Raw genomic sequence first — 114,908 nt, forward strand, 5'->3', positions numbered from 1 at the left:
ATGCCGCCCGCGGTGATGCTCACTTGCCACCTGGTGTTCCTTTCCGACAGGATGAATTGCGCCCGCAATTAAAACTGATCGGTAAAGCAATCAAACCTGGTGATCAGGAAGTCAGTCAGAATCCACGCGCCCGCAGCGCTGTGATGCGGGTTGCTGAAAAGCTGACTGGAGCAGCAGCGGAGGAAACATGATTTTTCCGTTGTTATCGAGATACCGCCGCCTGGTGTTGCAGTTGCCTGGTATGTTTCGCCGCTACTGGTTGCCCCTGGTTTTGTTGTTGCTATTGGTGATGAGTGCCCAGCTGCTGATTCGCTTAACGCATGAAGCGCGTAACCAGCAGGTGCGTTTACAAACCCTGGAAGGGGAAAGGGATGCGCTGCAGGTGGAGTGGGGGCGTTTATTGCTGGAAGAAAGTGCTCTGGTTTCACCTGCACGCCTGGAGCAGATGTCTCGTCAACAGTTGCAAATGCGCTTTCCTGAGGGTCGTGATTTGCAGATACGTAAACTGGAGCAGCCATGAGCAACGGCATGCAACCGGTGGCAGGCAACTGGCGTTTGCGGCTGGTCTGGCTGTTACTGGCCAGCTTGTTGTTGCTGGTGTCCGGTCGCCTGATCCAGTTGCACCTGTTTGAGCGTGATTTTCTGCAACGTCAGGGCGATGTTCGCACCCTGCGAGTGGAAACCATACCGGCAAATCGCGGTATGATCACCGACCGTCACGGCGAACCCCTGGCCATCAGCTCCCCCGTTACAACTCTTTGGGCCAATCCTCGGCAGTTACCGGATGATCTGGTTGTGATCCGGAATTTGGCTCAGGCCCTGGGTGAAAATCCCCAATTGTTTGTCCGGCGTCTGCAGCGTTTTGCGGATCGTGAGTTTATGTACCTGCGCCGTCAGGTGACGCCTGATATTGCCGAATCCGTCTTGTCACAGCAGATTCCCGGTGTGTACGCGATGGATGAATTTCGTCGTTATTACCCTGCGGGTGAAGTGGCTGCCCACCTGGTGGGTTTCACCAATGTGGACGAGCGGGGACAGGAAGGTCTGGAGCTGGCCTGGGATCACTGGTTGCAGGCCTCAGCAGGACGTAAAAGGGTATTAAAGGATCTGAAAGGGCGCACCATCCGCAATCTGGCTGTGCTCCAGTACCCTCAGCCGGGGCAAACGCTGACACTGAGTCTGGATATGCGACTGCAGTATCTGGCATACCGGGAGCTGAAAGCTGTTGTGGATCAGCATCAGGCGGTATCAGGCAGTTTGATTTTACTGGATGCCCGCACGGGTGAGGTGCTGGCAATGGTTAATCAGCCAGCCTTTAACCCAAATAATCGCTCCCAGCTTGATCTTGCCCGATTACGCAATCGAGCTTTGGTGGATCTGTTTGAACCGGGCTCGGTCATTAAACCCCTCAGTGTTGCTGTGGCTTTGCAGTCAGGTCAGTTTACAGCTGATCAGAAGATTGATACTTCGCCGGGTGTGATACGTCTTGCCGGGCAGACCATACGTGATTTCCGAAACTACGGGCAGTTAACACCGGGGCAGATCATTGCACACTCCAGTAACGTGGGGGTGGCACGAATGATTCTGGAGCTGCCGGATGAGATGCTGGTGAATTATTATGATGCCTTGGGTTTCGGGCGCGCCACCGGTACCGGATTCCCCGGTGAGGGGTCTGGTGTCTTGCCGGGTGGATTTGGCATCAGCCGCATCAAACGCGCCACGCTTTCTTATGGTTATGGTTTGTCGGTCACGCTGGGGCAGCTGGCTCAGGCCTATATGGTCCTGGCGGATCACGGCCGTTTGCATCCGTTATCGCTGTTAAAGGTTAATGATCCGATCACGGTGCAGGTGTTTGACCCTGAGGTTGTCCGTGAAGTGCTGGAAATGATGGAGAGGGTGGTGCAGCCGGGTGGAACCGGCACCCGAGCGGCCATTCCCGGTTATCGGGTTGCCGGTAAAACGGGAACCGTGCACAAACTGGGGAGTGAAGGCTATCGTTCGGGTGATTACATTGCCACCTTTGCTGGTATTGCCCCGGTCAGTGATCCGCGCCTGGTGGCAGTGGTGATGATTGATAGCCCGAAAGGACAGGAATATTTTGGTGGTGAAGTGGCGGCCCCGGTGTTCAGTCGAGTGGTTGGACATGCCTTGCGTATTATGGATGTGCCTCCGGATGCTCCGCTGAACAATGGCCGCCCGTAATCAGTGGCTTTTTTAGTGACAGATGGATAAAAACAAATCATGAGTTTGGTGCAGCTGAAGTCTCCCCTGAATCTGGCGCGCTGGTATCCCATCTGGCCGGAGCTGGAAAATCTGTTGCAGGGAAATGCCTTGTTGCAGTTGTCTTTTGGGCGCCTGGTTCATGACAGTCGCCAGGTTGGTTCTGGTGATGTGTTTTTTTCCCTGGCTGTTGACCCACAGCAGGCAGCTGGCTTCACTGCTCAGGCCCTGGAGCGGGGGGCCAGCTTGCTGATTGCTGAGGGCCCCCTGGCACTTCAGCCTGTTGCATCAGCCTGGCACTTAACGCTGCCGGATCTTCGAGAAAAGCTGGGTGAATTGCTGGCTGCTAGCACCCAGGCAGCCTTGACCGGCATCAGAACCCAGGCGGTTACAGGGACCAATGGCAAATCATCGGTTGCTCATTATTTATGTCAATTGTGGGAGTTGCTTGGTGAGCCTTGTGCGCTGGTGGGTACACTCGGTTATGGTCGCCTGGATGCCCTGCAAACTGCTACTCACACGACTCCCGACCTATTCCGCATGCACCAGCTGTATAGTGACTGGTGTGCTGTCGGCATCCGTCGGGTAGCGCTGGAAGCATCTTCTCATGCGCTGGATCAGGGGCGTCTGGATGGCCTGTTGATGCAAACGGGTATTTTCACCAACCTGACCCGTGATCATCTGGATTACCACGGCAGTCTGGAAGCCTATGCAGCCTGTAAACAAAAACTCTTTTTGCGTCAGGAAGCAGAGCAGGCAGTGCTCAATCTGGATGATCCCTACACCACTGAGTGGTTGCCGGTATGCAAGGCGTCGCAACGCCTGACATACAGCCTCAATAACCCGCAGGCAGACCTTTACGCTGATCAGATCGAATATCGTCAGGATGGTATCCGTGCCAGGCTTCATTATGCCGGTCAGACCCACTTGCTGAACTCACCCCTGCTGGGCAGATTTAACCTGTCCAATTTGCTGGCGGTGATGGCTGCGATGTTGGCAGAAGGCCTTGATCTGCCAAAACTGCTTGCGACAGTGCCTCTGTTGCGGCCAGTGCCGGGGCGGATGCAGAGCATTCAGCCTGATACCCGCGCTCCGTTGGTGGTGGTGGATTATGCACATACCCCGGACGCTCTGGAGCAGGCTTTGCTGGCTGTGCGTCAGCACTGCTCAGGTCAGGTCTGGTGTGTGTTTGGCTGTGGCGGTAATCGGGATAGTGGCAAACGGCCATTAATGGGTGAAGTTGCTGCCCGTCTGGCTGATCAGGTCATCATCACGGACGATAATCCGCGCCATGAAGATCCGGCATCCATTCGAGCACAGATACGGACAGGTGCACCCGCTGCCACTGAAATAGCTGATCGTGCTGAAGCCATTGTGTGGGCCGTGAAGCAGGCTGCTGCAACAGACGTAATTTTGCTCGCCGGAAAGGGTCATGAAACCACTCAGGAAGTGGCCGGGGTTCGTCATGCCTTTGATGATGTACTTCAGGCCAGAGAGGCACTGGACAGGAGGGCTGCATCATGATGCAGGCACTGAGTTTGCAGCAATTGGCAACACTGCTTGATGCCCGGCTGCAAGGTGATTCCAGTCAGCGCATCAATCACCTTACTTTTGACAGTCGCCAGGTACAGCCAGGTAGCCTGTTTGTGGCCTTGCCCGGGGCGCGCACGGATGGGCATCGTTTTATCCCGGCAGTCAGGCGCGGCAAAGCCAGTGCGGCACTGGTTGAACACTGGCAGGCCGACCCGCTGCCACAACTGAAAGTGGTCTCACCGCGACGAGCAATGGGACAGCTGGCAGCCTGGAATCGTCAGTTGTTTTCTGGTCCTGTGGTTGGTGTGACAGGGAATAGTGGTAAAACCACCGTTAAAGAAATGCTGGCGGCAGTATTGCGAGCCCACTTCGGCCAGGTGCTGGCAACGGCGGGTAATCTGAATAATGACCTGGGTATGCCGCTGACCCTGCTCAAGTTGCAGCCGGTGCATCGTGCTGCAGTGTTGGAGTTGGGTGCCAACCATGTGGGTGAAATTGATTATCTGGCTGCCATTGCCCGTCCCGATATTGGCATCATCACCAATGTCACCGGGGCGCACCTGGGTGAGTTTGGCAGTATGGAAGCCATTGCCAGTGCCAAAGGAGAATTGCTGGCGCATCTTGAGCCTTCTGGTTGTGCGGTACTAAATGCCGAGGATCATTTTTTTGATTTCTGGCAGCGACAGGTGTGTGGCGAGTTTTTGAGTTTTGGATTACAGCAGGGAGACGTGCGGGCAGAAACCATCAGCCTGGATCGTTTCGGCAATCCATCTTTTGAAGCCATCACCCCCTGGGGGCGTCAGTTGGTCAGTCTGCAATTACCGGGTCGGCATAATGTGATGAATGCTCTGGCGGTGATGGCTGCAGCAGGTCGACTGGGTGTGCCGCTGGCAACCCAGGCAGTGGCCCTGAATGCTTTACAGCCTGTGTCAGGGCGTTTACATAGAATTAACACCTGGGGTGGTGCTCTGCTGCTGGATGACAGTTACAATGCAAGTCCCGGAGCGGTGCGCTCGGCCATTGATGTATTGGCCGAGTTGCCTGGTAAGCGCCTGTTGGCACTGGGTGCGCTGGCAGAGCTGGGTGAAGCCACTGAGCGGATTCATCGTGAGCTGGGTGATTATGCCCGCCAGCGAGGATTGGATGGTTTTTATACCCTGTCAGGAACAGCGGCTCTGGCTGCTGAGGCCTATGGCCCGGATGCTGTGATTGCAGATGATCATGCCGCGCTGGCCGAATTGCTTAAGCCTGTACTGGATGCTGATACCTGTCTGCTGGTGAAAGGGTCGCGCAGCTCTGCAATGGACAAGCTGGTTGCCCTGCTGGGAAGGGCGAGTGGAACTTGAAATAATAAAGAAAGGGTTGAGGCCTTGTGCCTCTGTGGCTACTCAACAACATAAGATGAAATAACCGATGCTGCTTTGGCTGACCAAATATCTGGCGCAGTTTCATGCCGTCTTTGAAGTCTTTAATTACCTGACTTTTCGAAGCATCCTTGGGGTTTTGACCTCGTTAGCCTTTTCACTGCTGTTCGGACCCTGGATGATCCGCCGCTTGACGGAGCGCCAGATTGGCCAGGCCGTGCGTGATGACGGCCCCCAGTCACACCTTTCCAAGGCAGGCACTCCGACCATGGGTGGTGCGCTGATTCTGCTGTCCATCACACTCAGTACCTTGTTGTGGTCAGATCTGAGTAACCGCTTTGTCTGGATCGTGCTGGGTGTCACCCTGTGTTTTGGTGCGATCGGCTGGGTGGATGACTGGCGCAAGGTGGTGGAAAAAAATCCACGTGGTTTACCGGCGCGCTGGAAGTACTTCTGGCAATCGGTGGTAGGCTTTGCTGCTGCCCTGCTGCTGTTTCAAACGGCTCAGGTACCCGCTGAAACCCAGTTGATTTTCCCGTTCTTCAAGGACTGGGTGCTGGAGCTGGGAGTGTTTTTCATTCTGCTGACCTACCTGGTGATTGTTGGTTCCAGTAATGCCGTGAACCTGACCGATGGTCTGGATGGTCTGGCCATTCTGCCAACGGTCATGGTGGCGGGGGCTCTGGGCATTTTTGCTTATGCCAGTGGTAACATCAATTTTGCCAACTACCTGTTGATTCCCTTTGTACCCGGCTCCGGTGAGTTGGTGATCTTCTGTGCTGCCATCATTGGTGCCGGCCTTGGTTTTCTGTGGTTCAACACTTATCCGGCTCAGGTATTTATGGGTGATGTGGGTGCCCTGGCACTGGGTGCTGCGCTGGGTGTGGTGGCCGTGGTGGTGCGTCAGGAAATCGTGCTGTTCATCATGGGCGGCATTTTTGTGCTGGAAACCCTTTCGGTGATCATTCAGGTAGCCTCATACAAACTGACCGGGCGCCGGGTATTTCGCATGGCACCCTTGCACCATCACTTCGAACTGAAAGGCTGGCCTGAGCCGCGTGTGATTGTGCGCTTCTGGATCATCACCGTGGTACTGGTGCTGATAGGCTTGTCGACCTTGAAACTGCGCTGAGAAGGGTAAGCATGGTGGCAAACGGGCAACAGCAGCAGTGGTTGATCATCGGTCTGGGTATTACCGGTTTGTCGGTGGCCCGTTATCTGGCTGCACAGGGTATCACCTTTGCTGTGGCCGATACCCGTTTGCATCCACCGGGTTTGGAAGAGCTGGAGCTGCACTGGCCTGATGTGGACATCTGGCTGGGCCCCCTGGATGCTTCATTAACCTGCAGTATGTCCACCCTGGTGGTCAGCCCTGGTGTCAGTGTCAGTGAGCCAGCCATTGTTGCCGCCCGTGCAGCGGGTGTGGCGGTGATCGGAGATGTTGAGCTGTTTTGCCAGGCGGTGACAGTTCCGGTTATTGCCATTACCGGCTCCAATGCCAAGAGTACCGTCACCACGCTGGTTGGTCAGATGGCAGCCAGGGCCGGTCTGCACGTTGGCGTGGGGGGGAATATCGGTTTACCGGTACTGGATCTGTTGCAGCAGGGTCCGCATGACTGTTATGTGCTGGAGTTATCCTCCTTTCAGTTGGAAACAACCCTGTCTTTGCAGGCCAAAGCCAGTGTGATTCTTAACATCAGTGAGGATCACCTGGATCGCTATGCCAGTATGGAAGACTACCAGCTGGCCAAACAACGTATTCACCACCGCAGCCAGTGTGTGATTTTTAATCGTGATGATGATCAGACCTTGCCACTGCATAACCGTAAGGCACCGCAGTTAAGCTTTGGTCTGAGTGCACCCGCTACGGCGCATGAGTTAGGTTTGGTGGTTCATTCAGGTGCGCGCTGGTTGGCACGCGGTGAACAGTTGTTAATGCCGACCACCGCTGTGCCGCTGGCGGGTGAGCATGGTCTGGCCAATGCATTGGCGGCTTTGGCACTGGGATATGCTGCAGGCTGGCCAGATCAGCCCATGTGTGATGCGATCAGGGACTTTGAAGCCTTACCGCACCGTTGCCAGCGTGTGGCTGAGCGCGGCGGTGCCACCTGGTATAACGACTCCAAGGCCACCAATGTTGGCGCTACTTTGGCTGCTGTGCGAGGTCTTCAGCAACCTGATCGAGCCTTGTGGCTGATTCTGGGTGGGGAAGGCAAAGGGCAGGATTTTTCACCCTTTCAGACTGGTTTATCAAATGTCAGGGGCGTTGCCTTGATTGGGCGAGATGCAGTCATCATTGCCGAGCACTTGCCCGGCCATCTTCATGTTGAGCCGTGTGGAACCTTGCCTGAGGCTGTAAATTGGCTGGCAACGCAGGTTGCGCCGGGTGACCAGGTTTTGCTGTCACCTGCCTGCGCCAGTTTTGATCAGTTCAAGGGTTTTGCTCACCGCGGAGAGGTATTCAGTCAGTGCGTCAACAACTTGCCAGCCTGAGGCAACTTTTGCCAGGGTTTACTCATCTGCGAGAGAACCTGCGGCTCTGGCATCAAAGCTGTGTTCGTCATTTTGATGGCTGGTTGTTGCTCAGTTGCCTGGCGTTATTGCTACTGGGCTGGTTGATGGTCAGTTCTGCTTCTGTGGCTGTGGCTGAGGCCTGGACCGGTAATCCTGGTTATTTTGCTTTGCGTCAGGGATTGTTTATTGCTTTGGCCGTTATGGCCGCGCTGGTGGTCAGTCAGGTTCCACTGGCATTCAGCCGCTTTAATGGTCAGTGGTTTTTGTTGCTGGCTTTTTTGCTGCTGATGCTGGTGCTGTTGATCGGTCGGGAAGTGAATGGCAGTACCCGCTGGATCAGTTTAGGTCCCTTCAACCTGCAAACTTCTGAACTGGCCAAGATCTGCCTGCTGGTGTACATGGCAGGATATCTGGTGCGTCATCTGCAACATGTCCGTGAGACCTTTTCCGGCTTTTTAAAACCTCTGGTGCTGGTTGTGCTTTATGGTGGCCTGCTGATTTCCCAGCCGGATTACGGCAGCCTGGTGGTGGTGATGGCTGCAGTGATGGGGATGGTATTCCTGGCTGGGGTGCGGGTCAGTCATTTTTTACTGGTGTTGCTGCTGGCGGTTGCTGCTTTGGTGGCTATTGCGGTCCTGGAGCCTTATCGCATGCAGCGCCTGATCAGCTTTACTGACCCCTGGGCGCGCCAGTTTGATTCAGGTTACCAGCTGACCCAGGCGCTGATTTCTTATGGGCGAGGCCATTGGTTTGGTCTGGGGCTGGGCAACAGTGTCCAGAAGCTTTTTTTCCTGCCGGAAGCCCACACGGATTTTATCTTTTCGATTCTGGCTGAAGAGTTGGGGCTGATTGGTGGATTGGTCACCCTGGGGTTATTTGTACTGATGGTGGCCCGCATTTTTATCATTGGTCGACGCTGTGAGCTGTTGGGGCAGTTTTATGCGGCTTACCTCTGTTACGGGCTGGCAGTGATCTTCCTGGTGCAGGTGATGATTAACCTGGGTGTGAATACCGGCTTGTTGCCCACCAAGGGATTAACGCTGCCTTTGATCAGTTATGGCGGCAGTAGTCTGCTGGCCAGCGGCATTATGCTGGGCCTGGTGTTTCGTGCAGATTATGAAGCCAGAAAACAGCTTGCAGGTGTGAAGGCTCCACAAGAGGATTTGTCATGACAGGCAAACAGCCGGTATTACTGATGGCTGGTGGAACCGGTGGTCATATTTTCCCCGCCCTGGCTGTGGCACGTTTGTTACAGCAGTCGGGATACCCGGTTGAATGGTTGGGCAGTAGTGGCAGTATGGAAGCAGAACGAGTACCTGCGGCCGGTTTACCTTTCCATGCCCTGGCGGTATCTGGTTTGCGTGGCAAGGGCTACAAAAAACTGTTTTTAGCGCCTTTTTTGCTGTTGCGAAGTGTCTGGCAGGCAATGGTTATTTTGCGGCGTGTTAAACCTTGCTGTGTTGTCGGTTTTGGTGGTTTTGCCAGTGGGCCGGGTGGTATCGCCGCCTGGCTGTTGGGTATTCCACTGAGTATCCATGAACAAAATGCCTTGCCGGGCATGACCAATCGCATTCTGGCCCGCCTGGCCCGCCACGTTTTTACTGCTTTCCCTCAGGCCTTTGCCCATTCCGGATCAATCAGGAACAAGGTGATTTGTGTCGGTAACCCGGTACGGGCCGAGTTGTTGCAACTTGCAGCCCCGACCCTGCGTTATGCGCAGCGTACGGGGCCACTGCGTTTGTTGGTGATTGGTGGTAGTTTGGGCGCTCAGGTATTCAATGAACGCTTACCTCAGGCTTTGTCATTGTTACCACCCGATGCCCAGCTCTGGGTACGTCACCAGTGTGGTGCTGGTCGAGCAACCTCAGTGCAACAGCTCTATCAGCATGGTTGGCCAGAGGGGCAGGTTGAGGTACAGGATTTTATTGATGATATGGCAGCAGCATTTGACTGGGCTGATCTGGTTGTCTGTCGTGCGGGTGCGTTAACCGTTTCTGAGCTGGCTGCCGTCGGTGTTGCTTCGGTGTTGGTACCCTTCCCCTTTGCGGTGGATGATCATCAGACGCATAATGCCCATTTTCTTGCTGATGCAGGGGCTGCGGTTTTGTTGCCACAAAAGCAATTGAGTGCAGCCAGCCTGGCTGAGTTACTCGGTTCTTTGTGGCAGCGTGAACAACTGGTGGACATGGCGGAAAAAGCACGGCAACTGGCCAGGCCGGATGCCGGAGAACAATTGATAAAAAACCTTCTGAAGGACGTGACATGACCGATTTACCCTACCGTGTACCGACCATGCGTCGTATCTGCCATATCCATTTTGTTGGTATTGGTGGCTCTGGCATGTGTGGTATTGCCGAGGTGCTATTAACCCAGGGGTATCAAGTCACTGGCTCTGACCTTAAGACGGGTGGTGCGATACAGCGTCTGGAGCGCCTGGGAGCCAGGGTTTATATTGGCCACGCTGCCAGTCATATTGAAGGAACCGATGTGGTGGTGGTATCCAGTGCCATCAATGAAAGCAACCCAGAGGTAAGTGCAGCATTGGAGGCACGTATTCCAGTGGTGCGACGGGCGGAAATGCTGGCCGAGTTGATGCGTTTCCGGCATGGCATTGCAGTGGCCGGTACCCACGGTAAAACCACCACCACCAGCTTGATTGCTTCCATTCTGGCAGAGGCAGGTCAGGACCCTACTTTTGTCATCGGTGGCAAGCTGACTCAGGCAGGCACCAATGCCCGACTGGGTGAATCGCGTTATCTGGTGGCAGAGGCGGATGAGTCAGATGCCTCTTTCCTGCACTTGCAGCCGATGGTATCGATTGTCACCAACATTGATGCTGACCACATGTCCACCTATGGTGGTGATTTCGAGAAGCTGAAACAAACCTTTATCGAGTTTCTGCATAACCTGCCATTTTATGGCCTGGCCGTGGTCTGCATTGATGATGAAGTGGTGCGTGAGTTGTTGCCAAAAATCAGCCGGCCGTTGCTGACTTATGGTTTTGCCGAGGATGCAGACTATCGTGCAGTCAACTTCAGTCAGCAGGGGCGTGAAATCAGTTTCACTGTTTTGCGGCCCGGAGAACTGCCGCCGCTGGATATTCGTCTGAAAATCCCAGGCCGTCATAACGTGTTAAATGCTCTGGCAGCCATTGCTGTTGCCACCGATGAAGGCATTGCAGATGCTGCCATAGTGCAGGGTCTGGCTGGCTTTCAGGGGGTTGGCCGCCGTTTCCAGCAGCTGGGTAACTTCCCGGTTGGGCAAGGCGAAATCATGCTGGTGGATGATTACGGTCATCACCCCAGAGAAGTTGAAGCAGTGATACAGGCTGTGCGTGAGGGTTGGCCTGATCGGCGTCTGGTGATGATTTATCAGCCACATCGTTACACCCGCACAAGAGATTTATATGAAGACTTTGTAAAGGTGTTATCACGTGTTGATACGCTTGTTCTGCTGGACGTTTATGCTGCCGGTGAGGCGGTGATTCCAGGTGCTGATGGTCGCAGTTTGAGTGGTTCCATTCGTCAGCGCGGCAAACTTGATCCTTTGTTTGTGGATGCTGCTGATGAGCTGGAGTCCTTGCTGGCTGACGTGTTGCGTCCTGGTGATATCCTGTTGACTCAGGGTGCCGGGGATATTGGTGGTATAGCCCAGCGTCTGGCTGCTACCCAACTTGAATTTGTAAAAGTTGTTTGAGCCGAGGTATGCATGAAGCGGACAGATCAGGAGATTCAGGCACTGGGACGTGTGGCTGTGCTGATGGGTGGCTGCTCGGCTGAACGAGAGGTTTCTTTGCGCAGTGGCCAGGCCGTGCTTGCTGCATTATTGCGCTCGGGTGTGAATGCTTTTGGTCTGGAGCTGGGACCGGATGCCTTGGCGCAGATCATGGCTGAACCCATGGATCGGGCATTTATTGCCCTGCATGGTCGCGGTGGAGAGGACGGCAGCATTCAAGGCGTGCTGGAGTGGTTGCGCATTCCTTATACCGGTAGTGATGTGATGGCATCAGCACTGGCAATGGATAAATACAAGTGCAAACAAGTCTGGCAGGGCATGGGGCTGCCGACCCCTGCTTCGGCATTACTGACGCCTGACATTGATGCGCAGACGTTGGTCGAGCGTTTGGGTCTGCCATTGATGGTTAAACCTTCACATGAAGGCTCCAGCATTGGCATGAGCAAGGTGACATCGGCCGAACAGCTGGCGGCAGCCTATGATGAGGCGGCACGTTATGATGACCGGATTCTGGCCGAACAGTACATTACCGGTGCCGAGTTCACTGCCAGTATTGTTGATGACCAGGCACTACCACTGATTGGTTTAAAAACCACCCACGACTTTTATGATTTCAGTGCCAAATACATGGCTACAGATACGCGTTACCTGTTGCCTTGTGGACTGGATGCGGCGGAAGAGGCCCGCCTGCAGCAACTGGCTCTGGAGGCCTATAAGGCAGTGGGTTGTGAGGGTTGGGGGCGGGTTGACATCATGGTTGATGAACAAGGCCAGCCCTGGCTGCTGGAAGTGAATACCAGTCCGGGTATGACGGACCACAGTCTGGTACCTCAGGCAGCAGCTTATGCCGGTGTGGATTTTGATACCCTGGTGCTCAATATTCTTGCGACAGCACGCCTGAAGGTGTTTCGTGGCTAGAATGCTGTTCTGGCTGAGGGTGATTTTACCCTTGGTGGTGCTTTTGCTACTGGTTGGCTATTGGCTGAACTGGACTCTGGCACGCCCTGTGGGTCAGGTTGCCATCTATGGCGAGGTTCGTCATAGCGATCTGGCGCAATTGCAGCAACGTGCTTTGCCCTGGTTGGAAGAGCCCTTCTGGAAAGTGGATCTGCAAGGACTCAAACAGGCACTGGAGCAGGACCCCTGGTTAAAAAAAGTGCAGATCAGTCGGCACTGGCCAGACCGGATTCAACTGGATCTGGTGGAGCGGGAAGCCTGGGCACGCTGGAATGAAACAGCGCTGATTGATGTTGATGGTCAGGGGTTCCACCCACCAACACCTGTGCAGCCTTTACCTGCTCGCCATATTCATGCAGGCGTGGAATCCATGCCAGAAGCTGTACAGCTTTGGCATAAGCTGGAGCCTTTGCTCGAGGCGCGTGATCTGGAATTAACCGGATTACGCTATGAGGCGCGAGGTTCCTGGCAGTTAGAACTCGATGGAGCTGTCCGGGTGCTGGTTGGTCGTGATAACATGGAAGCCCGCATCAACCGTTTTTTGTGGGCCTGGACAGCTTGGCTGGCAGCAGAGTCAGAAAAAATCGAGCGGATTGATTTGCGTTATCCCAATGGTATGTCGGTTGCCTGGCTAGAGTCAGGTCGAAAATAATCAAGGAGTTAGCCTGCGTATGGCTCACCAATCCAACCACGGTAATCTTGTTGTCGGCCTGGATATCGGTACATCCAAGGTGGTCGCCATTGTTGGGCAGCGTACACCGGAAGGAAAACTGGAAATCATTGGTCTGGGTTCCCACCCTTCCCGCGGTATGAAAAAAGGCGTGGTGGTTAATATTGATTCAACCGTGCAATCCATTCGTCGTGCGGTTGAAGAAGCTGAATTGATGGCTGGCTGTGAAATTCATTCTGTCTATGTGGGAATTGCCGGTAGCCACGTACACAGCATGAACTCCCATGGTATTGTTGCCATTCGAGATCGTGAAGTGCGTGAGGCAGATCTGGAGCGGGTTATTGATGCAGCTCGTGCCGTTGCCATTCCTGCTGATCAGAAAATCATTCATATTCTGCCGCAGGAATACGCGATTGATAACCAGGAGGGTATTCGTGAACCCCTTGGTATGTCTGGTGTGCGTCTGGAAGCCAAGGTGCATCTGGTCACCTGCGCAGTTAATGCCGTTCAGAATATTGAAAAGTGTGTGCGTCGCTGTGGTCTGGAAGTTGAAGATATTATTCTGGAACAATTGGCATCCAGTTATGCAGTATTAACTGAAGATGAAAAAGAACTGGGTGTATGTATTGTTGATATCGGGGGAGGGACAACCGATATTGCTATTTTTACGGAAGGTGCCATACGTCATACTGCCGTTATTCCGATTGCCGGTGACCAGGTCACGAATGACATTGCCATGGCACTGCGTACACCAACGGTTCATGCTGAAGACATCAAGATCAAGTATGCTTGCGCCTTGACTCAGCTGGCTGGCCCAGACGAAATGCTGAAAGTCCCCAGTGTTGGTGATCGTCCGCCGCGTGACTTGTCTCGACAGGCTTTGGCTGAAGTGGTTGAGCCACGTTATGACGAGCTGTTTACACTGATTCTGGCGGAAATCCGCCGCAGTGGGTATGAGAATCTGATCCCTGCCGGTATTGTGCTGACCGGTGGCACCTCAAAAATGGAAGGTGCGGTAGATCTGGCTGAAGAAATCTTTCATGCACCGGTTCGCCTCGCCAGTCCGCAGTTTGTGGTGGGACTGGATGATGTGGTCAGTAATCCGATTCATGCAACGGGTGTGGGGCTATTGCACTATGCTTTGCAGCGCACGGTGGCTGAAGGTTTGCCAGAAGGTGGATATCGACACGAGCCGCTACGGGCTGAAATGACCCAGGAGGGGGTGATTCAGCGAGTGAAACATTGGTTTCAGCGACAGTTTTAATCGATTTGCTTTTTTCATGTAATTAAACAAGGATAGGCAGCAGATTTTTTTATCAAATGGCTTTCAAATAGTGTTCTGTATTTGTTAGTCTAATGCAAAGTTGCGTAATCAAGCGTTTATGGGCAGTACCGCCTGGCCGCGACAAAGGTGGGCTGTTTTCAGGAGACGGGCAAATGGCTTTTGAAATTGTAGATAATACGCCTTCAACATCGGCAGTCATCAAGGTGATTGGCGTGGGTGGTGGTGGTGGTAATGCGGTCAACCACATGGTGGCCGAAAAGATTGAGGGTGTTGAGTTTATCTGTGCCAACACCGATGCCCAGGCTTTGAAAACCTATGCGGCCAGAACGGTACTCCAGTTGGGTGGTGAAATCACCAAAGGGCTGGGAGCCGGCGCCAATCCTGAAGTGGGTCGCCAGGCAGCTCTGGAAGATCGCAAGTTGATAGAAGAGGTGTTGCAGGGAGCTGACATGGTGTTCATCACTGCCGGTATGGGTGGTGGTACGGGCACGGGTGCGGCGCCTGTGGTTGCTGAAATTGCCAAGGAGCTGGGAATTCTTTCTGTAGCGGTAGTGACCAAACCTTTTCCTTTTGAAGGTAAGAAACGCATGCGCCTGGCAGAAGAAGGGATTGAGCAACTGGTGCAGCATGTTGACTCGTTGATTACCATTCCCAATGAGCGTCTGTTGTCTGTGCTGGGCAAAAACACCTCGCTGCTGAATGCCTTTGGTATTGCCAACAACGTGCTTCTTGGCGCCGTGCAGGGCATTGCTGAACTGATAACCAACCCGGGTGTGATCAACCTTGACTTTGCCGACGTGCGCACTGTTATGTCCGAAATGGGTATGGCCATGATGGGTGCGGGTGCAGCGAAAGGCGATCAGCGTGCACGTGAGGCGGCAGAGCAAGCCGTTCGTTCACCCCTGCTGGAGGATATTGATCTGAAAGGTGCGCGCGGTATTCTGGTGAATGTCACGGCCAACAGTGACATGACCTTGCATGAGTTCAGTGAAGTGAACGATGTTGTGGGTGAGTTTGCTTCTGAGGATGCAACCATCATTGTCGGCACTTCGGTGGACAATAGTCTGGAAGATGAGCTGCGAGTCACTGTTGTTGCAACCGGCCTCAGTCACAAGAATCGTAAGCCGGTTGAAGCTGAAAAGCAGCAGGCTGCTGTGGTGCAGAAGCCGGTTCGCACCGTGCGCCCTTCGATGGGTGAGGTGTCTGGTGTGGAGGCTGTGGCAGCGGCGCGTGTTGCCAAGCCGGTTCCCAGCACCAAGACAGAGTCAGATATCGATTATCTGGATATCCCGGCTTTCCTTCGCCGTCAGGCTGACTAGGTTGCATATATCGGCGCTTCAGTAGCACTGGAGTGCCGATTGCTTCACATTTTTACAAATATCTTTTTTGCGACACTTTCCATATTTCAGAAGTTTGTTAAAATCTGATGAATATTATGCCCGGGAGCCAGATTTTCGGGTTCATCATGTAGCATAGTCCCGTCGGGACTGAGATGAGTGGCAATGATCAAGCAATGCACCCTGAGAAATACCATTCGAGCAACCGGTGTGGGTTTGCACTCTGGCGAGAAGGTTTACCTGACACTGCGTCCTGCTCCTGCCAACACTGGAATTGTTTTTCGACGGGTGGATCTGGAGCCGGTGGCTGAAATTCATGCTTGTGCCCAGAATGTGACAGAAACAACGCTGTCTACAACCCTTTCGGAAGGTGAGGCCAAGGTCAGTACGGTAGAGCACCTGCTCTCAGCTTTGGCTGGGTTGGGTATAGATAATCTGTATGTGGAAGTCAGTGCGCCTGAAGTCCCGATCATGGACGGCAGTGCTGGTCCATTTGTTTTCCTGATCCAGTCAGCTGGCATCCAGGAGCTTGATGCACCCAAGCAGTTTATTCGTATCAAGAAAAAGGTTGAAGTGCGTGAAGATGACAAGCTTGCCAGCTTCGAGCCTTATGATGGATTCCGCGTAGGCTTCAGCATCGACTTTGATCACCCGGTGTTTCGTGATCAGAAGCAGAATGCAGTGATTGATTTTTCAACCACTTCTTTTGTTCGTGAAGTCAGTCGTGCCCGTACCTTTGGTTTTATGCGTGATATTGAGTATTTGCGCTCACGCAACCTGGCATTGGGTGGCAGCATGGAAAATGCCATTGTGGTTGATGACTATCGTATCCTCAATGAAGACGGCTTGCGTTATGAGGATGAGTTCGTTAAACACAAGGTTCTGGATGCCATTGGTGATCTGTACCTGCTGGGCAAGAGCCTTATTGGCGAGTTCAAGGGTCACAAGTCAGGTCATGGTTTGAACAATCGCCTGTTGCGCGAGCTGATTCGCCAGCCTGATGCCTGGGAAGTGGTGACCTTTGTGGGTGAGGAAGAGCGCTCTCCAATATCCTATTCGTCATCACCGGCTGTCGCCTAAAATTGCCAGCAAGTCATGACCAATAAAAAGGCCGACGCAAGTCGGCTTTTTTATTGGTCGTTTTCTTCTTTGTGATTGGCAATGCGATGTAGCGAAGCTTTGAGCCTGGCGTGCTGAATTTCATTGGCAAGCTCAGCCATGACCTTGCGGGCATGGGGAGTGATGCGCGTTTTTTTTATTTTGGGTCTGGCTGGTGGAGGGTCAGGTCGAACCAGTGCTTCGATTTTTTCCAGTTCAGGTAGTTGTTTTTTCAGGCTCCTGATTAATTCCTGCTCAAGAAATCGAAGTTGTGTCAGGTTGCCGGCGCTCCCTGTTAGCAGGGTCAGGCGCTGGTTCTGGTAATTGGCAACCCGGAAAAAATCGCGCAATTCAGCAGGTAAAGCAGCTTTTACAAGTGTTTCCAATTGTTTCAAATATGCTGCCTTGTTTAATACCTGGCCGAAAATTGACGTATCTTTGTTAATCAGAGCATTTAGGGATTTTGTTCTGCCTGTTCTTGCCTTTATACTCACCACTGCCCCCTAGAAGTTCTGGATTATCAGAGCTTAGTCAAAAACCACCAAAACACCAAGGGGCAAGGAATGGGAAGCAATCGATGAATCTGATTTTCTGCAGCAGCAAGCATAGCTCAAGCCGATCCATCAATCTTACGCCAGGGTTACTGGCAATGGTTTTTTCGGTGGTGTTCATGATTCCGGCCGCGATGGGTGGCATGTTGGTTTACTGGTGGGTGGATGCCAGTGAACGAATGATGAAGGATCAAGCCAGCTTGATGTGGACACGTGAGCTGGAGGCGCAGCGCCAGGAAGTGGAAGACCTGAAGCGCAAATCTCTGGAGCGTATTGATGCGCTGACCCCCAAGATTGGTGAGCTGCAGGCCCGTCTGTTCCGTCTGGATGCACTGGGTAAGCGTCTTACCTCTGTTGCAAACCTCAGTGATGAATTTGATTTTGACCAGCCACCGCCACTGGGTGGTCCTGAGTATGTGTTTGAAGAAAGCTCTGGTTATACCGATTCAGAGTTGATGGAAGCACTGGACTCACTGAATCAGAAAATTGAGCAGCGTCAGCAGCAGTTGGAGCTGATTCATTCCTTGCTGACCAATCGTAGTTTTGCTGAGCAGGTTTATATTGCTGGTCGTCCGATTGAGCGTGGTTGGATGTCTTCGCCCTTTGGTCGTCGTAGTGATCCTTTTACCGGCCGTAGCTCCTGGCACGAAGGGATAGATTACGCCGGTAAAGAAAACTCCAATGTTATTGCTACTGGTGCTGGTGTGGTGGTGTTTGCATCGCGCCGTGGCGGTTTTGGTAAGCTGGTTGAAATTGATCATGGAGACGGTTATCTGACCCGTTATGCCCACCTGAATGACTTCAAGGTTGCTAAAGGTGACATCGTTCAGCGTGGTGACGTCATTGGACTGATGGGTTGTACCGGTCGTTGTACTGGTACCCACGTCCACTATGAAATCCTGCGTAATGGTCGTGCAGTCGATCCGGTTCGTTATGTATCTCGCGCTGCTCCCTGATGTATCGATCGGTTGAGTAGAAAAACACCCGCTGCGGCGGGTGTTTTTATTGGTGCACAGTAGTAAATGAAATGCTGACTCAAAAGTGCATTGCTTACCCTTGCTGGTGCCACACTTTTGCTTGAAAACATGGTATGTTGTTGCGCTAAAACGCCCATCATCCAACCACGGGTAAGGACAGTCGATGATTACCCCCTTGTTGAAAAAAATCTTTGGCAGTAAGAACGAGCGTGAGCTGAAGCGCCTGCGTAAAATTGTTGAGCAGATTAACGCGCTTGAGCCTCAGTTGGAGAGTCTGCAGGAAGCTGATTTTAAACAGCGGACCCAGGCTTTAAAGGAGCGAGCCGCACAAGGTGAATCGCTGGATCGTTTGTTGCCTGAAAGTTTTGCCCTGGTCCGTGAAGCCAGTAAGCGGGCTTTAGGCATGCGCCATTTTGATGTGCAGCTGATCGGTGGCATGGTACTGCACGAAGGCAAGATTGCTGAAATGCGTACTGGTGAAGGTAAAACACTGGTAGCCACCCTGGCGGTTTACCTTAATGCCCTGGCAGGAAAAGGTGTTCACGTTGTTACGGTAAACGATTACCTGGCGCGTCGCGATGCGGGCTGGATGGGGCGCCTTTATAACTATCTGGGCCTGACAGTGGGTGTCATTTATTCCGGTCAAAGCCAGGAAGAGAAGCGCACGGCGTACCAGGCGGATATCACTTACGGCACCAACAACGAATTTGGTTTTGATTACCTGCGCGACAACATGGCTTTTTCGTTGCAGGACCGCGTACAGCGCGATCTTTTTTATGCGGTGGTGGATGAGGTTGACTCCATCCTGATTGATGAAGCGCGTACCCCGCTGATTATTTCTGGTGCTGCTGAAGACAGCTCAGAGCTTTATCGAGCAATTAATCGTTTGATGCCGTCTCTGAAGCCCTGGGATGAAGAAGCAGAGGTAGGCGATTTTATTGTTGATGAAAAACAACGCAGCATTGAACTGACGGAACAAGGCCACCAGTTGGTTGAAGAGTTGCTGACCAAAGAAGGCCTGTTGAAAGAGGGTGATAGCCTCTACGCAGCAGGTAATCTGAATCTGCTGCACCATGTGCATTCAGCGCTGCGTGCACACCAGATGTTCCATAAAGATGTGGACTATATCGTCAGCGAAGGTCAGGTGGTCATTGTTGATGAGCACACTGGACGCACGATGCCGGGCCGTCGTTGGGGCGAGGGACTGCATCAGGCCGTTGAGGCAAAAGAAGGCCTGCGTATTCAGGCAGAAAGCCAGACTCTTGCTTCCACTACCTTCCAGAACTATTTCCGTATTTACGAAAAACTCTCTGGTATGACCGGTACGGCTGATACGGAAGCCTATGAGTTTAATCACATCTACGGTCTTGATGTGGTGGTCATTCCTACCAACCGTCCGGTACAGCGTATTGACCTGAACGACCTGGTCTACATGACTGCTGAAGAGAAATACGCAGCCATTATTGAAGACGTTCGTTACTGTGTTGAGAAGGGTCAACCAGTACTGGTGGGTACGGCATCCATCGAAACCTCTGAATATGTCAGTCGCTTGCTGAAAAAAGCAGGTGTCCAGCATAAAGTACTGAATGCCAAGCAGCATGAAAGTGAAGCGGAAATCATTGCTCAGGCAGGACGTCCGGGTGCTGTGACGCTGGCTACCAACATGGCCGGTCGTGGTACAGACATCATGCTGGGTGGCAACTGGGAAGCTGAAGCGGCCAAGCTGGCAGATGCCACCCCTGAGAAGCTCGAAAAACTCAAGAGTGAGTGGCAGCAACGTCATGATGCGGTGTTGGAAGCTGGTGGCCTGCATGTCATCGGTACAGAGCGCCATGAATCACGCCGTATTGATAATCAGCTGCGAGGCCGCTCTGGTCGCCAGGGTGATCCTGGCAGTACCCGCTTCTTCTTGTCGCTTGAAGATAACTTGATGCGGATTTTTGCATCAGAGCGCGTCAAGAACATGATGTCCATGCTTGGCATGAAAGAAGGTGAGGCCATTGAACACAAGATGGTCACCAATGCCGTTGAAAAAGCACAGCGTAAGGTTGAAAGTCGTAACTTTGACATCCGTAAACAGCTGCTGGAATACGATGATGTCAATAACGATCAGCGCCGTGTTGTGTACAGCCAGCGTCGTGAAATTCTGGAAGCAGAGGAAATTGCAGAAGAAGTAACGCTGATGCGTCAGGACGTGCTGGATGATGCAGTTTCACAGTTTATACCACCTCAATCGATGCCCGAACAGTGGCGCATTGCCGAGTTGGAAAAACATCTGGAAGCAGAGTTTAATCTGTCAGTCCCTGTTCAGCAGTGGCTGGATGAAGACAAGCAACTGCATGAAGAAAGTCTGCGTGAGAAGTTGCAGCAGGCATTGCAGGATGCTTATGCTGAAAAGGAGCAGCAGGCTGGTGCAGAACTGCTTCGCAAGTTTGAGCAGCAGGTGATGCTACAGGTACTGGATACCCGCTGGAAAGAGCACCTGCAAAGCATGGATCAGTTGCGACAGGGTATCCATCTGCGTGGTTATGCTCAGAAGAATCCGAAACAGGAATACAAGCGTGAAGCTTATGGGCTGTTTGAGCACTTCCTTGGTAATGTACGCAAGGATGTGGTGCGTATTCTCAGCCACGTTAAGATTCGTACACCAGAGGAAGTTGAAGCGCTGGAACGGCAGCGCCGAGCGGAATCTGAGCTGTTGATGCAGCGTCAGAATGCTCGCCACGAAAACCCGGACGCAGCTTCAGGGCAGCAGGATGGCAGTGCACAGCCGTTCAAGCGTGATTTTCCAAAGGTAGGGCGTAACGATCCTTGTCCTTGTGGTTCAGGCAAAAAATTCAAGCAGTGTCATGGCAAGCTCAGTTGAGTAAGCTGCAATTACCTGATTAAACAGGAAGATTGATACCCCTGGCTCGATTGAGCCGGGGTGAAAGGAAGCTTTGGGATAGTCCAAATCGTTAGAATTGAATAGCGCTGGGGTGGAGTGTTATGGCCGTTGGTGAGCTGGTGTTGCCTGAGTTTGAAACAATTGATGGTGTCAGGATCGGTACGGCCAGTGCAGGCATTAAAAAGCCGGGCCGCAAGGACTTGGTGATCTTTGAGCTGGCTGAAGGCAGCAGTGTTGCCGGTGTATTCACTCTCAATGCTTTTTGTGCTGCTCCAGTACAGGTTTCTCGTGAACACCTGCAAAAGAGTGCGCCGCGCTTTTTTCTGATCAATACCGGTAATGCCAATGCTGGAACAGGTGTGTCGGGCCTGGAAAATGCACGCCAAAGCTGTCAAGCCGTTGCAGATCTGGCTGGTGTAACAGCAAGTGCAGTACTGCCATTTTCAACGGGTGTGATTGGTGAACCCCTGCCGATGGATCGACTGCTGTCAGCCTTGCCGGCTGCCCTCGAGGCCTTGTCGGAAAAAGGTTGGGCTGATGCCGCCGCTGGTATCATGACCACAGACACCAAGCCCAAGGGTGCTACGGCCAGCTGCATGATTAATGGACAGCCGGTTAAAATCAGTGGCATCGCAAAGGGTGCGGGCATGATTCGACCCAACATGGCCACCATGCTGGGTTTTGTTGCCACGGATGCTGCCATTGCCCAGCCACTGTTAAAACAGTTGCTGAGTGAAGCTGCAGACGCCAGTTTCAACCGTATTACCATTGATGGTGACACCTCCACCAATGATTGCTGCATGTTGGTTGCCACCGGACGTTCTGCCGAAATTAATGCTGCAGATCATCAAGCCGTGGAGGCTTTCCGCACTTGCCTGAAGCAAGTGATGACTCAACTGGCTCATACCATCGTCCGTGATGGTGAAGGGGCGACCAAATTTGTTACCGTCAAGGTAGAACAGGCAGGCTGCCGTGAAGAAGCACTGGAAGCTGCTTTTACTGTTGCTCACTCCCCGCTGGTTAAAACAGCGCTGTATGCCAGTGATGCCAACTGGGGACGCATTCTGGCGGCAGTAGGGCGTGCACCAGGCCTGGAAAACCTGGATGTATCTGGTGTGACGGTTTATCTGGGTGATGTGTTGCTGGTGGAAAAGGGTGGCCGTGCAGCCAGTTACACGGAAGCAGCAGGCTCAGCAGTGATGAAGCAGGCAGAAATCACTTTCCGCATTCTGCTGGGACGCGGTGAAATCAGCGAAACCGTGTGGACCTGCGACTTCTCGCACGATTACGTCACCATCAACGCTGACTATCGCACTTGAGGTTTTTCTAACCATGCCACAACCCTTACTGGTTGCTGCTGCTGCCATTATCAATGAGCAAGGCCAGGTGCTGATTGCACGTCGGCCTGTTAATGCAGATCAGGGCGGGTTGTGGGAGTTCCCCGGCGGCAAGTTGGCACCTTATGAGACAGGATTGCAGGCCCTGAAGCGGGAAATACATGAGGAGCTCGGCATTGAAATACAAAAAGCCAGGCCGTTGATCCGGGTGCGTCATGAATACCCGGGAAAAACCGTGCTACTGGATGTATGGAAAGTGCTGGACTTCTCGGGAGAACCCTGGGGGCGTGAAGGACAGCCAGTACGCTGGGTGGATATGCAGGACTTGGGTGATTACTCCTTTCCTGCAGCCAATCGCCCGATTCTGAATGCCATACGTTTGCCAGATCAATATATGGTGACTGGTGATTTTGCATCGCCAGAAATGGCGTTGCAGCGACTCCATCAAGCGCTGGAACAAGGCATCCGGTTGGTGCAACTGCGCGCCCCGCAACTGGATGCTGAAGCCTATCGCTTGGTGGCGCAGCAGTTTCTGGAGGCCTGTCGCAAAGCCAATGCCCAGTTATTGCTGAATGCTGATCCAGCATTGCTGGAACAAGTGGATGCTGATGGTGTGCACCTGAATTCAGCTCGCCTGGCAGCCTTCCATCATCGCCCGGTGAGCAGTAACAAGTGGCTGTCTGTTGCTTGCCATGACCTGGCCAGCTTGAAAAAGGCTGAAACCTTGCAGGCTGATCTGGCGACCTTGTCACCGATACAAGTAACAAGCTGTCATCCAGATGTGGCACCGTTAGGTTGGCAAGCGTTTCAGGAGCTGATTAAACAGGTCCGCATGCCGGTCTATGCGCTGGGAGGGATGTCGCCCACCGACCGTGACAGGGTTTTTGGTCTGGGTGGGCAGGGTGTTGCTGGTATCAGCTGTTACTGGTCTTCCTGATCATCCAGATCGGTGATGGCTGGTTCACCGGGAATCTTGTGTTCTTCAGCAGCCCATTCACCCAAATCGATCAGTTTGCAGCGTTCGCTGCAAAAGGGCCGCCAGGGGTTTTCTTTGCCAAGGATGGAGGGTTTGCCACAGGTTGGGCAGGGAAAAATCCGGGTTGGTTCACCTTTCATGCGCTTTTTTCTTCAGCCAGTTTTAAATAGTGTTGATGCAGGCATTCTACCTGTTGTTGCAGCTCACTCAAGCTCCCGGTGTTGTTAATCACATCATCGGCTCGTTTGATTCGGTCTTCCCTTTTGATCTGCTGGGCAAGAATACGCTCGACTAATTCTGGCGTGTTGCCATCACGTTGGCAGGTGCGCTCTATTTGCATTGCTTCAGGCACGTCAATCACCAGTACGCGGTCCACGTGCTGATGCTGTGCGGTTTCCAATAACAGTGGGGAAGACAGGATGCTATAAATTGACTGATTCTGTTTTAATGCCCTTGACACCTGCTCAGCAACCCAGGGATGGATTAACTGTTCAAGCCAGATGCGTGCCTGCTGATTATTAAAAACCAGTTCCCTCAGTTGGGCGCGGTCAAGGCTGCCGTCGTCGTTTTGAAGTTGATAACCAAAATGCAAGAAGACCTGATCAAGCAAAGGCGAGCCTGAAGCCAGTGCCTGACGGGCAAGAACATCAGTATCAATCACATTGATGCCAAGTTTTTCAAAGATATTTGATGCGGCTGTTTTCCCTGATCCAATTCCGCCAGTTAAACCAACAATTAATCGGGGCTTCTGCTGATCTATAATATCGTTGCCAGTCATTTGAAAGCTTTGTGCCTCGGTTTCATGAAACTAAAAATAAAATTATATTGATTTGAATGTCAGGCTTGCGTAAAAAATTTTTTTGTATAAAAATTACTCCGCCTGTTGAAATTCCCCTGGAGAAAAATATGTCTATTTTAGCATCCTACCGTGAAAAAGAAGAGTTACTGCGCAAGCTTCAGGATGAACTTAAAAAAATGGAAGAAAACCAGCAATTAAAGAAAGAGCTGGATTTCAAAAGTGAAGTGGAAGCACTGCTGGATAAACACCAGCGCTCTGTAGCCGACCTGCTCGAAATTTTTGGCCTGAATGCTTCAACATCCACTAAAGTTTCTGGTCGTGGCAACCGTCGTAGCCGCAAGATGAAGGTGTATCAGAACCCCAAAACGGGCGAAAAGATTGAAACCCGTGGTGGTAACCACAAGATTCTGAAAGAGTGGAAAAAAGAGCACGGTTCAGAGACGGTTGAAGGCTGGCTGGTAGAAGAAAAGGATTAACTGTCTGCAGCTCAAAAAAAGCCCTGACTAAGATCAGGGCTTTTTTATATCCGTGACGGAACTTATAAATCAAATGGTGTTGCTTACCAAACTCACATGGTTTGCCGGGATATCTCTATCGATATATGCCATGCCCAGCAGTTTTAAATATTCCATGCGATCAGCTTTCATCAGGTCGATGACCGGTAGGTTGAATCCGTTATCCTGATAGATCTCAGCCAGGTATGCCAGGTAGTGCTCACCTGCTTCCAGCAATAACAGGCTGGCAGCGCCTACATCCGGCCTTATCTCGGCGTTCAGGTTTTCAGGGAGCTGCACTGCAAACACAACCGGTTCCTCCTTGCCCTCAAAGCGTACGCTGCGATTGCGAACAGTTTGTCTGGCCCAATACCAGGCCAAGGCTTTACTTTGAGTGAGGAAAACAGGTTCGGTGGTGTCTGTATAACCATCATCACCAATGGTTGCCATGGTTTTTCTGGTGGCTTCTCTCAGGGCTTGATCACCAGAGCGCAGTATCCCTTGCTGCTGAATGGACTCAATCAGCGCCGAGGAGGTGCCGTGGTACCAGACATTGCTGGTGGCAAAACCCTGTTCAGTTAATAAATCTTTGGAGTCTTTCAGAAAAGCCGGTGTGTCAGTCATCATTGAGCCACTTATTCAGTTTGCAGTAGAAATCAGCCTGGAAGCCTCTGATTGACTATTGTGCTTGCCCTTGCCTGCACTCATTGCGCTAATCAAAAGTTTCCTTGTCATTCTAACAAAAAAAGGCGACACCTTCTGGAAGGGTCGCCTTTTTATCAGGATGCTTCTGACACGATGCTAAGATGAGTCAGAACACGTCCCTTGTCAGCTTAGCTGAACTGGTTGGAGGTGTTTTTGGCACCACCGGCTTTCAGAGCCGCTTCACCAGCGTAGTATTCCTTGTGGTCGTCACCGATGTCAGAACCAGACATGTTCTGGTGCTTCACACAGGCGATGCCCTGACGGATTTCCTTACGCTGTACGCCTTCCACGTAGCCCAGCATACCTGCTTCACCGAAGTACTCTTTCGCCAGGTTGTCTACAGACAAGGCAGTGGTGTGGTAAGTCGGCAGTGTAATCAGGTGGTGGAACACGTTGGCTTCACGTGAACAATCGGCCTGGAAGGTGCGAACACGTGCATCAGCTTCAGCAGACAGTTCAGAGTCGTCGTACTTGGCGTTCATCAGGTCGGCACGGTCATAGGCAGAAACGTCTTTGCCTTGCTCAACCCAGGAGTCAAACACCTGCTGACGGAAGTTCAGTGTCCAGTTGAAAGAAGGCGAGTTGTTGTAAACCAGTTTGGCATCCGGGTGTACTTTGCGCACTTCATTCATCATGTCACGGATTTCGTGAACAGTCGGAACAGCAGTTTCGATCCACAGCAGGTCGGCACCGGCATTGATGGCTTCAACACAGTCGAATACACAACGCTCGTGACCAGTGCCTTCGCGGAACTGGTACAGGCCGGAAGCCAGACGCTTCGGACGAACCAGTTTGCCGTTACGGCTGATCAGTACGTCACCTTCAGAGGTTTGCTCAGGAGTGACTTCTTCACAATCCAGGTAGGAGTTGTAAACGTCACCCTGGTCGCCTGGCTCGCGCACTACAGCGATTTCCTTGGTCAGACCAGCGCCTTCAGAGTCGGTACGGGCAACAATCACACCGTCATCCACACCCAGCTCCAGGAAAGCGTAACGCAGGGCACGCAGTTTGGCGTGGAAGTCGTTGTGAGGAACGGTCACTTTACCGTCCTGGTGACCGCACTGCTTCTCGTCAGCCACCTGGTTTTCGATCTGCAGACAGCAGGCGCCGGCTTCGATCATTTTCTTGGCCAGCAGGTAGGTCGCTTCAGCGTTACCAAAACCAGCGTCGATGTCGGCAATGATTGGCACTACGTGAGTCTGGTGGTTGTCGATCTGCTTCTGAACTTCGGCTTCTTTAGCCTTGTCGCCAGCTTCGCGGGCTTTGTCCAGTTCACGGAACAGGCCACCCAGTTCACGGGCATCAGCCTGGCGCAGGAATTTGTAGAGTTCTTCAACCAGGTTGGCAACAACGGTTTTTTCGTGCATGGACTGGTCAGGCAGTGGACCGAACTCGGAACGCAGGGCAGCAACCATCCAGCCAGACAGGTAGAGGTACTTGCGCTCGGTGGTGCCGAAGTGCTTCTTGATGGAGATCAGCTTCTGCTGACCTACAAAACCGTGCCAGCAGCCCAGGGACTGGGTGTATTTGGTTTTGTCCTTGTCGAACTCAGCCATGTCACGGCGCATGATGCCAGCGGTGTAACGCGCAATGTCCAGGCCGGTCTTGAATTTGTTCTGAGCGCGCATACGAGCGACATATTCAGGATTGATCGCATCCCATGCAGAACCATTTTTGGCTTTCAGTGTTGCGACTGCATCGATGTCTTTCTGATAAGTTGACATGCTATTTCCTCAAAACAGGTGCTGGTTTATTGACGTCCACGGTTAACATCTCGGGTTGCCAACCGTTTGGTGCAGTGCATCATGCACCAGCATCCATCGAGATACAAATAGGCATTAGTCGGGGGGTTTTGGTTGTAATTTGACTACAGTGGTAGTCAAATTACAGGATCATGACGGGAAGTGATTTATCAGAGTTGCTGGGTCTGCAAATGCCTGGATACCTCGGCCTTGCTCCAGTTGACTTTGAATGCCTGCGCTGCCCGGTAGGCCTCGCGATGCTCTGCGGTGTAAAGCTCGGCGCGGGATTCGCGGTAGTGAGGCCACCACAGCAGATGACGTTCATCAATCAATAGCAAGGCTTGTTGTGCCGGACGATAGAGTGCATGCGACTGGCGGATTTCGATATGACTGGGTGCACGCTGGTAAAGTTTTAACAAGGCGCCACCCTGGCGTGCAAACTGACGGGTTTCCCCCAATAAACACTGCACACGGCTATGTTGATGACGGCGTGCCAGAGATAACAAGGGAGATAAAGTATCTTCCGAGAACCATTGATCGATGTAAGCCGGAGTTTCCAAAGCAAAACTGCGGCTGGCCTGTTTGATCAGTGTGGTGATGCAAAGGCGTAATTGTTCGTGGCCTTGAATACGCAGCTGATTGGTCGTCGGAAGTGAATCAAGTATGTCTGACTCAGTCAGTTGGCTATCTTGCTGCTGCTCGGTAGTGAGCTCCAGTTCCATCGGTAGATGGGGAATGCCGACTTCCATGTATTCCTCACCGGCAGCCTTGAAACCGAGTTTCTGATACAGCCCCAATGCGCTGATCTGGGCATTCAGGCCAACTTTTTTCAAACCGATGCGGCGACAGTGTTCAATGGCCCGCTGCATGATCTTTTCGCCCAGGCCTTTGCCGCGCAGGGGCTGCAGCACGGCAAGTCGACCAATCTTGCCATCGGGTGTGACACGGGCTGTGGCAACCGGACGATCATTAACCAGTAACAGGAAGTGTTCGCTGACAGCATCCTGTTCATCCCATTCTTCATCAGCTGGAATTTGTTGTTCTGCTACAAAAACCTTGTGACGGATCAGGCGGCAATCTTCCCCTAGCTGTTCCCAACTACCTTGCCGTGCTACAAGGCGGGCTCGGCTGCTCTGCGTGGCCGTATCAGTCATCGGGAACTCCTGTTGGTTGGATTGAAAGGTTTCCTTCAGTGCAGTGCCTGGCCCCTTTCATCTGCTTCATCGGGGAGATACAGGCTGCCCTGGTTGATCAATTGCAGTAACAAGGCCGTTGATTCAGGGCTTTGTAACGCCAGTTTAATGAATTGTGTGTCAAAGGTGAACTGCTGGCACAGGTTTTCAATCCAGCCCTGCAGGCTTGCCGGGTAGCACCAGGCTTCACCGTCTGCAAATAACCAGCGCCCTTCTGCTGCGGCACGAAACGCCAGTCGACTGCCTTCGGCAACAGCCAGTAACACCTGGTTAGGTGCTGCAAAACGCAGCAGGGCTTCCAGTTGTTCCTGCTGCCAGGGTTGTTCCGGTGGCAGTAGCTGGTCTTCATACTTGGTCTGGGTTATGGCACGACCAAACCATTCACTCAGTGCCGCCGGGTTGTCCAGTGCGGTTTGCAGCAGGTTTTTCAGGCGCTGGATGGCCGCATCATCCATTTCGGCAGGATGGCGAGGAAGTGTCAGGTCAGCATCGGTGTAGCGCTGATCTTCTTTCAGGCGTTCACCGATGAAATCTGCAGCACCGCAGAGGGCTTCTTCGGCGCTGGGAGCACGGAAACCGACAGACCAGGTGGTACAGTCCTCACTGAGCGAGGTGCCCCAGTGTGCCAGCTGTGGTGGCAGGTACAACAGGTCACCGGGTTCCAGTACCCAGTCCATCTCCGGACTGGCCTGAAACTCGGTGAGAATTTTCAGGCGGGTATCAGTGCGCAGCGGGGTGGATTCATCACAGAACTGACCCAACTGCCAGCGGCGCTGACCGGATGCCTGGAGTAAAAATACATCATAATAATCGATGTGTGGACCAACACTGCCGCCGGGTGGTGCATAACTGATCATGATGTCATCGACCCGCCAGCGTGGCAGAAAGTCAAAGTGTTGCAGCAGTTCACCGACCTCTGGCAGCAGATGATCTACAGCCTGCACCAGCAGGGTCCAGTTGGTTGCGGGCAACTGGTCAAAAAACGCTTCTTCAAAAGGGCCGTTGAACAGCTGCCAGGGCGCTTCAGGCCCTTGCTCCATCACAATCCTCGACTCCACGGTTTCTTCCAGCGCCAGCCCCGCCAGCTCGTCAATGTCCAGCGGCGGTGTAAAACCGGGCAGTGCCTGGCGGATCAGCAATGGTTTTTTCTGCCAGTAGTCACGCAGAAAGTCTTCACGACTGATGGAGCCCAGAATCGAGATGGATGAGGTCATGTCAGATGGCCCTGGCCTGGGCAATGGCATTGCCGATGTAGTTGGCTGGTGTCAGGGCTTTTAACTCCTGTTTGGCTTCATCAGGAATCGCCAGGGTATCAATGAACTCGATCATGCCCTGTTGGGTGATGCTTTTGCCACGGGTCAGCTCTTTGAGTTTTTCATAGGGCTTTTCAATGCCGTAACGGCGCATCACTGTTTGTATCGGCTCAGCCAGTACTTCCCAGGCTGCATCCAGATCTGCAGCCAGGCGTGCCGGATTGGTTTCCAGCTTGGAAATACCCTTCAGGCTGGCCTGGTAAGCAATCAGGCTGTGGCCCAGGCCGACACCCAGGTTGCGCAGTACGGTGGAGTCGGTCAGGTCACGCTGCCAGCGGGAAATCGGCAGTTTGGCAGCCAGGTGGTCAAACAGCGCATTGGCAATGCCCAGATTGCCTTCGGAGTTTTCAAAGTCGATGGGGTTGACCTTGTGGGGCATGGTGGAAGAGCCGATTTCACCAGCCACGGTTTTCTGCTTGAAATAACCCAGTGAAATGTAACCCCAGACATCCCGGTCAAAGTCGATCAGGATGGTATTAAAACGGGCGATGGCATCAAACAGCTCGGCAATGTAGTCGTGAGGTTCAATCTGGGTGGTGTAGGGGTTCCAGTTCAGTCCCAGGCTTTTCACAAACACTTCGGCATTGGCCTGCCAGTCAATTTTTGGATAAGCACTCAGGTGAGCGTTGTAGTTGCCCACGGCACCGTTGATCTTGCCTAATAGTTCCACCGCTTCCACCTGACGGATCTGGCGCTCCAGGCGATACACCACGTTGGCCATTTCCTTGCCCAGCGTGGAGGGGCTGGCGGTCTGGCCGTGGGTGCGTGACAAGAGCGGCACTTCGGCATTTTTATGGGCCAGATCACGGATGGCGTTGGCAACACTGCGCATTTCCGGCAGCAGCACCTGCTCAAGGCCGCCTTTTAACATCAGCGCATGAGACAGGTTGTTGATGTCTTCACTGGTACAGGCAAAGTGGACAAACTCGCTGATGGCAGCCAGTTCAGGCAGCACTTCAATGCGATCCTTGATGAAGTACTCGACCGCTTTCACGTCGTGATTGGTGACCCGCTCATGGGTTTTGACTGCTTCAGCATCGGCCACGGAAAAATTGGCGATCAGATCATTCAGCAGTTGGTTGGCTTCTGCTGAAAGCGCGGGCACTTCGCTGATTTCAGGGTGTTCTGCCAGACGCTGCAACCAGCGCACTTCGACCTCAACCCGCGCACGGATCAATCCGTATTCGGAAAAGTGTTCGCGCAGCGCAGCAGTTTTGCTGCCGTAGCGGCCATCAACGGGAGACAGAGCGGTCAGGGCGGAGAGTTGATCAAGTGACATGCGAGGTTCCGGATGTTTGAAAGGAATTGAAGTTCGGCGTATCAGAAGCCCAGGGCATCCAGGTCTTTCAGGATGCGTTTGCGGGAGAACAGCAGTTTCCAGCGCTTGCCACCTGCCTGAGACCAGAGCATGGCGGAGCGGATGCCTGCCAGCAGCAGGGTGCGAATTTTATCGGCATTGCCCTGCTGTTGCAAAACGTTGGGATCACCGTGAACCTGCACCCGGAATGACAGGGTGCTGAGGGTGTCCTGATAGAGCCCGGCCAGTGCTGCCAGCACATTTTCGTGAGTCGGGCTGAAATGCAGTGCCTGTGCCTTGATGGCATCCAGGCGCTGACCGATGGCAGTGAGCATGCCGGGATTTTTGGTGAGTTTGGTCTGCAGTACCAGCATGGCCATGGCATAACGCAGCACATTCGGGTGAACGTCACCCTCTTTGGTCAGAATCTTGCGCAAGGCGCGGGCGCCACTGCGCAGGTTGAAAAAGTCACCGCCGTAGATATCTTCAGTGCGCTCCGGGTCTGTGACCAGAATCGAGCCAACACTGGTTTCAAAGGTATCCTGGTCGACCAGACCGCGCTGGGCCATGTCATGCACCAGTTGTGCGGCCTGAAATACACCGGCCAGAGCAAGGGTCTGGCGCATGCCGGAATCAAGGCTGTTCATGCAGTTTTTCCGCTTTCCAGTAAAAAGGTTGTTTCAATCACACCGCCACCCAGGCAGATATCACCCTGGTAAAAAACCACTGACTGCCCTGGTGTCACGGCCCGCTGAGGTTCACTGAACACCACGCGGCAGCGGCCTTCATCGAGTAGTTGTACCACACACTGCTGATCTCCCTGGCGGTAACGCACCTTGGCGGTACATTGGAAATCCGTGGCAGGTGGATGGCCAGCAACCCAGTCCGGGGCAGCACTGATCAATCCGTTGGTGAACAGCAAGGGGTGGTCCTCACCCTGAACCACCGTCAGGCGGTTGTTTTCCAGATCCTTGCCAGCCACAAACCAGGGCGCTTCCGGGTAACCCTTGACGCCACCAATGCCCAGGCCCTGACGCTGGCCGAGGGTGTAATACATGAGTCCGGCATGCTGACCGATAACTTCGCCCTGATCAGTGACCATCTCACCCGGCTGCGCGGGCAGGTAACGCTTGAGGAAATCACTGAAGCGCCGCTCACCGATGAAGCAGATGCCGGTGGAATCCTTTTTCTTTGCCGTAACCAATCCGTGTGCTTCGGCCAGACGCCGTACTTCCGGCTTGGCCAGCTCACCCACCGGGAAAAAGGTCAGGCCGATCTCACGGTGCCCCACGGCATGCAGGAAATAACTCTGATCCTTGTTGTTGTCCAGCCCGCGCAGCAGCAGAGCCTGGCCGTTTTCATCCTGGCCACGGCGTACATAATGGCCGGTGGCAATGTAATCGGCACCCAACAAGCGGGCGTAGTCCAGAAAGGCCTTGAACTTGATTTCGCGGTTACAGAGGATGTCCGGGTTGGGGGTGCGTCCGGCCTGGTATTCAGCCAGAAAATGCTCAAACACATGATCCCAGTACTCGGCAGCAAAATTGGCTGCGTGGAGTTTGATCCCCAGCTTGTCACACACCGCCTGGGCATCGGCATAATCTTCCTTGGCGGTACAGTATTCGGTGTTGTCGTCCTCTTCCCAGTTCTTCATGAACAGCCCTTCCACCTGATACCCCTGCTGCAGCAACAGCAGGGCAGAAACAGAAGAATCCACACCGCCGGACATGCCGACAATCACGCGGGTGGATGCAGGGTCAGGTAAGGTGGCAACAGGCACTGGTGGCTCCGGGCTCGACAAGGATCAAGTTAAATAAAACAGTGGCCGATTATACATGAAATGGTGGTTTTATTTTAAGGGGAATCGTTTGAGTGCCTTTGATCAAGACGATAAACCCTGAATACCTGCCAGCCGGTCAGCAGCGTCATCAGTATGAAAAATACCTGCAGCAGTTGGTATTGCAGCAGGAGTCCGGCCAGTAGTGCACCAAGTGCGGCAGCAACATCGCGCCAGAAGGTGAAACTGTTCAATTGCTGTTGGCGTTCAGTGGTGTCAGGAGTCAGGTCAGCCAGTTTTCTGGGTAACAACAGCATGAATAACCCATGACCGAGGATGGCCAGCAGGCTGCCGATCAGTATGCCGGGTCCGGGCAGCAGCAATCCGGCAGGCAGAAGTAGCAGCAGGGCGGCATACAGCCAGGGGTCTTCCTGTTGAAACAGGGAAAAACGCACGCTGATGATGCCCAGCAGCAGATTGAACAGGCGTTTGCCCACCATCAGCAGTGACGCCAGTGCCAGAGCTTCGGGCAGTCCCCAGCCGAGCTGACGTAACTGGGGAGCCAGCATCACCAGCCACAGGCCATCAAACAGCAGGCAGACCAGCAGTGTCAGTTGTTGCCAGGCACCGGGCCAGGGCAGGGTGAAACGAAACGCCGCCTGATTGTTGCCGGATTGGCTGGGTGGCAGGGCCAGTGCTGGAATGAAAGCCACCAGGCACAGGCCGCTGGCCAGCAGTAGCACTGCCTGGGTGGAAAACAGCCCGGTAAGCCAAGGGGCAGCCAGTAACACCAGCAGTGGGCCAACCTCCTGCAGGGTGGTGAACCAGCCAAGATTCTGCATGCGTTGTTGAGGGTGTTCGGTTGCATAGTGCAGGCAGGCCTGACGCATCAGGGCATAAGCAGCCCCCCACAGGCAGCGGGCCAGCAGCAATATCCAGATCTGATGGATGAAAACAAAGGCCAGGCTGGCCAGCGTGGCGAGCGTTACCGCAATAATCACCGAGTGACGTGGACCCAGCAGCAGGAAGTAGTGCATCACCCAGGGGTTGATGGCCAGGCGGATCAGGCGGTTGGCAGCAAGCAGAATACCAACCCAGATCAGCGTCAGGCCAAAGGACTCAAAATAAAGCGGTAGCAGCAGGTAAAGTACTGCATCCGAAACCAGGGTCAGTGTCAGTACCAGGCTGGCCAGTACCGTAGGGCGACTCTTGGCCGGGATGTGCACTTTCATTTTTCAGCGAAAATCCCGGATCAACTCCAGTGGATAACGTTTACCGGCCAGAAAATCTTCGCAGCAGGGGCGTACCATTGGGCTGCGCAGCCGGTCTGCCGCTTCAGCGGCAAGGATTTCCGCAAAGGTCATCCAGCGTGGACCAAGAATGCCTTCATCCAGCGGTGCGTTCGGCACTTCGGCCACCGGGCTGGCAATGAAGCAGTGGCGGTGATAGGTGATGCCATTGGGTGCAATGTTGATGTACAACCCCAGATAGGCTTCCACCTTCACCTGCCAGCCGGTTTCTTCCAAGGTTTCACGCTCTGCCGCAGTCATCAGGTCTTCATCCAGCTCCAGGTGTCCTGCGGGCTGATTGAGTACCGGTGTACCGGGGCGTGCCATCTGATCCAGCTCTTCCACCAGCAGAAAACGCTCACCATCAAAGACCAGGGTGGCCACGGTAGAATTGGGGGTCCAGCGACTCATGGTTGCTCCTTTTTCACGCCTTTTTTACGGGGCTTGAGTGCCACCTTGTGCGCTTTGGTGGGCAGGTGCACCTGGGTTTGTCTGATCTGGCCCGGTTTCATGCCTTCCAGCGTCCAGGTGCCGATGGACCAGCGAATCAATCGCAGGGTCGGGAAACCGACATGGGCCGTCATGCGCCGGACCTGGCGGTTGCGTCCTTCAATCAGGGTGATTTCCAGCCAGCTGGTGCCCTTGCCGGGCCGAGGGCTCACCGGTTCTGAACGAGGCGGCAGTTTGGGTTCTTTCATATGACGCGCACGCGCCGGGCGTGTTTTGCCATCATTCAGTTCGACACCGTTGCTCAGTGCGGTCAGGGCTTCATCGGTGATCTGACCTTCCACCTGCACCCAGTAGGTTTTTGGCAGTTTGAACTCAGGATGGGTGATGCGGGCCTGCAGTTCCCCATCCCCTGTCAGCAGTAATAAACCTTCAGAGTCATAGTCCAGGCGACCGGCAGGATAAATGCCTTCGGTCTTGATGTATTCAGCCAGGGTGGTACGGCCTTTGTCATCCGTGAACTGGGATAACACCTGATAAGGCTTGTAAAACAGAAAAAGGTCACTCATGACTGTCTCATGGTATCAGTTGGTGGGCTGCTGGAAGGGGCAAGCAGGTCCCAGATGGTTGGCGCAGCAGGTTTTTTTGCTGGCTTCCCTTGTGATTTTGCTGATTTATCCCTATGTTCTAGTGAAAGGCTTATGCCTTCTGTCGAGGGAATTATTTGCACCGGCAGGAGACTAAGTGGTCAGGAGCGTTGATGCAAGAGGGTTGGACGTTGAAGTCACAGATGGTTGCCACCACCCCAGTCCGCTGTTCGGGCGGCCCCGGTGAGGATGAGCACGAAAGGCAGGGCGATGGAGGCCTTGCCACGGTTGAGGCTAAGCCAAAGCTGAAAATGCCGCCGCTGTATAAGGTTGTAATGCTGAATGATGATTTTACTCCGATGGAGTTTGTGATTGAGGTATTGATGAAGTTTTTTCATATGGACATGGAAAAAGCCTCGCAGATCATGCTGGCTGTGCATACACAGGGGCGTGCAGTCTGCGGAGTGTTCACCAGGGATGTGGCTGAAACAAAAGCAGCCCTGGTTGTGGACTTTGCCCGTGAGAATCAGCATCCCCTCATGTGCAATGTGGAAGTAGCGGAGTAATCGGCCTGTAACGGGTCATTAATGGTTCCCAGGCGGGTAAGTGAGGGTAGGCTCATGCTTAGCAAAGATCTTGAACACACGCTGAATGAGGCGTTCACCCTGGCAAGGCGCCAACGCCATGAATTCATGACCGTCGAACACCTGCTGCTGGCCCTGCTGGATAATGAGTCTGCTGCTCAGGTATTGAAGGCATGTGGTGCAGATCTTGGCAATATACGTCGAGATCTTGGTGATTTCATTCAGGCCACCACCCCGGTAATCCCGGATGACAATCTGGAACGGGAAACTCAACCAACACTTGGCTTCCAGCGCGTGTTGCAACGTGCCGTATTTCATGTGCAGTCTTCCGGCAAGAGTGAGGTGACCGGTGCCAATGTACTGGTGGCCATCTTCAGTGAGCAGGAAAGCCAGGCCGTTTATTTCCTCAAACAACAGGATATTGCCCGTGTGGATGTGGTGAATTACATCTCTCACGGTATTTCCAAGGTATCAGACAACTCCGAGCAACATGGCAACCTGTTTGGTCAGGAGCAGGAAGAGGCAGAAGGTGTCAGCACCAATCATCCGTTGCACAGCTTTGCCACCAACCTGAATGAACAGGCCCGCATCGGACGCATTGATCCGCTGGTGGGTCGTGACCATGAAATTGAACGGGTCATTCAGGTGCTGGCGCGGCGTCGCAAGAACAACCCGCTGCTGGTGGGTGAAGCCGGTGTCGGTAAAACCGCCATTGCTGAAGGCCTGGCCAAGCGCATTGTGGATGGTGAAGTACCGGAAGTGATTGCTGATGCCATCGTTTATTCGCTGGATCTGGGTGCGTTGCTGGCAGGCACCAAATATCGGGGCGATTTTGAAAAACGCCTCAAGGCGCTGCTGCATGAACTGAAAAAGCAGGACAATGCCATCCTGTTCATTGATGAAATCCACACCATCATTGGTGCCGGTGCGGCTTCCGGCGGTGTGATGGATGCCTCCAATCTGTTGAAACCCATGTTGTCCAGTGGCGAGCTGCGCTGCATCGGTTCAACGACCTTCCAGGAGTTTCGTGGCATCTTTGAAAAGGATCGTGCTTTGGCGCGGCGCTTCCAGAAGATTGATGTGATGGAGCCGAGTGTTGAAGACACCATTGCCATTCTGAAAGGCTTGAAGAGTCGTTTTGAGCAGCACCACAAGCTGCGTTATGACGATCATGCGCTGGAAACAGCGGCACGCCTGGCTGCTCGTTACATCAACGACCGCCACCTGCCGGACAAGGCCATCGATGTGGTGGATGAAGCCGGTGCTTATCAGCAACTGCTGCCGGAAGGGCAGCGGGTACAGGTGATTGGTGTCAGTGAAGTGGAAGCCATTGTCGCGAAGATTGCCCGGATTCCGCCAAAAACCGTGTCCAGCAACGATAAGGAAGTGCTGCGCAATGTTGAGCGCGATCTCAAAATGCTGGTGTTTGGTCAGGATGAAGGTATTGGTGCACTGGCCAATGCCATCAAGCTGTCCCGTGCCGGTTTAAAGGCCCCGGAAAAACCCATTGGTGCTTTCCTGTTTGCCGGTCCTACCGGGGTGGGTAAAACCGAGGTCACCAAACAGTTGGCGCGTACACTGGGTATTGAGCTGGTGCGGTTTGACATGTCCGAGTACATGGAACGGCACACCGTGTCACGCTTGATTGGTGCACCGCCCGGTTATGTCGGTTATGACCAGGGCGGCCTGTTGACTGAGGCCATCACCAAAAATCCGCATTGTGTGCTGCTGCTGGATGAAATTGAAAAAGCCCACCCGGAAGTCTTTAACCTGCTGCTGCAGGTGATGGACCACGGCACTTTAACGGACAACAATGGCCGCAAGGCAGATTTCCGCAATGTGATTCTGGTGATGACCACCAATGCCGGCGCAGAAGTCATGAGTCGCCGTTCCATCGGCTTTCAACATCAGGACCACAGCACTGACGGAATGGAAGCCATCCGTAAGCTGTTCACACCGGAGTTCCGTAACCGGCTGGATGCCATCATCCAGTTCAAGGCGCTGGATACCGAAGTCATCAAGAGTGTGGTGGACAAGTTCCTGGTCGAGCTTCAAGCCCAGTTGGATGACAAGCGGGTGGTGCTGGAGGTGGACGCTAAAGCGCGTGCCTGGTTGGCTGAAAAAGGTTATGACGAAGCCATGGGGGCTCGCCCAATGGCGCGTTTGATCCAGGAACAGATCAAGAAGCCGATGGCTGAAGCGATTCTCTTTGGTGAGCTGGCCGCCAACGGTGGTACGGTGCATGTCAGCGTGGATAAGGATGGGCTGGCGCTGGAGTTTGAACCGGCAGCACAAGCAGAAGAGGAAGGCGCCGTTTAACGGCGGGGCCTTCTTCAGGTGATTCGAGCCAGCAGATGATTCGAGTCGGGGAAAGCCGGGGCGAAGGGAGTCGCCCCAGGTCTGGCTTCAGCGCGCGCGGTAGGTGATGCGGCCTTTGGTCAGGTCATAGGGAGACAGCTCAACCTTGACCTTGTCACCGGTCAGAATGCGGATGTAGTTCTTGCGCATCTTGCCGGAAATGTGAGCAGTCAGCACATGGCCGTTTTCCAGCTCAACGCGGAACATGGTATTTGGCAGGGTATCGATCACCACGCCTTCCATTTCAATATGATCTTCTTTTGCCATTCGGCATAAACCTCTGATGTCGGAAAAAACCGCCAGCATTCTGCCTGATTTTTCGACAAAGCGCAAAGGAAAGCAGGATTGGAAGGCTTTTATTTATCGCGCGCCGGGAAGGGTTGCCATTCCTGCTGTTGCAGAATTTCCAGTGGCTGGTAGTTTTCCTTGTAGCTCATCTTGCGGCACTCACTGATCCAGTAGCCCAGGTAAACATGGGGCAGATCTTGTTGACGGGCTTCTTCAATTTGCCAGAGTACGGCATAAACCCCAAGACTGCGGCGTTTCTGTTCCGGATCATAAAAGGTATAAATTGCAGACAAGCCATCCGACAGGCGATCCACAGCCGCTACAGCGAGAAGCTGGCCGTGTGCATCACGGAACTCGACCAGTCTTGCCCAGGATTCACTTAACAGCAAAAAGCTGCGGAATTGTTCTTCGCTGGGTGGGAACATGTCGCCATCGGCATGGCGACTTTCCAGATAACGCCGGTAGAGTTGGTAGTATTCATCGGTGAAGCGAGTGGGGGTGACCAGCCAGCTCAAGTCCTGGTTGCGATTCCAGATTTTGCGTTGCTGGCGGTTAAAGCGGAAGCCCTGCACTTGTACGCGCACGGACTGGCAGGCATTGCACCCCTGACAGTGAGGGCGATAGAGGTGGCGACCACTGCGACGAAAGCCCACCTGAGTGAGTGCATCATAGATGGCTGGTGTCAGGGGTTGTTGTGGGTCCAGAAACAGGGTGGTGGCTTCTCGCTCCGCCAGATAACTGCAGCGGTGTGGCATGGTCTGGTAAAAACGCAGTGCCACTGCCTGTGAGCCGGGATTGTTAATGGTCACTTGCATCCTCCTGCTGTACAGGGGCTTTTAAAGCATCCAGAAATTGCAGTTGACTGGCAGTATGCAGTTGCAGCGCCTGCAAAAAGGTTTCGCGGGGTATTTCACGTGCTCCAAGGCTTGCCAGGTGGTTTGAATGCACCTGGCAGTCAATCAGATGGAAGCCTTGCCGTTGCAGGTGTTGTGCCAGAAACACCAGCGCTGCTTTGGATGCATCAGTGGCGGTGCTGAACATCGACTCGCCAAAAAAGATACCACCGAGTGCCAGTCCATAAAGCCCTCCCACCAGCTTACCCTCTTGCCAGGCTTCCACCGAATGGGCATAACCCCGCTGATGCAATACATTATAGGCACTTTCCATCTCCGGTGTAATCCAGGTACCGGTGCTGTGTTCACGCAGGCTGGCGCATTGATGAATGACTTGTGAAAAGGCCAGGTCGAGGGTCAGTTCAAAGTCACCGCGCTTCAGGCGTTTACTCAGGCTGCGACTGATTTTGACCTCCTCAGGATAAAGCACCATGCGAGGTGCCGGTGACCACCAGAGGGGCGGCTCACCTTCACTGAACCAGGGGAAAATACCCATACGATAGGCTGTCAGCAGGCGCTCGGGAGATAGATCACCACCAAAGGCCAGTAAGCCATTGGGCTCCTTGAGCGCACGGTGGGGAGAGGGGAACCAGAGGGTTTCATCCAGTTGCCAGATTTCAAGCATGTCGGAGCCTGCAAGCTGTTATACAATGGCGACAAACCGGCCGATCTGCCATCAGGCTTTATCATAAGATTTTTGAACAACCTGCAGCAAATGCTGAGTGAAGCCAGACCATGAATGAACAGGACAACCGACTTGCCGCAAGATTGAGAAAAGCCACCCAGGAAGCGGGTGTGCTGCTGCTGGCATTGGTGGCATTGATGCTGCTGCTGGCGCTGTTCAGTTTTAATGCAGCAGATCCCGGATGGAACCGGGTATCCACCGCAGCGCCAACCAACCTGATGGGCCTGTCCGGTGCCTGGTTGGCCGATGTGCTTTTTTCCCTGATGGGCTTTGCAGCCTGGTTATTACCGGCCGCGCTGCTGCATCTGTCCATTCAGTTATTGCGTCGCCCCTGGCAGCAGGAAGACTGGGACCCATTCATTCCTTCATTGCGTTTTCTGGGGCTGGTGTTGTTGCTGATCGGGGTTTCCGGTATTGCCGCTCGGCATTTCCATGCGCTTGAAACCAGCCTGCCTTACGGTGCCGGTGGCATTCTGGGAGAAAGCCTCTCCAGTCTGGCAGGTCCTCTGTTAGGGCACCTGGGCAGCACTTTGATTTTTCTGACGGCCTGTTTTGCCGGTTTTTCGCTGATCACCGGCTGGTCCTGGCTGACCATCATGGATGAAATCGGTCATCTGCTGGTGCGTCTGGCAGAGCGGGCCAGAAATGCCTGGCAGGATGCGGATCAACTGCGGCGCGAAGAAAAGCAGCGTTATCAGGATGAAATGGCCTATGCCGCTGAGCTTCCCGGTTCAGAAAAATCTCAGCCAGAAGAACCTCAAGAAGGTTGGCTGCCACGGCTGCGTGAACGCTTGCCCAAACTTGAATCCACTCCGGTGCGTACTGACATTGAACGCGCAGAGCCGCGTCTGGGCGATTTTTCTGACGACTTGCCAGAACCGGAAGAAGGCCCGGCACCTCGCCTGTTGACTTTAAAAGACCTGCAGCCGGAACGTAATCAACAGCCCCAGTCTCTGGAAGGTGATCGCCCGGGACTGAATCTGCTGGATGCTCCCAAACCCCAGAAGGTTGGTTTCACCGCTCAGGAGCTGGAAAGCCTGGCCCTGTTGCTGCAGCAGAAGTTAAAAGAATTCGGTGTGCAGGCGGAAGTGGTGGATGTGCACCCCGGACCGGTGATCACCCGTTTTGAGCTGGAGCTGGCTGCTGGTGTCAAGTCGTCCAAGGTTGCCAATCTGGCACTGGACCTGGCTCGCGCCCTGCGGGTGCCCAGTGTGCGGGTGGTGGAGGTGATTGCCGGTAAATCCACCATTGGCATTGAATTGCCCAACAGCCAGCGTGCCTTGATCCGTTTGCTGGAAGTGCTGAATCATGATGACTTCCTGCAGGACCGACATCCTTTGCCCTTGGCACTGGGGCAGGACATCTCCGGGCGACCGGTGGTGGTTAACCTGGCCAAAATGCCTCACCTGCTGGTGGCCGGTACCACAGGTTCGGGTAAATCGGTGGGTGTGAATGCCATGCTGCTGTCACTCTTGTTGCAGCGTAGCCCCGAAGAACTGCGGTTGATCATGATTGATCCGAAGATGCTGGAGTTGTCGGTGTATGAAGGCATTCCGCATCTGCTGGCTCCGGTGGTCACGGATATGAAAGAGGCCGCCAATGCGCTACGTTGGTGTGTGGCGGAAATGGAGCGGCGTTACCAGTTGATGGCAGCCATGGGTGTGCGCAACATCGCCGGTTTTAATGAAAAACTGGCCGAGGCTGAGGCTCAGGGTGCACGGGTGGCTGATCCGTTAAAAGAGCCGGTACCCGGTGCTCAGCCTGCTTATCTGGAAAAACTGCCCTATGTGGTGGTGGTGATTGATGAATTTGCCGACATGATGATGCTGGTTGGCAAAAAGGTTGAAGAGTTGATTGCACGTCTGGCCCAGAAGGCCCGTGCAGCGGGTATTCATCTGATTCTGGCCACCCAGCGGCCATCAGTGGATGTCATCACCGGGTTGATCAAGGCCAATATTCCCACACGCGTGGCCTTCCAGGTGTCCAGCAAAATTGATTCACGCACCATTCTTGATCAGGGTGGGGCGGAGCAGTTGCTGGGTAATGGCGACATGCTTTATCTGCCGACCGGTGCGCCTCAGCCGGAGCGCATCCACGGTGCGTTTGTAGCCGATGATGAAGTGCATCGTATTGTTGAGAACTGGAAATTGCGTGGTGAACCGGATTATGAGGAATCCATTCTCTCCGGTGATGTCGAAGCTCAGGCATTGGCCGGTCTGGAAGCCGAGGGCATGGAGGGCAATGACGATGAAAATGACCCGCTGTACGATGAAGCAGTGGCATTTGTGATCGAATCCCGGCGTGCATCCACCTCTTCGGTGCAGCGACGCTTCAAGATCGGATACAACCGTGCAGCTCGGCTGGTGGATGCCATGGAAAGGGCTGGGCTGGTGTCTCCACTGCAATCCAATGGACAGCGTGAACTGCTGATCCCTGAACGTTAAGGAAGCTTTGATGGCATTTTTTGATCGCTGGAAGGGTACGCAAGGGTTATTCCGTTCACTGATGATCAGTGGCTTGTTGTTGCTGGCTTTGCCCTTGCAAGCTGACCCGGCCGTTAAGCGTCTGCATGATTTGTTGCAGCAGATGCAAAGTCTGGAAGGGCGTTTTGAACAGTTGACTCAGGATGCCCGTGGTCAGCGGTTACAGGAATCCAGCGGCGTGATGCGCCTGCAGAAGCCAGGGCGTTTTTTCTGGGAAACCGAACGTCCCTACCCACAAGTACTGGTATCCGATGGATCAACCCTGTGGGTTTATGATCCCGACCTGGAGCAAGTCACGGTACAAGCGCTGGACCAGCGTGTGGCCAGCACTCCGGCGTTGATTCTGTCCGGGGAAAGCACTGATCTGACCGAACACTTTCGCATCAACCAGACCCGCAGTGGCACCGATGAAGAGTTCCGGTTGGTGCCGCGTGGCGCTGACAGTCTGTTTGAAGTGCTGAGACTGTATTTTGTTGATGGTCGCATCCGTGCCCTGCAACTGGAAGATAGCCTGGGGCAGAGCACTCGTGTTGAGCTGTATATTGAACAATACAACCAGCCAATGGCTGCCCACCACTTCACCTTCGAAATCCCTGCCGGGGTGGATGTGATCCAGGAGCAATGATGGTCAGCGACCTGTTTGCCGGTGCATCTCATCACGCTGCAACCCGTGGTTGGCAGCCACTGGCAGCACGCATGCGCCCTCGAAACCTGGATGAGTATCTGGGGCAGGAGCATCTGCTGGGGCGGGATAAATCCCTGCGCCAGGCGCTGGAAGCCGGTCAGTTGCACTCGATGATCCTGTGGGGGCCACCCGGTGTTGGCAAGACCACCCTGGCGCGCTTGCTGGCTGAACAGGGGCAGTTGCGGTACATCAGCCTGTCGGCAGTGATGAGTGGTGTGAAGGAAATCCGTGCTGCGGTTGCCGAGGCACAGGAACAGCAGCAGTTCAACGGCAAACCCACACTGCTGTTTGTGGATGAAGTGCATCGCTTCAATAAATCCCAGCAGGATGCCTTTCTGCCTTATATCGAAGATGGCACCTTTGTGTTTATTGGTGCCACCACCGAAAACCCTTCTTTTGAACTCAATTCGGCACTGTTATCGCGTGCTCGGGTTTATCTGCTGAAATCCCTGCAACCGGAAGTGTTGCAAGGGCTGCTGGAAAAGGCCCTGCAGGATGAAGCCCGGGGATTGGGGAAGATGCAATTGCAGGCAACGGATAACAGCTTGCAGTTACTGGCACGCGCCGCAGATGGTGATGCCCGCCGGGCACTTAATTTTCTGGAAATAGCTGCTGATCTGGCACAGCAAGGACAGATCACTCCGGACACTGTGGCTGAAGTGGTGCAGGAAAGCCTGCGCCGCTTTGACAAGGGTGGGGAGCAGTTTTACGACCAGATTTCAGCGCTGCATAAAGCGGTACGAGGTTCATCACCGGATGCCACCCTCTACTGGTTCTGTCGCATGCTGGATGGTGGCTGCGATCCACTTTACATTGCCCGCCGGGCGGTGCGCATGGCCAGTGAAGACATAGGTAATGCTGACCCACGTGGTTTACAGCTGGCGCTGAATGCCTGGGATGTACAGACCCGACTGGGTAGTCCGGAAGGTGAGCTGGCAATTGCCCATGCACTGGTATATCTGGCAGTGGCCCCAAAATCCAATGCGGTTTACATGGCCTTTAAATCAGCCATGAAGGCGGTAAAAAGCACCCCGAGTTACGAAGTGCCGCTGCATTTGCGTAATGCGCCGACTGGCTTGATGGAAGAGCTGGGTTATGGTGATGGATACCGCTATGCCCATGATGAACCAGAGGCTTATGCTGCCGGTGAGGTTTATCTCCCCGATGCCCTGCAGAAGGCTGTAGAAGATCAGGCCTGGTATCAACCGGTTGAAAGGGGACTGGAAATTCGCATTGCCGAAAAACTGCGTCACCTGCGGAAGCAGGATGAAGTGGCCCGGCGATCCGGTACCAGCCGCACCAGGTGAACCTATGGCAGAATAAATGCCCAGTTGGTGATGAGTAACCAGTCATCCAGAAACGCGAGGCTGGTTAACTCACGACCCCCCACTAACAGCAGCAGCGCTGCAATCACCAGATGGGGACCAAAAGGCAGTGCCTGACCTTGCCACTCAGCCCGCAGTTTCAATACCAGTGCCACCAGCAACCCTGACACAGACGATAGCAGAATCACTGGCAGCAGTGCCGGTGCCCCCAGCCAGGCCCCCAGCGCAGCCAGCAGCTTGAAGTCACCGTAGCCCATGCCTTCGCGACCGGTCAGCAGTTTAAACAGCCAGTAAAGACTCCAGAGCGACAGGTAACCGATGATGGCACCGAGAAAAGCCTGGTTAAACAGTGCCTCAGAAGAAAACAACCAGTGCCAGGTCAGGCCTGTCCACAGCAGCGGCAGTGTCAGTCGATCCGGTAATAATCGGGTCTGGGTATCAATCACTGCAAGTGCCAGCAGTGTCCAGGCAAATCCCATCAATGCCAGGGTTTGCAGGTTCATGCCATAACGCCAGGCCAGCAACAGGCTCAGCAGAGCGGCGGTCAGTTCCACCAGTGGATACAGCCGGGAGATGGGTGTGGCACAACTGGCACAGCGACCGCGAAGCAGCAGCCAACTGATCAATGGCAGGTTTTGCCACCAGCGCACCGGTGCCTGACAACTGGGGCAGTGAGAACCTGGCCAACTGAGCGTCAGCTCCGGCAAGTGCTCTTCGCCCCATTCACGTCGCAGCATCAGTGGCAGGCGGTAAATCACCACGTTCAGGAAGCTGCCGATCACCAGTCCCAGCAAGGTTGCCAGTGTCAGCCACAGGGGTAGCGGCCAATCAGCAGTCTCCCATAATGGCATCAGAGGATGTCACCCATCATGAAGATTGGCAGGTACATGGCAATAACCAGGCTGCCGACAATGATACCGAGTACGGCAATCACCAGCGGCTCCAGCAGGCTGGTCATGCTGTCGACCATGGTGTTGACTTCTTCTTCATAGAAGTCTGCCACCTTCGTCAGCATGGTATCCAGTGCGCCAGACTCTTCTCCGATAGCCACCATCTGGTTAACCATGGTTGGAAAGAGTTTGCCGTTGCGCATGGTGAAATGCAGTTGCTGACCGGTGGAAACATCATCTTTCATCTTGTCGACCTGGCGTTTGTATACCAGGTTGCCCGCTGAGTTGCCCGCTGAGTCCAGTGAGTCCACCAGAGTAACACCGGCTGCAAAGGCAGTAGCCAATGTGCGTGAAAAGCGTGCCACGGCAGATTTGTGTAGCAGCTCACCCATGATAGGAAGACGCAAAAAAAGTTTGGTTAGCCGGTAGTCAAAGGCTTCTGAGCGTTTGCGAAGCCACAAGACAGAATATACCGCAGCCAGCAGGGCACCAAATACCAGATACCACCAGTCCTGCATAAAACGCGAGATGTTTAAAACCAGTTGGGTGAAGGCAGGCAGTTCAGCACCAAAGCTGGCAAACATGCTTTCAAACTCTGGCACCACCTTGACCAGTAGCAGCGCAGATACCACCAGGCCGATAATCATGACAAAAATCGGGTAATAGAGCGCTTTTTTGATCTTGTTTTTCAGGGATTCCATGCGCTCCTTGTAAGTGGCGACTCGCTCCAGCATCACTTCGAGTGAACCGGAGTTTTCACCAGCCTCCACCAGGCTGCAGAACAACTCATCAAATACCTTGGGGTGACGGCGCAAAGCCTGAGCAACGGGCGTACCGGCTGAAATCTGATCACGGATATCAACCATCATTTTTCGCAGGGCAGGTTTGGTCTGGCCTTCAATACAAATGGAAAAAGCCTGAACGATCGGTACCCCGGCCTTGATCATGGTGGCCAGCTGGCGTGAAAAGATGGTGATGTCCCTCGCATTGATGCCACCACCCAAACGGATGGCCAGTGAGGATTTTTTGTGAATTCGTCTGGGCGTTACACCCTGTTCACGCAGGCGTGCCCGCACCAGGTTGATGTCTTCGGACTCCATTTCGCCCTTGACCTTTTCGCGTCGGGCGTTGGTGCCTTCCCAGGCAAAAATGTAAACCTTGCTTTCTTTGTTAGCCATGATTCAGGGTTACTCCATGGTGACGCGGGTCAGTTCAGCCAGGCTGGTCGTACCGGCCAGCACCTTTTTGCGACCTGACATGCGCAGGTCATCAAAACCCAGTTCGCGAGCTTTGCGGTTCAGATCGAGGGCTCCAGCACCATGCATGATCATATCAGCCAGCTCCGGTGTTATTTTAACGGTTTCGTAGATGCCCACGCGCCCCTTGTAGCCATTGGTGCAATGGCTGCAGCCAACAGCCTTGTAGAGAGTACGGCCTTCCAGTTGCGCTGGAGTAAAACCGATGGATTCCAGCACATCAGCAGGCGTTTCATCTGGGATCTTGCAGCGTGGACAGAGTTTGCGGGCCAGTCGCTGGGCAATGATCAGCTGCACGGATGCAGCCAGGTTGTAGGGTGGAACCCCCATGTTCATCAAGCGGTTCAGGGTGGCTGATGCCGAGTTGGTGTGCAGGGTGGACAGCACCAGGTGACCGGTTTGTGCAGCCTTGACAGCCACTTCGGCGGTTTCCAGATCGCGGATCTCACCCACCATCACCACGTCGGGATCCTGACGCAGGAAAGCACGTAGGGCGGTGGCAAAGTCCAGTCCAACCTTGGGGTTGACGTTGACCTGGTTGATGCCTTCCATGTTGATTTCAACCGGGTCTTCGGCACTGGAAATGTTGCGCTCCGGGATGTTGAGGATATTCAGCCCGGTATAAAGGGTCACGGTTTTACCGCTACCAGTTGGACCGGTGACCAGAATCATGCCTTGAGGATGAGACAGGGCTTCCTCATAGAGTCGTTGCTGCTCTGGCTCAAAACCCAGTTGTTCAATCCCGATTTTGGTGCTGCTGGCATCCAGAATACGCAATACAATTTTTTCACCCCAGAGGGTCGGCAGGGTGTTGACACGAAAATCGATGGTGCGGGTCTGGGATAAACGCAGTTTGATGGCACCGTCTTGCGGAATGCGTCTTTCCGAAATGTTCATCTTGGCCATGACTTTTAAACGAGCGGCCAAACGACCCCGCAGTGATAACGGGGGGCGTGTCACTTCGTGCAACATGCCATCAATACGAAAGCGGATGCGGTAACTGTGTTCAAAGGGTTCAAAGTGAATGTCTGAGGCACCCTTGCGCATGGCATCCAGCAGCACCTTGTTGACAAATTTGACGATAGGCGCATCTTCAGCTCCCCCCTCAGCCCCTACCGTTTCATCATCGGGTAACTGATCTTCAGTGACTTCCAGCCCTGCCAGATCATCACCATCCAGATCACCCAGTGCGGCAATGTCGGTTTCAAGTGAGCTTTCCAGCACGCTGTGCAGCTTGTCTTCAGCAACAATCACCGGATGGATGATCAGCCCAGACTGGAACTGGATTTCATCCATTGCCGCCAGATTGGTTGGCGTGGACATGCCCAGACTGAGAATGTTGCCGCGCACAAGCAGTGGCATGACCTGGTGTTTACGCAGCAGCTTTTCATCCACCAGTTTTTTGGGAAACTGCTTGGGGTCAAAGGCATCCAGATCCAGATAAGGCAAACCAAACTCTTCGGCAACCACTGAAGCCAGAAGATCAGGCTCAATGCGCCCGGTGCTGGCCAGGTAATGGATAAAGGGTTCATTTTTGTTGCGTGCATCAGCCTGGGCAGAAAGTGCCTCACCCTCATCCATCAAGCCTTCTCGAACAAGGCGACGGGATAGGGAGCTCATGACGTTTGGGTTGGATGTATCCACCATCTGCACTGAATCCTTAACGCAGGGTTACAAAACGCAAAGTATGATTATGACACTGTCTCACAGGGCTGTGCGAGTTACAAAAATATCTTTTTTTGTCCTGGATCATAAGAAATGCAGTTGCTTTTGGTAACGGAGTGTTTCATAGTTAACAGTGAAGCTCAAGCCATCCCGGCAGGGAGGCTGGCAAATCAGCAGGACATACCCTAAGGAGACGTTTATCATGAAATCTGCACAACAAGGTTTTACCCTGATTGAACTGCTGGTGGTTATTGCCATCATCGGTATTCTGGCTGCAGTAGCAGTACCGCAGTATCAGAACTATGTAACCCGAGCTAATGCTAATGCAGCTTATGCTGAAGCTTCTGCAGTTCGCACCCCAATTGATGCCCTGATTTTTGATAATACAGCAACTAAGGCTGCGGATATTGCTGCAATTGCAACTCCTATTGCTACTTTAGCGATTACTTACACAAGTGATACTAACGTTGTTGTTGCTTCAACCAAACCTGTTGGTGGCTCAACTGTTACGTTCACACGTGGCGCAACAGGCTGGACTTGTGCGCACACTTTTGCTGACGTAACGCTGCAAAACTGCACTTATACTGCCCCTGGTGGTTGAGATTGATTTCTAAAGCATGAAACTTTAAAAAGGCTCCTGCGGGGGCCTTTTCCTTATGTGGGTGCGCTGTGACAGGCGCTGCTCCTGTCACACGTGATGGCGGTCAGATGACCAGTGGGGCATGTTCACTTCTGTTATTACTAGGCTCGCTGAGCCAGATATCCATTCTTTCTGTGGTATCCCGGTTCACCTGAGCGCTCCACCTTGCAGTAAAGGCATGTTTGAATACATAACCATTCCTGGGGTGGGCTGTAGCAGAGTGGTTGATTTGTCCATCGCTGATCAAACTTCACGCAATTATTTTGCTTTTGCCTTTATAGCAAAAATTTACATATCCCAACATTTGTTACATTCTAGAGTAAAGTTTCTGCAATTTTGGTCGATAATTGATCTATCGCTATTGATTTTTTATCTTTCACCCTGTGAGGGTAGTGACCATGAGTTCTGAAAACCTTTCATTTTCCAATGCCTTGCATCTGACTACCCCCGGTCAGGCGAATCCTGCCAAGGCGCGTGCTGTTGAAATGCAGGCGCTGAATAAACCTGAAGGCAATAAAGCTGAACAGAACAAGGATGAGGACGGCCGTAAAGCCTGGCCTTCCAATGCTGCTGAAGCGCGGCTGGAAGCCAATAAAGGCCTGTTGCAGGCGATGTTTGGCAAGGCGGGTGCACGTGACTCCAATGCCATGCGGATTTTTTATCAGGAAGTGGTCAGCAAGCTGGAAGAGGTGCTGAAAAAAGAGCTGGGTGATGAAGAATTCAGCCTGCAGAAGCTGGCAGAAAAAACTTCCGGTGTGGAAGGTCAGGAAGACTACTGGTCACCAGAGCAGACGGCCAATCGCATTGTGGCCGGTGCCACAGGTTATTTTGAGGCGTTTAAAAAGCAGAACCCTAACCTGAGTGATGAAGAGCAGGTCGAAAAATTCCTCAGCATCATCAGTCCGGCTGTGGACAAGGGAATTGGTGAAGCCATCACCATTCTGGACGGTTTTGGTGTGTTTGACGGAGCCATCAAGGACAATGCCCTGAAAACCCAGGAGTTTGTGCATGAAAAACTGGAAGCCTTCCGTCAGCGCATGCTGGGTCTGGACCAGCAACAGGAAAAGCCCCTGTTTGATGACAGCAATGTGGAACAGGACCAGGCCTGAGTTCATCTGACAAGGTTGATCTGATGACATAGGCCAGTAAAAAGCTGACCTGTTAAGGTCTGATGTGTTAAGAATATCTTGATTAAAAAGGCGCTGCCGGTAACGGTCAGCGCCTTTTTTCATTCATTCAGAATATGCTGAAAAATTCAGCTTAACCCCTGGCTTGCTGGCGGCGTGGTTCCAGTACCGGGCGCAGTTTGTCAGCCATTTCGGTCAGGGCTTTTTCGGTGGTATCCCAGTCGATACAGGCATCCGTGACGGACACACCGTATTTCAGCTGGCTCTTGTCGGCAGGGATGGACTGATTGCCCCAGCCGATGTGGGATTCGATCATCAGGCCAACAATGGATTCATTGCCATCCAGAATCTGGTGGGTGACGTTGTCCAGCACCAGTGGCTGCAGGCCAGGGTCCTTGTTGGAGTTGGCGTGGCTGCAGTCAATCATGATGTTGTTGGACAGACCGGCCTTGCTCAGATCCTTTTCACAGAGTTTGACACTGACGGAGTCATAATTGGGTTTGCCATTGCCACCGCGCAGTACCACATGGCCATACTGGTTGCCACGGGTGCGGATGATCGCAACCTGGCCTTCACTGTTGATGCCGAGGAAGTTGTGCGGATGGGCCATGGATTTCAGGGCGTTAACGGCAACTTCCAGGCCGCCGTCAGTGCCGTTTTTGAAACCGACCGGGCAGGACAGGCCGCTGGACATTTCGCGGTGGGTCTGGGATTCAGTGGTGCGGGCACCAATGGCACTCCAGGCAATGCAATCCTGCAGGTACTGGGGTGAAATCGGGTCAAGCGCTTCAGTGGCCAGCGGCAGGCCCATTTCGGACAGTTCCACCAGCAGCTTGCGGCCAATGTGCAGGCCCTCTTCGATCTGGAAGGAATCGTCCATGTGCGGGTCGTTGATCAGGCCTTTCCAGCCCACGGTGGTACGGGGTTTTTCAAAATAAACACGCATCACCAGGTACAGGGTGTCACCCACCTTGTCGGCCAGCACTTTCAGGCGGCGGGCGTAATCCTTGGCGGCTTCCACGTCGTGAATGGAGCAGGGGCCCACCACAATGAACAGGCGCGGATCTTCACGATCAAGAATGCGCTGAATCACCTGACGACCTTCATACACGGTTTTTTCAGCGGCGGGTGTCAGGGGAATCTTGTCTTTCAGGCGATCCGGGGTGATCAGAATTTCCTGAGCGGCCACGTTCAGGTTGTCAACGCGCTTGTTATCGGACATCGGGGTTTCCTGTTCTCTGGAGTCGGTGCAATAAGAAATGCCACACATTGTATGTGATCGTGGGAGTGAATGAAACGCTGTTACAGGCAGTTATCGGGCTTGGGCAGCCCGGCATAACGTGCAGCAATTCTTGCCGGGCTTTCGCCGAACAGTTGCATCAGGTAGATGCTGCTGGCCTTGTCGGCTCCCAGATGCTGGCGAAGGTATTTCACCAGTGGGCGCATGGCAGGGGAGAGTTGAAACTCCTGATGAAACTGTCTCAGCAGGGTCAGAATTTCGTGGTGAGCCGGTGTTAACTCGCGGTCGTCCAGTGCCGCCAGCCGGGCAGCAACTTCCGGCGTCCAGTCCGCCAGGTTTTGCAGATGGCCTTCCGGGTCCAGCTGGGGCAGGTCGGGGAGCTGGTCACCAACTGATGACACGCTCGACCTCCAGAGAAAGGCTGACCCATTGTTCATCGCTGATGCTGCTCACTGCTGTCGGCAAATGCTGTTGCAAACCCCGCGCCTGCAGGTCTTGCGCCAGTGCGAGTAGCTGCACGCCTTCGGGTAAGGCCAGCAGGAAGTCTCTGGACGCCGCCAGCGCCACGGCAGACTCGATCAACAGTAAACGATCACCGGTTGCCAGTAACGGCAGGCAGGTATTGAGCTTGCCTGGGTGATTGAGTTGATGCAGGGTGCTCATGGTTTCAGTGACTCAGCAGATGGCGACTGCGCTGAAGCAGTTGCTGCAGTTCAACGTTATTCAGCGGCTGTACCGGCAGCAGCAGCTTGTCCGCTGACAGCCCATAACGCAACAGTGCCGCTTCTTCAACATAAACCTGATCCAGGTCGTAGAGGGGCAGGGCTTTTAACATCGCCTGAGTGCCTTTTAACTGCAGGCAGTCGGGTTGCTGATCCGGCAGCAGTTGCAGCACGCCTTCACCCATGAAAAGCAGAGCGGTGTTCTGGTCAAAGGTGCTGCTGACCAGTGCCACATCCAGGCCTTCGCGGCCACGCAGGCCGGTCAGGGGGGGATGACTGAAGATGACCAGCAGATCCAGTGTTGAAGTGCTCATCGTTTTAAAGTCATCCGCTGAAGGTCATCAGGCGATCAGTGCTGCTCATGCCATCGACCAGTTGTCCCAGTCCGGCGAGCGTGAAACCTTCTGCCAGATTGTGGTGGGCCAGACCATGACGGGCGGCCTCTTTCTGATCGAGGATACCGCGTCTCAGTGCTGCAGCCACACAGACCAGCAGTTCCAGTTGATGGTTGGCAGCCAGTTGTTGCCATTCACGGGTCAGATGGGTTTCATCCTGCGGAGGGCAGGTCAGCGCATTGGCCAGCAACACACCATCCTGATAAAAAAACACCCGCTGAATCTGATGGCCCGCAGCCAGGGCTGCACGAGCAAAACGCAAAGCAGAAAGGGGCGCCTGACTGGTGTAAGGCGCCCCACAGATGTTCAGCACAAAACCGGCCACGGAAAAGGGTTTTCCGGATCAGTCGTTGCTCATGCCCAGCAGGGCGAGCAGGCTGACAAACAGGTTGTAGATGGCAACAAACAGGCCAACTGTGGCACGGATGTAGTTGGTTTCACCGCCATGCACAATTTCACTGGTCTGGAAGAGGATCAGCGCCGAGGCAAAGATCACAAAACCGGCGCTCAGTGCCAGGTGCAGGCCAGCCATGCCAAGGAACAGGTTGGCCACAATACCGGCAATCAGCACCAGGCCACCAACCAGCAGGAATTTACCCAGGAAGCTGAAATCCTTTTTGGTCACCAGTGCCACAGCAGACAGACCAAAAAACACCAGCGCGGTCATACTCAGTGCAGAAACCACCACGTTGCCCATGCCAGCACCCAGATAGGCACTCAGAATCGGGCCCAGCGACAGTCCCATAAAGCCGGTGAAACCAAACACACTCAACAGGCCCCAGGCGGAATCAGCCAGCTTGTGAGTCAGGAACATCAGGCCATAGGCGCCGATGAAAAATACAAAAATATTCAGACGCAGGCCGGTGGCCAAGGCAAAAAAAGCAGCCAGGGCACTGAAGGCAAGCGTCATGCCCAGCAGCATGTAGGTGTTGCGCAGAACTTTATGCGCTTCAGCGCTGAGGGTGCGTGAACCTGTTTGTGCAGTGGAAGCGTCGTAACGCATGTCTGTTTCTCCTGACAGGGTTGAGGTCTGTAACATGAAGGCCATGAAAAGCCAGCGAAAATTTGACAGTGCCTAAGCTTACGGGTTCCGTCGCAGAATGGCAAAGCCCTGTTTATAACCCAGTCCGCCATTGCCATGCACGCCGCCCAGGGTGACACGGTTGTGGTGCAGTGCCTGGGTCATTTCAATCAGTGCACGCAATGCCGGCAGGTTCCAGGGCGCACGGTTCAGGTTCATGCCTCCCTTGAGGGTCAGCAGGTGCCATTGCAGCCAGTCTTCGATTTCATTGATGTCATTGACAAAACCGCCCCGCAGCAGCAGTGCCATGGGCACCACCGGGTAACAGGTATAGGCTTCCAGCAGGGCATGACCAGCGTTGAAGTGTTCGGCAAACTCCATTTCGGCTTGCAGGTTGGCATAGTGCACGGCTTTTTCCAGATGCCAGTAACCGGCCAGTTCATCCAGATGATCCGGCCCATCACCCTGTGCATAACCGATACCGACCCCTGCAACCTGAATCGGTGGGTGGGGTAAATCAAAGCTGCCCAACAGGTCTTCACGGGTCAGCAGCAAGCCACCTGCGTAATCAACATAAGGATTGGCACAATCAACGCCGCGGAATAACTCGGTCAGAGGCTGCAGCCAGGTGTCACTGACGGGTGCATCCGCTGCAGAGCGGCGATAATTTTCAAACAGGGCGTCCCGCAGGTGCCGGAAGCCATCAAAATCCAGCCCCTGTTCACGACAGAAATGACGCGCCAGGTCGGTGTAGGCTTCGGTCAGCGGGTAGTCCTCACCATACACCTGCAGCATCAACTGGCTGCGTTCTTCACGATTGTAACCGGTGCGGATGGCATCCTTGCCTTCAATCAGCACTGCCTCAAAAGCCCCTTCACGCAACTGGGTGTGGGCATAAGCCAGTGCTTCCAGCGGGCCACAGCCAGAGCGAAAGTGGTTACGGGCCAGGGGTGCATCCCAGGGGGTGCTGAGTGGGTCAATCACCAGCCGCTCCAGCTTCAACCCGGCCTGAGTGACCTGTTCACGGATGTCATGCAGGGCATCCAGATTGCCTTCACCATCCTGAACACCTGCTGCTGCAATAATATAAGCCTGTTGCATGATGCTGACCTGTATGGAGAATTGATGGCGGTTTAAAGATGAGCCCTGCTGCTGGTTTCAGGTGTTGTTGCTGACTCCAGTACGTTGGGTTCTGGTACCCAGCGTGCCAACAGCGTGTCTGCTGAAAGATCAGCACCGCAAGGCCATTCAATAAAATACCCGCCGTTGTAAACCTGTTCAAATACAGACTGGGATTTCAGAGATTGAAAGGCTTCGTATTCCAGATAGGGTTTCACATCAAATTGCCCGCTACGACCATCCTCGGTTCTCAGAAGCAGACAATGGTTATCCAGTGGTGTCACTTCAATCAGTTTCATTGGTCTAGTCCTCTGATGGGGAAGGGCTTTTTACCATTAACGGCCAGTTGCCAGTCCGCTTGCAACTCATCCTTATGAATTTCCATCCAGGCAATCACCAGTTTGTGTTTTCCGGGTGGCAAACTGCCAGCCAGTAAACGCCCATCTTCTATGGCATAAACAGCGAACTGGCCTTGATACTCAGCATGGATGTGTGGTGACTTATGCTTGTCAGTATCAAAAAAGAACATCCTGATCAAAATGCCATAGAACATAGAGATGGTTGGAATTGCGGTCTCCTTTCCGGCTTTGTCATGAATTATAGTCTGGTTGCTTCTTCCAGCCATTGCAATCGCTGCAGGGCTTCATCACGGCAATTGCCACAGACGGCCGGGTCAAAGCTGAAGTCACTGCAAACCCCGGGCCGGCCGGGTTGACCAAAAATACCGCAGAGGTGATCCGGGGTCAGATGGATGCAGGCTACACCAGCCGGTTTGCCGTTTGGCATGCCGGTGATCGGCGAGCTGATGGAGGGGGCAATGCAGCAGGCACCGCAACCGGGGCGACAGCCGTGTTCCAGGTCATTCAGGTGGTTTTCATTCAGATCATGTAATGCAATGCCAGGCATCATGGTGTTTTACTCGGTCGCCTCTGTGCTAAGATACGCGGTTATTCCCAGTTCAATAGTCAGGTATTCAGGCTGATGAAATCCCCAGAGTTACTTTCTCCCGCGGGCACCTTCCGCAACATGCAGTATGCCTTTGCTTACGGTGCTGACGCCGTTTATGCCGGTCAACCGCGCTACAGTCTGCGCGTGCGCAATAATGACTTCAAGCTCGAAAAGCTGGCTGAAGGCATAGAGTATGCCCATCAGCGCGGCAAGCTGTTTTTTGTGGCCAGCAACATCGCACCCCACAACAGCAAGGTGCGCAGCTACCTGAAAGACATGGAACCGGTCATCGAAATGAAACCCGATGCATTGATCATGTCTGATCCCGGCCTGATCATGATGGTGCGTGAAAAGTGGCCGGATCAGGTGATCCATCTGTCGGTACAGGCCAACGTGGTCAACTATGCTGCTGTGCGTTTCTGGGAGAAGCTGGGTATCCAGCGCATCATTTTATCGCGGGAACTGTCGCTGGACGAGATTGCTGAAATCCGTCAGGAATGCCCGACCATGGAGCTGGAAACCTTTGTTCATGGTGCCCTGTGCATTGCTTATTCCGGTCGTTGCCTGCTGTCCGGTTATTTTAATCACCGTGATCCGAACCAGGGCACCTGCACCAATGCCTGCCGCTGGAAATACAACACCGTGCAGACCACCACTGATGCAACCGGTGACCTGATTCCTCTGGCGCAGGCCGAAGCTCAGGGTATCTGGACGCCGCAGCAGGGTCTGGCAAGCAGCAGTAAAACGGCTGGTGGTACAGAAGGCCAGGAAGAACTGTCTGCGCTGATTGAAGAGGCCACGCGACCCGGTGAGTTCATGCCTATATATGAAGATGAGCATGGCACCTACATCATGAACTCCAAGGACCTGCGAGCTGTTCAGCACGTGGCTAAACTGGCAGAAATGGGCATTGACTCCCTCAAGATTGAAGGCCGCACGAAAAGCCACTATTACGTCGCGCGTACCGCACAGGTATATCGTCGGGCGATTGATGATGCCGTGGCCGGTCGTCCGTTTGACATGGATCTGATGAACGCGCTGGAAAACCTGGCCAGCCGCGGTTACACCGAAGGTTTTTACCGCCGTCATGTGCATGATGAATACCAGAATTATGAAAGCGGTAACTCCGTAGGTGTGCATCAGCAGTTTGTTGGTGAAGTGCTGGCTGCCGATGATCGTGGCTGGATCGACATCGAAGTGAAAAACAAGTTTGAGTTGGGTGACTTCCTGGAAGTGATCACGCCCACCGGTAATCGCCGTTTTAAACTGGATGCCATGGAAAACATCAAAAATGGACAGGCGGTGAGTGTGGCACCGGGAACCGGGCATTTTGTACGCATTCCACTGCCGGGTGAGGCGCTTGACGGGGAAAGTTTGAAGTATGCTATGGTGTGTCGCGATCTTCCCCAATAAGGAAACACCATGACGGAAACGTTTGACAGTCCTTCGGCTTTTCACCGCATCTGGTCGGTGGATAAATACCGTTTTCGGGCTGCCTTGCGTCCTTTTTCGCTGGTGGTGGGGGTGATGAGCTGCAGTCTTGGCCTGGTGCTGGGTTGGCAGTCTGCAGCTTCCCCCTGGTTGCCCGCCCTGCTGGCGCTGCTGGCCAGTGTGCTGCTGCAGTCCGGTGTGAATCTGATCAATGATTATGGTGACCGGGATCTGGTGAGTGAACGCTTCGGGCACCTGAGTCTTGCCCAGCAACAGCAGATCTCAGCCAGCATCCGCCTGAACTTCAATTACGGACTGGTGGCCATCCTGCTGGGGGTGTTGCTGGGGTTGTGGCTGGTGTGGTTGTCCGGGCCGTTGCTGATCTGGATCGGATTGGTGGGTGTGATCGGTGTGTTTTGTTACTCCCAGCCGCCAGTGGATTTCAAGCGCCGTGGCCTGGGTGCGCTGGCTGTGTTTCTGTTGATGGGCCTGCTGATGGTGCAAGGCGGCTATTATGTGATGGCCGGTCAGCTCAGCCTGGATGTGCTGTGGTTATCCCTGCCGCTAAGCCTGTTGGTGGCCCTGTTGTTGCTGGCCAATGAACTGCGGGATTTTGAACTGGATCGCCTCGAAGGTCAGCGTACCCTGACGGTTCGCCTGGGTTACCAGCGGGTGTCCCAACTCTACCGCCTGTTGTTACTGACGGTGTTTGCGCTCCCCCTCTTGCTCTGGTGGCAGGGTTTGGCTCCAGGCATCTGGTTAACCTTGCTGGCTTTGCCTCTGATCACTCATCCGCTGCAGTTGTTGCAAGCGGATGCTGCCGCCCGTAAACCCCTGACGCCCCTGACTGGTCGCCTGCTGGCAGGATTTGGTCTGTTGCAGGTCATTGGTCACCTGGTGTTTGCGGTGAGCTGATGCACCTCTTTGATGCCCACTGCCACCTGGATCTTGCTGCTTTTGATGCCGATCGGGACGAGGTTTTGCAGCGGGCCAGGGCAGTGGGTGTGCAGGAAATGCTGCTACCGGGTGTCAGTGCCGCAAGCTGGCCTCGCCTGCTGCAATTGAGTGACCGTGATCCCCTGCTGTTTCCCTGCCTGGGTTTACATCCCCTGTTCATTCATGAGCATCAGCCGCAACACCTGCAGCAATTGCAGGACCTGTTGCAGCAACGTACTGATGTGGTGGCGGTAGGTGAAATTGGTGTGGATTTCTGGAGCCCTGCCTTACAGGCACAGGCAACAGTCCAGTGGCAATTGCTGGATGCTCAACTGGCGCTGGCGCATCAATTTGATCTGCCAGTGGTGCTGCATGTACGCAAGGGCATGGATCTGCTGATTCAACGCCTGAAAAAAGCTCGTTTGCCACGCGGCGGGTTAGTGCATGCTTTCTCCGGTAGTCTGCAGCAGGCAGAGCAATTGGTGGACCTGGGTTTTTGCATCGGCCTGGGTGGCGCGCTGACCTACCCACGTGCACAGCGTCTGCGACAGGTGGCCGGCAAGTTGCCGCTCACCGCACTGCTGCTGGAAACAGACAGCCCGGATATGCCGCTGGCCGGTTTTCAGGGGCAGCGTAACGAACCCTCCCGTATTCCGCTGGTGTTGAATTGCCTGGCTGAAATCCGGCAAATGGAGCCGGCCACACTGGCTGAAATTCTGTATGAAAACCTGCAGCGAGTATTTCCCCGCATCAGTTGTTAATAAAAAGTTATTCCGGGAGCCGCTGCTTAACGTCATGATCTAGCGTAATAGATAAGCTGAGGTTCCCTAACCTTAGGGATAGGCAATAGTTACAATTTGTTGCACACTGGACTGCATGAAAAATTTGGCTGGAAGCAGGGAATCCAATGAACAGAGCAAAAATCACCGTGGTGCTGGTTGAGGATGATCCGGCAGTCCGTCAGCGTTTTAAAGCCTCCATCAATCGCCACCCAGAGCTGGAGTGGGTTGGTGAGGCAGCCAATGTGCGCGATGGTAAAGCGCTGGTGCTGGAAGCTTGCCCGCGTGTGTTGTTGGTGGATCTGGGGTTGCCGGATGGTTCAGGTCTGGAAGTGATCAGTGAAGTGGCACGCAAACTGCCGGAAACGGAAATCATGGTGGTCAGCATGTTTGGTGATGAAGGCCATGTGATCCAGGCCATTGAGGCAGGGGCCAGTGGTTATATCCTGAAGGACACGGATGATGCCAGCCTGGCTGAACACATCATCCAGCTGTGTGATGGTGGCAGCCCGATGAGTCCGATGATTGCCCGCCACCTGCTGAAGCGCATGCATCAGGGCAGTCAGAGCAGCAGTTACACCACCACCAGTGGTGAGCAGTTGGATGGTATTGCACTGACGCCAAGAGAAATGCAGCTGTTAAAACTTTTGGCACGGGGTTACACCTATCGTGAAGTGGCTGAAGATCTGGCGGTATCCAGTCACACGGTTAACTCCCACATCAAAAACCTCTATCGCAAGCTGTCGGTGAATACCAAAAACGAAGCGGTTTATGAGGCGACCCGCCAGGGGTTGTTGGATATCAGGACGCTGGGCTGATACCCATGGCTGGCAGCACATCACCAACCTTGAGCCGTATCAATCACTACTGGCAGCGTTTTGTCAGTTGTAATGGCATTTTTACGCCTGAGCACCGGGATTACCGCCGTGCTTACCTGATTAATGCCATGTTGCTCGCTTCACTGTGCAATTTTGGTACTTTTGTACTGCTCAACTTTCTGGTGTTTGATCTGCTGGCGCCGGGCTTGTTGAATCTGGTTGCTTTCATTGGTGCCGCATTCACCCTGCTTTATTTTCAGCGCAGCCGTAACATCATCCGGGGTGGTTTTTACACCACCCTGATCATCGGTTTGGCGCTGGTTGCTTACCTCTATATCGAACAGCATTATCAGTACAGCCTGTTCTGGCTGGCCACTTTCCCACCTTTTGCCTACTTTCTGAACGGCCTCAAACGCGGCAGCTGGTCTATTCTGCTGGTGTTTCTACCGGTTTACCTGCTGATGCTGACGGGGTTGGATCGCTGGGAGGCTGCACCCTGGACGATTGTTTCCCTGGCCAATGTTGTGATTGCTTCTTTTGCTTTAACCGCACTGGTGTTTTTTTATGAAAAAAGCCGCCACCAGGCCAGTAGTCAGTTACAACGCAGCAAGGAAAGAGAAGCTACCGCACGGGAACGCAATCGTCTGCTGCGAGAGATGCATGATGGTCTTGGCGCACAGCTGACCTCAGCGCTTTATGCGGCTCGCAGTCAGCAAGTCAGTGTGGAGGAGATGGCTGATTATTTGCAGTTGGCGCTGGAAGACCTGCGCATGATGATGGACTCCTTGCAGACCTTTGATGGCGATGTGGCCACCCTGCTGGGACAGTTGCGCTATCGCATGGAGCGCCGTTTGCAGGCGGCTGGACTAAAGCTGGTATGGAAGGTTGATGACCTGCCAGACTTGCCTGAAATGACTCCCCAGAATGCATTGAACCTGCAGCGCATTGTTCAGGAATCACTGATCAACGTGATCAAACATGCCCAGGCCAGTGAAGTGGAGCTGGTGGCACGGTTAAAGGATCGTCAGACACTGCAGATCAGTATCACCGATAATGGCTGTGGTTTTAACCTTCAGGATGATGCCAGCGGCCGGGGATTAAGTAACCTGCATCACCGGGCGACTGAACTCCAGGCTGAACTCAGCATTCGGACAGCAACAACTGGCAAGGGCACCCGTGTGCTGCTTACAATACCGGTCCGACGCCCCTGACACGGATGTATTTTGCACATGAGTAAACAACAGCATGAGTAAACAACAGAAAGACACTGCCTCCGGTTACACACCAACCTTTACCTCTTCCGGTTCAGCCTTGCGCACCCTGCGCACTGGCAAGAGCAATCCTAACTGGCAAGCGGCTGCTGAGTTCCTGCTGGAGCGGGCAGCACCAGATGTAAGGTTATTGGTGGAGGCGGCAACCCAGATCCAGATGGAAAAGGATGGCTTAAAAACCGATCGTCGTGAACTGGCGGTACGTAAAAAAAGTTTCAGCCTGAACCTTAATCTGGGTTGGCTGCAATGGCTGTTGATTGCTGCGGCTGGGGTGGGGTTTATCGCCCTGCTAGCCTGGATTGCCCAGAATGCAACGCTCAGGGCCTGCTAGGAAACCGCTGATTAACTACTTTGCTGGCTTATGCCGTCTTGCACGCTTCTAGTGCATGATTTTGCAAGATAAGCTGCGTATTAAAAGAGTGTTTTTATTCTCCAACTGCGTCACATAACTTTTCATTGCCCCGCTATTTCTGCTCCACTATCCTTTCAGTCAAGTGCGAGTTTATCGCCAGTATTATGGATCTATTCTCATCGCTGATCAGGGTTGCAGGGGGCAGCATGCTCGTTCGAAACACACTTTCAGCAGCATCCGGGTTGAGTGGCAGGTTGCTGTTTTGTCTGGTTTTGCTTTTTTCGGTACAGGTCCAGGCTGATGCTGCCAGGGCCCTGCAGCAATTGAACCAGGAGCAACAGTTTCAGGCAGCTTATGAGCTGGGCTTGAGGCAGCTTGCCCACGAAGCTGGACGACCAGCATTCGACATGGCGTTTGGTGTGGCGGCACTGGAAAGTGGTCATTACGATCAGGCGTTGTTTGCCTTTGAACGGGTGTTGATGGTTAACCGCAATGCGCCCTTGCCACGCCTGGAGCTGGCACGCACTCATTTTATGATGGGTAACCTGATTGCCGCCCGCCGTCACTTCAACCAGGTCCTTGAACAAGATCCACCCCCACCACCAGCCGTTGCTCGACGTATTCAGTGGTTTCTGAACGCTATAGATCAGCGTGAAGCAGGGCGTGCCGTGGCGGCCAGCGATATGTCAGCGCGTTTTCATCTGGGTATTCGATTGGGTCATGATAGTAATCCGCGCAATATGACCCATCAGGATGTGCTTTTATTTGGTGCTTTGTTATTGGATTTGCCGGAACCTGAATCAGATACCTTTCACGAGGTTTTTGGTGGTGTCACCTTCTTTCAACAAAGAGCGGAAAGCTGGGGCTGGTTTATGGGTGGTGATTTGAGTTTGCGCACCTATCACGACCAATCAGAAATGAATGCCACCAATTTTAATCTGCGTGGCGGCCCGATTTTTCTGGGCACCCATTGGCGCTTGGTGTTACCGCTGCAGCTGGGTTTTCAGGTGCGCAGTGATGACAACCGTACCGAGTTAAAGTCTCTTGCCGCCGAATACACCCGACGGATCGATGCTGCACGCGATTACACCCTGTTCGGGCAATTAGCGAAAGTGGATCATGAGCCGGGTGGTGCTTTGCGTGATGTAGACACCTTTACTGCTGGTTTTATCTATTCACTGCGCCCCATGGAGCAACTGAGACTTTATTTGGGCCCGGTGTATGGTAATGAAAACGCCAGTGATGAAGGTCCACACTTTGGGCGTAGCTGGTATGGCCTGCGATCAGGTGCAGGATATGCCCTGAATGAACAACAGCGACTGGATTTCAACCTCAGCCACATCCGTGCCCGGCATAAAGCCGAAGACCCCGTTTTTCTTGAGCGGCGCACTGACAACCAGACCAGTTACGGTGTGAATTTTACTCATCGAGCTGCCAATAACATGCAACTGGAACTTGGCTTACAGCAAAGTGGAAACGACTCGAACATGAATCTTTATACTTATAACCGTACCCAACTGACAGCGGGTATCAGGAAAGAGTGGTGAGCAGTATGAACAAATTTTATAAGCATTATGGGCTGACTTTGCTATTGCTGATACTGCTGGCCTGCTCAGGATCCGTACTGGCCCAGCCGCAGGAGGTTGGGCGTATTCTGATGGCCACCACTGGTGTGACGGCCCAGCAACCGGGGCAGGCACAGCGTGAGCTGGCACGCCGCTCCCCGGTGTTTGTGGGTGATACCCTTCGCACCCCGGAAGGTGGGCGTGCCCAGTTGCGTATGGCTGATGGCGAAATGATCTCTTTGACGGCCAACAGCCAGTTGGTGATTGAAGCCTTCAAACACCAGCCTGATGCACCGGCTGCCGATGATGCCAGCGTCAAGCGTCTGGTCACCGGAGGCCTGCGCACCATCACCGGTGCTGTGGGTGGTGAAGGCTACCGGGTGGAAAGCCGGGCAGGGACCATCGGCATCCGGGGCACCGCCTTTGAAGTGTTCAGTGAACAGGGTAATAACCTGTTTGTCAGAACCCAGCGCGGCAATATTTATGTTCAGAACCGTTTTGGTCGGGTAGAAATCGGGGTGGATATGCCGCAGCGGGCTGCACAGATCCTGAGTGTCAACCAGCCACCGGTAGCCATTCCGCAGCGTGATTTACCAGACTTCTTTGACAATGCCTTTGAAGAAGACGTGACTTTAGGGCTGGCAGGAGAGCAGGAAGAGCAACCCGCTGATCGGGTGGAAACGCCAGTGCCGAGAACACCGGGGCCGATGTTGGCATCATTGCTGACTGGGGATACAGAGAATTACGCGGGCTTGGTGGCTGTTATCTCGCCTGGGCCTTATGGTTTTGTGGTTGGAGGTGGTTATGGTGGGGCTTTTTTCAGTAGCTCAATAACCAGTACTGAGAATCAGGTTTCAGGCTCTGGTGGCACTGACATATTCAATTTACAGTCAGTCAACAGCTTTGATTTGTGGGTGGAATCACGTGAGCCCAGGCTTATTGGGGACTCGCAAGTCGAGTGGGGAAACTGGGCAACGGGTACAATTAACGGTCAGCAGGAAGAAAACTTCTCGTTTGCCTGGGTAACAGCAACACAGGTACATACCACTTTAGCTACCTTACCTTCTGTCGGGTCTTATGAGTACACGCTTGTTTCTAGTGGATATATTGTTGATGGCACATTAGATGTTAATTTTCTAACGGGATCCATTGATGTTTTTCTTCAGGAAGATGGTGGTGAGTGGAAGGGGCTTGGTACAGTCAGGCAGTTTTATGGTAGCGGTATCCAGCTAACAAGTGGTGATGGTAGCGGCATGATTACTGGCCGTTTTGTTGGCTCTAATGCGGAGGGTGCTATTGCTGCTTATGACCTTGCAGGTGAGCAGGGTATAGCTGTATTCGATCGCACTGAATCAGGTGCAGCAACAGGCCCATGAGCCCTCGTAACGCTCACCTTTTTGCCACGCTGGCTGGTCTGTTACTGACCGGCCTGTTGTTGCTTGCCCAGTCCGGCTTTTTGCCCACCTTCACCCGCTTGTATGAACGTTTTGAGCTGCTGGCTTATGACCTGCGCATGCAGTGGCATTTACCGAGTGAGGTGGCACCGGCTGCTGCATCCATTGTTATTGTGGATATTGATGAGGCGTCACTGGGGGTGGAGGGGCGTTGGCCCTGGTCACGGGCACGCATTGCAGACCTGGTCATGGCTTTGCATGAAGCCGGTGCCGCAGTGGTTGCCTTTGACGTGCTGTTTGGTGAGCCGGAGCGTAATCCGGCTGTGGAAGTGCTGGCCGGGCTGGAAGGTCAGGATGTAGCGGAGCTGCAACAGCAGTTGAAGGCATTGCTTCCCCGTTATGATGCCGATTTGCGTCTAGCGGAAGCCTTACAACAGGCTGAAGTGGTGCTGGGTTACGTGTTTCATCATCAGGAGTCCAGCGGGACTGGCCAATTACCCGAATCGCTGCAGCTGGCTGAAGTGGATCCTGCCCGGCTTGTATTACCGCAGTTGCCGGGTTATGCCGCTCCATTAGCGGTGTTGATGGAACAGGCTGCCGGTGCCGGTTTTTTCAGTCTGGCACCGGATGCTGATGGTGTGGTTCGTCGGGCACCGATGCTGGCACGCCATGAAGATCAGTTGTATCCATCTCTTTCCCTGCAGACCTTGCGACAATTCATGTTTCTGGAAGAAGTGGCATTGCGTACCGCACGCATTGCTGATCGGGATCACATTGAACACATTCTTCTGGATAATGCCCTGGCATTACCAACCGACAGCAGTGGCCAGCTATTAATTCCCTATCGTGGGCCTGCAGGAAGTTTCCCGTATCTACCCGCCTGGGAGGTTCTGGCTGGTATCACTGATCCCGATCTGCTGGAGGGAGCAATCGTGCTGGTGGGTACCAGTGCTCCTGGCCTGTTTGATCTGCGCAGCACACCGGTGGATGCGGTTTATCCCGGTGTCGAAGTGCATGCCAATCTGTTGGCTGCCATGCTGGATCAGCAATTTCTGCAACAGCCTTCCTGGGCTCCGGGAGCCAATCTGATGATCACCCTGGTGGCTGGATTACTGCTGGCTTTGTTGTTGCCCTGGTTAAATCCGGTCTGGCAGCTGTTGAGTGGTTTGATGGTGGCAGGTGTGTTGCTGGGATGGGTGAGTTGGTTGTGGGTGGAGCAGGGTGTGGTGCTGGCACTGGCAGGCCCCTTGTTCATGGTGCTGGTCCTTTCAACGTTCAACTTTGTCTGGGGCTTCTTTTATGAGTTCATGACTCATCACCGCCTGGCAAACATGTTTGGCCAGTATGTGCCGCCACAACTGGTGGAGGAGATGAGTCGTCATCCTGCCGCTTTTAATTTTGACGGCGAGTCTCGGGAGATGAGTGTGCTGTTTTCCGATATTCGCGGATTCACCACCTTGTCAGAATCTCTGGCAGCCGATGAGCTGAAGCGCCTGCTGAACCGTTACTTTACACCCATCACCGGCATCATTTTTGATCACCGGGGTACCATCGACAAGTACATTGGTGATCTGGTGATGGCTTTCTGGGGTGCGCCAATCAATGATCCCGAGCATGCCCGTCATTCCATTGAGGCTGCCATGGATATGCTGCAAGCGACGGAACGACTGAGTGCTGAGTTTGTCGCTGAAGGGCTACCGGCGATCAGTGTTGGTGTTGGTATCAATTCCGGTGTGATGAATGTGGGTGACATGGGCTCAACCTACCGCCGCGCTTATACAGTGCTGGGTGATGCCGTGAATCTGGCATCACGCCTGGAAGGCACCACCAAGTATTATGGTGTCAGTCTGGTGGTGGGTGAGCGTACCCGCGAACTGGCACTGGAACATTTTGTCTGGCGCGAGCTGGATCTGGTGAAGGTGAAGGGCAAGGTGCATCCGGTGCGGGTGTATCAGCCGGTATGCCCGGTGGCTCAGGCCACTCCGGAACTGGAGCAGGAGCTGCAGCAGTTGGATCAAGCCTTGAAGCTATTTCGTTCCAGGGAGTGGGATCAGGCCGAGCTGGCTTTCAGTGCATTGCAGCAGCAGCACCCGAAAGAGCATCAGTATGTGCTGTACCTGGAGCGCATCGCCCAGCTGCGCAGTGAACCGCCTGCTGAAGACTGGGACGGCAGTTGGGTCAGAACAGAGAAATAACCTGGTGACTAGTTTTCCTGCCAGGCATCGGTGTTAAACCCGGCAGCCTGGGTTGGTCCTACAACCTTGACTTTGGTCCATAACCCGGTTGATTCCGGGAAGGCAAAGCTGCCATCGGGCTTGAGCATTTTCCAGTAGGATATGACGGTGCATGGAATACTGGGGGTGGTGAAAGTCACTGAAAGATCAACCGTCTGACCGGGTTGGGTCTCCGGTATGGCAAGTCGCTCCATGTCGGGTTTTAATCGTTCAGCGAGCTTTAATTGTTCGCCTTTGCCATAAAAAACCAGCAGGTCATCATCCTGGCAGGCCAACTGGCGATCAACCCAGGGGACGGTGCCGACATTCTGCAAGCGCCAGGTTTTGGTGAAGCGTTGTCCGGTGAGGAGCTTTTCACCATCTGGGACGGTGACATCATCTACAAAAGCACTTTGATCACCTGGCAGGGCGTGATGGGCTGCAGGTAGTTCTGTGCGTTGAAAAACCAACTGCAGCAGACGTAACGGATGGACTTCCAGCACCTGAGACAAGGCTACCAGTGTGCTCAGACTGGGATAGCTCTGGTTATTGGACCAGCATTCATACAGCGTCTGACGGCTGATGCCCGCTTGCCGGGAAAGATCCGATAGGCTCAGTTTCAGTTTTCGGCAGCGTTGCCGGATATAGGCTTCCAGATCCTGTTCCATGGTGTATTTCTCCCTTTAATTCGTGAACCTTCTGCTTGGTTAATGTCAGCACCAAGCATAAAACCTCAGCTGCTTGCCATGTAAATGCCTTCTATCAGCCTGATCTTATGTTGTGCAAGATTAAGATGCAAATTTTTTCCCATCTTAAGAAAACGAGGTCCAAAAATGAGTTGTGGTGTGAGAATACCCGTTTGGCCGCGAGCTTCCCGTTCGGTGTGTTTTTCACGCCAGTGAATGGCTTGCTCGGAAATGTCCTGGTGACTGTGGAGCCTGAATCCAGCTTGTTGCAGTGCGCTGGTCAGTGCATCCGGGCTGTGTAAATGGCTGTTGTTGCCTTCATCACTCCAGGGAACCGGGTAGGCAAGTGGTTCGTTATTTTCACCCCGCAGGATTTCATGCAGCAGTAATTTGCCGCCGGGTTTTAATACCCGGTGAATTTCCTGTAATGCCCGGTGTAAATCAGGAAGGTTCATCAGGGTGTGCTGACACCACACGGCATCAAAATGCTGGTCTGGTAAAGGCAGGTTCAGCGCATCTGCTTGCAGGAAGTGGCAGCGGGGCGTCAGCCCGGTGGCCGAAGTTAACCATTCAGCCACCTGCACAAAAGCCTGGGTGATATCCACACCCACCACTTGCACACCGTATTCAGCCACCAGTAACCGACTGGCACCACCGGTGCCACAGCCCAGATCGAGCACTTGTTGGCCCGGTAAAAATTCGGCCTGGTCTGCCAGCTCGCGACTGGCCTTACGGCCACCGACATGCAGTTGATCGATTGCGGCAATATTATCCAGCGTCAGCTGTTCAGGGTTGAGCCCTTCAGCAATCAGTGCTTCCCGCAGTCGTGCGGCCAGATGATCATCGGCATAGTGGTGATTGAGTTGTTTGGCATAATCACTCATCAGTTAAACGCTCATGCAGAGGTATTTCATTTCCAGATACTCCTCGATGCCGTGGTGGGAACCTTCGCGACCCAGTCCTGAAGATTTAACACCACCAAAGGGTGCAACTTCAGTGGAGATGATGCCAGTGTTGATACCTACCATACCGTATTCGAGTGCTTCTGCCACTTTCCAGACCCGGCTCAGGTCTTTGGCATAAAAATAAGCAGCTAAACCGAACTCAGTGTCATTGGCATGACGGATCACTTCATCTTCGTCAGTGAAACGGAATAGCGGAGCCAGTGGTCCGAAGGTTTCCTCACGAGCCAACAACATGTCCTGATGGGCGTCAGTGATGATGGTTGGTGTCACAAAGGTGCCACCGCTGGGGTGTTCCTGTCCGCCACTGAGAATCCGGGCACCCTTGCTGATGGCATCCTGCAAATGACGTTTGACCTTTTCAACGGCGCGCTGATCTATCAATGGGCCGATGGTGACACCTTCTTCAAAACCATCACCGACCTTAAGCTGGCTAACGGCAGCCTGGAGTTTTTCTGCAAAGGCATCATAAACACCCGCCTGGACATAAATGCGGTTGGCACAGACACAGGTCTGCCCGGCATTGCGGTACTTGGACAACATGGCACCTTCCACCGCAGCATCCAGATCGGCGTCATCAAACACAATAAAAGGTGCGTTGCCGCCCAGCTCCAGTGACAGCTTTTTAATGCTGGGCGCACACTGTTCCATCAGTTTGACACCCACGGCTGTAGAACCCGTGAAGGAGAGTTTACGAACAATGGGGTTGGCACACATTTCAGCACCGACCTCGATGGAGTTGTTCACATCAGCCGGGAGGATGTTCAGTACACCCGCCGGAATACCGGCACGATCAGCCAGCTCCGCCAGTGCCAGCGCCGAGAAGGGTGTCTGGGGTGCCGGTTTGACAACCACCGTGCAACCAGCTGCCAGTGCAGGTGCCACTTTGCGTGTGATCATGGCGGCCGGGAAGTTCCAGGGGGTGATGGCTGCCGCTACTCCAATGGGTTGTTTGATCACCACAATGCGCTTGTCTGCCTGATGTCCCGGCAGGGTTTCGCCATAAACACGCTTGGCTTCTTCAGCAAACCACTCCACAAATGAAGCAGCATAAGCAATTTCGCCCTTGGCTTCGGCCAGGGGTTTGCCTTGTTCGCTGGTCATGATCCGCGCCAGGTCGTCTTGGTGCTGCATCATCAGGTTGAACCAGTTTCTCAGTTTCTGGCTGCGCTCTTTGGCTGTTAAAGCTCTCCAGGCGGGTAGGGCCGCATTGGCTGCATCAATCGCACGACGGGTTTCCTCTTTACCAAGATTGGGCACACTGCCCAGCAGCTGACCGTTGGCGGGGTTATGGATTTGTGTGGTGCTGTTTGAGTCAGCATTTGTCCATGCACCATTAATCCAGGCCTGCTGACGGAAGAGTTTGCTGTCTTGTAATTGCATCGGTGTTTTCTCCTGGCCCTGATGGCTTTGAATAGCGTTATTGAGTCCAGAATAGCAGGCTGTTGAAGGACTTGTCATGGGTGAACCTGTCATCTTGCTGACGTCAAGTGTCCACAGGAAAAAAATGGATCTTTTTGCATCATGCAAGACTTATGGCACTGTGTTGGTGCGATGGGATTTTAGTTGCCTTCTGATGACTGAGATGTCAACCCCTGGGTGTTAATTTTTTATAAAAATCTATATTTATCAATGATATGGTGTTTTTTGTTGCTATGGATCAAGAAGGTCTATGGTTGGGGTGCTGCCTTTTTAGCCAATCTGAACAGAGGCTAGGGATGATCAGTTGATGGGGCTGTTGCCACAGGTTTTTTAACAGACTTATCCACAGGAAATGTTGATAACTGAATGATGAGAACGGCTGGAAAAGAGGTAAAAAAAAGGGCAGCTATTCAGCTGCCCGTCAGTGCAAAAGACGCACTCAGTCAATCGACGAAGGAAAAATTTAAAACTTGTTTAGAAGCCTCTTTACCAACCACTGGCCATGGCCAGTGGTTGTTGCTGGTAGAGCTGTGCAGCAAGGCTGACAGCCAGATCGGAATCCTGTTGCAGTTGCTCGATCAAGGCATTATCCAGGTCGTCACGTTTGGCAACAGCAAGTCTGACGGCTGCTTCCGGGTCCTGGCTCAGTTGCAGCAAGGCGATATAACCGGGTTTGCCGCGCCTGGCGATCATCAGGCGTACCCTGCTGTCTGGATGTGCTGCCAGCTCATCTGCCAGGTCTGTCGGCAGGCTGGGGTTCTGTGCCAGTACAAAGGCCAGTTCTGGATGGCGTGCATGGATGCTGCGCCAGGTTTCGGGGCGAGCCGAAAGGCTGAGCACCAGTTGCTGTTCCAGGTGTTCTTTACTTTGAAGCAGGGTTTTCAGCTGTTGGGTATCAATCATGCTGGCCTCCGAAATGCTGCGCTTGCTTGCTATACGAAAGTATAAAGCATTCGGTAGTAAAATTACAAGGTGTTGGGCGTTTATAAGACCTTGGCGATTTGTCTTGGTTTTCTGACAGCATTTATTTTGTGTTTTGTTAATCTTTACTTAATGATGTAATCTTTTCTTGATTAGGGTTGGCGGAAGTTGGGGGCTTTATGCGAGATAACTGCATCTATAACGTCCTCATCGCATCGGAAGATGAAGACTTTTCAAGACAGCTGGAGGAAGCCTTGGGTGAGTTCAGCATCCAGGGATACAAGGCTGCCGGGGCACGCGACTTTTATAGTCTGTTGGAGTACCAGCCTTACGACCTGCTGTTGCTGGATCGGGACTTGGGTGAAGAGGATGGTTTGGTGGTGCTCAGGCGTCTGCGACAGCATCAGGATCTACCGGTGTTTGTGTTATCCGGCGACCAGGATTGCCGTAGTCAGCTGGCGGTACTGGAAATGGGGGCTGATGATTGCATTGGCAAGCCTGTTTCTCCTGACCTGGTTGCAGCCAAGACCCGTAATTTTCTCAAGCGCATCGGGTTTCGTGATCATGGCAGCAAACCCAGTGCGCAGCGCTGGCACTTTTCCGGCTGGACCCTGGATGCAACAACACGCATGGTGACCGGCACAGAAGGAAAAAGCATCAAGCTGACCCGCGCCGAATTTGATCTGTTACATGCCCTTCTGCACGCCGAAGGGCAGCCCTTGTCAAAGATGCAACTGGCTGATGCGGTGAGTAAAGGCAGTGTACAGGCCAGCGTGGATACCATTGCGGTTCTGGTGCATCGTCTGCGCCGTAAGCTGGGTGGCAAGGATGTGATTCAGACCTTCTCCGGTGTGGGTTATCGCATTTGTACGACGTAACAGAAATTCATTGGTTTTCAGCAGGTGGATGCGTTAGATTGCGCACTTTGTCCACCTATTGAAAATCAGGCAGGCCAGCACGCATGAAATTCCGCTTTCCCGTTGTAGTTGTTGATGAAGATTTCCGCTCTGAAAACATCTCCGGTTCCGGTATCCGGGATCTTGCAGAGGCCATCAGCAAGGAAGGCATGGAGGTGGTGGGGTACACCAGTTATGGTGACCTGACTGCCTTTGCCCAGCAGGCCAGTCGTGCCTCCTGCTTCATTGTGTCGATTGATGATGAAGAATTTAACGATGCTGTTGATGGTGTAGACCGTGCCGTTGAAGTCATCGGCAGCTTCATCCGTGAAGTGCGCAAGCGCAATCACGACATCCCGATTTTCCTTTACGGTGAAACCCGTACCTCGCGCCATATTCCCAACGATATCCTGCGTGAACTGCATGGCTTTATTCACATGTTTGAGGACACGCCGGAGTTTGTGGCACGTCACATCATCCGTGAAGCCAAAAAATACCTGGATGCCTTGGCGCCGCCCTTTTTCACGGCACTGATGGACTATGCCAGTGACTCTTCCTATTCCTGGCACTGCCCCGGCCATTCCGGTGGTGTGGCTTTTCTGAAAAGCCCGGTGGGGCAGATGTTCCACCAGTTTTTTGGTGAAAACATGCTGCGTGCCGACGTATGCAATGCTGTGGATGAGCTGGGTCAGTTACTGGATCACACCGGCCCGGTGGCGGCCAGTGAACAGAATGCCGCGCGCATTTTCGGCTGTGATCACCTGTTTTTTGTCACCAACGGCACTTCCACCTCCAACAAGGTGGTGTGGCACTCCACGGTGGCACCGGGCGACATCGTTGTGGTGGACCGTAACTGCCACAAATCGATCCTGCACTCCATCATCATGACGGGCGCCATTCCGGTGTTCCTGATGCCGACCCGCAACCATTACGGCATCATCGGGCCGATCCCGAAAAGTGAGTTTGATCCCGAGACCATCCGTCAGAAGATTGAAGCCAACCCCTTTGCCCGGGTGGCAGAAAACAAGAAGCCGCGCATTCTGACCATCACTCAGTCCACCTATGATGGCATCCTCTATAACGTGGAGGAGATCAAGCAGGTCCTCGGCAGTACCATCGACACCCTGCATTTTGATGAAGCCTGGTTGCCTCATGCGGCCTTCCATGAGTTTTATCGCAACATGCACGCCATTGGTGCCGACCGTCCGCGCTCGGAAGAAACGCTGGTGTTTGCCACCCAGTCCACCCACAAGCTGCTGGCCGGTCTGTCTCAGGCCTCACAGATTCTGGTGCAGGACAGCAAGAGCCGCAAACTGGACCGTTACCGTTTCAACGAATCCTACCTGATGCACTCATCCACCAGCCCGCAGTACGCCATCATTGCTTCTTGTGATGTGGCGGCAGCGATGATGGAAGAGCCCGGTGGCCATGCGCTGGTGGAAGAATCCATCCATGAAGCCATCGACTTCCGCCGCGCCATGCGCAAGGTGGATGAAGAGTTCGGTGACACTGACTGGTGGTTCAAGGTCTGGGGACCGGATCATCTGACAGTGGATGAAGGCATTGGTGACCGGGATGACTGGGTGATCCACTCCGGTGACAACTGGCACGGTTTTGGTGACATCAAAACCGGCTTCAACATGCTCGACCCGATCAAGGCCACCATCATCACCCCCGGCCTGGATGTGGATGGCAACTTTGACGAGCAGGGCATTCCGGCGGCCATTGTCAGCAAATACCTGGCTGAACATGGCATCATCATTGAAAAAACCGGTCTTTATTCCTTCTTCATCATGTTCACCATCGGCATCACCAAGGGCCGCTGGAACTCCATGGTGACCGAGCTGCAGCAGTTCAAGGACGACTACGACCGCAACCAGCCGCTGTGGCGGGTGATGCCGGAATTTGCCGCGCGCAACCCGCGTTACGAGCGCACCGGCCTACGTGATCTGTGTACTGCCATCCACCAGGTTTACAAGGAATACAACCTGGCACGGATCACCACCGACATGTACCTGTCGAAGATCGAACCGGCCATGCTGCCTGCGGATGCCTGGGCAAAAATGGCCCACCGCCAGGTGGAGCGTTGCCCGATTGATGATCTGGAAGGGCGCATCACTGCCATTCTGGTCACCCCCTATCCGCCGGGTATTCCACTGCTGATCCCAGGTGAGCGATTCAACAACACCATCGTGCGTTACCTGAAGTTCGTACGTGACTTCAATGAACGCTTCCCCGGCTTTGAGACCGATGTACACGGCCTGGCACGGGAAGTGGTGGACGGTGTGGAAGGCTACTACGTGGATGTGGTCAAAGAAGACTGATCGTTTGGAGGTTTCCTTCCCAGTCCGGACGGATTCCTCCAGAACTTCCTGATTCGGTATGTAGAGAATAGTGGTACCGCCGTGTCGCATTCTTATCGTGAGGATGAACAGTGGGTTTTAAGAAGATAAACATGCCGATATTCTTGATAGTGTTAATCGTTTTAAATGCCCTGCTTTGTTTGTTTTTTGCCAGCATGACGTATGAAAGGGCACTACTTCCTTATGATGAGCTAGGGCGTTATTTTGATGGGCAGATTGTGTGGCATGAGCAGGCTGCAGGTGTTTATGCGCTGATTTCTACTATGTTATTGGCTTTAACCTTGGTGATGACTTGCGTTTTAGTCAAAAAAATCAAATACAAAGAAAGCGAGTCGCATTAAGTGCAGCGATGGTTTTTCAGGGTTTTGTCAGCAGTTGATCGGCGAGTTCAAGAATTTCCTTCCCCATCACCACCCGTTGCTGCCAGTGTTCGGGTATGCCTTCCAGGCCGTACCAGGCACCGGCGATCTGTCCACAGACGGCAGCGGTGGTGTCTGCATCATCCCCCAGGTTGGCTGCGGCCAGCACGGCATCACTGAAGTTGCTGGTGTGATGAAAACACCAGAGTGCTGCTTCCAGGCAGTCAATCACATAACCACTGCCTTTGATCTGATCCCTGTTTTTTTCCCGATACTCTCCTTGCTGTATGGCTTGAACCTTGGTGGTTTCCGGGCTGTAGTGGTCGATTTGCAGCAGTGCTTCGCGTGTCTGGCTGTTGCCTGCATAGGCCTGGTGCAGCAGTGCGGCAAAATAACGGCAGGCATCGATGCATTCTTTGGCACCGTGAGTGGTGCGTGAGCTTTCACCGGCAAAGTGCAGTGCCTGTTTGGTATCGGGGCTGTAGTACATCACCACCGGGGCCAGTCGCATCAGTGAGCCGTTGCCAGCGGTGAAGGGGTCACGGGAACCGGCCAGCGGATTGCCGGTGCGCAGAAAGCTGCTGATGGCTTCGGAAACGGTGACACCGATGTCAAAACAGCGGCCATTGCTGCTCATGTAACCACTGGAGCGCCAGTCGCAGTAACGGCGCATCTGGTCTTCGGCATCAAAACCCCGGCATTCCAGCAGTGAATGGGCCAGACACAGGGCCATGGAGGTGTCGTCCGTCCACTGGCCGGGTTTGAGGAAAAACGGCCCGCCACCGACCATGTCGCTGATGGGTTCAAAACTGCCCCTTTCACGAAATTCCAGTGTGGTGCCCAGTGCATCGCCAACGGCCAGGCCTAGCAGGGAACCGCGATAGCGTTGCTGTCGATCAGGCATCCGGCGTTTTCTCCTGTTGTTCAGTCAAAAAATCTTTATGCTGTCCGGGATGATAACTGAGCGGGCGACACCCATCTTGATCCATCGCAACAGCCTTTCTTCCGTACCTTCTGCCCTGGAGCTGGCCATTGCCACCAGCGGTGAGGCAACGCTGCCGGTGTGGGCGCGGCGTTCATTCAATCGTTGCAACCTGCCGCCAGTGATTCTCGGCAGCCTGACCTTTCAGCAGCAACCGGTGCCCCTGTTGATTGATGGGGTGCATGATCTGCACCGGCGTTTTTTCATGGCGCTGGATGAGCTGGTCGATCCGGCGCTGCGGGCGCTGCATTTTCGTCAGTACATGTGTTCGGCGTTTCTGTTGAATCAGGTTGATCTGGCCGGTGCTGATCCTGCACGTCAGCGTCTGAAGCGCCACAAGGCAGACTACCTGCGGTTATTGCGTGGCTGGTTGTTTAATGCCGATGGCATGGAGGCGGCGGTGTTAAAGCACTGGGTGGAGTCGCGCTTTGGTTTGTTGCCGCGTAACCACCGGAGTTCGTTAAAGGACTTCAACAGTGCGTGTTATGCCGCTTATCAGGCTGAGGTATCACGCGGTTTGTACAACGCCAACGCGCTGGAAGCGCAGCTGGACCTGCTGTACAGCTTCTGTCAGTACGAACTGGCGCGGCGTTTTCCGGGGCAGCAGCACTGGTTGTTGTATCGTGGGGTGAACCGGATTGAAGCCCATGAGTTGCTGGGCTCCAGTGAATCCGACTGCTGCCGTTTGGTACTGAATAACCTGAATTCGTTCAGCAGTGATCGGGATATGGCCGGAGCCTTTGGTGATGCGATTCTGGAAACCCGGGTGCCCGGCCCGAAGTTGCTGTATTTCCCCGGCCTGTTGCCCGATGTGCTGCAGGGAGAGCAGGAACATCTGGTGATTGGCGGGGTGTATCAGGTGCAACTGGGCCGGTAGGTTTTAACACATGTTTTAGCGCATAGGGTAGCCCTGGCGGCGAATCACCGGGCCGATCTGTGAACGGGCAGTGCCACCGGCATCGATGTCTTGCAAGCGCTCAATCACATGACCGCTCCAGTCAGAGACGTTGATCTTCTGCTCCTGATAAAACTCGCCCAGGCGCTGATCAAAAGCGCTGATCAACTCATCCTGCTGCGGATGGGGCTGGTAGGTTTCCCGATGCAGAATCACTGCCTGTGGCAGGCGGGGTTTGATGGCGGCAGGTTTGTCCGGGTCCGGGTAACCGATGGCCATGCCAAACACCGGGAACACCAGCGGTGGCAGTTGCAGTTCATCCACAGTGGCCTGCAGGTCATTACGCAGCGAGCCAAGGTAAACGGTTCCCAGTCCCAGGGATTCCGCTGCCAGTGCGGCATTCTGGGCAGCCAGAGCCGCATCCACACTACCGATCAGGGCGCTGTCAAAATAATCCAGTGCGGGCAGTTCAGCGCCGCGTTTTGTGGCCTGCTGTTGAATGCGTGAAAAGTCTGCCAGCCATACCAGAATCGCCGGTGCCCTGGCGACATGAGCCTGACGCGCAATTTTGGACAGGCGTTCCTTGCGGGCCGGGTCTTCCACCACCAGCAGGCTCCAGACTTGCAGGTTGGATGAGGTGGCTGCTGACTGGGCGGTGGCCAGCAGGGTTTCCAGCCATCCTTCCGGCAGGGGTTGATCACTGTAGGCACGCACACTGCGGTGGGCCAGGATCTGTTCAATCACCGGGTTGCTGATCAGCCGTTCCTGCTGGTGGTCATCACGGTAGCGTTCCTGCCAGAGTGTTTTTGTAGGAGTGGTCATGCCGGTTTTCTCTTCAGGTTTATACTCATCAGTCCAGCGATGCTAGCATTTTTTACCGCTCACGCCATCCGGTTGCTGAATCATTGAATCTATTGACCCAATGCAAGAGATTTATTGTGCAGGAGGAAAAAAAGCGACTATTACTTATAGGGTAAATTTGATTAAGTGCAGCCTAATTTATAGAAAAAGGCTATTTAAGGACCCACTAAGGCAAGAGGAGCACCATTCCATGAGCAATAACAATACATCTGCAGGCCAGTGCCCGGTGATGCATGGCGGCAACACCAGCCAGAGCAGCCCGAAAATGTGGTGGCCCGACTCACTGAATCTGGACATTTTGCATCAGCAGGACAGCAAGACCAATCCGCTGGGGCAGGATTTCAACTACCGTGAAGCCCTGAAAAAACTGGATGTGGCAGCGCTGAAAAAAGACCTGACCGAGCTGATGACCGACAGTCAGGACTGGTGGCCGGCCGACTGGGGTCATTATGGTGGCCTGATGATTCGCATGGCCTGGCACGCGGCCGGTACTTACCGGGTGGCGGATGGTCGTGGTGGTGCCGGAACCGGTAACCAGCGTTTTGCCCCGCTGAATTCCTGGCCGGATAACGCTAACCTCGACAAGGCCCGCCGCCTCTTGTGGCCGATCAAGAAAAAGTATGGCAACAGCATCAGCTGGGCCGACCTGATCATTCTGGCCGGTAACGTGGCTTATGAGTCGATGGGTTTCAAGACCTTTGGTTTTTCCTTTGGTCGCGAAGACATCTGGCATCCGGAAAAAGACATCTATTGGGGCAGTGAAGACCAGTGGCTGGCACCCACTGATAATCCCAACAGCCGTTATTCCGGTGAACGGGATCTGGAAAACCCACTGGCTGCGGTGATGATGGGTCTCATTTACGTCAACCCGGAAGGGGTGGATGGCAAACCTGATCCGCTGAAAACCGCCAAAGACGTGCGTGAAACCTTTGCCCGCATGGCGATGAATGATGAAGAAACCGTTGCCCTGACTGCCGGTGGTCACACGGTGGGTAAAGCACACGGTAACGGCAGTGCGGCCAATCTGGGGCCGGAGCCGGAAGCGGCGGATATTGCAGAGCAGGGGCTGGGCTGGAACAACCACAAAACCCGTGGTGTCGGTCGGGATACCGTGACCAGCGGCCTGGAAGGGGCCTGGACCACCAACCCGACGCAGTGGGATAACGGTTATTTCCATCTGCTGTTGAACTATGACTGGGAGCTGAAAAAGTCCCCGGCCGGTGCCTGGCAGTGGGAGCCGATCAATATCAAGGAAGAAGACAAGCCGGTGGATGTGGAAGATGCCTCCATCCGTCATAACCCGATCATGACCGATGCTGATATGGCGATGAAGATGGATCCGGAATATCGCAAGATTTCCGAGCGCTTCTACAAGGACCCAGCCTATTTTGATCAGGTGTTTGCTCGCGCCTGGTTCAAGCTGACACACCGGGACATGGGGCCAAAGTCCCGTTATATCGGTCCGGAAGTGCCGAAAGAAGACCTGATCTGGCAAGACCCGATTCCGGCCGGTAAAACCGGTTATGACGTGGCTGCAGTGAAAGCCAAAATTGCCGCCAGTGGTCTGAGTGTCAGTGAGCTGGTGTGCACCGCCTGGGACAGTGCCCGTACCTTCCGGGGTTCAGACATGCGCGGTGGTGCCAATGGTGCCCGCATTCGTCTGGCACCACAGAAGGACTGGGAAGGCAACGAACCGACACGCCTGCAGAAGGTCTTGAAGGTGCTGGAAGGCATTGCTGCCGATACCGGTGCCAGTGTTGCGGATGTGATTGTGCTGGCCGGTAATGTGGGTGTTGAGCAGGCGGCTCAGGCGGCTGGGGTAAAGGTTGCAGTGCCCTTTGCACCGGGTCGTGGTGATGCCACTCAGGACGCCACCGATGTGGAGTCTTTCAGTTATCTGGAGCCGGTGCATGATGGTTTCCGTAACTGGCTGAAAAAGGACTACAACGTCACGCCGGAAAAACTCTTGCTGGATCGTGCCCAGTTGCTGGGTCTGACCGCACCGGAAATGACGGTGCTGCTGGGTGGCATGCGGGTGCTGGGCACCAACCACGGCGGCAGCAAGGTGGGTGTGTTCACCGATCGGGTGGGGCAGTTGACCAATGACTTTTTTGTCAACCTGACCGACATGAACTACAATTGGAAACCCACCGGGCGCAACAGCTACGACATCGTGGATCGCAACACCGGTGCCGTGAAATGGACAGCCAGCCGCGTGGATCTGGTGTTTGGTTCCAACTCCATCCTGCGCGCTTATGCCGAGCTCTATGCGCAGGATGACGCGAAAGAGAAGTTTGTGAAGGACTTTGTGGCTGCCTGGACCAAGGTGATGAATGCCGATCGTTTTGATCTGGCCTGAGTTGCCGCTGTAAACGCCTGAAAAGCAGAAAACCCCGGCCAGCTGAACACTGGTCGGGGTTTTTTAATGGCTGGCACAGTTCTTGTCAGTCCAGATGCTCCAGGGTTGCCACAATGTCTTTCCTGGAGACATCCACTTTCCAGAAGGTGTAGCTGTCACCATCACTGTCGATCAGACGAATGTCAAATACCGGGCTTTTGTAACCGCGCAAATTGATTCGGGTGGTTTTTCCGTTGCCCAGCACGTCGTTGCCCAGCACATCCTCTTCCCAGGAGGTGGAGTCTGCAGGGCTGACATAGATGAACATGATGGTGTAGCCGGTCTTGTTGGTGATATCAACGTAATAATCCGCTGCTTGCAGGTTGGTAGCCAGAAACAGCAGTAGCAGGGACAGCATCCAGGATCGCAGGTGCATGATGGGAAGCCTCTCGGAGACAGGGGTAAGGATGAATGTAAATCTGTGCTAAAAATAAATCAATGATCCGCTGGTTGATGTCTTGTTGTTGACGGAGTATCCGGCCGTGTCAGCTGCTTTTAACGCTGGTCAGCAACAGGGCTGCGGCCACAAAAGTGCCGCCGAAGGTTCTGTTCATCAACGTCTGGTGCCGGGGTTGTTGCAGCAGGCGCAGCACCTTGGCTGCCAGCCCTGTGTAACCGGCCATCACCACCAGATCCACGCAGACCATGGTGATGGTCATGATGAGATACTGTGGCAACAACGGTTGCTGTGGATTGATGAACTGCGGCAGTACCGCAAGAATGAAGATGATCGCCTTGGGGTTGCTGGCATTGACCAGAAAACCGCGTAACACCAGCGCCATGGCCGTGGTTCGGGTTTTATGCTCCTGATCGGCCTGTACCACTGTGATGGGTGCATGCCACTGTTTCCAGCCCAGGTAGAGCAGGTAGGCCACACCACACCATTTGATGATGCCAAAGGCCATTTCCGAGGTGCTCAGGATGGCACCCAGACCGGCAGCGACTACGGCTACCTGTAACAGCAGGGCCAGTTGCAGGCCAATGGCATTCCAGTAACCGGTGCGAAAGCCGTGATTCAGACCGGAGGACATGGATGCAATGGCTCCGGCACCAGGCGACAGGCTGATGAACCAGCAGGCAAGAAACAAGGCAATCCAGGTTTCCAGGGTCATGATGGGCATCCCCGTGTAAAAGGGCTATCTTAACAGAAGAAAACCACTGCAAGGAGAGGGCATGTTAAAGCGCATTCTGATCATTTTGTTGTTGCTGGTGATCCCCGGCAGCCTGCTGGCAGAGTCGTCAGTGTGGAAGGTGCAGCGGGGCAATTCAGTGGTGTATCTGGCAGGAACCCTGCATCTGTTGCGTCAACAGGATTTGCCTTTGCCCGAAGCTTTTGACCGGGCTTATGCCCAGTCGGACCGGCTGGTGTTTGAGGTGGAGCTGCAAACACTGACCGACCCAGCAGCCCAGCAGCAGATGATGGCCATGATGATGTATCGGGATGGCACCACCCTGAGGCAAAACCTGCGCCCAGAGGTGTATCAGCAACTGAATGATCATTTGCGTTCAGTGGGCTTGCCAATGGGGCAACTGGAGCGCTTTCGTCCCCAGATGATCATCCTGAACATTTCCATGATGGAGTTGCAGAAACTGGGTGTGACGCAGGAGGGTGTGGATTTTATTTTTCACCGCCGGGCATTGCGGGATGGTAAGCGTACCGCTGCTCTGGAAAGCTTGAATCAGCAGTTGCACTATCTGGCCACCATGGGCGAAGGGCATGAAAATGAACTGGTGATTCAGACGTTGGATCACCTGCATGAAATGCCCGCGTTGATTGACGATATGATTGCTGCATGGCGTTCGGGGAGCAGGGATGAACTGCACCAATTGATCAACGCCAGCACTCAGGCGGTTCCCGGTGTGTATGAAACCCTGCTGGTGCAGCGCAACCTGAACTGGTTACCGCAGATTGAGGCGATGTTTGGATCGCCCCACACGGAGATGGTGCTGGTGGGGGCAGGTCATCTGGTGGGGCCGGATGGTTTGCTGGCCCTGCTGGAACGCCGTGGATACCGGGTCAGCAGCTTCTGAATAACAGCGGCTGCCGAGTGAGTTGCACGGCAATTTCTGAATTTTGCCGGGGGGTTCATGTTATCCTTCTGCTTTGTCGTTTTTCCTTTTCAGCAGTCGCGGAAACGAGTTCATGAGTTATCAGGTGCTGGCGCGCAAGTGGCGTCCGAAGAATTTTCATCAGCTGGTGGGCCAGGATCATGTGCGCAAGGCACTGGTGAATGCGCTGGATACTGACCGGCTGCACCATGCTTATCTGTTCACCGGCACCCGCGGTGTGGGTAAAACCACCCTGGCGCGGATTCTGGCCAAATGCCTGAACTGCGAGGAAGGCATCAGCAGTGAGCCCTGTGGGGTTTGTTCTTCCTGCCAGGAAATTGATGCCGGTCGTTTTGTTGATCTGATAGAGGTGGATGCCGCCAGCCGCACCAAGGTGGAGGACACCCGTGAGCTGCTGGATAATGTGCAGTACTCGCCGACCCGAGGCCGCTTTAAGGTGTACCTGATTGACGAGGTGCACATGTTGTCCAGCCACAGTTTTAATGCGCTGTTAAAAACCCTCGAAGAACCACCCCCTCACGTCAAATTCCTGCTGGCGACCACTGATCCGCAGAAGCTGCCGATGACGGTGTTGTCGCGTTGTTTGCAGTTTCAGCTCAAGAACATGCCGCCCGAGCGGGTGGTGGAGCATCTGCGTTACCTGCTGGGTGAAGAAGGTGTCAGTTATGACGATGCCGCGCTCTGGCTGCTGGGGCGTGCGGCTGACGGTTCCATGCGTGATGCCCTGAGTCTGACCGATCAGGCGATTGCTTTTGGTCAGGGGCAACTGATCACCGATCAGGTGGCTAGTATGTTGGGGGTGCTGGATCACCGTCACCTGCTGGACCTGTTGCGTGCGCTGGTGGCACATGATGCTCGGCAGTTGATGGCCGTGGTGGCCGGTCTGGCTGAGCAGGCACCTGATTTTGCAGCCGTTTTGCAGGATCTTGCCACTCTTTTGCATCGTCTGACGCTGGCGCAGGTGGTGCCGGAAGCCTTGCCACCGGATCAAGCGGATCGGGATGAGCTGGTGCAACTGGCGGCCACCCTGCCTGCTGAAGAAGTCCAGCTCTTTTATCAGTTGGCGATTGAAGGGCGCCGTGACTTGCCCCTGGCACCTGATCCCCGCACCGGACTGGAAATGACGCTGTTGCGCATGCTGGCTTTCCGCCCTCAGGGGATTCCTGAGCTGCCGGATCATGACCTGATGACTGGAACCACTCACAGCCCAAAGCCGTCAGCCCCTGAACCTTCTGCTGCAGATTTTGCTTGGGCAAAACTGGCGGTGGTGGATGAAATGCCGGTTCAGGGGCCGATGCGTGCTGCCATGCAGGTGAGTGAGCCTGCTCCGGCTATCCAGCCTGTTGAAACTCAATCTGCTGAAATTCAGTCTGTTGCAATTCAACCTGCTCAGGTCCCGATGGCGGCGGTTGTTGAGGAAGCTGTATCTGAGCCGGTCATTGCAGAGCCAGTGATTGCAGCGCCTGTTGTTGTCGAATCAGTTGTTACTGAACCGGTTGTTGCCGAGCCTGTTATGGCCGAATCAGCTGTTGAGTCCCCGGGCGCGGCAGCCTGGGTGCTGGATAGCAACACACTGTTGGATAATGAAGGTTGGCTGCAATTGTTCAGCCAGCTGGATTTACACGGTTGGGCCGCCAGCCAGGCACGTAACCTGTGTTTACTGGGGCAGGAGGGTTCAACCCTGTTTTTTGCCGCACCGGCTCAGGCGTTGGCGTTTATCAGTGATGATACCCGGCGGCAATTGCAGCAGCGTTTACAACAGCTGTTGCAACAGCCGCTGACACTGCAGTTTGAGGCGCGTGATCCCTTGCCGCTGGATAATGTTTCAGCCCGCCGTGTCAAAATACGTGAACAACAGCATCAGCAGGCTATTGTTGCCTTGCAGCAGCATCCCCACGTACAGGTGTTGCAGCAGACGTTTCAGGCCGAATTGGATACCGGCAGCGTTGTGCCTGCCGTCTGGATGCAGGACAATACCCTCCATTGATTTTAATGTTTGCAGGAGAATCTCATGTTTAAAGGTATGGGTGACATGGGCAAGCTGATGAAGCAGGCCCAGGAAATGCAGGAAAAAATGCAGAAACTGCAGGAAGAAGCCGCCAATGCCACTGCTGTGGGTGAAGCGGGCGCTGGATTGGTGAAAGTCACCATGACCGGGCGTCATGATGTGCGCAAGGTTGAAATTGATTCCAGCCTGCTGCAGGAAGATAAAGAAATGCTGGAAGACTTGCTGGCTGCTGCAGTGAATGATGCCGTGCGTCGTGTTGAGCAGCTGAGCAAGGACAAGATGGCAGAACTGACAGCGGGTATTCCGCTGCCACCCGGCTTTAAAATGCCCTTCTAAACCCATGCAAGTCTGACCCAGATGCAATTCAGTCCCCTGATCGAAGAGCTGATCCAGGCATTACGTTGTTTGCCTGGTGTCGGCCCGAAAAGTGCCCAGCGCATGGCATTACACCTGCTTGAGCGTGATCGCCAGGGCGGGCAGCGCCTGTCCTCGGTATTGGCACGTGCAATGGAGCAGGTGGGCCATTGCAAGAATTGCCGCACCCTGACCGAAGAAGACCTGTGCCGTATCTGCAGCAGCGGTCGCCGTAATCAAAACGTACTCTGTGTGGTGGAAACCCCCGCAGACATGCTGGCGCTGGAGCAGAGTGGTGTGTATGACGGCCGCTATTTTGTGCTGCTCGGCCACCTGTCACCGCTGGAAGGCATCGGCCCGGAAGATCTGGGGTTTGATGAGTTATTGCAACGCCTGAAAGATGAACCGGTGGATGAAGTGATTCTGGCCACCAATCCTACGCTGGAAGGCGAAACCACGGCACAATACCTGGTGGAGCTGTTGGCTGGCTTGCCACTGAAGGTGACCCACCTGGCACATGGTATTCCACTGGGTGGTGAGCTTGAATTTATCGATGGTGGCACCCTGTCGCGGGCTTTTGCCGGGCGCCTGGGTTTCGCCACCCGCAAGGATTCTGACGGATGAGTCTACCTCACGTCTGGGTTGATGACCCGGAACAACTGGATGCCCTCTGTGCTGCCTGGATGGAGCTGGAGGAGCTGGCCATGGATACTGAATTCATCCGCACGGATACCTTTTACCCGAAACCCGCCTTGTTGCAGGTGGGTGATGGTCAGGCTTGTTATCTGCTGGATGTGTTGGCGCTGGGCAAGCCTGAATCCCTGCGTCGTTTGCTGGTGGGTGGTCCGGTCAAGGTTTTCCACAGCTGTTCGGAAGACCTGGAAATGCTGCAGCACTGGTTGGGTGTATTACCCACACCGCTCATTGATACCCAGTTGGCTGCGGCGGTGGCTGAGCAGGAAACCGGCATGGGCTATTCCCGACTGGTGGAGCGACTGCTTCAGATCAGCCTGGAAAAGGGTGAAACCCGTTCCAACTGGTTGCAGCGGCCTTTGACTGAGTCGCAGCAGCACTATGCGGCGCTGGATGTGGAATACCTGCTGCCAGTCTGGCAGTTATTGAAAAATCGCCTGCTGGAACAGGGCCGCCTGGAGCTGGTGCGCGAAGAAAGTCAGTGGTTGGTGACGGAAGCTGCCAGTGATGCACCGGAAGATGCCTGGTTGCGTTGTAAGCAGGCATGGCGTCTGGATTCACCGCAACTGGCGGTGCTGCAGCAGTTGGCGCGCTGGCGTGAAGCCACCGCTCGTCATCTGGATCGACCGCGCAGTCGTGTGGCTTCCGATGGCCTGCTGCAGCTTTTAGCCGAAAAACAGCCACGCCATGCCGCTGCTCTGGCAGCCTTGCCCGATGCAACACCTGGCTGGATCAAGCGTTATGGTGAAGCGGTGCTGGCGGAAATCGAAATGGCTCGTCAGCTACCCACGGAAGCCTTGCCAGTTCCGCTGATTTCGCCGATGAGTCAGGTGTATAAACAGCAACGCAAACGCCTGAAGCAGGCGCTGGATCAACTGGCTGAAAAACTCCAGTTACCGGCAGAGCTGTTAACCCGCCGCCGTCAGCAGGAGGAGTGGTTGCAGGCGCTGAGTTGTGGGCAGCAGCCTGAAGTGCCGGAAGACTGGCCGAGCTGGCGTCGTGAAGTGCTGGAACATTTGGTTGAAAACCTGGCAAAAAATGAAGGTAAGCCTGAATGAGAATTCTGACAGAGGTGTTTGCCAGTCCGGTAAAGGATGAAATGTACCTTTATGTGGACAAACAAAAGGGACTGAAGCCGGTTCCCAAAGAGTTGCTGGATCACTTTGGTAAACCTCGCGCAGTGATGACAATGCTGCTGACTCCGGAAAAAACACTGGCTAGAATTGAGGCCAGTGAAGTTTGTAAAGCGCTGATGATTCAGGGTTATTACCTGCAGATGCCTCCGGCAAGGGAAGAATACCTGCTGGATCTTTATCGTGCGCCCACCGAGGCGCGTTATTGATGCCTGCTACAGCTGTCGGTTTGCGCAAGGATTTCTGGTTGTTGCCGCTGGAGAAGTTGCAGGATGCCGAGTGGGAAGCCCTTTGTGATGGTTGTGGGCGTTGTTGCCTGCACAAGCTGCAAGATGAAGAAGATGACCAGGTCTATTACACGGATGTGGCCTGCAAACTACTGGATTTAACCAGTTGCCGCTGCAGTCGTTACAAACGCAGGCTGGAATATGTGCCGGATTGTATGTCCATTCGCAGTGAAGGGGAGGCCGTGTTCCCCTTGTTGCCACCGACCTGTGCTTACCGCTTGCGTCATGCTGGCAAGTCGCTGCCGGTCTGGCATCCCTTGTTAACCGGGGATGATCAAGCCATGCATCTGGCAGGAATCAGTGTGCGCGGTCAGGTGGTTTGTGAAACCCGGTTGGCCAGGGATGAGGATCTTGAAGAGCGCATCATCCACTGGATCAATTGATTTTTCGAACAAAAAGATTACAGCTTGTTTCTTTTAATCCGGGGCCAGCCCTACTAGTATGGTTGCCTCAAATAACTGACCTGAACTCGATCAACCATGGATAGTCTGATTCTTCTCAGCTGGTTCGCTTACCTGATCAGCAGTGTTTTGCTGCTGCTGGCAAGCTGGAAACTCCTGCTCTGGCTTCCCTTTACCCTCCGTGCCGGTGTATTTTTAAGCCAGTTGGCTATTTTGTTGGTGCCTGCTGCGGTTAATGATACTGCGCTGGCTCCTGCTTTTATTGTGTTGATTCTGGATCTTTTGGGTCGAGTACCAGCCGTAGTGCTGATTGAAAAAGCACTGCCGCTGTTGATTGCCCTGGTGTTGGCCTGGCCTTTGGCGCTGCTTTGGGGTTGGGCCAGAAAGCGACTGCAGCAGCAGTCTGCAGCCAGGGAAGCGGCTGAGCAGGAAAAAGAATAACCATTTTTTATTTGAACCTTGCACGTAACAAGACAGGAAAACTCAAGTCATGGTCGGATTTGTCATCATCTTAACGCTTGTCATGCTGATTGCCGGTGTGTTTGGTGGACTGATTAACTTCTATCTGCTGAATCAGAACAACCGGGATACCACCGGTATGCTGCGCTGTGTCGTGGTGGGTGTGGGTGCCGCTTTTCTGGTGCCAGTGGCACTGGATCTGGTCGGTAGCGGTATGGTTACCCAGAGCCAGAATGACCCGGGCCAATTGTTGATTTATACCGGTTTGTGTCTGATTGCTGCGATTGCCTCCCGGGTAGTGGTGACCAACAAGCTGGATCGTACCCTGTTGGCTGCTGACTCTGCCAAAGCTGAGGTTGATGATTTACGCGTTCAGGTTAAACAGTTGCACCAAACCTTGTTGCCGCTGATTGAAACTGAAACCGAGATGGAAAACACCAAGGCCGAGGATCAGGAAGTACTGGACGATCTGGATGTGGCTGCTACCCAGGTGCTGAAAGCACTGGGCACGGGCCGCTATATCTTCCGTACTCAGGAAAGCCTGCTGCAGGAACTGGATATGGCAGACAATGATGTGCTTAAATCACTGAATATTCTGGTGACGCGAGGTCTGGCAGGCAAGGTGAACTCCAGTTGGGGATTGCGCTGGCACCTCAGTGAGCGTGGCCGTCGACTGGCGGAAGCCAGCGTTTAAGGAGAAAACAACAATGTTCGGATACAAGGCATTCTGCAGACTGCTGATGTTGCTGCTGCTTCCTGCCCTGCTGACTGTCAGTGCACCGCTGCTGGCAGCAACCCCCCAGCCGGATGTGCGCCTGGTGGTTGATATTTCCGGCAGTATGCGGCGCACGGATCCGAACAACCTGCGTATACCGGCTACCAATCTGCTGATTGATCTGTTACCTGCTGACAGCCGAGCCGGGATCTGGACCTTTGGTGCTTATGTCAACATGCTGGTCCCTCACGGGGCTGTTGATGAAGCCTGGCGCACCAATGCACGACAGCAAGCCGCCAAGATCAACTCAGTTGCTTTGTTTACCGATATTGAAAATGCCATCGAGCGGGCAAGCTGGGATCATGCCCGCCCTGCACCTGGGCGTGAGCGTCATATCATCCTGTTGTCTGATGGTCTGGTTGATATTTCTGAAAAACCAACGGCGGCTGCACGTGCGGAAGAAAACCAGAAGTCTCGTGATCACCTGCTGAGAACACTGGTGCCGCGTTTGGCAGATGCTGGTTTTGTGATTCATACCCTGGCGCTGTCTGATGAAGCAGACCATGACTTGATGGCCACCATGGCACAGCGTACCGGTGGTTTGCATGCCATTGCCTACGATGCTGATGACCTGATGCCACTGTTGCTGCAGATCCTGAATCGTTTCATGCCATCTGAGGAAGTGCCGCTGCTGGGCAATCGCTTCCTGATCGACTCTGCCATTGATGAGTTCACTGCGCTGGTATTCCATGCGCCTGCTGCTACGGTTGCCTTGCATGCTCCCTCCGGACAGCGCCATAGCCGTGAAGAACCGGTACGTCATATTCGCTGGCACGGTAATGAGCGTTATACCCTGATTACTGTCAGTCGCCCGGAAGCGGGTGAGTGGCGCATCGAAACGCCTGAACATCCTGACAACCGGGTCACCGTGGTATCGGATATTCGTTTGCAGAGCTCTGGTTTTCCATCCACTGTTTATCGGGGTTTCCCGCAGCAACTGGAAGTCTGGTTCACCGAAGAAGGCCAGGTGGTGGGGCGTCGTGAGTTCCTTGGTCTGTTGGAAAGCAAGGCACACCATAGCAAGGGTGGTCAGGTGTTGGGTGAGTACGCCATGCCTCTGGCTGCCAATCGCCCACGTTATGCCACCAGCATCACAGAGTTCCCGCAACTGGGTGAACAAACCCTGAAGGTGGAAGTGGATGGTCGTACTTTCCGTCGTCAGTTGGTGCATAGTTTCAACGTGCAGGATGTGGTGGCGGCCACCTTGCAACAACCGGAAGATGGCAGTCCACCACGTGTGATCCTGCGCACTCAGCATCCTGAACTGCGGCCTTCGGATATTCGTTTCACCATTACTGCCAATGGTCAGCCGCTGACACCGGAATATCGCGGTGATGGCGAGTGGAAGGTTGATCTGGGTGGTCTGGATCGCAGTCAGGCACAGACGTTGGAAGTGGAAGTGCAGGGCCAGTTGCAGAACCGTGCCATTCAGGTTGACCTGCCTAACATGCTGTTGCCACCCCGCATTGCGGGAACGCAGGCATCTCGCCCTGACTTGATGGACAGTCCGGCTGATGAGCCACCACCGCCTGCTTTTGTGCCAACCCTGCCACCGGCACAACAGGCTGTGCCGGCACCGATTGTTCCTGTGCCACCAGCAGCTCAGCCTGCTGCTCCGGTTCCGGCTCCGGCTCCAGCTCCAGCACCGGGGGTTCCTGCAGAACCTGCAGTTGCACCTGAGGCCGAAGCTGTTGCGCCACCGGCCAGCAGTCGTGGAATAGAGTTGCCATCACTGGACTTGTCACCCATCGAGAGCTGGGATGATCCCCGCATGTTGTGGATCTACATTGCGCTGGGTGTGGCCAATATCCTGTTGTTCCTGATCGCTTTCCTGATGTACCGGCGCTTTGTGAACAAGCGCAAGGCACGTGAACAGGCGCAGAATATGGAAGCGGTGGATCTGGAACTTGAAGATCTGGATGACGGACTGGACTTTGATGACCAGGACGATCGTCGCTGAGTTTCGGGAGCCGTGCTGAATGTGTGAACTGCTGGGCATGAGTGCCAATGTCCCTACTGACATCACCTTCAGCATGGCCGGATTTCTGCAGCGTGGTGGTGCCACGGGTCCGCATCGGGATGGTTGGGGTGTAGCCTTTTATGAAGATGAGGGTTACCGGGAATTCAAGGATCCTCATCCTTCCATCAATTCTCCGGTTGCAAGACTGATACTGGACTATCCAATCAAAAGCCGGATTGTCATCAGTCATATTCGCCAGGCCAATGTGGGCCAGATTAACCTGGGTAATACCCATCCTTTTTCCCGTGAACTCTGGGGACGCCATTGGTGTTATGCCCACAATGGTCAGTTGGCAGGTTTTCGTGAGGCCTTATCACTGGGTTTTTATCAACCCACTGGCCACACGGATAGCGAGTGGGCCTTTTGCTGGCTGTTAAGCAGGATTCGTGAGGCGTTTCCACAGCCGCCGGAAAACCCGGAAGCCCTGCAGCAGTTGATTCACGAAAGTTGTGAGACCCTGCGCAGCCTGGGGGTGTTCAATCTGCTGTTTTCTGACAGTGAATACCTCTATGCTTATTGCTCCACCAAATTGGCACACATCACCCGTCGAGCCCCGTTTGGACCAGCCTTGTTAAAAGATACCGAGCTGAAGGTGGATTTTGCCGCCTGTACAACACCGCAGGATGTGGTGAGTGTTCTGGCGACTGAACCGCTGACCACTAATGAAGACTGGACCATTATGGCCACCGGCGAGCTGGTGGTGTTCCGTGATGGCGAGTTGGTTGCGCGACGCACCAGTCACACAGTAACCAGCAATTAACCCCTTTCTGGTTTGAACCACCCCTGCGAGCCGATTAGACTTTGTGGCATCCTTGCTTTGTTCAAAATGGCCAGTCCATTCAAAGTGGCCCGTTCAAGAAGAGATCCTTATGAAATTCACCGGAACCAAAAACTACGTTGCTACTGATGAGTTGCAGTTGGCAGTGAATGCCGCCATAACCCTGCAGCGCCCGCTGTTGATCAAGGGTGAGCCAGGGACCGGTAAAACCCTGCTGGCAGAAGAAGTGGCCGCCGCCCTGGACATGCCACTGATCACCTGGCATGTGAAATCCACCACCAAGGCTCAACAGGGCTTGTATGAATATGACGCGGTATCGCGTTTGCGTGACTCCCAGTTGGGTAACGACCGGGTGCACGACATCAGCAACTACATTGTGCCGGGCAAGCTCTGGGAAGCCTTCAGCAGTGAAAAGCAGGCTGTGTTGCTGATTGATGAAGTGGACAAGGCCGATATCGAGTTTCCCAATGACCTGTTGCTGGAACTGGATCGCATGGAGTTTTATGTGTATGAAACCCAGCAGACCATCAAGGCCAGCCAGCGACCCCTGGTGATCATCACCTCGAACAATGAAAAAGAACTGCCTGATGCTTTTCTGCGTCGTTGCTTTTTCCATTACATCCGCTTTCCGGACAAGGACACCATGCGCCAGATCGTTGAGGTGCATTATCCGGGCATTCAGCAGCAGCTGGTACAGAAGGCACTGGAAGTCTTTTATGATCTGCGTGACATTGCCGGCTTGAAGAAAAAGCCCAGTACTTCCGAGCTGGTGGACTGGATCAAGCTGCTGATGGCGGATGATCTGGCGCGTGAAGTGTTGCTGGAAAAGGACTCAGCCAGTGCAGTGCCGCCCTTGTGTGGTGCGCTGGTGAAAAACGAACAGGATGCCAGCCTGCTGGAACGCCTGGCATTCATGATGCGTCGGCAATCACGCTAGTGTTGATTCATGGCTCGCTCAGCAAGGTTGCCAGCTCCATTTCAGTTATCAAGTCCGGTAGTCATTCATGCTGATTGATTTTTTTCAGGAAGTCCGTGCTGCAGGTGTGCCGGCAACGCCACGGGAGTTGCTGGATCTGATTCGTGCCTTGCAGGCGGATCTGGGGTTTGCTGATCAGGAGGATTTTTATCTGCTGGCGCGAACCTGTCTGGTCAAGGATGAAAAGTACTACGACCGCTTTGATCTGGCTTTCTCCAGTTATTTTGAAGGCATTGGCAGCCTGGATGAACTGTTGCAGAAGGTGATTCCCGATGACTGGCTGCGCCAGACCTTTGAGAAGTACCTGACTGAAGAAGAACGCCAGAAGATTCAGAGCCTCGGCAGCCTTGAAAAGCTGATGGAAGAATTCAAAAAGCGGCTGGAAGAGCAGAAGGAACGCCATGCCGGAGGCAACAAGTGGGTGGGTACCGGCGGCACGTCACCCTTTGGACATGGTGGTTATCATCCGGAGGGCATCCGGGTGGGTGGGCAGTCGAAAAATCGCCGTGCCGTGAAGGTGTGGGAAAAGCGCGAGTTCCGTAATTTTGATGATGCCCAGGGCCTGAGCAATCGTAATATTCAGGTGGCACTCAAGCGGCTGCGCAAGTTTGCCCGCACCGGCGCGGCGGAGGAACTGGATCTGGATGGCACCATTCGTGCCACGGCACGCAATGCCGGGCATCTGGACCTGCAGATGGTGCGGGAAAAGCACAATGCCGTGAAGGTGTTGTTGCTGCTGGATGTGGGTGGTTCAATGGATGATCACATCGAGCTGGTGGAGGAGTTGTTCACTGCCTGTCGCACGGAATTCAAGCATCTGGAACATTTTTATTTTCACAACTGCCTGTATGAGTCGGTGTGGAAGGATAACAATCGGCGTTTTAATGAGCGTACTGCCACGCTGGATCTGCTGCACAAGTATGGTCCCGACTATAAGGTGATTTTTGTCGGTGATGCGTCCATGTCACCCTACGAGGTGGCAATGCCCGGTGGCAGTGTGGAGCATTTTAATGATGAGCCGGGGCAGGCCTGGATTCGGCGGGTCACTGACACCTGGAGTCGGGTGGTGTGGCTGAATCCGGTGCCGGAGAAGTATTGGGAGTACACCCAATCGATTGGCATGTTGCGCCAACTGGTGCATGACCGCATGTTTCCGCTGACGCTGGAAGGCCTGGATGCGGCCATGCGGGAGCTGGTGAAATGAGTCGTATCCTGCAGCTGTTGACTGAAAATACCCGTGGACGGGATTTTGTGGTGGGTGATTTGCATGGTTATTACTCACCCCTGATGGAACGGCTGGAAGAGCTGCGTTTTGATCCGACCTGTGACCGGGTGCTGGCAGTGGGTGATCTGATTGATCGCGGCCCGGATTCGGTGCGCTGTCTGGAGCTGGTGAAGGAGTCCTGGTTTTTTTCTGTGCAGGGCAACCATGAGCGTTTTTTGATTCACAGCCTGACCGGTGACGCAGATGTCAGCATGACCTGGCTGCTGAATGGCGGGCGCTGGAGTTCACTCTATACGGATGAAGAGTTGCAGGACATGGCGCAGCTGATTCAGGAAAAAATGCCACTGGCACTGGAAGTACCCTGCAAGGGGCAGCAACTGGGCATCATTCATGCTGAAGTCCCCCAGGACGACTGGAATTGTTTACGCCATTGGCGCGGTGAAATGACCAGCCATCTACTGGAAGTGACCACCACCTTGCGAACGCGTATTCGCACTGGCCTGGCACACCGTGTTCATCACATCGATGCCGTGGTCTGTGGTCATACTCTGGTGCCTGAGCCAACCCGACTGGGTAATGTGCATTATCTGGAAACCGGCATCTGTGCACCCCAGGTCGGGGGTTATCTGTCGATCCGCGAAGTCAGTCAGTTATTGGCAGATCCTGCCTGATCTGCCAATAAACCCTACACTGCAATGGCCAGGGTTGTGGTTTTGCCCTCACGAAATTCCCGCAGCAGTTTTTCCTTGCGAGCTTGCACCTGATGGGCAGCCGCTTCCCGAACCGGACCAAAACCACGGATTTCTTCCGGCAGGCGAGCCAGCGCCACTGCTGTGGTGTGGTTGTCTGGCTTGAGCCCTTGCAGCAGATCATCCAGCAGTTGCTGGTAGTCCGTCAGCAACTGTCGATCCAGCTTGCGATCCTGGCTGAAGCGGAAGGGGTCCAATGCTGTATTGCGCAGGCCTTTCAGGTTGGCCAGCAGGCGTAACACCGGCAGCAACCAGCGACCATAACGACGTTTTTTCGGGCGACCGGCAGCATCCTTGCCAAAGTTCAGCAGCGGTGGGGCCATGTGGAAATGCAGTTGCCAGTGACCGGTGAAGGTCTGGTTCACTTCATCCAGAAAGTCGCTGCGAGTGAACAGGCGGGCCACCTCGTATTCATCCTTGTAACTCATCAATCGGAATAACTGACGGGCAACAGCCTCGGTTAAGGGCAGGGATGGGTTTTCAGTTGTATCTGTTATTTGCAGCAGTTGCATTTCTGCCTGACGCACTCGCTCCAGTTGTTGTTGATACTGATCAGCCCAGGCCTGGTGCTGCCAGTGGGTGAGATAACCGGCATGGTGTTGGATGCGCTCCTGCAGCGAGGCTGTTTCCGGAAGTGGCTGGTGGTCCTGCAGTTGTTCCACCTGCTCAGGTTCTGCGGCAGCCAGTCGGCCCCAGGCAAAAGCCTGCTTGTTCAGATCCACGGCAACAGCGTTTAATTCGATGGCACGTAACAGCGCACTTTCAGACACAGGTAACAAGCCTTGTTGCCAGGCATAACCCAGTAGCAGCACGTTGGCGTAAACGCTGTCACCCATCAGGCGTTCAGCCAGGCGGTTGGCCTGCAGGCTGGCAAAACCGGAGGCCGGCGCAGTGCTGCGCAGTAACGCCAGGCGCTGGGCCACACCCATGCTGGCATCCCGCTGCAAGACATAATCGGCCGAAGGCAGTTCGGCTTCATTGCAGACCATGCGCGTTTTGCCCGGCTGCAGCAGTGGCAGGGTGCGTGCGGAGGTGGCCACCAACAGGTCACAAGCCAGCAGGGCGTGGGTCTGGCCATTTTCAATGCGTACCTGATGCAGGTGTTGTGGGCTGGGTGCCAGGCGTATGAAACTGATCACACTGCCACCCTTCTGGGCAAACCCCATGAAGTCCAGCACACTGCTGCCTTTGCCTTCCAGGTGAGCAGCCATGGTGATCAACTGACCCACCGTGATCACACCGGTGCCACCCACACCACAGACCAGCAGGTTGTAAGTCTGCTCCAGGCTGGGTGGCTGAGGTTGTGGCAGGGCAGCAATGCGTTGCTGGAAGGCAGCATCAACGGTCAGCCCTTCACCCTTGCGTAATTGCCCGCCTTCAATGGTCACAAAACTGGGGCAGAAACCCTGCACACAGGAAAAATCCTTGTTGCAGGAAGACTGATCAATCTGACGTTTGCGCCCCAGTGGTGTTTCGCGTGGTACCACCGACAGGCAATTGGATTGCACTGAACAGTCGCCACAAGCTTCACAGACATGAGGGTTGATCATCACCCGTCTGGCGGGGTCCGGATACAGCCCCCGCTTGCGGCGGCGACGCTTTTCAGCCGCACAGGCCTGATCATAGATCAGCACCGTGCAGCCGGGGATATCCCTCAGCTTGCGCTGCAAGCTGTCCAGTTCATCGCGGTGATGCACACTGATACCGGCCGGCAGGTGTTCACGCCGGTATTTTTCCGGCTCATCAGTGACCACCACCACTTTTTTCACCCCTTCATCCAGTGATTGACGGGCAATCATCGGCACGCTGACGGGGCCATCCACCGGCTGGCCACCGGTCATGGCCACGGCATCGTTGAACAGGATCTTGTAGGTGATGTTAACGCCTGCAGCCACAGCCTGGCGTACAGCCATGGAGCCGGAATGGAACCAGGTGCCTTCCCCGAGATTCTGGAAGATGTGACCCTTGCCGGTGAAACGGCTGCGACCCACCCAGTTGACGCCTTCACCACCCATCTGGATCAGGGATTCGGTCTGGCGACCCATCCAGGAGGCCATGAAATGACAACCAATGCCAGCCAGTGCCTTGCTGCCTTCCGGCACTTTGGTGGAGGTGTTGTGCGGGCATCCCGAGCAGAAATAAGGCAGGCGACGGGCACCGCCGGGGTCCTGGGCTTTCAGGCAGTTTGCCTTGAGTGCCTCCAGTTGATCACTGAATTTCAGCCCGAAAAAACGTTCCAGTCTCAAGGCTACAAACTCAGCCAGCAGCAGTGGGCTGAGCACGCCCACATAAGGAATCAGCGGTTGCCCCTGCTCGTCCTGTTTGCCCGTGACCAGGACTTCACCGGGGTGGTCTGGTTCGGACATGTATTCCTTGATCTGGCTTTCGATGATGCCGCGCTTTTCCTCAACCACCAGAATTTCCTGCTTGCCATGCACAAAGTCGAGGGCTCCCTGACGATTCAGTGGCCACACCATGGCGACCTTGTAGATATCAATGCCCAGTTCACGCAGCCGGGTTTCGTCTAATCCCAGCAGTTGCAAGGCTTCCATCAGATCCAGATGGGCCTTGCCGGTGGTGACCAGACCAAAGCGGGCGTGTGGCAGGTTCAGAATGCGCCGGTCCAGCGGATTGGCACGGGCAAAAGCCTGCACTGCGGCCAGTTTGTGTTCCATGCGGGTTTCGAGTTGAGGCCCTGGCAGATCTGGCCAGCGATAGTGCAGTCCATCAGCTGGGGGGGTGAAATCATCTGGAATCACAAACTCAGGCAGGGGAGGCACTTCCACCGATGCGGCACTTTCCACCGTTTCTGATACGGCTTTAAACCCTACCCAACAGCCGGAATAACGTGACAAGGCATAACCCCAGAGGCCAAAACTTTCATATTCGGCCACGCTGGCTGGATGAATCACTGGCATGAACCAGGACATGAAAGCCACGTCTGACTGATGCGGCATGGAAGAGGAAACACAGCCATGATCATCACCGGCCACCACCAGTACACCCCCGTGGGGGGAGCTGCCATAAGCATTACCGTGTTTTAAGGCATCACCCGAGCGATCCACACCGGGGCCTTTGCCGTACCAGAGGCCAAACACCCCATCAACCTGACGCTCCGGGTCGGTTTCCACCTGCTGGGTGCCCAGCAGCAGGGTGGCGGCCAGGTCTTCATTGATGGCTGGAATGAATTCAATCTGGTGGTTGTCCAGCAGTTTACGGGCTTTCCAGAGTTCCAGATCAACCGCTCCCAGTGGCGAGCCACGGTAACCGCTGATCATACCACCGGTTTTCAGGCCTTTTTTTCGATCCAGTTCGGCCTGGCGCAGGGCAATGCGGACCAGTGCCTGAGTGCCGGTTAAAAACACACGGCCCTGGTCACGGGTGTAACGGTCTTCCAGACGGTAATCGTCCAGATGGGGTTGCCCGGCTGTGGGCTGGGGGATGTTCATCATCTTCACCGGTTGTTGTCATTGTTATGCAGTGAAGTCTAGTGCTTAAGATCAGAAAAGTGCTTGCAAATACACCGGCTGAAAAGCCCGGTTACACAATATTCTTGCGCTGATCGATATAATTGATGAATATCATTTCCTGGAAACCTCTGATTAATGTCACGAGTGCAGGTTAGGCAAGGCGAAATTGGCTGAAAAAGCGGAGTTTACACAGAGTAAATGAGCATTTTGAGGCCAACTTCAACACAGCATAAGCCAGCAAAGTAGTTAATCAGAGGTTTCCTTATGCTGAATAATAAAAACAAGAGTGACCTGCCATGCATCGCCCGCAACTGGACAAATACGATCAACGTATCCTGCAGTATTTGCAGCAGGATGGCCGCATCAGCAATCAGGAACTGGCGGAACGCATCGGCCTTTCTCCGGCAGCTTGCTGGCGTCGGGTGAAAGCGCTGGAGGAGGCTGGAGTGATCCGTGGTTTTGTGGCGCTGGTGGACCCGGTGCAGGTTGGTCAGCCATTAAATGTTCTGGTGATGGTGACCCTGCAGCGTCACTCGATTGATAACACCACCGAATTTGAAAGCCGGATGCGGGAGTATCCCGAAGTGCTGCAGTGTTATGCCACCACCGGTCAGGCGGATTTTATTCTGCGGGTGGTGATTCAGGACATGCCGGCCTATGACCGCTTTCTGAATGAAAAGATTTTTACCTTGAAAGGCATCGCGCAGGTCAATTCCAACTTTGCCCTGCGCGAAATCAAGAACGAAACGGCCATGCCCCTGGGTTGATTGGCAACTGAGACCCACAGGGTAATGGCCGTTGAAACAAATTCAGCCAATGCTGATCTTCGGCAGGGTGGGGGCTTGCAGCACGACCTTTTCAGCAGGTGCAATCACCTTGGCCGTACCCGTTACCACCTTTTCACCCTTCTGGTTGGTGACCAGGCAATCCAGTTCAACAATCTTTTTGGCATCCTGCTTGTCTTTAACCGTCAGGGTCACGGTCAGGGTGTCATCCAGTTTCACCGGGCGGCGGAAACTGAGTTCCTGCCCCATGTAGATGGTGCCGGGGCCGGGCAATACTGTGGCCAGGGCAGCAGAGATCAAGGAGCCGGACCACATGCCGTGGGCAATACGCTCACCGAACATGCTGGTTTTGGCAAATTCGGCATCCAGGTGCACTGGGTTCACATCGCCTGATACGGCGGCAAACAACACCAGTTCGCGCTCGGTCAGGGTTTTTTCAAAAGTGGCTGAGTCACCAATGTTGAGGGTGTCGTAAGGACGATTTTCCAGAGTGGCCATGGTTGTTGTTTCCTTGTGGTTTTTGATCTGTGCCTCTTGGCGTGAATGGTAACTCCTGCCATTATTGAAAGCCAGTCGAGCGCTTGCTTGGTTATTTGTGGCAGGTTGCAATAAGACAAGGGTCGTATTTTGTTGCGATGCAGCATAGTGCTAAATAATCTTCATGTAAATTTTTTACACAAAGATGACGGATGGATTCCGCTGTTTTCAATAAGACACAGAACAGACCAAAGAGGCCAACTTCCATGCAGCATACCAATATCTATAATCTGGGGCTGGATCGCAATGCCGCTAACTTCGCCGCACTGACACCCCTTTCTTACCTGCAGCGTGCTGCCAGTGTTTACCCGGATCGTGTGGCCCAGATTCACCATGATCAGCAGCTCACCTGGAAGCAGACCTACCTGCGCTGTGTGCGCCTGGCTTCAGCCTTGAGCAAGGCGGGTATTGCGGAAGGTGACACAGTTTCTTTCATTGCTGCCAACACCAATCCGTTGTTTGAAGCGCATTTTGGTGTACCCATGTGTGGTGCGGTGCTGAATGCCGTGAACACGCGTCTGGATGCCGAGGCGATTTCTTTTATCCTGCAGCACGCAGAAGCAAAAATTGTGTTTGTGGATCGTGAGTTTTCTGAAGTGGCCTCTCGTGCCATCAAGATGCTGGGTGCCAACCGTCCACGTGTGATTGATATTGATGACCCCTTTTATGAGGGTGGTGAACTGATTGGTGAGATGGATTATGAAGCCTTTATTGCCCAGGGTGATGAAGGTTTCAGCTACAGCCTGCCCGCTGATGAGTGGAATGCCATCACCCTGAACTATACCTCGGGCACCACCGGCAACCCCAAGGGTGTGGTGTATCACCATCGTGGCGCTTATCTGAATGCGGTGTCCAATGCCGTGTCCTGGAACATGGGTGAACATCCGGTGTACCTCTGGACCCTGCCGATGTTCCACTGCAATGGCTGGTGTTTCCCCTGGACACTGGCTGCCACCGTTGGCACCAGTGTCAGTCTGCGTCATGTTCGTGCGGATGCCATTTATGATTCGATCCGCAACAACAAGGTGAATCACTTCTGTGGTGCACCGATTGTACTGAACATGCTGAACAATGCCGATGCAGGCTTAAAAACCGGCATCAACCATGAAGTGAAGGTGATGACGGCCGGTGCTGCGCCACCTGCAGCAGTCATTGAAGGGATGGAAGCGATGGGCTTCAAGGTGACCCACGTGTATGGCCTGACGGAAACCTACGGTCCTTGTGTGGTCTGTGCCTGGCATGATGAGTGGAACGATCGCTCCCTGACTGAAAAAGCCCGCCTGAAGTCTCGTCAGGGTGTGAAGTCACCGATGCAGGAAGGCCTGATGGTGGCTGATCCGGAAACAATGCAGCCGGTACCCCGGGATGGCCAGACCATTGGTGAGATATTCATGCGCGGCAACCTGGTGATGAAGGGTTATCTGAAAAATCCGCGTGCCACCGAAGAGGCCTTTGCCGGTGACTGGTTCCATTCCGGTGATCTGGCCGTCTGGCACCCGGATGGTTATGTGGAAATCAAGGATCGCTCCAAAGACATCATCATCTCCGGTGGTGAGAACATTTCCTCCATTGAGGTGGAAGATGTGCTGTATCGCCACCCGGCAGTATCCGAGGCAGCGGTGGTGGCACGTCCTGATGAAAAATGGGGTGAAACACCCTGTGCCTTCATTAACCTGAAGGCAGGAGCACAGGTCACCGAGCAGGAGATCATTGATTTTTGTCGTGACAATATGGCGAAGTTCAAGGCACCCAAAACCGTGGTGTTTGGTGAGCTGCCAAAAACCTCAACAGGTAAGATTCAGAAGTTTGTGTTGCGGGATCGGGTCAAAACCCTTTAAGGCCTGTTTGCTGCAAGCGTTTTTCCTGCTGTACTTTGGCCAGTCCTCCGGGGGCTGGCTTTTTTTTGCCTGCCTCAGTATAGTAAACGAACGTTTGAATTGGTGTGCTGATCTACTGCATGACTATACTGCAGATCAGGCATCACTTGCTCATTTATAAAAATAATCTGGCGAGGGCTAGGTATGACTGATATCGATCTGGGACGTTTTGAATCCATCCTGCAGGTGTTTGACGAATCCTGCCAGCGCTTTGCGGATTGCCCTGCATTCACTTGCATGGGTAAAACCATCACCTACGGCAAGCTGGAAGAAAAAAGCCGCCATTTTGCTGCTTACCTGCAGAATCATACCGATCTGAAACCAGGCGACCGCATTGCCATCCAGCTACCCAATACCCTGATGTTCCCCATCGCCGTGTTTGGTGCATTGCGCGCCGGCCTGGTGGTGGTGAATACCAACCCGCTGTATTCCGAGCGTGAGATGGAGCATCAGTTCAATGACTCTGGTGCACGGGCGATTGTGGTGCTGGCCAACATGGCCCACAACGTCGAAAAGGTACTGACTCACACTCATCTGAAGCATGTGATTGTCACTGAGCTGGGGGACATGCATCCCTTTGTGAAGCGCCATCTGATCAACAAGGTGGTGAAACACGTCAAGAAGATGGTGCCTGCTTACCATCTGCCGCACGCTGTGTCTTTCCGCAAGGCTTTGCATCTGGGGCGCAAGGGGCATTGGGTACCGAACAAACCCACCCTGGATGATCTGGCGGTGCTGCAGTACACCGGTGGCACCACCGGTGTGGCCAAGGGTGCCATGCTGACCCATCGCAACCTGGTGGCCAACATGCTGCAGGCTCGGGCAGTGATCAAGCAGGCATTGAGTGAAGGCGGTGAAACGGTAGTGGCTCCCCTGCCGATGTACCACATCTACACTTTCACCGTGAACTGCATGGTGATGATGGAGCTGGGCAACCATTCACTGCTGATCACCAATCCGCGTGATCTGCCAGCTTTTGTGAAAGAACTGCAGAAAAACGAATTCACTGGTTTTGTTGGCCTGAACACCCTGTTTGTGGCGCTGTGCAATCGTGACGACTTCAAAGCCCTGGATTTCAGTAAGCTGAAACTGACCATTTCCGGTGGCATGTCACTCACCACTTCTGCAGCAGAGCGCTGGAAGGAAGTGACAGGCTGCGCGATTGCTGAAGGTTACGGCCTGACTGAAACCTCACCGGTGGCAACTTTTAACCCACCCAATGCCATTCAGTTGGGCAGTATCGGTAAAGCAGTGCCCAGTACCGAGCTGAAGGTGATTGACGAAGAGGGCAACAGCTTGCCGATTGGTGAGGCGGGTGAGCTGTGTATTCGTGGCCCGCAGGTGATGAAGGGTTACTGGCAGCGTCCGGAAGAAACCGCCAAGTGCCTCAGTGCTGATGGCTGGTTCCGCACCGGGGATGTTGCCGTGATCCAGGAAGATGGTTATGCACGAATTGTGGATCGCAAAAAAGACATGATTAACGTGTCCGGCTTCAACGTCTATCCCAACGAGGTGGAAGATGTGATTGCCTCTCACCCGGATGTACTGGAAGTGGCTGCAGTGGGTGTGCCGGACGAAAAGAGTGGTGAAGCCGTGAAGGTGTTTGTGGTATCGCGTAACCCGGATATGGATGTGAAGGAAATCCGTGACTGGTGCAAGGAGCGGCTGACGGGTTACAAGGTGCCGCGTCTGGTGGAGTTCCGTGATGAGTTGCCAAAAACCAATGTTGGCAAGGTATTGCGCCGTCAGTTGAGGGATGAGGTCAAGGACGAAGGAAAAGCCGCCTGATATCCATTATACTGCCTCACTTTTTGACACAGTGAGCCGTTGTATCCATGCCTTATCAGGATTTGCTCGACCAGTGCCTGCTGCAGGATTTTCATCGCCTGCGCAGGCCGGTCCAACAGGCCATTCGCAACGGACAAGCCTTGTCCGACTCACTGCAACAGCAGTTGCAGACTTCTGCCGAAAAGCTGGCGCGACGCCGAGCTGCCTGGCCGCAGATTGACTACCCGGATCTACCGGTCAGTGAACACCGGGACAAGATTCTGGCAACCCTGCGTCAACATCAGGTGGTGGTGGTGGCCGGTGAAACCGGTTCCGGTAAAACCACCCAGTTGCCTAAACTCTGCCTGGAGTTGGGCCTGGGAGCGCGTGGTCTGATCGGTCATACCCAGCCGCGGCGTCTTGCTGCCCGTTCGGTGGCCCAGCGTCTGGCGGAAGAGTTACGTGTGCCCCTGGGTGAGCAAGTCGGTTATCAGGTGCGTTTTCAGGACCAGCAGTCCGAAACCACCCTGGTCAAACTGATGACTGACGGTATTCTGCTGGCTGAAACCCAGAAAGATCCTTTTTTAAACCGTTATGAAGCCATCATCATTGATGAGGCCCACGAACGTAGCCTCAATATCGATTTTCTGCTGGGTTATTTAAAACGCATTCTGCCGAAACGGCCGGATCTGAAAGTGGTGATCACTTCAGCCACCATAGATCTGGAACGCTTTTCCAGACATTTTGATGACTGCCCGGTGATTGAAGTTTCCGGGCGCAGTTATCCGGTGGAGCAGTTGTATCGCCCCTTGCTGACCGATGACCCCGACACCGCTGATCTGACCTTGCAGCAGGGGTTGTTGCAGGCACTGGAAGAAGTGGCGCAACTGGAGCGTGAAAAAGGCTGGCTGCATGGTCCGCGGGATGTACTGGTGTTTCTGCCCGGTGAGCGGGAAATCCGCGAAGTGGCGCATGAAATTCGCCGTGCCCAGGGTGGCGGTCGTTTTCGTGACACCGAGGTGTTGCCACTTTATGCCCGTTTGCCAGCCTCTGAGCAGCAGCGCGTATTCCAGTCCCATACCGGTCGACGGGTGGTGCTGGCCACCAACGTGGCAGAAACCTCGTTAACCGTACCGGGTATTCGTTATGTGATTGATCCGGGCCTGGCGCGCATCAGTCGTTACAGTGTGCGTGCAGGTGTGCAGCGTTTGCCGGTGGAACCGGTTTCCCAGGCCAGTGCCCGGCAGCGTGCCGGACGCTGCGGGCGCATTGCCGAAGGCCTGTGCATTCGCCTGTATGCCGAGGATGACTTCAACAGTCGTCCGGATTTCACCGAACCGGAAATCCGTCGCACCAATCTGGCGGCGGTGATTCTGCAGATGCTGGCGCTGCGCCTGGGTGATATTGCTGACTTTCCTTTTGTGGAACCGCCGGACAGTCGCAGCATCAAGGATGGTTTTCGGTTGTTGTTTGAACTGGGTGCAGTTAACCGCCGCAATGAACTGACGCCACTGGGACGCAAGCTGGCACGCCTGCCGGTGGACCCGCGTCTGGGGCGCATGCTGCTGGAAGCCTCCGCAAGGGGCTGCCTGCAGGAAGTCATGATCATCACTGCTGCACTGAATCTGCAGGACCCGCGTGAACGACCGGTGGAACATCAGCAGGCTGCTGATCAGGCCCATGCCCAGTGGGCGGATCCGGACTCGGATTTTGTGGCACTGGTGAACCTCTGGCACCACTATGAAACCCAGCGTCAGGAGCTGAGTGCCAGTCAGCTGCGTAAATACTGTCAGAAACACTTCCTGTCCTGGATGCGGATGCGTGAATGGCGTGACACCCACCATCAGTTGAAGTTGTTGTGTCGGGAAATCGGCTTGACAGAGAACACTCAACCGGCGGGACCGCAGCCACTGCATCAGGCACTCTTGTCGGGCCTGTTGTCGAATATTGGCATGCAGCAGGAAAACCGTGAGTTTCTGGGCGCACGCAACCGCAAGTTTTTTGTGCACCCCGGTTCTAAACTGGCCAGAAAACCACCCAAATGGGTGATGGCCGCTGAGCTGGTGGAAACCACCCGCCTGTATGCCCGCATGGTGGCCAGAATTCAGCCCGAATGGGTGGAGCCACTGGCCGGTCATCTGCTGAAACGTGATTATTCTTCGCCCCACTGGGAGAAAAAGGCAGCCCGGGTGGCAGCGTTTGAAAAAGTTACCCTGTTTGGTTTGCCTGTGGTGACTGGTCGCAAGGTGGACTACAGCAGCATTGATCCGGTGTTATCACGTGAGCTGTTTATCCGGGCCGCTCTGGTGGAAGGGGATTACGCCACCAAAGCACCCTTCATGGCCCACAACCAGGCGCTGCTGAATGAAGTGCAGACACTGGAAGACAAGGCACGCAAGCGGGATATTCTGGTCGATGATCAGGTGTTGTATGAGTTTTATGACAGCCGCATTCCAGCGGAAGTGTGCCGAGGCGCCAGTTTTGAACAATGGCGCAAACAGGCCGAACTACAACAGCCGGATTTGTTATTGCTGACCCGAGAGGAATTGCTGGCCCGCACCGCGGATGAAGTGACCCAGGAGGCTTTTCCAGATCATTTGCAGTGGCAGGGCATCAGTTGGCAGCTGACCTATAACTTTGCACCGGGTGAAGTCGATGATGGTGTCAGTATGGCGGTTCCGGCGGCGATGCTGGCGCAGTTACCAGATGCTCGTCTGGAGTGGTTGGTTCCCGGGTTGCTGAAAGAAAAGTGCTTGGCCTTGATGCGGGGTCTGCCCAAGCAGGTGCGCAAGAATTTTGTGCCGCTGCCGGATTATGTGGATGCTGCCATCAATGCGCTGGTTCCGGATGACCTGCCGCTGGGCAAGGCGCTGGGCCTGTTTTTTTACAAAACCAGCGGTGTCCGGATTGATGACACCCTGTGGCAGGATGTGGAACTGCCACCCCACTTGCAGATGAACTTTCGGGTGCTGGATGAAAAGGGGCGCCTGTTGGGGCAGGGGCGGGATCTGGAGCAGCTGCGTCAGCAGTATGCAGGCCAGATTCAGGCAGCCACCCGGGCACTGGATGCCGGGCAGCTGCAGGTGACCGGTGCCACCGGCTGGAGTTTTGGTGAGTTACCTGCAGTGTTGGAGCAGCAGCAGGCCGGTGTGAAAATTCAGGCATTTCCAGCGCTGGTGGATGAAGGCAGCAGCATTGGTGTCACCCTGTTTGACACTGCAGAGAAGGCACGTCAGGCCAGTGAGCGGGGGCTGGTGCGACTGATTCGCCTGAGCCTGCCGCAAAAGGATAAATACCTGCAGAGCCAGTTGCCGGGGTTGAGTCAGGTGCAGTTGATGTTCAGTAAAATCGGCAGTCGTCAGCAGTTACTGGACGACCTGCTGGATGCAACAGCAAGAGACGCCTTCCTGGATGCGGACGCTGCAACCTGGCCAAGGGATGAAGAAGCATTTCAGCAGTTGCTGGAACAGCGACAGGCACAGTGGGTGCCCTTGGCAACAGAGCGTCTGAAGCAGGTGCGTGCGGCACTGGAGTTGCAGGTACCACTGGCGGCCCGTTTAAAGGGCAAGCTGGACCTGGCTTTGGCGCTGACCTATCAGGATGTACGGCGCCAACTGGAGCGCTTGTTTTATCCAGGCTTCATCTGGCGAGCGGGTGACTGGTTAAAGGAATACCCGCGTTATCTGAAAGCCATCGATATCCGACTGGAAAAAGCGCCCAGAGACCGGTTGCGTGATCAGCGCCAGGCTGAAGAACTGGAGGTGTTGTGGCAGCGCTGGGAGGGTCGCTGGAAGGTGTTGCAGGATAAAGCAGCCATCACACCGGCATTTAATGAATTCCCCTGGCTGATTGAAGAATATCGGGTTTCCCTCTACGCTCAGCAACTGGGAACCCGGCAGGTGGTTTCTGCTCGACGGCTTGAAGAAGCCTGGTCCAAACTTGTCTCTTGATGATGAGTTTATTGCTGTCGTTTTACATGGGATAATGCCGGGATGAAACCACGGAGCCAGGAATGAATCAGAAGAGCGCAACAACCGTCTCGATCATTGAGGAGCGGATCAATATACCGGTTGCCGGTCAGCAGTTTGCTCAGTTGGTGCGGATTCATCCGGTTAAGGATCCAGGTCCGGCGGTGTTTATGCTGCATGGTTTGATGGATGATGCCCGCTGCTTCCATGACAGTCAGGCACGCACTGGCCTGGCTTATGTTCTGGCGCGTCAGGGATATGACGTTTATATGGGTGAGTTACGCAGTCGTCGACTGGACGGCAGTACGCTGAAAAAGCATCCTTTTGGTGTGGAAGATGCCATCAATCAGGATTTGCACCGCCTGGTGGAAGCCATGAACAAGCGTATTGCAACACCAGGGCAAATCTGGATTGGTCAGGGTTTTGGCAGTTTGTTATTGACCAGTTACCTGGCTCGTCATCCGGCACAGCTGCAGCAGTTACGAGGCATGGTGCATTTCAGTCCTTTCCGTGAATCCCAGCCTGCCGGTCGCATCAAGCATTTCTGGGTGAATTGGCTGCACCGTCGGGGTATCAGCCTGGTATCTCGCTTACTGGGTTACGTGCCAGCAGTGCGTTTCAAGCTGGGTCGTTGCAACGAAAGCCTGAATTTTTACCAGGATGTGTTGTATTGGCTGGATTCACCCTGGCGCGGCAAGGATGGTTTTGATTATGCCGCTGCAGTGAAACAACTGGATTGGCCGCCCAGTCTGTATTTTGCCAGCCTTTATCAGTCCTGGCGCGGCAGTGATGCTGATGCTCGCGCCTTCATGTTTGATCTGGGTGCCCATAATGGTCGTCTGATCAAGCTGGGGCGACGTGTTGGCAATCACAAAAACTACCGTCGCTCCGAGCTTTGCCTGCATGAAGCGGCAGAGCAGGATTATTTCCCGCTATTGCTGGACTGGCTGAAAGAACTGCCAGAACATCAGGCTACCTCCGGCCAATAGGCCGGAATTTTTCCCTTCTTGATGAGAATTGCATGAAATCTGTTTTGATTACCGGAACTGGTCTGTTTACTCCTTCTCAACGCATCAGTAATGAAGAACTGGTGCAGTCTTTTAATACCTGGGTGGAAGGCTGGAACCATGAACAGGCAGCAGCCATAGCTGCAGGCAGCGTGACTGCAAAAACACCTTCCAGCGCTGAGTTCATAGAAAAGGCATCAGGCATCAAAAGCCGTTTTGTGATGGATCGGGATGGTGTACTGGATCCACAACGCATGAAACCCCACCTGCCTGAGCGCAGCAATGATGAGCCGTGCATTCAGGCTGAAATGGCGGTGGCCGCTGCGCGTGAAGCGCTGGCTCAATCGGGTTTGCAGGGCAGTGATATTGATCTGGTGATTCTGGCTTGCTCCAACCCCCAGCGAGCTTATCCGGCAGTAGCCATTGAGGTTCAGCAATTGCTGGGTGCGCAGGGTTTTGCTTATGACATGAATGTAGCCTGTTCCAGTGCCACCTTTGGTATTCAGGCGGGGTGCAGTGCTATTCAGTCGGGCCAGGCCCGCCGGGTTTTGATGGTCAATCCTGAGATCTGCAGTGCACACCTGAACTTTCGTGACCGCGACAGCCATTTCATTTTTGGTGATGCCTGCACAGCGGTGATTCTGGAAGCTGCTGAGCTGGCGGTGGGCAAATCCAATGTTTATGAGGTTTTTGCTTCACGCCTGATGACACAGTTTTCCAATAACATCCGCAATAATGCCGGTTTTCTGAATCGCTGTGATGAAGCCGGGCTTGGCAAGGATGACAAGCTGTTTGTGCAGGAAGGGCGCAAGGTCTTCAAGGAAGTCTGCCCGATGGTTGCCGAGATGATTGTTGAGCAATTGGCGGCCAACCAGCTGCAGCCAGAACAGCTCAGCCGTCTGTGGTTGCATCAGGCCAACCTGAATATGAATCAACTGATTGCCCGTCGGGTGCTGGGTCGTGATGCAACACCGCTGGAGGCTCCGGTGATTCTGGATCGTTATGCCAATACCAGCTCGGCAGGTTCAATCATTGCTTTTCACCTGCATCGCCAGGATTTACAGACCGGTGATCTGGGTGTGATCTGCTCCTTTGGTGCCGGTTATTCAGCAGGTTGTTTACTGGTGCGTAAGGTTGCCTGAGATGTTGATGGCATTTTGCCGAACTGTCACATTGATGCTGTTGGTTGTATTTAGCCTGCCAGGGCATGCTGACACTGTGGACTGGGGGGAGGATCGACCTCACCCCAGAGACCCTTATGAAAGCTGGAACCGCAAGGTTTTTGCTTTTAATGAAACCCTGGATGGCTGGGTACTCAAGCCAATAGCACGGGGTTACCGTGCAGTCACCCCTGGTTTTGTTCGCAAGGGTGTCGGCAACTTTTTTGCCAATCTGGGAGAGATTCCCAACTTTGCCAATAACCTGCTGCAAGCCAAACCAGCCGCTGCAGGTCGTGATGCAGTGCGTTTCACCCTGAACACTACCGTCGGGGTTCTGGGTTTGTTTGATCCGGCAACGTCGCTGGGCATCAGGCGCAGTGAAGAAGACTTCGGGCAGACTCTCAATACCTGGGGTGTGCCACAGGGCCCCTACATTGTCTGGCCCTTTATTGGTGGTCAGACCCTCAGCCATACGGTCTCCTTGCCGGTGGATTATTATTATCTCAATCCGGTGCGTTATGCGGTGGATGAGCCTGAAATCCGTTATGGTCTGGCTGCCCTTTATGCTGTGCACCAGCGATCAGAGTTGCTTGATGCTGAAAAGTTGATCCGAGGTGATCGCTACACCTTTATTCGCGATGCCTACCTGCAACGGCGTTCATTTCTGGTAAATGATGGGCGAATGGATTCTGATCCGTTTCTGGATGATGAAGACTTTTTCTTTGACGACGATGATTTTGCTTATTAGCCATCAGTTGTACGCCGGTTAAATCTGCTTGATTTAACCGAACAGTCGGATTACCGTTCAATGAAACGTCAGACCGAGTTCTGTCACATGCATCAGATGAGGTACGCATGAGCAAACCGGAGCAGGATGCAGCGCTCAGGTGTCAGCAACTGGAACAAGAAAATGCTGATCTCAGGACGTCGCTGGAAATGCTACGTCAGGATCAGGAAGCCGGTTATCATGTACAGAAACGCCTGTTGCCACTGAATGCCATGGAGCATCAGGGTTTTCGCCTCAATTACTGGCTGCAACCTTCCCTTTATCTTTCCGGCGACTTTCTGGATTTCTGGTCACCCAAGCCGGGCAAACTCCTCTTTTATCTTGCGGATGTCTCTGGACACGGTGCGTCTTCAGCCTTTGTGACTATACTTCTGAAATACATCGTTAGTCGTTACGCCAAGGAAGATGATTTGAGCCCGGCACGCCTTTGTACCCGCATTAACGAAGAGTTGTTGGTTGGCGGTCTGGATAAACACCTCACACTGGTGATGGGTTGTCTCGATACCCAGACACGGCAACTGACTTATACCTTGGGTGCTCATCTGCCGGTGCCGTTGATGGTCAGTGATGGCGAGGTTCAGGAACTGGAAGGAAGCGGAATGCCGATTGGGCTCTTCCCAGGAGCAGTATACAAGGATTACACTTGCACCTTTCCTGAAAAGGGATGTCTGATGATGGCCAGTGATGGCGTGCTTGAAGTTCTGCCTGGAGAGGGTCTGGAAGCCCGGCAGAAAGAATGGAGACTAAGAGTGGCCGCCTCCGGCGGAGATCTCGAATCCCTGTTGCAGCGTTTGCCCGGTGAGCCTGATAACTGGCCTGACGATGTGACCCTGATGACTGTAAGCGGTTTTTGATATGCAAACAGGTAAGCTGTTGTCGGCCAAGTCGCAGCACACCTATATACTGAAGCTGGTTGGTGATGTCAGGCTGACCCTCTGCTGTACGTTGGATAAGCTTTTTGAGCGAATTTTTAACGATGCCGAGATTAATAGCATTGTGATTGATTTGTCTCAGGCGGATAACCTGGATAGCACCACTCTGGGTTTGCTGGCCAAGATCGCTGTAAAGGCCTCACTGAAAGGATTGATGCAACCCAGTATCATTTCTTCCAATCGTGATATTACCCTGCTGCTGAACTCGATGGGATTCCAGCAGTATTTCCTGATTCTGGATCGACCACTGACCAGTTGTGAGCAATTGCAGGAAGTGCCGCAACTGGCTGGTTCTGAGTCCCATATTCGTGCTCAGGTGCTGGATGCACATCGAACACTGATGTCGATGAATGAGCATAACAAGGAAGCTTTCAAGAGTGTGGTGCAGGCACTGGAAGAGTGCCCGCAAACCCATTGATCAGGACTGCTTTCCTGATCCTTTTCTGAAGGGAAGGTTTGTTGAAGGGTGAAATGCCAGTCAAAGACTGGCTAAACGCTGCTCCAGCGTTTCCAGATCCTTGATGAATTGACGAATGCCCTGGGCCAGTTTTTCGGTGGCCATGGCATCCTGGTTTAGTGCCAGGCGAAAAGCCGCTTCATTCAATTCCACATCAGCCGGTTCCTGCGGCAAGTCCGGGTGCAGCACCCGCTGCAAATCACCCGAGTCAGCTTCCAGTTCCGCCAATAGTTTGGGCGCAATGGTGAGTCGATCACAACCGGCCAGGCATTCAATTTCCGAGGTATTACGGAAGCTGGCGCCCATGACAATGGTCTGGTAACCACGGGATTTGTAATAGCGATAGATCTGCTGTACAGACATCACGCCCGGGTCCTTGTGACCACTGAAATCAGCATCTGGTTGTTGTGCCTTGTACCAGTCGAGGATGCGTCCCACAAAGGGAGAAATCAGTGTGACACCTGCATCCGCACAGGCGCGTGCCTGATCAAAGCCGAATAACAGCGTCAGGTTGCAACTGATGCCTTCCTTCTCCAGCTTCTCGGCCGCACGTATGCCTTCCCAGGTGGAGGCCAGTTTGATCAGGATACGACTTGGATCACCACCGGCACGACTGATCTGCTCAATCAGTTGATGGGCACGCTGCAAGCTGGCTTCTTCATCAAAGGAGGTGCGGGCATCCACTTCAACCGAAACATAACCGGGTACCTGCTGCTGCAGCTGGCTGGCCAGCAATGCGGCAAAGGTGTCATACAGGGGCAGACCAGTATGTCTGGACTGATTTGCTGCCTGTTGCAGTAGCGGTGCATAGGCCGGGATATCCAGTGCCTGCAGCAACAGGGATGGATTGGTAGTGGCATCAGTCGGCTGATATTGGCGAATGGCATTTAAATCACCGGTATCAGCAACCACCAGGGTCATTTGCCTGAGTTGTTCAAGTTTTGTGGGCATGTTCCATGTCTCCTATGTTTTTCCTATCTGAGCAGAGCAAAGCAGCAGATTCAATTCGACCTAAGAAGCTGCTGGCTGCTGTTCAGGCACCAGGGCCAGGGCCTGTTCCAGTAGTTCCGGGCCTTCCCCCGCTAGGTGAGCGCGTTCACTGAGTAAGCGGCGGAAGCGGCGGGCACCAGGTACGCCCTGAAACAGTCCCAGCAGTGGTCGAATCATTGGGTTGAGTCGATCACCTGCTTGCAGGCGTTGTTCCACATAAGGCAGGTAGTCACGAATGGCTTGATGACGCGTCAGGCCGGTGGCGGGGTCACCCATCAGCTGCTGATCCACTTCAGCCACCAGCCAGGGGTTGTTCCAGATGGCGCGCCCCAGCATCACTGAATCCACCTGCTGCAGTTGCTCCTTGCAGGCATCCAGGGTTTCCAGGCCGCCATTGATGCCAATAACCAACTCTGGATGCTGCTGTTTAAGACGATGAACGCGACCATAATTCAGCGGTGGTATTTCACGGTTTTCCTTGGGTGACAGGCCCTGCAACCAGGCTTTACGGGCATGCAGGATAAAAATCCGGCAGCCGGCTTGTTGTTGCGCCTCAATGAAGGCTTCCAGATCAGCATCTTCATCCTGCTCATCAATGCCAATACGGCACTTGACAGTGACCGGTAAAGGAGTGGCCGCTTGCATGGCTTGCAGGCATTCTGCAACGCGTTGTGGGTGTGCCATCAGGCAGGCACCAATCAGGTTGTTCTGCACCCGGTCGCTGGGGCAGCCGACATTCAGATTGATTTCGTCATAACCCCACTGGGTGGCCAGTTCAGTGCAGCGTGCCAGCTCATCCGGGTTGCTGCCGCCCAGCTGCAGAGCCAGTGGGTGTTCTTCAGCTGAAAAGTCCAGAAAGCGTTGTGGGTCCTTACCATGCAGGATGGCACCGGTGGTGACCATTTCTGTGTAAAGCAGGGTGTGGCGGCTCAGCAGGCGCAGAAAATAACGAAAGTGCCGGTCGGTGACATCCAGCATGGGTGCAACGGAAAAAACAGGGTAGGGCTTGCCGCCCCAGGCGTTATCAGGCATGGCAGTCAGTCAGAATATAAAAGGTAAGCATTGTAAAACAAAAAGGCGGCCACTGCAGGGGGAGCAGGGCCGCCGAAACGAGCAAGTGCGTAGGACAAACTTCCGTATTTGCCGCTAACGATTGAGGTGATAACAGACAAAGACCTCGGTAAACCGAGACTGCATTGTCAGAGAAAAATGGAGGTCAAGGAAGGTGGCGGATTGTCGCAGAAATGCAGAACAGGGCGGAATCTTTTATACTGCGCGGCTGTGAAAGATTCTACCATCCATCAGTCTGAAGGTTAAATACCCATGACCGTGCGCACCCGCATTGCTCCTTCGCCAACCGGTGATCCTCACGTTGGTACGGCCTATATTGCCTTGTTTAACCTGTGTTTTGCGCGCCAGCACCAAGGCCAGTTTATTCTGCGTATTGAAGACACTGACCAGCAGCGTTCAACCCGTGAATCAGAACAGCAGATTTTTGATTCATTGCGCTGGTTGGGTCTGGAGTGGGATGAAGGTCCGGATGTGGGCGGCCCCCATGGCCCTTATCGTCAGAGTGAGCGGCGGGAGCTGTATGCCGGTTATGCCCAGGAACTGCTGGACAAGGGTAAGGCATTCAAGTGTTACCGTACCCCTGAAGAGCTGGATGAGCTGCGTCGTGAGCGTCAACTGGCAGGAAAATCCACTGCTTTAAAACCCTCAGATCTTTATCTGCCGGATGATGAGGTTGCCCGGCGTGAAGCCGCTGGAGCGCCCTATGTGGTGCGCATGCTGGTACCGGAAGAGGAAGGTGCCTGCGTGATTGATGATCTGTTACGCGGCCGTATTGAGCTGGACTGGGGCATGGTGGATGCGCAGATTCTACTGAAGTCCGATGGTATGCCCACTTACCACCTGGCCAATGTGGTGGATGATCACCTGATGGAAATCACTCATGTGCTGCGCGGTGAGGAGTGGATCAACTCAGCACCCAAACACAAGTTGTTGTATGAGTACTTCGGTTGGCAGATGCCGGTGCTCTGTCATCTGCCGCTGTTGCGTAATCCTGATAAGTCCAAGCTGTCCAAGCGTAAGAATCCGACTTCCATCACCTTTTACCAGCGTATGGGTTACCTGCCGCAGGCGGTGATCAACTATCTGGGGCGCATGGGTTGGTCGATGCCGGATGAGCGGGAAAAATTCAGCCTGGATGAAATGATTGCTCACTTTGATATCTCCAGGGTATCCCTGGGTGGTCCGGTGTTTGATGTTGAAAAACTCAGTTGGCTGAATGGGGTGTACCTGCGTGAAGACCTGTCAGACGAGCAGTTTATTGCCGAGCTGATGAAGTGGGCCTTTAATAGCGATTATGTGCGTCAGATCATTCCACAGCTGCGTCCGCGGGTGGAAACCCTGTCTGATGTTGCTCCCTTGGCGGCTTTTTTCTTCAGTGGTCTGCCAAAACTGCAAAAAAGTGACTTCCTGGCGCTGGGCATGGAAGAGGAAGCGCTGGTCGAGTTGCTGCAGTTTCTGGTGTGGGAAATGGATGCATTGCGCGACTGGAACAAGGACGGCATCATGGCGTGTGTTAAAGCGCTGAGTGAGCAGGCGGGATTAAAAATGAAAGCCTACCTGCAGCCGGTGTTTCTTGCTGTGAGCGGCAGCACCAGCTCCACTTCAGTGCTGGATGCCATGGTGATCCTGGGGCCGGACATGAGTCGTGCCCGCTTGCGTCATGCCTTGGATCTGGTGACTGAGGGCGGTGTCTCGAAGAAGCAGGCCAAGAAACTCGAGAAGGCTTATCAGCTGTTTGGTGAATCCAAAAAACTTTGAATTCATTGGAGAAAAGTCTTGACGGTGCGTAGGGTCGGCAGTAATATACGCACCGTCTTCCGGACATCGTGGGGCTATAGCTCAGCTGGGAGAGCGCCTGCCTTGCACGCAGGAGGTCAGCGGTTCGATCCCGCTTAGCTCCACCAAAGTTTTTTATAAGACCTGATAAACGTTTTATGAAAAGCTTTAGAGTGATAAAACGTCCCATTCGTCTAGTGGTCCAGGACACCGCCCTTTCACGGCGGTAACAGGGGTTCGAACCCCCTATGGGACGCCACTTGTTTCAGTGATTCTTCAGTGTTAAACCCCGCCTTTCAAAATAACTGACCTGGTGTCGGTTTTTTTCGTTTTCAGTGTCTGATCTTTACGATATCCCTGGCTCGATTCGAGACTGTGGGTTGGTTGTTTTCGAGTAAGTGCTTGATTCCTCCCGCATCCATGCGAATCACAAGGCAAAACAGATGGAAAGATGAGTTTTGTTGTTGATCAGAGTTCGTCTAGCAGCAGGTCGTTGGATAGCTGATAACGGGCTGGATCATCCGGGCCGATCAGCTTACCAAGCGAAGGCGTTTTGTTCAGGTCTACATCACGCATCGGGATAGCCTGATTGCTTTGTTTGTTGTACACCAGGCGCACCACCTGCGGCTGATGATCTTCATTCTGGCGTTTGACAAAGCCTAAATCGCCATTTTCAAAACTGACCAGTGAGCCAATGGGGAAAAGCCCCTGGCGTTTGATGAGTTGTTGTACGGCAGCCAATTCAAGTTGCTGTTGCATCCCCATCAGGCGTTTGTAAGCAACTGCATGGGGTAAGCCAGCCTTGTAGCTGCGACCATTGGTCATGGCATCAAAGACATCAATCACTGCCGCCAGTTTGCCAACGGGACTGATGGAGATGCTTTTCAAGTGTTCGGGGTGCCCGCTGCCGTCCAGGCGTTCACAGTTCTGAGTGGCCACAAGCAGCGCAATTTCGGGAGTGCCTTGCTGGCGTGAAAGGATTTCACGGGTCAACAGGGAGTGTTTGTGCATTACCTTGGCTTCCTGCTCAGTCAGGTCACCCCCTTTGCCGATGATGCGCTCAGGGATAAGCCCTTTACCCAGATCGTGGCACAAGCCGGCAAACATCAAATTGCGCAGGTAGTCCTTGTCGCGTGATTTGGGGTTGGTGACATTGTGCTGGGTTTGATCGACCAGCAGCACCGCAACACTAACGGAGTGTTCATAAAGGTAGTTGCCAATGGTGCGGATACGTGTGTATAGAATCAGTTCCTGGCGATCCTGTTCCAGGGCTTGCAGCAACAGGTCACAAACTTCCCAGATTTCCTTGATGGAAAGAGGGTTCTTTTCCCTTAGTTGCATGACCAGGCGGCGAACAGCACCCACAGCCTTGGTGTGAGCTTCAGCAATGCTGATTTTTTCTGGCAGTGCCGGATTGGGTTCATTCCGCTCCTGGTTTTTGCCCGTTTCATCCTTTTTGCCGTCTTTGCCCTTTTCCTTGTTGG

The 114,908-nt window shown here is 54.0% G+C and carries 107 protein-coding genes and 2 tRNA genes (2 of these 109 only partly in view); 67 read left to right on the forward strand and 42 right to left on the reverse strand.

Annotated elements, in window-relative coordinates:
- From rsmH to lpxC, 15 genes are all read left to right on the forward strand, one after another.
- Nucleotides 1-191, forward strand: partial view of a 16S rRNA (cytosine(1402)-N(4))-methyltransferase RsmH gene (gene rsmH, locus BT114_RS01375; RefSeq protein ID WP_072324514.1) — the final stretch only. 781 nt of this gene lie to the left of the window's left edge; 191 of the gene's 972 nt are visible here — the last part of the coding sequence; its start codon lies off the left edge, out of view; it ends in the stop codon at nt 189-191.
- On the forward strand, nt 188-520 hold the full coding sequence (ftsL, locus tag BT114_RS01380; protein WP_218163432.1) for a cell division protein FtsL: 333 nt from the start codon (nt 188-190) through the stop codon (nt 518-520). The genes rsmH and ftsL overlap by 4 nt, the downstream gene beginning before the upstream one ends.
- Nucleotides 517-2,202: a peptidoglycan D,D-transpeptidase FtsI family protein gene (locus BT114_RS01385; RefSeq protein ID WP_072324515.1), complete on the forward strand. Its 1,686-nt coding sequence runs from the start codon at nt 517-519 to the stop codon at nt 2,200-2,202. The genes ftsL and BT114_RS01385 overlap by 4 nt, the downstream gene beginning before the upstream one ends.
- Before the next feature lie 39 nt (nt 2,203-2,241).
- Entirely contained in the window at nt 2,242-3,744 is a 1,503-nt protein-coding gene (locus BT114_RS01390; protein ID WP_084661770.1) for a UDP-N-acetylmuramoyl-L-alanyl-D-glutamate--2,6-diaminopimelate ligase, read from the forward strand.
- Complete coding sequence (locus BT114_RS01395; protein ID WP_072324516.1) at nt 3,741-5,099, forward strand: UDP-N-acetylmuramoyl-tripeptide--D-alanyl-D-alanine ligase; 1,359 nt, start codon at nt 3,741-3,743, stop codon at nt 5,097-5,099. Before BT114_RS01390 ends, BT114_RS01395 begins: the two co-directional genes overlap by 4 nt.
- A 67-nt stretch (nt 5,100-5,166) precedes the next feature.
- Nucleotides 5,167-6,249 carry a phospho-N-acetylmuramoyl-pentapeptide-transferase gene (gene mraY / locus BT114_RS01400; protein ID WP_072324517.1) on the forward strand — a complete coding sequence of 361 codons (1,083 nt, stop codon included), beginning with the start codon at nt 5,167-5,169 and terminating at the stop codon, nt 6,247-6,249.
- A gap of 11 nt (nt 6,250-6,260) precedes the next feature.
- Nucleotides 6,261-7,610 carry a UDP-N-acetylmuramoyl-L-alanine--D-glutamate ligase gene (gene murD, locus BT114_RS01405; protein WP_072324518.1) on the forward strand — a complete coding sequence of 450 codons (1,350 nt, stop codon included), beginning with the start codon at nt 6,261-6,263 and terminating at the stop codon, nt 7,608-7,610.
- Nucleotides 7,586-8,803, forward strand: coding sequence for a putative lipid II flippase FtsW (ftsW, locus tag BT114_RS01410; RefSeq protein ID WP_245770367.1), 1,218 nt, complete (start codon nt 7,586-7,588; stop codon nt 8,801-8,803). Before murD ends, ftsW begins: the two co-directional genes overlap by 25 nt.
- Nucleotides 8,800-9,897: an undecaprenyldiphospho-muramoylpentapeptide beta-N-acetylglucosaminyltransferase gene (murG, locus tag BT114_RS01415; RefSeq protein ID WP_072324519.1), complete on the forward strand. Its 1,098-nt coding sequence runs from the start codon at nt 8,800-8,802 to the stop codon at nt 9,895-9,897. The genes ftsW and murG overlap by 4 nt, the downstream gene beginning before the upstream one ends.
- On the forward strand, nt 9,894-11,327 hold the full coding sequence (gene murC / locus BT114_RS01420) for a UDP-N-acetylmuramate--L-alanine ligase (protein ID WP_072324520.1): 1,434 nt from the start codon (nt 9,894-9,896) through the stop codon (nt 11,325-11,327). The genes murG and murC overlap by 4 nt, the downstream gene beginning before the upstream one ends.
- 12 nt (nt 11,328-11,339) lie before the next feature.
- Nucleotides 11,340-12,284 carry a D-alanine--D-alanine ligase gene (locus BT114_RS01425; protein ID WP_072324521.1) on the forward strand — a complete coding sequence of 315 codons (945 nt, stop codon included), beginning with the start codon at nt 11,340-11,342 and terminating at the stop codon, nt 12,282-12,284.
- Nucleotide 12,285: 1 nt separating this feature from the next.
- Entirely contained in the window at nt 12,286-12,975 is a 690-nt protein-coding gene (locus BT114_RS01430) for a cell division protein FtsQ/DivIB (RefSeq protein ID WP_072324522.1), read from the forward strand.
- Nucleotides 12,976-12,994: 19 nt separating this feature from the next.
- Nucleotides 12,995-14,257 (forward strand): cell division protein FtsA, encoded by a 1,263-nt coding sequence (gene ftsA, locus BT114_RS01435; protein ID WP_072324523.1) that lies wholly within the window; start codon nt 12,995-12,997, stop codon nt 14,255-14,257.
- A 173-nt stretch (nt 14,258-14,430) separates the two neighbouring features.
- Nucleotides 14,431-15,597 (forward strand): cell division protein FtsZ, encoded by a 1,167-nt coding sequence (ftsZ, locus tag BT114_RS01440; protein ID WP_072324524.1) that lies wholly within the window; start codon nt 14,431-14,433, stop codon nt 15,595-15,597.
- Between the two features lie 183 nt (nt 15,598-15,780).
- Complete coding sequence (gene lpxC, locus BT114_RS01445; RefSeq protein WP_072324525.1) at nt 15,781-16,695, forward strand: UDP-3-O-acyl-N-acetylglucosamine deacetylase; 915 nt, start codon at nt 15,781-15,783, stop codon at nt 16,693-16,695.
- 50 nt (nt 16,696-16,745) lie between these two features.
- Here the strand turns inward: lpxC and BT114_RS01450 are convergent, their stop codons facing one another.
- Nucleotides 16,746-17,207 carry a DciA family protein gene (locus BT114_RS01450; RefSeq protein WP_177247019.1) on the reverse strand — a complete coding sequence of 154 codons (462 nt, stop codon included), beginning with the start codon at nt 17,205-17,207 and terminating at the stop codon, nt 16,746-16,748.
- Nucleotides 17,208-17,362: 155 nt separating this feature from the next.
- Here BT114_RS01450 and BT114_RS01455 point away from each other — a divergent pair, with 155 nt between their 5' ends.
- From BT114_RS01455 to BT114_RS01470, 4 genes are all read left to right on the forward strand, one after another.
- Nucleotides 17,363-18,220, forward strand: a complete 858-nt coding sequence (locus tag BT114_RS01455; protein ID WP_177247020.1) for a M23 family metallopeptidase — start codon at nt 17,363-17,365, stop codon at nt 18,218-18,220.
- A 184-nt stretch (nt 18,221-18,404) separates the two neighbouring features.
- Complete coding sequence (gene secA, locus BT114_RS01460; protein WP_072324528.1) at nt 18,405-21,107, forward strand: preprotein translocase subunit SecA; 2,703 nt, start codon at nt 18,405-18,407, stop codon at nt 21,105-21,107.
- A gap of 122 nt (nt 21,108-21,229) precedes the next feature.
- Nucleotides 21,230-22,447, forward strand: a complete 1,218-nt coding sequence (argJ, locus tag BT114_RS01465; protein WP_072324529.1) for a bifunctional glutamate N-acetyltransferase/amino-acid acetyltransferase ArgJ — start codon at nt 21,230-21,232, stop codon at nt 22,445-22,447.
- Nucleotides 22,448-22,460: 13 nt separating this feature from the next.
- Nucleotides 22,461-23,402, forward strand: coding sequence for a Nudix family hydrolase (locus tag BT114_RS01470; protein WP_072324530.1), 942 nt, complete (start codon nt 22,461-22,463; stop codon nt 23,400-23,402).
- Here BT114_RS01470 and yacG read toward each other — a convergent pair.
- Nucleotides 23,387-23,581: a DNA gyrase inhibitor YacG gene (gene yacG / locus BT114_RS01475; protein WP_072324531.1), complete on the reverse strand. Its 195-nt coding sequence runs from the start codon at nt 23,579-23,581 to the stop codon at nt 23,387-23,389. The two genes, BT114_RS01470 and yacG, sit on opposite strands and share 16 nt — an antisense overlap.
- Nucleotides 23,578-24,219, reverse strand: a complete 642-nt coding sequence (gene coaE / locus BT114_RS01480) for a dephospho-CoA kinase (RefSeq protein ID WP_072324532.1) — start codon at nt 24,217-24,219, stop codon at nt 23,578-23,580. The genes yacG and coaE overlap by 4 nt, the downstream gene beginning before the upstream one ends.
- A 128-nt stretch (nt 24,220-24,347) precedes the next feature.
- Here coaE and BT114_RS01485 point away from each other — a divergent pair, with 128 nt between their 5' ends.
- The gene (locus tag BT114_RS01485) at nt 24,348-24,716 is read left to right on the forward strand and encodes a histone-like nucleoid-structuring protein, MvaT/MvaU family (RefSeq protein WP_072324533.1); all 369 of its coding nucleotides are present in this window, start codon (nt 24,348-24,350) and stop codon (nt 24,714-24,716) included.
- Nucleotides 24,717-24,785: 69 nt separating this feature from the next.
- Here BT114_RS01485 and BT114_RS01490 read toward each other — a convergent pair whose 3' ends face one another.
- The 10 genes from BT114_RS01490 to BT114_RS01535 form a co-directional block, all read right to left on the reverse strand.
- Nucleotides 24,786-25,184, reverse strand: coding sequence for a hypothetical protein (locus BT114_RS01490; RefSeq protein ID WP_245770368.1), 399 nt, complete (start codon nt 25,182-25,184; stop codon nt 24,786-24,788).
- Nucleotides 25,185-25,567: 383 nt separating this feature from the next.
- Nucleotides 25,568-27,163, reverse strand: a complete 1,596-nt coding sequence (locus tag BT114_RS01495) for an isocitrate lyase (protein WP_072324534.1) — start codon at nt 27,161-27,163, stop codon at nt 25,568-25,570.
- 188 nt (nt 27,164-27,351) lie between these two features.
- Entirely contained in the window at nt 27,352-28,335 is a 984-nt protein-coding gene (locus tag BT114_RS01500) for a GNAT family N-acetyltransferase (RefSeq protein ID WP_072324535.1), read from the reverse strand.
- A 35-nt stretch (nt 28,336-28,370) separates the two neighbouring features.
- Nucleotides 28,371-29,588 carry a cupin domain-containing protein gene (locus BT114_RS01505; protein WP_072324536.1) on the reverse strand — a complete coding sequence of 406 codons (1,218 nt, stop codon included), beginning with the start codon at nt 29,586-29,588 and terminating at the stop codon, nt 28,371-28,373.
- A gap of 1 nt (nt 29,589) precedes the next feature.
- Entirely contained in the window at nt 29,590-30,966 is a 1,377-nt protein-coding gene (gene purB, locus BT114_RS01510) for an adenylosuccinate lyase (protein ID WP_072324537.1), read from the reverse strand.
- Nucleotides 30,967-31,007: 41 nt separating this feature from the next.
- Entirely contained in the window at nt 31,008-31,631 is a 624-nt protein-coding gene (gene hflD / locus BT114_RS01515) for a high frequency lysogenization protein HflD (RefSeq protein ID WP_084661773.1), read from the reverse strand.
- Nucleotides 31,628-32,764 (reverse strand): tRNA 2-thiouridine(34) synthase MnmA, encoded by a 1,137-nt coding sequence (mnmA, locus tag BT114_RS01520; RefSeq protein ID WP_281248986.1) that lies wholly within the window; start codon nt 32,762-32,764, stop codon nt 31,628-31,630. Before mnmA ends, hflD begins: the two co-directional genes overlap by 4 nt.
- Nucleotides 32,765-32,838: 74 nt before the next feature.
- On the reverse strand, nt 32,839-33,993 hold the full coding sequence (locus BT114_RS01525) for an MFS transporter (protein ID WP_072324539.1): 1,155 nt from the start codon (nt 33,991-33,993) through the stop codon (nt 32,839-32,841).
- 3 nt (nt 33,994-33,996) lie between these two features.
- Complete coding sequence (locus tag BT114_RS01530) at nt 33,997-34,461, reverse strand: NUDIX hydrolase (RefSeq protein ID WP_072324540.1); 465 nt, start codon at nt 34,459-34,461, stop codon at nt 33,997-33,999.
- Entirely contained in the window at nt 34,458-35,066 is a 609-nt protein-coding gene (locus BT114_RS01535) for a pseudouridine synthase (RefSeq protein WP_072324541.1), read from the reverse strand. Before BT114_RS01535 ends, BT114_RS01530 begins: the two co-directional genes overlap by 4 nt.
- Nucleotides 35,067-35,287: 221 nt before the next feature.
- Between BT114_RS01535 and clpS the strand changes: the two genes are divergently transcribed.
- Nucleotides 35,288-35,650, forward strand: coding sequence for an ATP-dependent Clp protease adapter ClpS (gene clpS / locus BT114_RS01540; protein WP_072324868.1), 363 nt, complete (start codon nt 35,288-35,290; stop codon nt 35,648-35,650).
- Nucleotides 35,651-35,704: 54 nt separating this feature from the next.
- The gene (clpA, locus tag BT114_RS01545) at nt 35,705-37,987 is read left to right on the forward strand and encodes an ATP-dependent Clp protease ATP-binding subunit ClpA (protein WP_072324542.1); all 2,283 of its coding nucleotides are present in this window, start codon (nt 35,705-35,707) and stop codon (nt 37,985-37,987) included.
- Nucleotides 37,988-38,074: 87 nt separating this feature from the next.
- Here clpA and infA read toward each other — a convergent pair whose 3' ends face one another.
- From infA to aat, 3 genes are all read right to left on the reverse strand, one after another.
- Nucleotides 38,075-38,293 (reverse strand): translation initiation factor IF-1, encoded by a 219-nt coding sequence (gene infA, locus BT114_RS01550; protein WP_072324543.1) that lies wholly within the window; start codon nt 38,291-38,293, stop codon nt 38,075-38,077.
- 89 nt (nt 38,294-38,382) lie between these two features.
- Nucleotides 38,383-39,123 (reverse strand): arginyltransferase, encoded by a 741-nt coding sequence (locus BT114_RS01555; protein ID WP_281248987.1) that lies wholly within the window; start codon nt 39,121-39,123, stop codon nt 38,383-38,385.
- Nucleotides 39,113-39,832, reverse strand: a complete 720-nt coding sequence (aat, locus tag BT114_RS01560) for a leucyl/phenylalanyl-tRNA--protein transferase (protein ID WP_072324545.1) — start codon at nt 39,830-39,832, stop codon at nt 39,113-39,115. The genes BT114_RS01555 and aat overlap by 11 nt, the downstream gene beginning before the upstream one ends.
- Before the next feature lie 110 nt (nt 39,833-39,942).
- Between aat and BT114_RS15220 the strand changes: the two genes are divergently transcribed.
- The 3 genes from BT114_RS15220 to BT114_RS01575 are packed head-to-tail and all read left to right on the forward strand — an operon-like array spanning nt 39,943 to nt 44,367.
- Nucleotides 39,943-42,336 carry a DNA translocase FtsK gene (locus BT114_RS15220; protein ID WP_072324546.1) on the forward strand — a complete coding sequence of 798 codons (2,394 nt, stop codon included), beginning with the start codon at nt 39,943-39,945 and terminating at the stop codon, nt 42,334-42,336.
- A gap of 10 nt (nt 42,337-42,346) precedes the next feature.
- On the forward strand, nt 42,347-43,000 hold the full coding sequence (gene lolA / locus BT114_RS01570) for an outer membrane lipoprotein periplasmic chaperone LolA (protein ID WP_072324547.1): 654 nt from the start codon (nt 42,347-42,349) through the stop codon (nt 42,998-43,000).
- Entirely contained in the window at nt 43,000-44,367 is a 1,368-nt protein-coding gene (locus BT114_RS01575) for a replication-associated recombination protein A (RefSeq protein WP_072324548.1), read from the forward strand. Before lolA ends, BT114_RS01575 begins: the two co-directional genes overlap by 1 nt.
- A gap of 2 nt (nt 44,368-44,369) precedes the next feature.
- On the opposite strand, the gene BT114_RS01580 is transcribed toward BT114_RS01575, so the two are convergent.
- Genes BT114_RS01580 through pilB form a run of 3 tightly spaced genes read right to left on the reverse strand, consistent with a single transcriptional unit; the run spans nt 44,370 to nt 48,178 of the window.
- Nucleotides 44,370-45,236 (reverse strand): prepilin peptidase, encoded by an 867-nt coding sequence (locus tag BT114_RS01580; RefSeq protein ID WP_072324549.1) that lies wholly within the window; start codon nt 45,234-45,236, stop codon nt 44,370-44,372.
- Nucleotides 45,236-46,453, reverse strand: coding sequence for a type II secretion system F family protein (locus BT114_RS01585; RefSeq protein ID WP_072324550.1), 1,218 nt, complete (start codon nt 46,451-46,453; stop codon nt 45,236-45,238). The genes BT114_RS01580 and BT114_RS01585 overlap by 1 nt, the downstream gene beginning before the upstream one ends.
- Nucleotides 46,454-46,462: 9 nt before the next feature.
- On the reverse strand, nt 46,463-48,178 hold the full coding sequence (pilB, locus tag BT114_RS01590) for a type IV-A pilus assembly ATPase PilB (RefSeq protein ID WP_072324551.1): 1,716 nt from the start codon (nt 48,176-48,178) through the stop codon (nt 46,463-46,465).
- A gap of 220 nt (nt 48,179-48,398) precedes the next feature.
- Between pilB and BT114_RS15225 the strand changes: the two genes are divergently transcribed.
- Nucleotides 48,399-48,797, forward strand: coding sequence for a pilin (locus tag BT114_RS15225; protein WP_072324552.1), 399 nt, complete (start codon nt 48,399-48,401; stop codon nt 48,795-48,797).
- Between the two features lie 437 nt (nt 48,798-49,234).
- Nucleotides 49,235-49,945: a DUF5610 domain-containing protein gene (locus BT114_RS01600; protein ID WP_084661775.1), complete on the forward strand. Its 711-nt coding sequence runs from the start codon at nt 49,235-49,237 to the stop codon at nt 49,943-49,945.
- Between the two features lie 151 nt (nt 49,946-50,096).
- Here BT114_RS01600 and BT114_RS01605 read toward each other — a convergent pair whose 3' ends face one another.
- The 10 genes from BT114_RS01605 to BT114_RS01650 all read right to left on the reverse strand — a co-directional run bounded on the left by BT114_RS01605 (nt 50,097) and on the right by BT114_RS01650 (nt 55,366).
- Entirely contained in the window at nt 50,097-51,185 is a 1,089-nt protein-coding gene (locus BT114_RS01605) for a 3-deoxy-7-phosphoheptulonate synthase (RefSeq protein ID WP_072324553.1), read from the reverse strand.
- Between the two features lie 80 nt (nt 51,186-51,265).
- Nucleotides 51,266-51,604 carry a TusE/DsrC/DsvC family sulfur relay protein gene (locus BT114_RS01610; protein ID WP_072324554.1) on the reverse strand — a complete coding sequence of 113 codons (339 nt, stop codon included), beginning with the start codon at nt 51,602-51,604 and terminating at the stop codon, nt 51,266-51,268.
- Nucleotides 51,588-51,866, reverse strand: coding sequence for a sulfurtransferase complex subunit TusB (tusB, locus tag BT114_RS01615; protein WP_072324555.1), 279 nt, complete (start codon nt 51,864-51,866; stop codon nt 51,588-51,590). The genes BT114_RS01610 and tusB overlap by 17 nt, the downstream gene beginning before the upstream one ends.
- A gap of 4 nt (nt 51,867-51,870) precedes the next feature.
- Nucleotides 51,871-52,239, reverse strand: coding sequence for a sulfurtransferase complex subunit TusC (tusC, locus tag BT114_RS01620; RefSeq protein WP_072324556.1), 369 nt, complete (start codon nt 52,237-52,239; stop codon nt 51,871-51,873).
- A 10-nt stretch (nt 52,240-52,249) separates the two neighbouring features.
- On the reverse strand, nt 52,250-52,645 hold the full coding sequence (gene tusD / locus BT114_RS01625; RefSeq protein WP_072324557.1) for a sulfurtransferase complex subunit TusD: 396 nt from the start codon (nt 52,643-52,645) through the stop codon (nt 52,250-52,252).
- An 18-nt stretch (nt 52,646-52,663) separates the two neighbouring features.
- Complete coding sequence (locus BT114_RS01630) at nt 52,664-53,323, reverse strand: Bax inhibitor-1/YccA family protein (protein WP_072324558.1); 660 nt, start codon at nt 53,321-53,323, stop codon at nt 52,664-52,666.
- A 78-nt stretch (nt 53,324-53,401) separates the two neighbouring features.
- Entirely contained in the window at nt 53,402-54,442 is a 1,041-nt protein-coding gene (locus BT114_RS01635) for a hypothetical protein (RefSeq protein WP_072324559.1), read from the reverse strand.
- Nucleotides 54,443-54,474: 32 nt separating this feature from the next.
- Nucleotides 54,475-54,759, reverse strand: coding sequence for a DUF2442 domain-containing protein (locus tag BT114_RS01640; RefSeq protein ID WP_072324560.1), 285 nt, complete (start codon nt 54,757-54,759; stop codon nt 54,475-54,477).
- Entirely contained in the window at nt 54,756-55,085 is a 330-nt protein-coding gene (locus BT114_RS01645; RefSeq protein ID WP_218163433.1) for a DUF4160 domain-containing protein, read from the reverse strand. Before BT114_RS01645 ends, BT114_RS01640 begins: the two co-directional genes overlap by 4 nt.
- Nucleotides 55,058-55,366 (reverse strand): YkgJ family cysteine cluster protein, encoded by a 309-nt coding sequence (locus BT114_RS01650; RefSeq protein WP_072324870.1) that lies wholly within the window; start codon nt 55,364-55,366, stop codon nt 55,058-55,060. The genes BT114_RS01645 and BT114_RS01650 overlap by 28 nt, the downstream gene beginning before the upstream one ends.
- 75 nt (nt 55,367-55,441) lie before the next feature.
- Between BT114_RS01650 and trhP the strand changes: the two genes are divergently transcribed.
- The 9 genes from trhP (at nt 55,442) to BT114_RS01695 (ending at nt 66,149) form a co-directional block, all read left to right on the forward strand.
- A complete protein-coding gene (trhP, locus tag BT114_RS01655) occupies nt 55,442-56,821 on the forward strand; it encodes a prephenate-dependent tRNA uridine(34) hydroxylase TrhP (protein ID WP_072324562.1) in 1,380 nt (459 codons plus the stop codon).
- Nucleotides 56,822-56,830: 9 nt separating this feature from the next.
- A complete protein-coding gene (locus BT114_RS01660; protein ID WP_072324563.1) occupies nt 56,831-57,754 on the forward strand; it encodes a prenyltransferase in 924 nt (307 codons plus the stop codon).
- Nucleotides 57,754-58,536 carry a TatD family hydrolase gene (locus BT114_RS01665; RefSeq protein ID WP_072324564.1) on the forward strand — a complete coding sequence of 261 codons (783 nt, stop codon included), beginning with the start codon at nt 57,754-57,756 and terminating at the stop codon, nt 58,534-58,536. The genes BT114_RS01660 and BT114_RS01665 overlap by 1 nt, the downstream gene beginning before the upstream one ends.
- 146 nt (nt 58,537-58,682) lie before the next feature.
- Nucleotides 58,683-59,372, forward strand: a complete 690-nt coding sequence (locus tag BT114_RS01670; RefSeq protein WP_072324565.1) for a response regulator transcription factor — start codon at nt 58,683-58,685, stop codon at nt 59,370-59,372.
- Between the two features lie 5 nt (nt 59,373-59,377).
- The gene (locus BT114_RS01675) at nt 59,378-60,583 is read left to right on the forward strand and encodes a sensor histidine kinase (RefSeq protein WP_072324566.1); all 1,206 of its coding nucleotides are present in this window, start codon (nt 59,378-59,380) and stop codon (nt 60,581-60,583) included.
- A 34-nt stretch (nt 60,584-60,617) separates the two neighbouring features.
- A complete protein-coding gene (locus BT114_RS01680; RefSeq protein WP_072324567.1) occupies nt 60,618-60,974 on the forward strand; it encodes a hypothetical protein in 357 nt (118 codons plus the stop codon).
- Between the two features lie 227 nt (nt 60,975-61,201).
- A complete protein-coding gene (locus BT114_RS01685; protein ID WP_072324568.1) occupies nt 61,202-62,542 on the forward strand; it encodes a tetratricopeptide repeat protein in 1,341 nt (446 codons plus the stop codon).
- 5 nt (nt 62,543-62,547) lie between these two features.
- Nucleotides 62,548-63,936 carry a FecR family protein gene (locus BT114_RS01690; protein ID WP_143142744.1) on the forward strand — a complete coding sequence of 463 codons (1,389 nt, stop codon included), beginning with the start codon at nt 62,548-62,550 and terminating at the stop codon, nt 63,934-63,936.
- The gene (locus BT114_RS01695) at nt 63,933-66,149 is read left to right on the forward strand and encodes a CHASE2 domain-containing protein (RefSeq protein WP_072324570.1); all 2,217 of its coding nucleotides are present in this window, start codon (nt 63,933-63,935) and stop codon (nt 66,147-66,149) included. The genes BT114_RS01690 and BT114_RS01695 overlap by 4 nt, the downstream gene beginning before the upstream one ends.
- A gap of 8 nt (nt 66,150-66,157) precedes the next feature.
- Here BT114_RS01695 and BT114_RS01700 read toward each other — a convergent pair whose 3' ends face one another.
- The 4 genes from BT114_RS01700 to BT114_RS01715 all read right to left on the reverse strand — a co-directional run bounded on the left by BT114_RS01700 (nt 66,158) and on the right by BT114_RS01715 (nt 70,140).
- The gene (locus tag BT114_RS01700) at nt 66,158-66,835 is read right to left on the reverse strand and encodes an NBR1-Ig-like domain-containing protein (protein ID WP_072324571.1); all 678 of its coding nucleotides are present in this window, start codon (nt 66,833-66,835) and stop codon (nt 66,158-66,160) included.
- Between the two features lie 65 nt (nt 66,836-66,900).
- Entirely contained in the window at nt 66,901-67,737 is an 837-nt protein-coding gene (locus tag BT114_RS01705) for a class I SAM-dependent methyltransferase (RefSeq protein WP_072324572.1), read from the reverse strand.
- A gap of 3 nt (nt 67,738-67,740) precedes the next feature.
- On the reverse strand, nt 67,741-69,198 hold the full coding sequence (gene gabD, locus BT114_RS01710) for an NADP-dependent succinate-semialdehyde dehydrogenase (RefSeq protein WP_072324573.1): 1,458 nt from the start codon (nt 69,196-69,198) through the stop codon (nt 67,741-67,743).
- Between the two features lie 525 nt (nt 69,199-69,723).
- Nucleotides 69,724-70,140: a hypothetical protein gene (locus BT114_RS01715; protein ID WP_072324574.1), complete on the reverse strand. Its 417-nt coding sequence runs from the start codon at nt 70,138-70,140 to the stop codon at nt 69,724-69,726.
- Nucleotides 70,141-70,337: 197 nt separating this feature from the next.
- Here BT114_RS01715 and BT114_RS01720 point away from each other — a divergent pair, with 197 nt between their 5' ends.
- The 3 genes from BT114_RS01720 (at nt 70,338) to BT114_RS01730 (ending at nt 73,758) form a co-directional block, all read left to right on the forward strand.
- Nucleotides 70,338-71,036: a response regulator transcription factor gene (locus BT114_RS01720; RefSeq protein ID WP_072324575.1), complete on the forward strand. Its 699-nt coding sequence runs from the start codon at nt 70,338-70,340 to the stop codon at nt 71,034-71,036.
- A gap of 83 nt (nt 71,037-71,119) precedes the next feature.
- Complete coding sequence (locus BT114_RS01725; protein WP_072324576.1) at nt 71,120-73,378, forward strand: arginine/lysine/ornithine decarboxylase; 2,259 nt, start codon at nt 71,120-71,122, stop codon at nt 73,376-73,378.
- A gap of 131 nt (nt 73,379-73,509) precedes the next feature.
- On the forward strand, nt 73,510-73,758 hold the full coding sequence (locus tag BT114_RS01730; protein WP_072324577.1) for a hypothetical protein: 249 nt from the start codon (nt 73,510-73,512) through the stop codon (nt 73,756-73,758).
- Nucleotides 73,759-73,774: 16 nt separating this feature from the next.
- On the opposite strand, the gene BT114_RS01735 is transcribed toward BT114_RS01730, so the two are convergent.
- Nucleotides 73,775-74,680, reverse strand: coding sequence for an ADP-ribosylglycohydrolase family protein (locus BT114_RS01735; RefSeq protein ID WP_072324578.1), 906 nt, complete (start codon nt 74,678-74,680; stop codon nt 73,775-73,777).
- Between the two features lie 76 nt (nt 74,681-74,756).
- On the opposite strand from BT114_RS01735, the gene BT114_RS01740 reads away from it, so the two are divergent.
- Nucleotides 74,757-75,635, forward strand: coding sequence for an NAD(+)--dinitrogen-reductase ADP-D-ribosyltransferase (locus BT114_RS01740; protein WP_218163434.1), 879 nt, complete (start codon nt 74,757-74,759; stop codon nt 75,633-75,635).
- 15 nt (nt 75,636-75,650) lie between these two features.
- Here the strand turns inward: BT114_RS01740 and BT114_RS01745 are convergent, their stop codons facing one another.
- Nucleotides 75,651-76,475, reverse strand: a complete 825-nt coding sequence (locus tag BT114_RS01745; RefSeq protein ID WP_072324579.1) for an NADPH-dependent oxidoreductase — start codon at nt 76,473-76,475, stop codon at nt 75,651-75,653.
- Between the two features lie 229 nt (nt 76,476-76,704).
- Here BT114_RS01745 and katG point away from each other — a divergent pair, with 229 nt between their 5' ends.
- The gene (gene katG / locus BT114_RS01750; RefSeq protein WP_072324580.1) at nt 76,705-78,873 is read left to right on the forward strand and encodes a catalase/peroxidase HPI; all 2,169 of its coding nucleotides are present in this window, start codon (nt 76,705-76,707) and stop codon (nt 78,871-78,873) included.
- An 85-nt stretch (nt 78,874-78,958) separates the two neighbouring features.
- Here katG and BT114_RS01755 read toward each other — a convergent pair whose 3' ends face one another.
- Both BT114_RS01755 and BT114_RS01760 read right to left on the reverse strand, forming a co-directional pair.
- Nucleotides 78,959-79,288, reverse strand: coding sequence for a hypothetical protein (locus BT114_RS01755; RefSeq protein WP_072324581.1), 330 nt, complete (start codon nt 79,286-79,288; stop codon nt 78,959-78,961).
- 109 nt (nt 79,289-79,397) lie between these two features.
- Nucleotides 79,398-80,024 (reverse strand): LysE family transporter, encoded by a 627-nt coding sequence (locus BT114_RS01760; protein WP_072324872.1) that lies wholly within the window; start codon nt 80,022-80,024, stop codon nt 79,398-79,400.
- A 61-nt stretch (nt 80,025-80,085) separates the two neighbouring features.
- On the opposite strand from BT114_RS01760, the gene BT114_RS01765 reads away from it, so the two are divergent.
- The 14 genes from BT114_RS01765 to BT114_RS01830 all read left to right on the forward strand — a co-directional run bounded on the left by BT114_RS01765 (nt 80,086) and on the right by BT114_RS01830 (nt 92,762).
- The gene (locus tag BT114_RS01765) at nt 80,086-80,943 is read left to right on the forward strand and encodes a TraB/GumN family protein (RefSeq protein WP_072324582.1); all 858 of its coding nucleotides are present in this window, start codon (nt 80,086-80,088) and stop codon (nt 80,941-80,943) included.
- A gap of 112 nt (nt 80,944-81,055) precedes the next feature.
- Entirely contained in the window at nt 81,056-82,969 is a 1,914-nt protein-coding gene (gene dnaX, locus BT114_RS01770; protein ID WP_072324583.1) for a DNA polymerase III subunit gamma/tau, read from the forward strand.
- Between the two features lie 24 nt (nt 82,970-82,993).
- Nucleotides 82,994-83,326, forward strand: coding sequence for a YbaB/EbfC family nucleoid-associated protein (locus BT114_RS01775; protein ID WP_072324584.1), 333 nt, complete (start codon nt 82,994-82,996; stop codon nt 83,324-83,326).
- Nucleotides 83,327-83,347: 21 nt separating this feature from the next.
- A complete protein-coding gene (gene recR, locus BT114_RS01780; RefSeq protein ID WP_072324585.1) occupies nt 83,348-83,968 on the forward strand; it encodes a recombination mediator RecR in 621 nt (206 codons plus the stop codon).
- Entirely contained in the window at nt 83,965-85,095 is a 1,131-nt protein-coding gene (rnd, locus tag BT114_RS01785; protein ID WP_072324586.1) for a ribonuclease D, read from the forward strand. Before recR ends, rnd begins: the two co-directional genes overlap by 4 nt.
- Nucleotides 85,092-85,379, forward strand: coding sequence for a YcgL domain-containing protein (locus BT114_RS01790; RefSeq protein ID WP_072324587.1), 288 nt, complete (start codon nt 85,092-85,094; stop codon nt 85,377-85,379). Before rnd ends, BT114_RS01790 begins: the two co-directional genes overlap by 4 nt.
- Nucleotides 85,379-85,840, forward strand: a complete 462-nt coding sequence (locus BT114_RS01795) for a YcgN family cysteine cluster protein (protein WP_072324588.1) — start codon at nt 85,379-85,381, stop codon at nt 85,838-85,840. Before BT114_RS01790 ends, BT114_RS01795 begins: the two co-directional genes overlap by 1 nt.
- Before the next feature lie 96 nt (nt 85,841-85,936).
- The gene (locus tag BT114_RS01800; RefSeq protein ID WP_072324589.1) at nt 85,937-86,299 is read left to right on the forward strand and encodes a hypothetical protein; all 363 of its coding nucleotides are present in this window, start codon (nt 85,937-85,939) and stop codon (nt 86,297-86,299) included.
- 49 nt (nt 86,300-86,348) lie between these two features.
- Entirely contained in the window at nt 86,349-87,011 is a 663-nt protein-coding gene (locus tag BT114_RS01805) for a YEATS-associated helix-containing protein (RefSeq protein WP_072324590.1), read from the forward strand.
- Between the two features lie 13 nt (nt 87,012-87,024).
- Entirely contained in the window at nt 87,025-89,052 is a 2,028-nt protein-coding gene (locus tag BT114_RS01810; RefSeq protein ID WP_072324591.1) for a VWA domain-containing protein, read from the forward strand.
- 19 nt (nt 89,053-89,071) lie between these two features.
- The gene (locus tag BT114_RS01815) at nt 89,072-89,872 is read left to right on the forward strand and encodes a class II glutamine amidotransferase (protein ID WP_072324592.1); all 801 of its coding nucleotides are present in this window, start codon (nt 89,072-89,074) and stop codon (nt 89,870-89,872) included.
- A 109-nt stretch (nt 89,873-89,981) separates the two neighbouring features.
- Complete coding sequence (locus BT114_RS01820; protein ID WP_072324593.1) at nt 89,982-90,827, forward strand: AAA family ATPase; 846 nt, start codon at nt 89,982-89,984, stop codon at nt 90,825-90,827.
- A gap of 67 nt (nt 90,828-90,894) precedes the next feature.
- On the forward strand, nt 90,895-92,070 hold the full coding sequence (locus BT114_RS01825; protein WP_072324594.1) for a vWA domain-containing protein: 1,176 nt from the start codon (nt 90,895-90,897) through the stop codon (nt 92,068-92,070).
- Complete coding sequence (locus BT114_RS01830; RefSeq protein ID WP_084661784.1) at nt 92,067-92,762, forward strand: metallophosphoesterase; 696 nt, start codon at nt 92,067-92,069, stop codon at nt 92,760-92,762. Before BT114_RS01825 ends, BT114_RS01830 begins: the two co-directional genes overlap by 4 nt.
- Nucleotides 92,763-92,776: 14 nt before the next feature.
- On the opposite strand, the gene BT114_RS01835 is transcribed toward BT114_RS01830, so the two are convergent.
- Nucleotides 92,777-96,289 carry an indolepyruvate ferredoxin oxidoreductase family protein gene (locus BT114_RS01835; RefSeq protein ID WP_072324595.1) on the reverse strand — a complete coding sequence of 1,171 codons (3,513 nt, stop codon included), beginning with the start codon at nt 96,287-96,289 and terminating at the stop codon, nt 92,777-92,779.
- Between the two features lie 317 nt (nt 96,290-96,606).
- On the opposite strand from BT114_RS01835, the gene BT114_RS01840 reads away from it, so the two are divergent.
- The gene (locus BT114_RS01840) at nt 96,607-97,077 is read left to right on the forward strand and encodes an Lrp/AsnC family transcriptional regulator (RefSeq protein WP_072324596.1); all 471 of its coding nucleotides are present in this window, start codon (nt 96,607-96,609) and stop codon (nt 97,075-97,077) included.
- A gap of 42 nt (nt 97,078-97,119) precedes the next feature.
- On the opposite strand, the gene BT114_RS01845 is transcribed toward BT114_RS01840, so the two are convergent.
- On the reverse strand, nt 97,120-97,593 hold the full coding sequence (locus tag BT114_RS01845; RefSeq protein ID WP_072324597.1) for a MaoC/PaaZ C-terminal domain-containing protein: 474 nt from the start codon (nt 97,591-97,593) through the stop codon (nt 97,120-97,122).
- A 245-nt stretch (nt 97,594-97,838) separates the two neighbouring features.
- On the opposite strand from BT114_RS01845, the gene BT114_RS01850 reads away from it, so the two are divergent.
- The 8 genes from BT114_RS01850 (at nt 97,839) to BT114_RS01885 (ending at nt 109,548) form a co-directional block, all read left to right on the forward strand.
- A complete protein-coding gene (locus tag BT114_RS01850) occupies nt 97,839-99,470 on the forward strand; it encodes an acyl-CoA synthetase (RefSeq protein WP_072324598.1) in 1,632 nt (543 codons plus the stop codon).
- A 183-nt stretch (nt 99,471-99,653) separates the two neighbouring features.
- Nucleotides 99,654-101,297: an AMP-binding protein gene (locus BT114_RS01855; protein WP_072324599.1), complete on the forward strand. Its 1,644-nt coding sequence runs from the start codon at nt 99,654-99,656 to the stop codon at nt 101,295-101,297.
- Nucleotides 101,298-101,344: 47 nt separating this feature from the next.
- Nucleotides 101,345-105,226: an ATP-dependent RNA helicase HrpA gene (hrpA, locus tag BT114_RS01860; RefSeq protein ID WP_072324600.1), complete on the forward strand. Its 3,882-nt coding sequence runs from the start codon at nt 101,345-101,347 to the stop codon at nt 105,224-105,226.
- Nucleotides 105,227-105,288: 62 nt separating this feature from the next.
- Entirely contained in the window at nt 105,289-106,233 is a 945-nt protein-coding gene (locus tag BT114_RS01865) for an alpha/beta hydrolase (RefSeq protein ID WP_072324601.1), read from the forward strand.
- A 32-nt stretch (nt 106,234-106,265) separates the two neighbouring features.
- Entirely contained in the window at nt 106,266-107,393 is a 1,128-nt protein-coding gene (locus BT114_RS01870; RefSeq protein WP_072324602.1) for a beta-ketoacyl-ACP synthase III, read from the forward strand.
- A gap of 34 nt (nt 107,394-107,427) precedes the next feature.
- A complete protein-coding gene (locus tag BT114_RS01875) occupies nt 107,428-108,159 on the forward strand; it encodes an MlaA family lipoprotein (protein ID WP_245770369.1) in 732 nt (243 codons plus the stop codon).
- Nucleotides 108,160-108,266: 107 nt separating this feature from the next.
- Nucleotides 108,267-109,052, forward strand: a complete 786-nt coding sequence (locus tag BT114_RS01880) for a PP2C family protein-serine/threonine phosphatase (protein ID WP_072324604.1) — start codon at nt 108,267-108,269, stop codon at nt 109,050-109,052.
- A 1-nt stretch (nt 109,053) separates the two neighbouring features.
- The gene (locus tag BT114_RS01885) at nt 109,054-109,548 is read left to right on the forward strand and encodes an STAS domain-containing protein (protein ID WP_072324605.1); all 495 of its coding nucleotides are present in this window, start codon (nt 109,054-109,056) and stop codon (nt 109,546-109,548) included.
- 60 nt (nt 109,549-109,608) lie between these two features.
- Here the strand turns inward: BT114_RS01885 and tal are convergent, their stop codons facing one another.
- Nucleotides 109,609-110,538, reverse strand: coding sequence for a transaldolase (gene tal / locus BT114_RS01890; protein ID WP_072324606.1), 930 nt, complete (start codon nt 110,536-110,538; stop codon nt 109,609-109,611).
- A gap of 60 nt (nt 110,539-110,598) precedes the next feature.
- Nucleotides 110,599-111,609 carry a tRNA dihydrouridine(20/20a) synthase DusA gene (gene dusA / locus BT114_RS01895; protein ID WP_072324607.1) on the reverse strand — a complete coding sequence of 337 codons (1,011 nt, stop codon included), beginning with the start codon at nt 111,607-111,609 and terminating at the stop codon, nt 110,599-110,601.
- Between the two features lie 291 nt (nt 111,610-111,900).
- On the opposite strand from dusA, the gene gltX reads away from it, so the two are divergent.
- The 3 genes from gltX (at nt 111,901) to BT114_RS01910 (ending at nt 113,683) form a co-directional block, all read left to right on the forward strand.
- Nucleotides 111,901-113,406 (forward strand): glutamate--tRNA ligase, encoded by a 1,506-nt coding sequence (gene gltX, locus BT114_RS01900; protein ID WP_072324608.1) that lies wholly within the window; start codon nt 111,901-111,903, stop codon nt 113,404-113,406.
- 70 nt (nt 113,407-113,476) lie between these two features.
- Nucleotides 113,477-113,552, forward strand: a tRNA-Ala gene (locus tag BT114_RS01905).
- A 55-nt stretch (nt 113,553-113,607) separates the two neighbouring features.
- Nucleotides 113,608-113,683, forward strand: a tRNA-Glu gene (locus BT114_RS01910).
- 209 nt (nt 113,684-113,892) lie between these two features.
- Here BT114_RS01910 and BT114_RS01915 read toward each other — a convergent pair.
- Nucleotides 113,893-114,908, reverse strand: the 3' portion of a protein-coding gene (locus BT114_RS01915; protein WP_072324609.1) for an HD domain-containing phosphohydrolase. It continues 847 nt past the right edge of the window; 1,016 of the gene's 1,863 nt are visible here — the last part of the coding sequence; the start codon falls outside the window, past its right edge — the gene reads right to left on this strand; the stop codon is at nt 113,893-113,895.

Origin of the sequence: Marinospirillum alkaliphilum DSM 21637 (assembly GCF_900119735.1) — a bacterium.
Taxonomy (GTDB): domain Bacteria; phylum Pseudomonadota; class Gammaproteobacteria; order Pseudomonadales; family Halomonadaceae; genus Marinospirillum; species Marinospirillum alkaliphilum.

Excerpts from the sequence above, each read along its gene's own strand:
- ftsL (WP_218163432.1), top strand. The coding sequence starts at position 188 with ATGATTTTTCCGTTGTTATCGAGATACCGCCGCCTGGTGTTGCAGTTG.
- BT114_RS01385 (WP_072324515.1), top strand. The coding sequence starts at position 517 with ATGAGCAACGGCATGCAACCGGTGGCAGGCAACTGGCGTTTGCGGCTG.
- BT114_RS01390 (WP_084661770.1), top strand. The coding sequence starts at position 2,242 with ATGAGTTTGGTGCAGCTGAAGTCTCCCCTGAATCTGGCGCGCTGGTAT.
- BT114_RS01395 (WP_072324516.1), top strand. The coding sequence starts at position 3,741 with ATGATGCAGGCACTGAGTTTGCAGCAATTGGCAACACTGCTTGATGCC.
- mraY (WP_072324517.1), top strand. The coding sequence starts at position 5,167 with ATGCTGCTTTGGCTGACCAAATATCTGGCGCAGTTTCATGCCGTCTTT.
- murD (WP_072324518.1), top strand. The coding sequence starts at position 6,261 with ATGGTGGCAAACGGGCAACAGCAGCAGTGGTTGATCATCGGTCTGGGT.
- murG (WP_072324519.1), top strand. The coding sequence starts at position 8,800 with ATGACAGGCAAACAGCCGGTATTACTGATGGCTGGTGGAACCGGTGGT.
- murC (WP_072324520.1), top strand. The coding sequence starts at position 9,894 with ATGACCGATTTACCCTACCGTGTACCGACCATGCGTCGTATCTGCCAT.
- BT114_RS01425 (WP_072324521.1), top strand. The coding sequence starts at position 11,340 with ATGAAGCGGACAGATCAGGAGATTCAGGCACTGGGACGTGTGGCTGTG.
- BT114_RS01430 (WP_072324522.1), top strand. The coding sequence starts at position 12,286 with ATGCTGTTCTGGCTGAGGGTGATTTTACCCTTGGTGGTGCTTTTGCTA.
- ftsA (WP_072324523.1), top strand. The coding sequence starts at position 12,995 with ATGGCTCACCAATCCAACCACGGTAATCTTGTTGTCGGCCTGGATATC.
- ftsZ (WP_072324524.1), top strand. The coding sequence starts at position 14,431 with ATGGCTTTTGAAATTGTAGATAATACGCCTTCAACATCGGCAGTCATC.
- lpxC (WP_072324525.1), top strand. The coding sequence starts at position 15,781 with ATGATCAAGCAATGCACCCTGAGAAATACCATTCGAGCAACCGGTGTG.
- BT114_RS01455 (WP_177247020.1), top strand. The coding sequence starts at position 17,363 with ATGGTTTTTTCGGTGGTGTTCATGATTCCGGCCGCGATGGGTGGCATG.
- secA (WP_072324528.1), top strand. The coding sequence starts at position 18,405 with ATGATTACCCCCTTGTTGAAAAAAATCTTTGGCAGTAAGAACGAGCGT.
- argJ (WP_072324529.1), top strand. The coding sequence starts at position 21,230 with ATGGCCGTTGGTGAGCTGGTGTTGCCTGAGTTTGAAACAATTGATGGT.
- BT114_RS01470 (WP_072324530.1), top strand. The coding sequence starts at position 22,461 with ATGCCACAACCCTTACTGGTTGCTGCTGCTGCCATTATCAATGAGCAA.
- yacG (WP_072324531.1), bottom strand. The coding sequence starts at position 23,581 with ATGAAAGGTGAACCAACCCGGATTTTTCCCTGCCCAACCTGTGGCAAA.
- coaE (WP_072324532.1), bottom strand. The coding sequence starts at position 24,219 with ATGACTGGCAACGATATTATAGATCAGCAGAAGCCCCGATTAATTGTT.
- BT114_RS01485 (WP_072324533.1), top strand. The coding sequence starts at position 24,348 with ATGTCTATTTTAGCATCCTACCGTGAAAAAGAAGAGTTACTGCGCAAG.
- BT114_RS01490 (WP_245770368.1), bottom strand. The coding sequence starts at position 25,184 with ATGGCAACCATTGGTGATGATGGTTATACAGACACCACCGAACCTGTT.
- BT114_RS01495 (WP_072324534.1), bottom strand. The coding sequence starts at position 27,163 with ATGTCAACTTATCAGAAAGACATCGATGCAGTCGCAACACTGAAAGCC.
- BT114_RS01500 (WP_072324535.1), bottom strand. The coding sequence starts at position 28,335 with ATGACTGATACGGCCACGCAGAGCAGCCGAGCCCGCCTTGTAGCACGG.
- BT114_RS01505 (WP_072324536.1), bottom strand. The coding sequence starts at position 29,588 with ATGACCTCATCCATCTCGATTCTGGGCTCCATCAGTCGTGAAGACTTT.
- purB (WP_072324537.1), bottom strand. The coding sequence starts at position 30,966 with ATGTCACTTGATCAACTCTCCGCCCTGACCGCTCTGTCTCCCGTTGAT.
- hflD (WP_084661773.1), bottom strand. The coding sequence starts at position 31,631 with ATGAACAGCCTTGATTCCGGCATGCGCCAGACCCTTGCTCTGGCCGGT.
- BT114_RS01525 (WP_072324539.1), bottom strand. The coding sequence starts at position 33,993 with ATGAAAGTGCACATCCCGGCCAAGAGTCGCCCTACGGTACTGGCCAGC.
- BT114_RS01530 (WP_072324540.1), bottom strand. The coding sequence starts at position 34,461 with ATGAGTCGCTGGACCCCCAATTCTACCGTGGCCACCCTGGTCTTTGAT.
- BT114_RS01535 (WP_072324541.1), bottom strand. The coding sequence starts at position 35,066 with ATGAGTGACCTTTTTCTGTTTTACAAGCCTTATCAGGTGTTATCCCAG.
- clpS (WP_072324868.1), top strand. The coding sequence starts at position 35,288 with ATGGTTGCCACCACCCCAGTCCGCTGTTCGGGCGGCCCCGGTGAGGAT.
- clpA (WP_072324542.1), top strand. The coding sequence starts at position 35,705 with ATGCTTAGCAAAGATCTTGAACACACGCTGAATGAGGCGTTCACCCTG.
- infA (WP_072324543.1), bottom strand. The coding sequence starts at position 38,293 with ATGGCAAAAGAAGATCATATTGAAATGGAAGGCGTGGTGATCGATACC.
- aat (WP_072324545.1), bottom strand. The coding sequence starts at position 39,832 with ATGCTTGAAATCTGGCAACTGGATGAAACCCTCTGGTTCCCCTCTCCC.
- BT114_RS15220 (WP_072324546.1), top strand. The coding sequence starts at position 39,943 with ATGAATGAACAGGACAACCGACTTGCCGCAAGATTGAGAAAAGCCACC.
- lolA (WP_072324547.1), top strand. The coding sequence starts at position 42,347 with ATGGCATTTTTTGATCGCTGGAAGGGTACGCAAGGGTTATTCCGTTCA.
- BT114_RS01575 (WP_072324548.1), top strand. The coding sequence starts at position 43,000 with ATGGTCAGCGACCTGTTTGCCGGTGCATCTCATCACGCTGCAACCCGT.
- BT114_RS01580 (WP_072324549.1), bottom strand. The coding sequence starts at position 45,236 with ATGCCATTATGGGAGACTGCTGATTGGCCGCTACCCCTGTGGCTGACA.
- BT114_RS01585 (WP_072324550.1), bottom strand. The coding sequence starts at position 46,453 with ATGGCTAACAAAGAAAGCAAGGTTTACATTTTTGCCTGGGAAGGCACC.
- pilB (WP_072324551.1), bottom strand. The coding sequence starts at position 48,178 with ATGGTGGATACATCCAACCCAAACGTCATGAGCTCCCTATCCCGTCGC.
- BT114_RS15225 (WP_072324552.1), top strand. The coding sequence starts at position 48,399 with ATGAAATCTGCACAACAAGGTTTTACCCTGATTGAACTGCTGGTGGTT.
- BT114_RS01600 (WP_084661775.1), top strand. The coding sequence starts at position 49,235 with ATGAGTTCTGAAAACCTTTCATTTTCCAATGCCTTGCATCTGACTACC.
- BT114_RS01605 (WP_072324553.1), bottom strand. The coding sequence starts at position 51,185 with ATGTCCGATAACAAGCGCGTTGACAACCTGAACGTGGCCGCTCAGGAA.
- tusB (WP_072324555.1), bottom strand. The coding sequence starts at position 51,866 with ATGAGCACCCTGCATCAACTCAATCACCCAGGCAAGCTCAATACCTGC.
- tusC (WP_072324556.1), bottom strand. The coding sequence starts at position 52,239 with ATGAGCACTTCAACACTGGATCTGCTGGTCATCTTCAGTCATCCCCCC.
- BT114_RS01630 (WP_072324558.1), bottom strand. The coding sequence starts at position 53,323 with ATGCGTTACGACGCTTCCACTGCACAAACAGGTTCACGCACCCTCAGC.
- BT114_RS01635 (WP_072324559.1), bottom strand. The coding sequence starts at position 54,442 with ATGCAACAGGCTTATATTATTGCAGCAGCAGGTGTTCAGGATGGTGAA.
- BT114_RS01640 (WP_072324560.1), bottom strand. The coding sequence starts at position 54,759 with ATGAAACTGATTGAAGTGACACCACTGGATAACCATTGTCTGCTTCTG.
- BT114_RS01645 (WP_218163433.1), bottom strand. The coding sequence starts at position 55,085 with ATGGCTGGAAGAAGCAACCAGACTATAATTCATGACAAAGCCGGAAAG.
- BT114_RS01650 (WP_072324870.1), bottom strand. The coding sequence starts at position 55,366 with ATGCCTGGCATTGCATTACATGATCTGAATGAAAACCACCTGAATGAC.
- trhP (WP_072324562.1), top strand. The coding sequence starts at position 55,442 with ATGAAATCCCCAGAGTTACTTTCTCCCGCGGGCACCTTCCGCAACATG.
- BT114_RS01660 (WP_072324563.1), top strand. The coding sequence starts at position 56,831 with ATGACGGAAACGTTTGACAGTCCTTCGGCTTTTCACCGCATCTGGTCG.
- BT114_RS01665 (WP_072324564.1), top strand. The coding sequence starts at position 57,754 with ATGCACCTCTTTGATGCCCACTGCCACCTGGATCTTGCTGCTTTTGAT.
- BT114_RS01670 (WP_072324565.1), top strand. The coding sequence starts at position 58,683 with ATGAACAGAGCAAAAATCACCGTGGTGCTGGTTGAGGATGATCCGGCA.
- BT114_RS01675 (WP_072324566.1), top strand. The coding sequence starts at position 59,378 with ATGGCTGGCAGCACATCACCAACCTTGAGCCGTATCAATCACTACTGG.
- BT114_RS01680 (WP_072324567.1), top strand. The coding sequence starts at position 60,618 with ATGAGTAAACAACAGAAAGACACTGCCTCCGGTTACACACCAACCTTT.
- BT114_RS01685 (WP_072324568.1), top strand. The coding sequence starts at position 61,202 with ATGCTCGTTCGAAACACACTTTCAGCAGCATCCGGGTTGAGTGGCAGG.
- BT114_RS01690 (WP_143142744.1), top strand. The coding sequence starts at position 62,548 with ATGAACAAATTTTATAAGCATTATGGGCTGACTTTGCTATTGCTGATA.
- BT114_RS01695 (WP_072324570.1), top strand. The coding sequence starts at position 63,933 with ATGAGCCCTCGTAACGCTCACCTTTTTGCCACGCTGGCTGGTCTGTTA.
- BT114_RS01700 (WP_072324571.1), bottom strand. The coding sequence starts at position 66,835 with ATGGAACAGGATCTGGAAGCCTATATCCGGCAACGCTGCCGAAAACTG.
- BT114_RS01705 (WP_072324572.1), bottom strand. The coding sequence starts at position 67,737 with ATGAGTGATTATGCCAAACAACTCAATCACCACTATGCCGATGATCAT.
- gabD (WP_072324573.1), bottom strand. The coding sequence starts at position 69,198 with ATGCAATTACAAGACAGCAAACTCTTCCGTCAGCAGGCCTGGATTAAT.
- BT114_RS01715 (WP_072324574.1), bottom strand. The coding sequence starts at position 70,140 with ATGATTGATACCCAACAGCTGAAAACCCTGCTTCAAAGTAAAGAACAC.
- BT114_RS01720 (WP_072324575.1), top strand. The coding sequence starts at position 70,338 with ATGCGAGATAACTGCATCTATAACGTCCTCATCGCATCGGAAGATGAA.
- BT114_RS01725 (WP_072324576.1), top strand. The coding sequence starts at position 71,120 with ATGAAATTCCGCTTTCCCGTTGTAGTTGTTGATGAAGATTTCCGCTCT.
- BT114_RS01730 (WP_072324577.1), top strand. The coding sequence starts at position 73,510 with ATGCCGATATTCTTGATAGTGTTAATCGTTTTAAATGCCCTGCTTTGT.
- BT114_RS01735 (WP_072324578.1), bottom strand. The coding sequence starts at position 74,680 with ATGCCTGATCGACAGCAACGCTATCGCGGTTCCCTGCTAGGCCTGGCC.
- BT114_RS01745 (WP_072324579.1), bottom strand. The coding sequence starts at position 76,475 with ATGACCACTCCTACAAAAACACTCTGGCAGGAACGCTACCGTGATGAC.
- katG (WP_072324580.1), top strand. The coding sequence starts at position 76,705 with ATGAGCAATAACAATACATCTGCAGGCCAGTGCCCGGTGATGCATGGC.
- BT114_RS01755 (WP_072324581.1), bottom strand. The coding sequence starts at position 79,288 with ATGCACCTGCGATCCTGGATGCTGTCCCTGCTACTGCTGTTTCTGGCT.
- BT114_RS01760 (WP_072324872.1), bottom strand. The coding sequence starts at position 80,024 with ATGACCCTGGAAACCTGGATTGCCTTGTTTCTTGCCTGCTGGTTCATC.
- BT114_RS01765 (WP_072324582.1), top strand. The coding sequence starts at position 80,086 with ATGTTAAAGCGCATTCTGATCATTTTGTTGTTGCTGGTGATCCCCGGC.
- dnaX (WP_072324583.1), top strand. The coding sequence starts at position 81,056 with ATGAGTTATCAGGTGCTGGCGCGCAAGTGGCGTCCGAAGAATTTTCAT.
- BT114_RS01775 (WP_072324584.1), top strand. The coding sequence starts at position 82,994 with ATGTTTAAAGGTATGGGTGACATGGGCAAGCTGATGAAGCAGGCCCAG.
- recR (WP_072324585.1), top strand. The coding sequence starts at position 83,348 with ATGCAATTCAGTCCCCTGATCGAAGAGCTGATCCAGGCATTACGTTGT.
- rnd (WP_072324586.1), top strand. The coding sequence starts at position 83,965 with ATGAGTCTACCTCACGTCTGGGTTGATGACCCGGAACAACTGGATGCC.
- BT114_RS01790 (WP_072324587.1), top strand. The coding sequence starts at position 85,092 with ATGAGAATTCTGACAGAGGTGTTTGCCAGTCCGGTAAAGGATGAAATG.
- BT114_RS01795 (WP_072324588.1), top strand. The coding sequence starts at position 85,379 with ATGCCTGCTACAGCTGTCGGTTTGCGCAAGGATTTCTGGTTGTTGCCG.
- BT114_RS01800 (WP_072324589.1), top strand. The coding sequence starts at position 85,937 with ATGGATAGTCTGATTCTTCTCAGCTGGTTCGCTTACCTGATCAGCAGT.
- BT114_RS01805 (WP_072324590.1), top strand. The coding sequence starts at position 86,349 with ATGGTCGGATTTGTCATCATCTTAACGCTTGTCATGCTGATTGCCGGT.
- BT114_RS01810 (WP_072324591.1), top strand. The coding sequence starts at position 87,025 with ATGTTCGGATACAAGGCATTCTGCAGACTGCTGATGTTGCTGCTGCTT.
- BT114_RS01815 (WP_072324592.1), top strand. The coding sequence starts at position 89,072 with ATGTGTGAACTGCTGGGCATGAGTGCCAATGTCCCTACTGACATCACC.
- BT114_RS01820 (WP_072324593.1), top strand. The coding sequence starts at position 89,982 with ATGAAATTCACCGGAACCAAAAACTACGTTGCTACTGATGAGTTGCAG.
- BT114_RS01825 (WP_072324594.1), top strand. The coding sequence starts at position 90,895 with ATGCTGATTGATTTTTTTCAGGAAGTCCGTGCTGCAGGTGTGCCGGCA.
- BT114_RS01830 (WP_084661784.1), top strand. The coding sequence starts at position 92,067 with ATGAGTCGTATCCTGCAGCTGTTGACTGAAAATACCCGTGGACGGGAT.
- BT114_RS01835 (WP_072324595.1), bottom strand. The coding sequence starts at position 96,289 with ATGAACATCCCCCAGCCCACAGCCGGGCAACCCCATCTGGACGATTAC.
- BT114_RS01840 (WP_072324596.1), top strand. The coding sequence starts at position 96,607 with ATGCATCGCCCGCAACTGGACAAATACGATCAACGTATCCTGCAGTAT.
- BT114_RS01845 (WP_072324597.1), bottom strand. The coding sequence starts at position 97,593 with ATGGCCACTCTGGAAAATCGTCCTTACGACACCCTCAACATTGGTGAC.
- BT114_RS01850 (WP_072324598.1), top strand. The coding sequence starts at position 97,839 with ATGCAGCATACCAATATCTATAATCTGGGGCTGGATCGCAATGCCGCT.
- BT114_RS01855 (WP_072324599.1), top strand. The coding sequence starts at position 99,654 with ATGACTGATATCGATCTGGGACGTTTTGAATCCATCCTGCAGGTGTTT.
- hrpA (WP_072324600.1), top strand. The coding sequence starts at position 101,345 with ATGCCTTATCAGGATTTGCTCGACCAGTGCCTGCTGCAGGATTTTCAT.
- BT114_RS01865 (WP_072324601.1), top strand. The coding sequence starts at position 105,289 with ATGAATCAGAAGAGCGCAACAACCGTCTCGATCATTGAGGAGCGGATC.
- BT114_RS01870 (WP_072324602.1), top strand. The coding sequence starts at position 106,266 with ATGAAATCTGTTTTGATTACCGGAACTGGTCTGTTTACTCCTTCTCAA.
- BT114_RS01875 (WP_245770369.1), top strand. The coding sequence starts at position 107,428 with ATGCTGTTGGTTGTATTTAGCCTGCCAGGGCATGCTGACACTGTGGAC.
- BT114_RS01880 (WP_072324604.1), top strand. The coding sequence starts at position 108,267 with ATGAGCAAACCGGAGCAGGATGCAGCGCTCAGGTGTCAGCAACTGGAA.
- BT114_RS01885 (WP_072324605.1), top strand. The coding sequence starts at position 109,054 with ATGCAAACAGGTAAGCTGTTGTCGGCCAAGTCGCAGCACACCTATATA.
- tal (WP_072324606.1), bottom strand. The coding sequence starts at position 110,538 with ATGCCCACAAAACTTGAACAACTCAGGCAAATGACCCTGGTGGTTGCT.
- dusA (WP_072324607.1), bottom strand. The coding sequence starts at position 111,609 with ATGCCTGATAACGCCTGGGGCGGCAAGCCCTACCCTGTTTTTTCCGTT.
- gltX (WP_072324608.1), top strand. The coding sequence starts at position 111,901 with ATGACCGTGCGCACCCGCATTGCTCCTTCGCCAACCGGTGATCCTCAC.